Here is an 89,757-nt window from a genome sequence, read left to right as displayed (position 1 = left end):
CGTCCACCTGGTCGTGGATGCTCAACAGCGACTCCGGCATCGTCAACGCCGCCCTGCACGCCGTCGGCATCGGCCCGGTGAACTGGCTGACCTCGCCGTCCTGGTCCCTGACCTCGGTGATCATCGCCAACATCTGGATCGGCGTCCCCTTCAACCTCGTCGTGCTCTACAGCGGACTCCAGTCCATCCCCGCCAGCCTGTACGAGGCCGCCGCCCTCGACGGGGCGAACGCCTGGCAGCGCTTCTGGCGCATCACCTTCCCGCTGCTGCGCCCGGTGTCCGCGATCACCCTGCTGCTCGGGCTGATCTACACCCTCAAGGTCTTCGACATCATCTGGATCATGACCAAGGGCGGCCCGGCCGACTCCTCCACCACCTTCGCGACCTGGTCCTACCAGCTCGGCTTCGGCAACCTCCTCCCGGCCTTCGGCCCCGGTGCGGCCGTCGGCAACCTGCTCGTCGTCGCCGCCCTGGTCTTCGGCCTGGTCTACGTCCGGGCCCAGAGAAAGCAGGTGACGGCATGAGCGCACACCGCAAGCGTTCCCGCGCGAAGACGGTGATCGGCGTCCTGCTCACCGGGATCATGCTCTTCCCGGTCTACTGGATGGTCAACGTCTCCCTCACCCGCGACCAGGACATGCGCAAGAGCCCGCCGGACCTGCTGCCCCTGCACGGCACCCTGGCCGGCTACCGCACCGTCCTCGCCGAGCAACTGCCCTACCTCGGCACCAGCCTCCTGATCGGACTCGGCACCGTCGCCCTGACCGTCGCCCTGTCCGCGCCGGCCGGCTACGCCCTGGCCAAGCTGCGCCCGCGCGGCGGCGGCCTCCTCCACTTCGTGCTGCTGGCCGCCCAGATGATCCCCGGCATCATCATGGCGATGGGCTTCTATGCCATCTATCTCCAGCTCGGGCTGCTCCAGTCCGTGCCCGGCCTGATCGTCGCCGACACCACCCTGGCCGTCCCGTTCGGCGTCCTGATCTTCACGGCGTTCATGTCCGGCATCCCCGGCGAACTGCTCCAGGCGGCCACGACCGACGGCGCCGGGCCGCTGCGCACCTTCTGGTCCGTCGTCCTGCCCCTCAGCCGCAACGCCGTGATCACGGTGTCCCTGTTCGCCTTCCTGTGGTCCTGGTCCGACTTCGTCTTCGCCGGCACCCTCGTCAACGGCGGCGCCCACGAGCCGATCACCCTCGGCATCTACCACTACATCGGCAACAACAACCAGCAGTGGAACGCCATCATGGCCACGGCCGTGGTCGCCTCCCTGCCGGCCGCGGTCATCCTCGTCCTCGCCCAGCGCTATGTCGCCGCCGGTGTGACCGCCGGTGCCGTCAAGGACTGAGTTCCCCCCTCGGTTCCCCCCTCGCGAACGGCACGACGGCCGGCCCGACGACGCGGTCGGCCGACCGTCGCCCCTGCTCCAGAAACGAGTCCGCCACATGACCGCCCCCGCCCGATCCGGCCCGGCCTTCTCCGTCCACGACATCCCGTTCAGCACGTTCGGATCCTGGTTCGACATCTCACCGGTGATCGCGGAGAAGACGTACGCCGAAGACCTCCACCTCGTCTCGCACCAGAACGGCATGCACGGCGTCCTGCGCCTGGTACCCCTGCACCCGACGGCGGGCGAGCGCGCCGAGACCCGCATCGAGGCGACCCCGGACCTGCTCGGCTGGATCGGCGAGGCGGGCCGCGTCGACCTCGCCTACGAGTCGCCGGACACCGTACGGCTGCGGGGCAGCGGCCTCGGCCTCGGTGTCCACGCCGCCGCCCCCGACCTCACCCCTTTCAGCGGCACGTACTTCTTCCACGACCCCGCGGCGGGCGGACACGTCTTCACGTCGTACGAGACCGGCCGCCGTTACCGCGTCACCGTGCTGTCCGGCACCCTCGCCGAGGTGGCCGGGGACCAGGCCCTGGGCCGTGCCGACCGCGGTGTCGCCGTCACCGCGGACCCGGACGGGGCCTGGGAGATCGCGATCGAGGAACTCGACACCGCCCGCCCGCCCTACACCCCCTCGGCCTCCTTCGAGGAGGTGCGGGCCACCGCCGCCGCGGCGTTCGCGGCGTTCGTCGACGCGGTGGCCCCCTGGCGGTCCTCCGCCACCCCGGCCGCCGAACTCGCCGCCTACGTCCTCTGGTCGGCGACCGTCCGCCCGACGGGCCTGGTCACCCGGCCCGGCGTGCTGATGTCGAAGCACTGGATGGACAAGGTCTGGAGCTGGGACCACTGCTTCAACGCCCTGGCCCTGGCGCCGGGTTCGCCGGAGCTCGCACTCGACCAGTTCCACCTCCCCTTCGACCACCAGGACGCGGCCGGCGCCCTGCCCGACTCGGTCACCCACTCCGAGGTTCTGCACAACTTCGTCAAGCCGCCCATCCACGGCTGGGCCTTCGGGCGACTGCGCCGTCGGCTGCCGAAGCCGCCCACCCAGGACGAACTGGCATACGTCTACAGTCGGTTGGAGCGCTGGACCGACTTCTGGCTCACCGTGCGACGCGCTCCCGGCGCGCAACTGCCCCACTACCAGCACGGCAACGACAGCGGCTGGGACAACGCCACCACCTTCGACCCCGAACGCGTGGTCGTCACCGCCGACCTGTCCGCCTTCCTCGTCCTCCAGCTGCACGAACTCGCCGCGATGGCAGCGGAGTTGGGCAAGGACGACGCGTCGCGCCGGTGGACCGCCGCGGCCGCGGAGCTACAGACGGCCCTGCTCGACCAGCTCTGGACCGGCGACCGGTTCCTCGCCCGCGGGGCCGGCACCGGGGACACCTGGAGCAGCGCCAGCCTCCTCGACCTGATGCCCATCGCGCTCGGCGAGCACCTGCCCGCGGAGATCGGCGGCACCCTGGCCGACCGCATCGAGGCCCATCTGACGCCGTACGGCCTCGCCACCGAGCTGACCACCTCGCCGCACTACCTCGCCGACGGCTACTGGCGCGGCCCCATCTGGGCGCCCGCCACCGTCCTCGTCGAGGACGGCCTGCGCCGGTCCGGCCACACCCGGCTGGCCGACGACATCAGCGCCCGCTTCCGCGCCCTGTGCGAAACCCACGGCTTCGCCGAGAACTTCGACGCCCTCACCGGAACGGGCCTGCGCGACCGCGCCTACACCTGGACCGCCAGCAGCTACCTCCTCCTCGCGGAGGCGCACGCGCACCGAAGCGGCCGCTGACCGCCCGGCGCGCGGCCGTGGTGGCGGCAGCCCTGCCGCACGGCCGCGGCACCGCCGGGCGCCCCGCCGCCCGTTGGACGATTGCTCCACTCGTGGGTCACGACCGCCCGTTCGGCGGTATGTCGGCAGCTCAGGGCTCCGCTCCAGGCCCCGAGGCGCAAGGATGACGGCTGACTACCCCCGCGCGGCCGGCCCGCGAACCATTGGAGAAAGACGCCTGTGACTATTCTCAACGGCCCGGAGGAGCCGGCCGTCGTCCCCTACGACGCCGAGGTCCCGGTACGGGGCAGGCAGCCCGGCAACGTCGTGGTCAAGTGGCTGACGACCACCGACCACAAGACCATCGGCACCCTGTACCTGGTCACGTCGTTCGCGTTCTTCCTGATCGGCGGGATCATGGCGCTGTTCATCCGCGCCGAACTCGCCCGGCCCGGCCTGCAGATCATGTCGAACGAGCAGTACAACCAGGCGTTCACGATGCACGGCACGGTCATGCTGCTGATGTTCGCCACACCGCTGTTCGCCGGCTTCACCAACTGGATCATGCCGCTCCAGATCGGCGCGCCCGACGTGGCGTTCCCCCGCCTGAACATGTTCGCCTACTGGCTGTACCTGTTCGGCTCGTCGATCGCCGTCGGCGGCTTCCTCACCCCGCAGGGTGCGGCCGACTTCGGCTGGTTCGCCTACACCCCGCTGTCGGACATCATCCGGTCGCCGGGCATCGGCTCCGACATGTGGATCATGGGGCTGGCCTTCTCCGGCTTCGGCACCATCCTCGGCGCCGTCAACTTCATCACCACGATCATCTGCATGCGCGCCCCCGGCATGACCATGTTCCGCATGCCGATCTTCACCTGGAACGTCCTGCTGACCGGCGTCCTGGTCCTGCTGGCCTTCCCGGTCCTCGCGGCCGCGCTGTTCGCCCTGGAGGCCGACCGCAAGTTCGGCGCGCACGTCTACGACCCCGCCAACGGCGGCCCCATCCTGTGGCAGCACCTCTTCTGGTTCTTCGGCCACCCGGAGGTGTACATCATCGCGCTGCCGTTCTTCGGCATCGTCACCGAGATCATCCCGGTCTTCTCCCGCAAGCCGATCTTCGGCTACATGGGCCTGGTCGCCGCCACCATCGCGATCGCCGGTCTGTCCGTGACGGTGTGGGCGCACCACATGTTCGTCACCGGCGCCGTGCTGCTGCCGTTCTTCTCCTTCATGACGTTCCTCATCGCCGTCCCCACCGGGGTGAAGTTCTTCAACTGGATCGGCACCATGTGGAAGGGCAGCCTCTCCTTCGAGACACCGATGCTGTGGGCGGCGGGCTTCCTCGTCACGTTCCTCTTCGGCGGCCTGACCGGCATCATCCTCGCCTCACCGCCGATGGACTTCCACGTGTCCGACTCCTACTTCGTGGTGGCGCACTTCCACTACGTCGTCTTCGGCACCGTCGTCTTCGCGATGTTCGCCGGCTTCCACTTCTGGTGGCCCAAGTTCACCGGCAGGATGCTCGACGAACGCCTCGGCAAGATGACCTTCTGGACGCTGTTCGTCGGTTTCCACGGCACTTTCCTGGTCCAGCACTGGCTGGGTGCCGAGGGCATGCCCCGCCGGTACGCCGACTACCTGGCGCAGGACGGCTTCACCGCCCTCAACACGGTCTCCTCCATCAGCTCCTTCGTCCTCGGACTGTCGATGCTGCCGTTCCTCTACAACGTCTGGAAGACCGGACGGTACGGCAAGCTCGTCGGCACCGACGACCCCTGGGGCTACGGCCGCTCCCTGGAGTGGGCCACGTCCTGCCCGCCGCCGCGCCACAACTTCACCACGCTGCCGCGGATCCGCAGCGAATCCCCGGCCTTCGACCTCCATCACCCCGAGATCGCGATGGCCGAGGCCGAGGCGCACGGCGTCGGCGTATGAACGACCCGGGACGCCGTGCCGACGGCCTGCCGAAGCCGGCCACCGACGAGGTCCTGGGCAACGAGGCCGAGGGCTACCTGCTCTGGCGGGCCAGGGTCGCGGAGGCCGAACAGCGGGCCCGCGAGTTCACCGGGCGCATGGACTGGCTGACCACGTCCCAGCGCGAGGAGGTGGAACGCCACCACGTCCACGACGGCCTCCTGCGCGCCCGCCACGACCTGGAACGGATCGCCGCCCGCTGCGCCTCCCTGCGGCGCGAGTACGAGGAGCGGTACCGCCTGCTGCGCCGCCGCTGTGTGGCGGGCACGCTCGCCGTCTGCCTCGCCCTGGTCTTCCTGGCCGCGCTGTCACTGACCCGCTGACGAGGAGCCGCTTCCACGCTGACGAGGAGCCTGTGCCCCTGATGAGGAGCCCGTGCCCCGGGACCCGGGGCACGGGCTCCTCATCAGCGTGCCGCGCCGCGTTTCGACGGCCGCGTGCGGTGCACCCGGTCCCTGTACCCGGACGGCGGCCGTACGCCGTCGCAAGGGGGGGCTAGCTGGGAGGCGACGATGGATCACTCGCGAGTGCCCGTGCTGGAGGCGTTGCAGGACTTCCGGCGCCGCGGGGACACCGTCTTCGGTCCGCCGGGGCACAAGCAGGGCCGCGGGGCCGACCCCTGGGTCGTCGACGTGGTGGGACTCGACGTGTTCCGCTCGGACGTGCTGACCCTCAACGGGCTGGACGACCGCCGCCAGTCGCAGGGCGTGCTCAGCCAGGCGCAGGAGCTGATGGCCGACGCGGTCGGCGCCGAGCAGGCGTTCTTCTCGACCTGCGGCAGCTCCCTGTCGGTCAAGACCGCCATGCTGGCGGTGGCCGGACCCGGTGAGAAACTGCTGCTCTCCCGCAACGCGCACAAATCGGTGATCTCGGCCGTCGTGGTCAACGGGGTCGAGCCGATCTGGGTCCAGCCGAAGTACGACACCGAACGCCACCTGGCCCATCCGCCCGAGCCCGACGACGTCCGCCGCCGGCTGCGCGAGCACCCGGACGCCAAGGGCATGCTGCTGATCACACCCACGGACTGGGGCACCTGCGCCGACATCCGGGGCGTGGCCCGGGTCTGCCACGAGTTCGACGTGCCTCTGATCGTCGACGAGGCGTGGGGCGCCGTACTGCCGTTCCACCCCGACCTGCCGCCGTGGGGCATGGACGCCGAGGCCGATCTGGTGGTCACCAGCGTCCACAAGACGGGCGGCGCCGTCGAGCAGAGTTCGGTCTTCCACCTCCAGTACGACCGGGTCTCGCCCGAAGCGCTCAAGCAGCGGGAGGACCTGCTCGGCACCACCAGCGCCTCGTCCCTGGTGTACGCGACGCTCGACGGCTGGCGCCGCCAGATGGTCGAGCGCGGGCACGACCTCCTGGACACCGCCCTGCACCGCGCGGAACGGATCCGCGGGGCGGCCGGCGAGCTGTCCGGCCTGCGGCCGATGGGCGGGGAGGTCGTGGAAGAGGGGCTCGCCGCCTCCTACGACCCCCTCAAGATCGTGATCGACGTACGCGGGCTCGGCATCAGCGGCATGCAGGCGGCCGAATGGCTGCGGACCCACCGGCACGTGGACGTGGGCGGCTCCGACAGCTGCCACCTCAGCGCGTCGATCACCTACGCCGACGACGACGAGACCGAGAAGACCCTGCACGACGCGCTCACCGCCCTGGTCGAGGGCGCCGATTCCATCGAACGGCGACCGGCGGTCCACCTCCCCGAGCCCGCCGCCCTGGAGCTGGAACAGGCCATGCTGCCGCGCGAGGCGTTCTTCGCCGAGGTCGACCATGTGCCCGCGGAACGTGCGGCGGGCCGTATCGCCGCGGAGATGATCAGCCCGTACCCGCCGGGAGTCCCCGCGATCGCGCCCGGAGAGGTCATCACCGAGGAGATCCTCGACTACCTGCGCAGCGGCGTGGACCACGGCGTCCTGATCCCGGACGCGGCCGACCCCTCGGTACGGACGCTGCGCGTGGTGCGGCGCTGAGGGGGCGGTGAGGGCGCGGGGGAGGGACTGGTCCCTCCCGCGCCGCGCCTCTACTCCGTGCCGTCCGCCGCCTGCTCGTTCACCGTGGCCTGCTCGCTCTCGGTCTCCGTCTCCTCGTCCGGGACCGTCTCGCCCTCCGCCTGTGAAGGGGTGGTGCGGGGCACGTCGCGGTGCCGGGGCTCCTCCTCCGGCCGCTCGCCCTCTGCCTGGGACGGGGTCGTGTCACTCATGCCGGTCTCCCTTCGGCTCCGCGTGGGGCCGACCGGGTACCCGTGGCCGGATGTCCTCACTCGGGCGGGGCCGGACCGCCGTATCGACCGCCGAGGTCTGGGTACGCGAGTGCGGCGGGGCGATCGCGCCGTGGCCGTGGGACACGCGAAAGGACAGGGCACCGATGAACGAGGGCGGGACGACGACCCGGGAGCGGGCCACCGAGCTGTCGGCGGCGCACCGCGTCCGGGAACGCTTCCCCGCGAAGGCGTGAACGGCCGCGAGACCGTGCGACCCGACCGAGATCGCCAGCACGGGCCCGGCACGGAGCCTCGCCGGGTCCGGCTGCTGTGGGTGGACCTCGTCGTGGCCTTCACCGCGTACGTCGTCGGCCTGCTCGTCGCCGGCCTGGCCCTCGGCGGCGAGCAGGCCCGTGATGTGGCCGTGGGGAACGTGGTGGGCGTGGCCTTCGCGGTGGTCGCCGTGGCGGCGCTGATGGTGCGCCGCCACCGCCGCTGACCGGTCACGCGCCGACCGGTCACGTGCCGACCGTTCCGCTAGGAGCGCAGGTACTCGTCCCTCGTCAGGGCCGTGGGCGACCTGCGCACATGGCTCGTCAGGCCGCCGGTGAGCCCGCCGGCCGACGTTTCCCCGGCCGTGACGCCGACGGCGGACAGCGGAACGGCGATGTTCTCCAGGGACTTGCGCTCGGCGTCGACGCCCCAGGCGAGGGCCGTGACGCCGCCGAGGATCATCAGCACCGCTCCGACCGTGTACCCGGCGAAGACCCGCCAGGGGCTGTCGCCGTTGCCGATGAGGGTGGCGAACAGCCACGGGGCCACCACCCCGCCGAAGAGCATGGACACGGCGAAGAAGAACGAGATCGCCTGGGCCCGCATCTCGATCGGGAAGATCTCGCTCACCGTCAGGTACGCCGACGACGCGGCCGCCGACGCGATGAAGAAGATGACGCACCACAGCACGGTCTGGGTGACGGCGTTCAGCAGGCCCTCGGCGAACAGCCACCCGGTGAGGAACAGCAGCGTGCCCGAGACGCAGTACGTACCGCCGATCATGCGCCGGCGCCCGACCGTGTCGAAGAACCGCCCCAGGATCAGCGGACCCAGCAGGTTGCCGACGGCGAACGGGAAGATGAAGTAGGCGACCGCGCCGCCCTTGATGCCGTAGAACTCGGCGAGGATCAGGGCGTAGGTGAAGAAGATCGCGTTGTAGAGGAACGACTGCGTCACCATCAGCATGAAGCCCAGGAAGGACCGCTTGCGGTAGTCACGGAACAGGACGCGGGCCAGCTCGCGGTACGACACCGGGTCACGCCGCTGCAACTCCAGGGCCGCGTCCTCGGGCACGGGCTCCAGACGCGCCCCGTGCCTCTCCACGTCCTGCTCGATCCGCGACACGACCTGTTCGGCTTCCTCGGGGTGCCCGTGGGTGAGCAGCCAGCGCGGGCTCTCCGGGATGTTGCGCCGCAGTCCCCAGATCGCCACGCCGATCGCGGGTCCGACCAGCAGGCCGAGCCGCCAGCCGACGTCGATGCCGAAGAGGGCGGGATTGAGGAAGGCGAGGTTGGCGGCCGCACCGATCATCGCGCCGAGCCAGTAGGTCCCGTTGATCGCGAGGTCGGCGTGGCCCCGGTGCCGGCTCGGGATCAGTTCGTCGATGGCCGAGTTCAGGGCCGCGTACTCGCCGCCGATGCCCATGCCGGCGATGAACCGCGTCACCGCGAAGAAGCCGAAGTTCATCGACAGGGCCGTGAGGCCGTTGCCGACGAGATAGACGCCGAGCGTGACGATGAACAGCTTCCGGCGGCCCAGCCGGTCCGCGAGGCGCCCGAAGAAGAGCGCCCCGAACACCTGCCCAGCAGGTAGATGCTGGCGGTGAGACCGACCTGCGAGGCGCTGAAGCCGAGGGAGTTCGTATCACGGAGCCGGTCCGCGATGGAGCCGGCGACGGTGATCTCGATGCCGTCGAGGACCCAGGTGATGCCCAGGGCGATGACCACTTTCCAGTGGAAGGCACTCCAGGGCAGCCGGTCCATCCGTTGGGGGACCGTACTGCGTATCGGCCTCGCCCCGGTGTCCAGTCCCGTAGCGGCAGTCATCACGGACCTCCGTCCCGCACCCCCGAGGCCCCCGGCACCCCACCGCGTTTCCTGCCGCGGTCCTTCCCAAACGGAGCGGGCCCCGACGCCGGTCCTCGGCTACCGCCCGGTGGCGTCCGCCCCGGTCGCCGGGTCTGCGAGCGGCCGGACCGGCGCGTGCACGGCGGAGACGAACACGCCCCGGGTACGGGTGCCGTCCGGCGTGCCGGGGGCCTGCCAGCACGCGGTCACCTGGCCGACCGCGTCTCGCGGAAGGTCCGACGGCGCGCTCGGGCCGGGCCCGAGGACCCGGTGGAAGCGGAGGTTCACGCCGTGCGGCGAGACCGCCTCGGTGCCCTCCCGGTCGTCCGTGGCGGTGAAGACCGTCGGCAGGGCGGCCCCACCGGTGCGGGTGGCCACGACCTCCCGGTCGACGGTGTCGCTCACGCTCTGCTGCTGGGCCTGCGCACGGCCCTCGATCAGGGCCGCCGACTGCGCGAGCAGCACGGGGTCGTGGCAGCCGTCGTAGGCCCATCGCCGTCCCAGCACGCCGTGTTCCATGGTGCCGACGAGGGCGTGGTCCGCGCCGTCGAGCGGGGCGCCGCGATAGGTGAGCGGCAGCAGGTAGGTGAGCGGGGGAGCGGCCGAGGTGTCCGTGACCACCATGAACTCGATCCCGACCTCGCCCTGCGGATCGTCCAGCCGGAAGCCGCCGGCCTTCGCCAACCGCGGTGCGCCCGCGCCCCCTCGGTACCAGGGGCGTGAGGGCAGCCAGTCGGTGAGCAGTTCCAGCTTGGTCGGCGTCAGGACGGTGCGGTGGATGACGGCCACGGGGCGGACCCCTTCCCTCGGTCGGATGCGAACCCTCACAGCTTCGCATCCGCGCCGCGCCCCGCCCGGCCCGCCCCGGCCGGGTGACCGGCCGCCGGGATCTGCACGGCGGGCACACGCCGGGGGCTGATGCCGCCGACCAGACCGAGGGTGAGGACGACGATGCCCAGCCACACCGAGGGGCGGGGTGTACCGCCGCCGAAGGCCGTGCCGACGACCGCCGCGGCGAGCGGCGCGATGCCCGTGAGCAGTCCGGCCCGGCCGGAACCCACGGCGCGGACCGTCGAGTACCACAGGACGAAGGCGACCGCCGTCACCATCAGCGCGAGATAGCCGACGGCCGCCCACTGGACGCCCGACAACTCCCCGACCGCCGACGGCCGTTCCGTCACCGCGGCGAGCACCGCGAGCAGTACGGCCGCCAGCCACATCGCGTGCACGGACACCCCCCACGGGGAATGCCGCCGCAGCACCGGTACGGCGAGCAGGGTGAACGCGGCCTCACAGCCCAGCGCCAGCGCGGCCCAGGCCACCCCGGCGGCATCGGTGCGGCCCGTTCCCTCCACCAGGACCGCGCCCGCCATCACGACGGGCGCCGCCAGCAGCACCTGCCGGCTGGGCGCGCGCCGCTCCAGCACCGGGCCGAGCACCCCGAGGACCAACGGCACGGACGCGACCGCGACGGCGATCACCGCCGGCTCGGCATGGGCGACGCCCCGCACCACGGCCACGTTGAACAGCACCAGACCGCTCACCGCGATCCCCACCAGCCACAGCCACTCCCGGCCCCGCGGCCGGAGCACCCGGGCACCGGCCACCCGGGCCATGACCAGGAGGATCGCGGTCGCGGCCGTGTACCGGACCGCCTGGGTGGTGAACAGCGGGGCGTCGACGAGCGTGCGCGAGACGCTCACACTGCTGCCGACCAGCGTCATCCCGACCATGCCGGGGACGAGCCGGGCCCATGAGGCGGACGCGGAGGCGGAAGGTGTGTTCATGACGTCCACGGTGCCCGCACAATGGACGTCATGGGCAGGTCCAAGAAGGCACCGTCACAGGGGTCCAAAACGGTCGGCGCGCCGGCCGCCGGCCCGGCGGTCGGCTCGGACTTCCTCCAGCTGGACATCGGTCAGGCGCCGCCCGGCGGTCGGATCGCCTGGCTCGCCGAGCAGCTGCGGTGCGCCGTCGCCGACGGGCGGCTGCCCGTCGGGGCGCGGCTGCCCGCCAGCCGGGTCCTCGCGGAGGAGCTGCGCGTGACGCGGGGTGTGGTCACCGAGGCGTACCGCCGGCTCGCCGAGTCCGGGCAGATCGCCGGCCGCGGTCGGCTCGGCACGGTGGTCGTGGCCGCGCCCGCCCCGCCCCGCGGCCCCGCCCGCGCCCGCCCGGGACCCGGCCCCGCACCCGTACGGCCCGCCCCCGCGCCAGGGTCGCCCTTCCCCGCGTCACCCTTCCCCGCGTCACCCGTCCTCGAAGCACCCGTGCCCGGCCCCGCGGTCTTCCGCTCCGCCGACCGGGAGGGCGTCGTCGACGCCCTGCGCGCCACGCCCTGCCGTATCGACCTCTCCCCGGGCGTCCCCGACCTCGCCGCCTTCCCCCGCACCGCCTGGCTGCGCGCTGAGCGCGCCGTCCTCGCGGAGGTCGGCCCGGCCGACTTCGGCTACGGCGATCCCCGCGGCGCCCCTGCCCTGCGCCGGGCCGTCGCCGGCTGGCTGGCCCGCAACCGCGGTATCCGCGCCGACCCCGACGAGGTCGTGGTGGTCGCCGGGGTGGCGCAGGCGCTCGGCCTGCTCGGGCGGCTCCTGCGGGACGAGGGGATCCGGCGGATCGCCGTCGAGGACCCCGGCTCCCTCGGCGCCCGCCAGCAGCTCGAGTACGGCGGCCACTGCCTGGTGCCCGTCCCCGTGGACGAGGGCGGCCTGGACGTGGACGCACTGCGCGCCTGCGGCGCCCGGGCGGTGCTGCTGACCCCGGCGCACCAGTTCCCCACCGGTGTCGTCCTCGACGGCGAACGCCGCCGCGACCTGCTGGGCTGGGCGGCCGACGGCGGCGTGGTGATCGAGGACGACTACGACGCCGAGCACCGCTACGACCGCCCACCGGTCCCGGCGCTGCGCTCCCTGCTGCCCGAGGGGGTCTGCTACGCGGGCAGCGTCTCCAAACTGCTCGCGCCCGCGCTCCGCGTCGGCTGGCTCCTCGTCCCCCCGGACCGGCTGGACGCGGCGGTGACCGCCAAACGGTACGCCGACCTCGGCAACGGCATCCTCACCCAGCTGGTCCTCGCCCGGCTGATGGACTCGGGCGACCTGGAACGGCATCTGCGTCACGTCCGGCGCCTCCACCGCCGCCGCCGGGACGTGATGCTCAGGGCCGTCGGGGAACACCTGCCCGGCGCCCGGGTGCACGGCGCCGCCGCCGGGCTGCACCTGACGGTCACCTTCGACGACGACGGACCGGACGACGTCGACCTGGCCGTGGCTGCTCTCGAACGGGGCGTCAAGACACACCCGCTGTCCTGGCACCGCATCGCTCCCGGCCCGCCCGGCCTGGTCCTCGGCTACGCGGCGGGCCCCGCCCACGAGATAGAGGAGGGCGTCGCCGTTCTCGGCACGGCCCTGCGGAGCCTCACGCCCGCCGCCTGAGAACCGTCAGGTGCCCGCGCCGGTCCGGGCAGGAGGTCGAGGCCCGCGCCGCCGGTCGGAGGGGTTCTGGGGCGCGCTCCGGGACTACTTCGGAAGTCCGGTCCGCGACCCCGTACTGCGCCCGCACCTCACTCACCCTCGACGGCGTCGGCGCGCTCCCCGACCTCCTGGCCATGACCACCTGAAGCTTCACCCTGCTGCCGCGGGTGCTCAGAACCAGTGCAGGCAGTGCGGGGGACGCTCGGCCCGGAAGGGGGCGTCGGCGAGGGGGACCGCGTCCGGCCGCTGGGCCCGGATGTGGCCGGCGCGGACGAGCGTGCTCGGGGCGGTGCCGCCGAGGTAGACCGAGCCGAGGTCCTGCATGTCCAGGGAGAGGTCGGGCTCGCTCCTGGAACGGATCTCCATCGCCGCCGTCGACTTCCCCTCTGGCACCACCCGCACCAGCCCGTGCGGCACCCCGCCACCATGCAGCCCCACCCCACGACCAGGTCAACCGCATTACCGGCGGGGCCGCGGCCGCCGCGGGCCTTCCGGTCACAGGGCTAGGGTGGGGACCATGCCGACCACAACTCCCGCGCAGCCGCCTGCCGTTGACCCCGCCGCACTGGTCACGGACCCTTACGCGGTGTACGGGCGACTCCGCGAGGCCGGGCCCGTGCACCGCGTCACCGGGACGGACGGGCTCCCCGCCTGGCTCGTCACCCGCTACGACGACGTACGGCGAGCGATGTCCGACCCCCGCCTCTCCCTCGACAAGCGCAACGCGACACCCGGCGGTTACCGGGGGCTCACCCTGCCGCCGGCGCTGGACGCGAACCTGCTCAACATGGACCCGCCGGACCACACCCGCATCCGGCGCCTGGTGACGCACGCCTTCACCCCGCGCCGTGTCGCCGCCCTGCGCGAGCCGGTCAGGAGGACGGCGGAGTCGCTCCTCGACGCGATCGCACCGCACGGGCACGCGGATCTGATCGCCTCGTACGCCGCGCCCCTGCCGATCACCGTGATCTGCGAGTTGCTCGGGGTGGCGCCGCAGGACCGGGAGGACTTCGGGTCCTGGACCGATGCCCTCGTCGCCCCCGACCCCGCCCGTCCGGACCTGGCGAGGGACGCGGTCCGGTCCGTACCGGCGTTCTTCACCCGGCTCCTGGCCGCCAAGCGGGCCGCCCCCGCCGACGACCTGCTGTCCGCCCTGATCGCCGTACGCGACGACGAGGACCGGCTGACGGAGGACGAGCTGACGTCCTTGGCCTTCCTGATCCTGGTCGCCGGACACGAGAACACCGTCCACCTCATCGGCAACGCCACGCTGGCCCTGCTCAGCCACCCCGCCCAACTGGCGGCCCTGCGCGCCGACCCCGGCCGGCTGGGCGGGGCGGTCGAGGAACTGGCCCGGTACGACGGTCCGGCGCCCCTGGCCATCCGGCGTTTCGCCACCGAGGACATCACCATCGGCGGGGTCACCGTCCCGGCCGGCGAGACCGTCCTGCTGTCCCTGGCCGCCGCGCACCGCGACCCGCGCCGCTTCACCGATCCCGACCGCCTCGACGTCGGACGCGACGCGACCGGCCACCTCGCCCTCGGCCACGGCATCCACTACTGCCTCGGGGCGCCCCTCGCCCGGCTGGAGACCGAGATCGCGCTGGCCGCGCTCCTCGACCGATTCCCCGGACTGACCCTCGCCGTACGGCCGGACGAACTGCGGTGGCGCCCCTCGATGCGGACCCGCGGCCTGCGCGCCCTGCCCGTGCGGTTCTGACGACGGGCCGGCTCAGCTCTCCACGGACGGGGCCGAGCCGGGCAGGGGACGGCCGGCCGACTCCGCGGTGAACCAGACCGCCACGCCGCCGATGACGGCCGCGGCCATCATGTAGTACGCGGGCATCATCATGTTCCCGGTCGCCGAGATCAGGGCCGTCACCACCAGCGGGGTGGTGCCGCCGAAGAGCGAGACGGAGACGTTGAAGCCCAGCGACAGCGATCCGTAGCGGACGTTCGTCGGGAAGAGGGCCGGCAGGGTGGCCGGCATCGCCGCCGTGAAGCAGACCAGCAGCAGGCCCAGCGCGCCCATGCCCAGCGCGATCGCGAGCAGGCTGCCCTGGCGGATCAGCAGCAGGGCGGGGACGGAGAGGACCAGGAAGCCCGCACAGCCCGCGGCGATCACCGGCCGGCGGCCCACCCGGTCGGTGAGGGCGCCCGCGAAGGGCTGGACGATCATCATCAGGGTCATCACACCGAGCACCACGAGCAGTCCGTGCGTCTCGTCGTAGGCGAGTTCGCTGGTCAGATAGCTCGGCATGTACGACAGCAGCATGTAGTCCGTGACGTTGAAGACCAGGACGAGGCCCACGCACAACAGCAGCGCCCGCCACTGTCCCGCGACCATCCGGCGCAGCGGCACCTTCGGACGGCCCGCCTCGGCCTGCTCGATCTCCGCGGCGAACGCCGGGGTCTCCTCCAGGCGCATCCGCAGGTACAGGCCGACGATGCCCATCGGGCCCGCGATCAGGAACGGGATCCGCCAGCCCCAGTTCAGCAGGTCCTCGGTGGACAGCAGGGCGGTCATCGCGGTGACCAGACCGGCGCCGCCGATGTATCCGGCGAGCGTGCCGAACTCCAGCCAGCTGCCGAGGAAACCGCGCCGCTTGTCCGGCGCGTACTCGGCGATGAAGGTGGACGCGCCCGCGTACTCACCGCCGGTGGAGAAGCCCTGCACGAGCCGCGCGGCCAGCAGAAGCAGCGGGGCCCCGACGCCGATCGAGGCGTACGACGGGATGAGTCCGATGGCGAAGGTGCCCACCGCCATCATGATCATGGTGAGGGCCAGCACCTTCTGCCGGCCGACCCGGTCGCCGAGCGGCCCGAAGACCATCCCGCCGAGCGGGCGGACCAGGAAAGCCGCGGCGAACGCGCCGAAAGTGGAGAGAAGCTGGGCGGTCGGATTTCCGGAGGGGAAGAAGACCTTTCCCAGAGTGACCGCGATATAGCTGTAGACGCCGAAGTCGAACCATTCCATCGCGTTCCCCAGCGCGGCGGCTTTCACCGCGCGTTTCACGAGTGCGGGGTCGGTGACGGTGGCCGTCTTCGGAGCGGTCGGGGGAGCCGCGGTCGCTGAGATGTCTGTCGCGGTCGGCAAAACTTCGCTCGCCTGCTTTCGTCGGGGACAGGGACGGGCCTGCTCGACGGCGACGGCAATGGCGTCGGCGGCAGACCGGACAGCGACCATAGGCGCAACCGCGCCGTTCACGGAACGTACGCGACTCCTTGCCCACCGCATCCAAACCGCGTCCAGGCAGGCGGGACGCACCCTTCGCGAGCGCATCGCGGCGCATCGCGCTGTGAGTTATTTCGCTTCGTGGGAATATTTCCGGCGAACCGGGGAAGGGCGGCCACGGAACCGGGGCGGGGTGACCGTATATCGGTGAATTCGATAGGGCCCTGCAATTCCCGCTCTCTTATGTGGAAAGGGTACGGAGGAACCCTGAACCCCCGACTTTTCGACGACGTTTCGGGTGCCTAGGGGACGCCGGGCAGGCCCAGCCGTTCGGTGACCGTGCTGAGGGCCGCGCCCAGGGGGAGTGCGACGCGGGTGAGGGCATGGCGGTCGCCCCGGGTCGCGTCGCGGTTGACGATCAGCACCGGTTTGCCGGCTCGGGCCGCCTCGCGGACGAACCGGAGACCCGACATCACCGTCAGCGAGGACCCGAGGACCAGCAGCGAGGTCGACTCCCGCACCAGGGCGCGGCAGTGCCCGACCCGCGCCGGCGGCACGGTCTCACCGAAGAACACCACGTCGGGCTTGAGGACGCCGCCGCACGCCGCGCACGGCACCACGCGGAAGTCCCCGACCTGCTCGTCGGTGAGATCGGCGTCGCCGTCCGGATTGATGCCCGCCGCCACCGGCGCGAAGCCCGCGTTGGCCTCCTCCAGTCTCAGGGCGAGTTCCCGGCGCGTGCTCAGCGCTCCGCAGGACAGACAGACGACGCGGGCCAGGCTCCCGTGGAGTTCCACGACGTCCTCGCTGCCGGCGCCCTGGTGCAGACCGTCGACGTTCTGGGTGATCACCCCCGTGAGCAGCCCGGCCCGCCCGAACGCGGCCACGGCCCGGTGCCCGGCGTTGGGCCGCGCCCGGCCGAAGGTGCGCCAGCCGAGGTGGCTGCGCGCCCAGTACCGGCGCCGCGCCTGCGCCTCGGCGGTGAAGTCCTGGTAGGTCATCGGCGTGTGCCGGCTGAGGCTGCCGCCCTCGCCCCGGTAGTCGGGGATGCCCGACTCCGTGGAGATGCCCGCCCCGCTCAGCACCAGCACCCCGCCGCCGCTCAGGGCGTCGACGACCGGCTCCAGATCCGTGGTGCCCGGCGGCAGGCCCTCGGTGGGCGTCCAGCTCAAGGTGGGGCGTATCCGCATGCCGCAAGCGTACGAAAGGTGCCCCACCGCTTGAGAAGACCGGCGCCCGGGCAGACAGTGAGAGGCATGAGCCGCAGCCACCGCCGCCCACCGCGCAGAGCGCCGTGGATCGCGGGTGCGGCGGTGGTCCTCGCCGCCGGTGGCCTGGGCGTGTGGGCCATGACGGCCTCGGAGGACGGCACGTCCCGGCCGTCGCCCACGGCCTCCTCCGACCTGTCCCTGCCCACGCTCACCCCGCCCTCGCTCACCGCGTCGCCCGTTCCCTCCCGCACGGCCTCCCCCCGTACGTCGAGCACGTCGCGGCCCCTCCCCACGCATCCGTCGGCCTCCCGGCCCCCGGTGGCCCAGACCCGCCCCGGCGGCCATGCGGTGGCGTCGTCGACGCCCCCGCGGACGCCACCGGAGCCGACACCGTCTCACGCACCCGCGCGGTCACCGCACCCACCGCGGACCACGACCGCGCCGCCCCGCCCGACGCCGACCGTCTCCGCGCCGCCCTCCACCCCCGCTTCGGCCCCGACCGCCACGGCGCCGACCGCCACGGCCCCGGGCAGCGCGGCGCCGACGACCGTCTGGTTCACGTCGCCGGTGGCCGTGGCCGCCGCGCAGCGCATGGCCGCCGCGCAGGCGGTCGGCGACCCGGCGTGCTCGCTCTCGGCGCGGGGTGACCCCGACCCCCGGCTCGTGCCGTCGGCCGACCGCATCGGCGTGGGCACCTCCGGCGGCTACTGGTGCCTGATCTGGTAGCTCCCGATCCACTGCGCGTCGATCCGCAGCGCCCGCGCAGTGTGTGACGAAGGCCATACCAGGCAGGGGTCGATCTTGGAATGCGCAGGCCCCCGCCACTGCTGCACCTTGGTGGGCCTCCCCTGCCCCGGGGGGCGCACCGGGCAATGGCGGCCGGCGCGACTGGCCACCGGAGCAGGGCGACGACGGTCCCCCGCCCGCTCCGCCGCATCCGGATCGCCGCCCCCGAAAGGTACCTCCGCTCCATGCCCCTGGCACTGCTGTCCCTCGCCGTCGTCGCGTTCGGCATCGGCACGACCGAATTCGCCACGATGGGACTGCTTCCCCAGATCGCCGACGGCATCGGTGTGTCCGTTCCGCAAGCCGGCAACGTCGTCTCCGCCTACGCGCTCGGCGTCGTCGTCGGCGCGCCGGTCCTCACCGGCATCGGCGCCCGCATCCCCCACAAGCGGCTGCTGCTCCTGCTGTCCGGGCTGTTCGTGATCGGCAACGTCGCGTCCGCCCTCGCGCCCACCTTCGGCTGGCTGTTCGCCGCGCGCTTCCTGGCCGGCCTGCCGCACGGCGCCCTGTTCGGCGTGGGCGCCGTCGTGGCGTCCCGGCTGGTCGCCCCCGAGCGGGCCGGACGCGCCGTCTCGCGGATGTTCCTGGGCCTCACCGTCGCCAACATCGTCGGCGTCCCGGCCGGCACCGCGCTCGGCCAGCAGTTCGGCTGGCGGTACGCCTACTGCGCGGTCGCCGTGATCGGCCTGGTCGCCCTCGCCGCGCTCGCCGCCTTCGTCCCCGACCAGCCGCGCGGCGCCCAGGCGGGCATCCGGCACGAACTGCGGGCGATGGGGAACAGGCAGGTCGCCATCGGGCTCGCCACCGCCGTCGTCGGCTTCGGCGGCTTCTTCGCCGTCTACAGCTACCTGGTGCCGATCCTGACCCACCTGACCGGCTTCTCGGACTCCTCGACCACGCTGGTCCTCGCGCTCTACGGCGGCGGCATGACCCTGGGCACCCTGATCGCGGGCCCGCTGACCGACCGCGCCCTGCGCCCGACGCTGTACGGCGGGCTCGCCCTGCTCGGCGCGACGCTCGTGGCGTTCTACTTCACGGTCCACAGCGCCGTCCCCGCCCTGCTGACGCTCGTCGTCATGGGCGCGATGGGCGCCCTCGTCACCACGCCCGTGCAGATGCTGCTCATGGCGAAGGCGAAGGACGCCCCGACGATGGCGGCGGCCTCCAACCACTCCGCCTTCAACCTGGCCAACGCGGGCGGCGCCTGGCTCGGCGGCCTCGCCATCTCGGCCGGCTGGGGCTGGGCCTCGCCGGCCCTGGTCGGAGCGGCCCTCGCCGCGGCGGGCCTGGGTCTCGCCTTCACCGGTGGCCGCATGGACCGGGGCAGCGGCGGGACCTCCGAAGTGATCAGGTCGTCGGGCGCACCGGCCCCGGCGGAGACCGGCCGGGTCACGGCCCCCTAGCGGGACCGATCCCGTGCGGCGGCGCGGAAAGCGGTGGTCCCCGGGCCGATGAGTTCGGGTGGCGCACGGGGTCTGCCCCGGTATGACGCGCATCATCGCCGACATCTCGGTCTCTCTCGACGGCTTCGTCACCGGCCCCGACCCCGGCCCCGACAACGGCCTGGGCACCGGGGGCGAGGCCCTCCACACCTGGGCGTTCTCGGACGACACCGACGACCGACGCATCCTGCGTGAGGGCACCATCCGCTCCGGGGCCGTCGTCCTCGGCCGCCGGCTCTTCGACCAGGTCGACGGCCCGGACGGCTGGGACGACACGACCGGCTACGGCGCCGGTGAGGTCGGCAGGCCCGCCTTCGTCGTCGTGACCGGCTCACCTCCGGAGTCGGTGCGGCTCACCGACCTCGACTGGACGTTCGTCACCACGGGACTGCACGACGCCGTCGCGGTCGCCCGCGAGCACGCCGAGGCGGCGTCGGCGCGCGCCGGGAAGGATCTCGACGTCGTCCTGATGGGCGGCGGCGCCACGATCGGCTCGGCGTTCGAGGCCGGTCTCGTCGACACCCTGAGCCTCCACGTCGCCCCCGTCGTGCTGGGCGCGGGCACCCCCCTGTTCACCGGTGGCACCCCCCGCACGCTGGTGCGGCGGAGCGTGACCCCGACATCGACGGCGACGCACCTGACGTACGACTGCCTCCGCACGTGATCGCGGGCCCCTTCGAGGGGCGCGAAAAACGACGCCCGGACGCGGCGGCGAACGGTCACCGTCGACGCCGGGGTCACGCTGCGCCGGACCGAGGTGACACGTCCTGCCGCTGCCGGTCAGGACCGGTGACATGGGCGCCTCCTTCCGGCGGGCGTCTCCTCCCGCCCTGGGCGACCGTCGCTACGGTGCCAGGCGACGCTCCCCCGCACCGCCGCCCGAGGTGAGCGGCCGTCCGGGCGGGGAGGCGGACCGTCACCGGGGAGAGCGCCCGAAACTCTCGTGCCCGCATATTGGTTTGCCGTCGCCCGGTCCGGCCGGATAGGAAGCTCGCATGCTCAAAGGCGGCAAGGTCGGGCTCAGGGCCCGGCACGAGGAGGACATCCCGATCCTGCGGGCCGAACTCTACGACGACGTGGTCAACGCCTCGCGGGCCGAGAGCCGGCCATGGCGTCCGGTGTCGCCCGGAGCGAAGGACCCGCGGCTCGTGGTGGACGACACCGCGCAGGGAAGCGTCCCGTTCTCCGTGGTGGAACTGGAGGGCGGCACGCTGGTCGGCACGGCGACGCTGTGGGGCATCGACACCCACAACCGGGTCGCCCACATCGGACTGGCCCTGCTGCCCGCCTCCCGCGGCCAGGGCTACGGCACCGACGTCGTCGCGGTGCTGTGCCACTACGGCTTCGTCGTGCGCGGTCTGCACCGCCTCCAGATCGAGACGCTCGCGGACAACGCCCCGATGCTGCGCTCCGCCGAACGCAACGGCTTCGTCCGGGAGGGCGTGCTGCGCTCCTCGGCCTGGGTGATGGGCGAGTTCGTGGACGAGGTCCTGCTCGGACTCCTCGCCCAGGACTGGAAGCCCGGCCTGGAGGGATAGCCCGGTGAGGGCGTGCTAGCGGGTGGCGGGCAGCAGATCGTCCAGCTCCCCAACGCCAACGTGCCCAACTTCCAGCGCAGGACGGTGTACTGCCCGGCCGGCAAGCGGGTCATCGGGGGTGGTGGCGAGGCCCAGGGCAACGGCGCGATCCTGGTGGGCAGCTTCCCGACCCCCGACGGCACCGGCTGGATCGCCCTCGGCCGGCAGGACGGCTACTCCACCGTCGGCATCAGCGTGTACGCGATCTGCGCCTACGTCTGATCCCCACCTGACACGGGGGGTGGTTCCTGTCGGCCGGCGGGAACCACCCCCCGTTGTTCTTGCCGGTCCTGCGCCACCAGCGTCCGCGCGAGGGGAGTCCGCGCCAGGGTGACGACCCCGGCGACGATCAGCGCCACCCCGCACAGCTGCGGCACCAGCCACCACCCGGCACGGACGGCCTCCTCGTACAGGGTGATGCCGAGGACGAGACTCACCGCCGCGTCGCCGAGCGTGAGCGCGGGTTGCGAAGCGACCAGGGGGCCGGCCTGCATCGCGTTCTCCAGCAGGAACAGCGCGCAGACGCCGGTGGCGGCGAACGCGTACGTCTGCCAGGCGGACAGGAAGCCCAGGAGCCCCCGCTCGTCGAGCGCGTGGGTGGAGGACTTCATCAGCGCCGCGGTCATGGCGTACCCGATCGCCGTCGCCGCCCCCAGACAGGCCGCCCGGGCCCGGCCCTCCGGGCGGCGCAGGGCCGCGAGCGCCAGGACGACGACCGTCCCCGAGCAGACGGCGAGCGCGGGGATCCAGCGGTCCGGCGGCACATCGGTGCGGTTGCCGGTGGGGGACGCGGCGGCGAGGGCGACGGCGAGTCCGGCGACCACCGTGCCCACGGCGAGCCAGCCCCTGCCCGGCAGCCGCCGGTGCAGCAGGACCGCGGCGGCGACGAGGGTGAGCGGCAACTCCAGGACGAACAGGGGCTGCACGACCGTCAGCGGCCCCGTCGCCAGCGCCGCCGCCTGGCAGACCGCGGCGGCGATCACCGCGAGCATCCCCGCCAGCCAGACCGGCCGGCGCAGCAGATCGAGCATGAGGCCCGCCCGCAACCCCGGGGAGCGCGGCACGGTCAGCGCCGCCTTGCGCTGGAGCACCGTCGCGAGGGCGTTGCTCAGGGCCGCGCAGAGTGCGAGGACGACGGGGAGCGCGGTGCGCAGTGCGGCCACCTCCGGGATCGGCGGGCAGGGGATGCCGGCTCGGCCGGTCCTGCCATGGTCGCCCGGCCGGGACGCGGGCGCTACGCGGGCGCGAGCAGGGCAGATCGCAGTCGGCGACCGCCGGCCCTCCGCCCCGCCCGCGCCGGGCCCGGCGCGGGGGCGAACCGTGAGACAGCGCTGGACGTCGCGGCCGGCTCGGGCAGATCTGGGTGGTGGCCATTGGCCGCCGCCCGTGCTGCCGGTCCGCCGTCCCCGCCGCCCTCGAAGGGGCCGGCGTCGTGGCCGTGGACCTGACCCCGGAACTGCCGGAGGCCGGACGCCGGCTTGCCGCCGAGCGTCGGCTTGCCGCCGAGCGCGGCGCCGAGCTGGACCGGCGCGAGGCTGACGCCGGGGAACTGCCTTTCCGGACGAGGACTTCGCCACCGGTGCCCTGAGTCGGGGTCCCGTGTCAGGCGGGCCCCGAGGAGTCCGAGGCCTCGCCGGGGTGCCGGGGGAGCGCGCGGTGGGCGTGCCAGGCCGCGCGGGCCTGGGCGGGGGTTCCGGCCGGGTTCCGGCGGTGCCAGGCGCTGGTGAAGCGGTTGTACGCGAACTGTTCCCCGATCTCGCGGGGTTGGGCGGCCTCCGGGCGGGTGGCGTGCCAGTGGGCGACCGCCTCCGACAGGGTCCGGCCGGGGCTGTGGGCGATGAAGTCGCGCATGAAGGCGTCGAAGTGGAAACCGGGGCCGATCGCTTCGAGGAAGTACCGCCGCAGGACCTGGCTGCACCGCTGACCCTCCGGGATCACGGTGGCGCCGTCGACGGGCTCGGTCAGCTGTGCGCTCGCCGGGCGGCGGCGGGCCGGGTCGGCGGGCAGGGGCAGGCCGTCCAGCGCCGCGGCGAGCCGGGCGGTGAGGGCCGTCTTGCCGCCGTGGCGCGCGACGCCCAACGCCCGGGCGAGCCCGGTGAGTTCCTCCAGGGTCCAGTACCAGCGCAGCAGCTCGGCGCCGCTGAGGTCCGCCGTCAGCGGTGGCCTGGACTCGGCGGCTGTCGTACTGGTGTTCTGGTTCTCGTTCATGGCCGCCATTCTGCCGGGCCCGCGGCCCCTCGTGCGGCGGCGTTCGGTTCCGGGCCCGGGCCTCAGCCGGGCATGCCGCGGCCCGCGAGGCGGGGGTCCAGAAGGAGAGGATCGGGCAGGTCGGCGGCGGGGTGCATGCGCAGGAGGGTGTGGACGACTCCGGCGAGGCCCGCCATCAGGCTGGGGGAGAAGGCCTCGCGAGCCAGACCGCCGGTGGGCCCGCGTTGTTCGAGACTCGTGAGGATCTCGCCGTCGAGCGGGGCGGTGCGGCCGGGTTCGAGGGCGGTGAGGAGTTCCCAGAGACCGAGGTCGCCGTGGCACAGCGTGTGGCTAATCCGGCCACAGTCGGGTGGGGCGGGCGGGGCCCCGTACCACCCCTGGGGCCGACGGGCCCGCCGGCCGTGCCACCGGTTCGCCCAGAGGCCCGACGGAATGAGCAAGCGCTTAGTAGCATGGAGCGGGACAGCCCGGCGGACCACGGAAGGAAGGGCACGGCCGTGTCGGAAGCAGAGGCCTTCTACCAGCGGGAGAGCCAGGACAGGTTCGTCCCCACCCCGTCCACCCGAGGGCCGTGGGACGCCGACTTCCAGCACGCCGGCCCGCCCGCCGCGCTGCTCGGGCTGGCCGTCGAGCAGCGGCCGGGGGCCAGGCCGGACCTGCGGGTCGCCCGGCTCACGTACGAGATCATGCGTCCGGTCCCGATCCGGCCGCTGACCGTGGCCGTCCGGGTCCTGCGCTCGGGGCGCAGCACCGAACTGGTCGAGGCCGTCCTCACGCCCGACGGCGGCGCGGACGTGATGCGGGTGACGGCGCTGCTCCTGAAGACGGCGCCGCACTCGGTTCCCGAGGTGACGCCGGGCCCCCGGGTGCCGGGCCCGGCGAGCGCGCCCGCGAAGCCGTTCTTCCCCGTTCCCTGGGACCGCGGCTACCACACCGCCATGGAAGTGCGCTTCGCGGCCGGTTCCTTCCTGGAGCCCGGCCCGGCGCAGGCGTGGATGCGCATGCGGGTGCCCCTGGTCGCCGGGGAGGAGATCGCACCGCTCAGCAGGGTGCTGATCGCCGCCGACTCGGGCAACGGCGTCAGCGCCGAACTGGACTTCCACCGCTACGTCTTCCTCAACGCCGACCTCACCGTCGGCGTACATCGCCACCCCGAGGGCGAGTGGGTCTGCCTGGACGCCCGGACGATGGTCGACGCCGCCGGCATCGGCCTCGCCGAATCCGCCCTCCACGACGAGAAGGGCCCCCTCGGCCGCAGCACCCAGAGCCTGTACGTGGCACCGCGCGGCTGAGCGCGCGCGGCGTCGCCTTGGGGGAGGTCCGGGCCGCGGCCCGCCCGCTCCCCAGCACCCGACGACTCCGAAGTCCTGCACGACGGCAGTCCTGCACGACGGCAGTCCGCCTTGTGGCCGCCCCCGGGCCGCAAGACGCACCCCGACGCCTTGGGTGGCGGCTCGACGCTATCCTCATAGTCAACAATGCACCTAGGTGCTCAGTTGTCTATGCGGGCAGGGGAGTGGGTCCATGACGAACGGCGCGTATCTGCGGTACGTCGCCCTGGGGGACAGCCACACCGAGGGGGTCGGCGACGGCGACGACACCCACGGCCTGCGCGGCTGGGCCGACCGGCTCGCCGAGCACGTGGCCCGCCACAGCCCCGGTGTGCACTACGCCAACCTCGCCGTGCGCGGCCGCAAGGCCCACGAGGTGCGTGCCGGACAGCTCGCCCCGGCGCTCGCGATGCGACCGGATCTGGCCACCGTCGTCGCCGGGGTCAACGACCTCCTGCGCCCGAGCTTCGACGCCGACGAGGTGGCCGGACACGTGGAGGCGATGTTCGCGGCACTCACCGCGCAGGGCGCCACCGTGGCGACGCTGACGGTGCCCGACATCGGGCGCATGACACCGCTCGCCCGCCCGCTCGGGCCGCGGGTCCAGGCGCTCAACGAGCGCATCAGGGAGGCCGCCGGGCGCCATGGCGTGGTGGTGGCGGATACGGCCGCACACCCCGTCGTGACCGACCCGCGTCTGTGGAGCGCCGACCGGCTGCACTCCAGCCCCCTCGGCCATGCCCGTATCGCGGCCGCCGTCGCCCATGCGCTGGCCCTCCCCGGCAGCGACGCCGAGTGGACCCGGCCGCTGCCGCCCGAGCAGACCCGTGCCACCGCCTGGCGGACCGTCACCACCGAGCTGCGCTGGGTCGGTACCTTCCTCGGCCCCTGGATCGCCCGCCGTCTGCGCGGCCGCTCCTCCGGCGACGGCCGCCTGGCCAAACGCCCCGCGCTCCTGCCGGTGACGGAGCCTTCCCGCACCTGACGCCGTAGCCGAAACAGGGCTTCGGCCGGGCCTGCGCCGGGTACGGTGCCCCGGTGACAGACGGACCCTACCCACGCCTCGCGGATGTGTTCCCCGCGCTTGCCGCCGAGATCGCCGAGCTGCTGCGTGCCGAGGGCGAACCGCTCGCCGAGGTGGTGGCCAACCTGCCCTACCACGGCCCGTGCACCTGTAGTCCGACGTGCGTCAACCTGCTGACCGCGCCGCCCGGTTCGTCGGGTTCCTCGATGATCCAACTCGAACGCGACGGCACGGACGTCTTCTGGCTGAGCCTGGATCCCTCCCTGGCCACCATCACCGACATCGAGGTCATGGACGGACGCGATCTCGGCCCAGGCGCCCGGCGATCCGGTCGACCGATGCCCCGGACCTGATCCTCCGCCCAGGCTTCCGGCCGGCCCGGCGCCATGGTCGAGGATGGCTGCATGGCGGAGGACGAGAGCGGGATCGCTCTGAGCAAGCAGGACCTGCGTGAGGTCACCGCGTTCGCCGCGGCGTGCGCCGAACCGGTACTGGACCTGTTCGAGGCCGATCAGCCGGACGACGCGCGGCCGCGAGACGCCGTCCGCGCCGCGTGGGAGTTCGCTCGGGGCGGCGAGCGAGGGAAGTCGTTGCGCGACACGGCATGGGCGGCCCTCAAGGCGGCCAAGGGCGCGGACACCGCTGCTGCGAGCGAGGCGGCTCGGGCTGCGATGGCCGCGGCAGGCGCCGCCTATGTGCATCCGCTGGCCAAGGCCACCCAGGTCAAGCACATACTCGGAGCCGGCGCCCACGCGGCCCGAGCCGCCGAACTGGCCGCCGGTCACGACCCGGCCGTCGGTGCCGAACACGTCGATCGCGCGGTGCGCCGCGCGACGCCGGGCGTCGTGGAGGTGCTCAAACGCTTCCCGGCCGCACCGGATGGCGGTGGCCGGGTCGGCGCATTGACGCGCATGCTGGACGCCGGCCTCCGTTCACCGTGAGGGCCGGCGGCTCGACCCTTCCCGCCTCATGTTGGTCGCCCGTCCAAGACGCTGCGATACGATGCACGGGAATCTCGGCCTCCCAGGGGAAAACGGACTGCATGGCTCGCATGGCGGCGAAAGACCGACGGGAAGAGCTGATCTCAGCGGCGTTCCGCGTCATGGTCCGCGACGGAGTCACGAAAGCGACAACGCGCGCGATCGTCAGTGAAGCGAACATGCCTTTGGGTGTCTTTCACTACTGTTTCAGCTCTCGGGAGGAACTCCTCCAGGAGGTCCTCACCCGCTTCACGGCGAGGAGCGCCGAAGCGGCGTGGAAAGCCCTTCACGGGGGCGGTGACCTGAGTGAACGTGTCTGCCGGAGCCTGGGTGCTTTCTGGGACGGCGTGGAGCTCAGTCCGGGAGAGCACCAAGTGACCTATGAACTCACGCATTACGCCTTGCGGCAGGCCGGCTTCGAGGAACTGGCCCGCCGGCAGTACGGGCGTTACCTTCAGGTCCACCAGAAGCTTCTTACGGAGGCCGCCGAGAGCGAGGGGATCCGTTGGACCGAGCCGGTTCCGGTCCTCGCTCGTTATCTGAACGTCGTACTGGACGGCCTCATCCTGTGCTGGCTGGTCGACCGCAACAGCGAGGACAGCCGCGGGGTGCTCCGTCTGACCGGCGAGCATCTTCTGACCTTCGCCGACAAGAGGCGATAGCTGCGGGGTCCCGGTGAGTGCCGGTGGGTGAGCGCCCAGGCAATCACCGGTGACGACCCGGAAGACGTCATGAGCGGTGCCGGTCAGCGGCGTGTGGTCCGCGGTGTGAGGACGACCGGCGAGGAGCCGCCGCGCCTGCTTCGCCCCGGGGGCGAAGGCGTGGCCGGCCACCGCCCCGGTGGCCGGATCGGCCACCGCGATGCACGCGCCCGCCGGGGGGCGCCGCCTGCCCCGGGGTTCGGGTCTCAGCCGCGAAATCTCCCGCCGGGACGTTGACTTCGGTTCCTGCGGAATGAGACGGTCACCCGTACAGGTCAAGCGTCCTGTACAAGCGTCCAAGTACTGGTCGCGGTGGAACGCGGTGGAGAAGCGCCCCGTCGGACGGTCGCCGAGGAGTGGCTGAATGAAGACAACGGCAGAGGTCGCCCTGAGCGGCCTCGGTGTTCCGGAATCCCTGCGGTGGCACCGGGGAGCGCTGTGGTTCTCCGATCTGGCGCACGGAACGGTGCATCGCTGGGACGGCAGCGGGGAGCCGGAGACGGTGGTGAAGGTTCCCGGCCGAGCCGGTGGTCTCGGCTGGCTTCCCGACGGCCGCCTGCTCGTCGTGTCCATGGACGGCGGCCGCGTGTACCGGCTGGAAGGGGACGGCGAACTGGTCGAACACGCCGACCTGCGCCACATCGTCGGCGGCCCGGTCAACGACATGCTGGTCGACCCCCTGGGGCGGGCCTACGTCGGCAACTTCGGCTTCGACTACCACGCCTTCACCCGCGAGCACCCGAACTCGCTGCTCTACGTACCGCCCGGGCCCCCGAAAACCCCGATCGCGTGCCTGGCACCGGACGGGAGCCTGCTCGGTCTGAGCGAACCGCTGCTGTTTCCCAACGGCATGCTCCTCACGGCCGACGGCACGGCTGTGGTGGTGGCCGAAACGCTGGCCATGCGACTCACCCGCCTTCCCGTCGACGCCGACGGTACGCTCGCCGGCCCAGAGCCCTGGGCCCCGCTGATCTCACCAGCCCTCTGGCGCCTCCTGAACCATCCGGGACTGCCCGGACGCATCACCCGCGGGATCTCCGCACTCCTCGATCGTCCCGCCGTAGCCAAGCGCTCCGCGTCGCCCGTCGCACCGGACGGCATCGCCTGGGACACCGACGGCAGGTCGATCTGGGTGGCGAACGCCCTGCGTGGCGAATGCGTGCGCGTGGGGGAGGGCGGCCGCGTCCTCGACCGGGTGGCGACGAGCCAGCACACCCTCAGCTGCCTGGTGGCCGGGCACGACGGACGCACCCTCTTCGCCGGCACGGTCCCGACGGACGACCCGGTCCGCGCCGCCGCCCTGGGCGGCGGCCGCATCGAGAGGGTGCGGCTGTGACGCACCGTGTGACGGACGACGCCGACCCGGCGCGGACGAAGGAGCCCGACGTGAACGAAGGAGCCCGTGGCCATGGCCGTGCGAAGTGAGCGGGAGCAGGTCGTCCTCGTGACCGGCGCGGCCAACGGCATCGGGGCCGCCATCGCGGAACTCGCCGTCGCGCGCGGCCACCGGGTGATGCTGACCGATGTCGACGAAGTGGCTGTCGTCAGCCGCGCCGGCAGCCTGGGTTCCCGGGCCGCCGCCTGCGTGCTGGACATTCGCAGCCCCGAAGGATGGACCAGGGCCTTCGAGGCGGCGGAAGCCGACTTCGGCCGCGTCGACGTACTCGTGAACAACGCGGGCATCACCCACACGGGAGTGACCCGCGACCTGCGGAGCCGGCACCACCGCGACATCGTCGAGGTGAACCTGCTGGGCACCATCACGGGGGTCTGCGCGGCACTGGAGCGGATGACGGCCCAGGGCCACGGTCACATCATCAACATCTGCAGCATGACCTCGTTCCTGCCCCTGCCCGGATACGCCACGTACTGCGCCTCGAAGTACGGTCTGCGGGCCTTCCACCACAGCGTCGCCATCGAGGAGCGCGACGGACCGCTGGACTTCACGATCATCCATCCGCCGTCCACCCGCACGGGCATGCTCGAGCAGGAGATGGCCGATCCGTCCTGCGCCATCGCCTTCGCGGAGAAGTCCTACGCACCGCAGCGGATCGCCCAGGCCGTCGTCGACGCCATCGCCACCAAACCTGTCGAAGTCGTCTTCCCGCCGCTCGCGGGCCGAGTCCAGCGGATCGCCGGCGTCTTCCCCCGGTTGATGCGCCGGGTCCTGCCCCTCGCCGAAGCCAGGGGCCTTCGGCGGCGGGAGCGCCTCCTGCCGCACCCCGCGACCGACCGATGACCTGCGTCGGCGCCCTTGGCCCACCTGCCTGACCTCCGAAGACCAGCACACCCCCGGGTTGTCGCTGCCCGGGCCGGCGATGTGAACCACCCAGAAAGGGTGCCGATATGAGGACGCGCGTGACGCCACGGCCGGATGTGGAAACCACCGATGCGGGCCCGAGTGAGGCCCGCATGGCCCAGCTGACCAGGGCGACCGAGCATCTCGATCCCCCCTTCGCCGTGGTGGACCTCGACGCCTTCGAGGCCAACGCCACGGAACTGGCCCGCCGGGCCGCGGGCCGCGCCACCATCCGCCTGGCCAGCAAGTCGGTCCGCAGCCGCGCGCTGATCCACCGGGCCGTCCAGCGGCCGGGATACCGGGGCATCCTCGCCTTCACCCTCCCCGAAGCCCTGTGGCTGGCCGAGGAACACCCCGACGTGGTCATCGGATACCCGACGACGGACCGCACCGCGCTGAGACGACTCGCAGCCGACGAGCGCGCGGCATCCCGTATCACCCTCATGATCGACTCCACCGGTCAGCTGGACCTCATCGACGAGACGGTGGGCCCCTCCCGGCCCGCCCTCCGCGTCTGCTTCGACCTGGACGCCTCGCTGGAACTGGCCGGCGGCCGCCTCCACCTGGGCCCCTACCGCTCCCCGGTGCACACCCCGCAGCAAGCCGCGGCACTGGCCCGCGCCATCCAGGACCGCGCCGGGTTCCGCCTGGCCGGGGTCATGTCCTACGAGGGCCAGATCGCCGGACTCGGCGACAACCAGCCCGGAACCCCCCTGAGGCGGGCCGCGATCCGCGCCATGCAGCGTCTGTCCGCCCACGAGCTGGCCGACCGGCGTGCCGCCGCCGTCGCCGCCGTCCAGGCCGTCACTCCGCTGGAGTTCGTCAACGGCGGGGGCACGGGCTCCATCGAACAGACCGCCGCCGAACACGTCATCACCGAGATCGGCGCCGGCTCGGGCCTGTACGGGCCCGGGCTGTTCGACTTCTACCGACGCTTCCGCCCTCGGCCCGCCGCCTACTTCGTCATGCCCGTCGTACGCCGTCCGAGTGCCGGGATCGCCACGGTGCTGGGCGGCGGCTGGATCGCCTCCGGCCCGCCGGGCCTCGACCGGCAGCCCACCCTGAGCTGGCCCCGCGGGCTGCGGATGAACCCGCGGGAAGGGGCGGGCGAAGTCCAGACCCCGGTCCTCGGCAGCTCGGCGCGCGGACTGCGGCTGGGGGAGCACGTGTGGTTCCGCCACGCCAAGGCGGGCGAACTGTGCGAACGCGTCAACACGCTCCATCTGGTGTCGGGCGCCGACATCGTCGACGAGGTCCCGACCTACCGCGGCGAAGGCCACGCCTTCCTCTGAACCCGCCCGTCCCGGGCCGAGCTGAAGGGGGGCGGCCCACCGCCCGGCCGGTGATGGTCATACCGGTTACGGTGTTCCTGTTCGGCGCGGCGTTCTCCGGGGCGCCCGCCCGTGCCGCTGGAGCGCATCGTCGCCACCGCTGCTCAGATCGTGGACGAGGAAGGCTCCGACGCTCTCTCCATGCGCACGCTGGCCCAGCGCCTGGGCTCCGCACGGCGACGCTGTACCGGCACTTCGACAACCGTGCGGCGCTGGTCGCCCATGTCGTGGACCGCAGGTTCGGCGCCGTGGAGCTGAACGGCGAGAAATTCCACGCGATGGGCTGGCTGGCAGCAGGCGCTGCGGACCGTTGCGCACAGCATGTTCGATGTCCTCGCCCGGCACCGGAACGCGGCCGGACTGATGGTCGAGGATCGTCGAGCGGGGCCGACGGCGGAGCGCAGGGTGCGCTCGATGGCGGCGCGAGGCATCACGCGCCGCGACACGGGGCGCAGCAGCGGGTTGCGGGCCAGGCGCATACCGGCCGGTACCGCCTTCTCCGGATACCCCGTGGCAGTGATCAGGATCAGGCCGGTGAGCCGCTCCGGGTGGCCCGGCGCGAGGTTCCACGCGATGGTGCCGCCCAGGGAATCAGGGCCACCGCGGAGCGGGACACCCCCAGTGCCTCCAGGAAGCCCGCCCCTCGTCGCGGCGTACGTCGGGACGCGGTAGTCGCGGTCCGGCCGAGGGCCGGTCAGGCCGGACCCCGGCAGGGCGGGGCGGATGACATCGAACGACTCCGACAACAGGCCCGCCGCCCCGTCGAAGTGCTGAAGCGACGACGAACCGGGAATCGGGCTGGGGCTCGGACCAGGTGCCCCTCTTGCGGGGCGGCCCCGGTTCCGGCCTGGGGCCGGCGACGGGACCGCCGCTGTGCGCATCTCGGTCAGGTGGCGTCGACGTCGGTGGTGGCGAGCTTGGCGTAGACCTCGGGCCGGGTGCGGCGGATGAGTGCGGCGCGGGCCATGCCGGCCAGGAACACCGCCGGGACGAGGGCGATCAGTGTCCAGTTGACGGTCGCGCCGGCGCCGGTGAACAGGTCCAGGCGCTTGCAGACCAGCACGGTGACGGCGGTGAGAAGGACGCCGGCCGTGGCGGGCGCGAGGAGAGTGCGCAGGGGTCCCTCGCCGTGCTCGGCGCGGTTGCGGCGGAAGAAGGAGACCACGGCGAAGGCCGCCAGTGCCTGCAGGACGAGGATGCCGACCACACCGGGAGTGTTCACCCACAGGAAGAACTTGGTGTAGGGGTCGACGCCGATCGAGGCGAAGACGGCGACGACCACGACCGCCAGGACGCTCTGGGCGATGCCGGCCACCCACGGTGAGCCATGCCTGGGGTGCACCCGGCCCAGCGCCGCGGGGGCGACGCTCTCGACGGACAGGGCGTAGACGTAGCGGGTGATGGCGTTGTGGAAGGCGAGCAGGGCGGCGAGCACGCTGGTGACGATGAGGACGCGCTGGACGTCGGTCGCCCAGCCGCCGACGTACTGGGTCATGGCGGTGAAGAACATCTCCGCCGGGTTCTTCGCGGCGACGGCGACGGCCTGGTCGCTGCCGAACGCCTGCACGATGATCCAGGCGATGAAGGCGTAGAAGAGGCCGAGGAAGCCGATCGCGAGGTAGGTGGCACGGGGCACGGTGCGGTCGGGCTCGCGAGCCTCCTCGCGGTAGATGGCGGTGGCCTCGAAGCCGATGAACGCGGCGACGGCGAGACCGAGCGGGCCGCTCATCCCCGAGACGAAGATGTTCGAGGGGGCGAAGGAGTCGAAGCCCAGACCGCTCGCGCCGCCCTTGACCAGGACTGCCCCGGCGAGCAGCATCAGGATGGCGGTCTCCGCGATCAGCAGGGCGGCCAGGACCTTGGCGCCGAGGTTGATGGAGCGGAAGCCCAGGAACCAGACGACGGCGATCCCGGCGAAGGCGTACACCGGCCAGGGCAGGTCGACGCCGAGGAGGTCGTTCGCGGTGGTGGAGGCGAAGAATCCGAAGGCGCCGAAGAGGCCGATCTGCAGGGAGTTGTAGGAGAACACGGCGAGGAACGCCGTCCCCAGCCCCGCCGGACGTCCGAGGCCCCGCGAGATGTACGCGTAGAAGGCGCCGGCGTTGCGGATGTACGGCGTCATCGCGGTGAAGCCGACCGCGAAGAGAACCAGCAGCACTCCGACGGCGAGATAGGCGACCGGGGCGCCGATGCCGCCGAAGAGGATGGCGAGGGGAGCGACGCCGGCCATGACCGTGAGCGGGGCGGCCGCGGCGACGACGAAGAAGACGATGTCGGCGACACCGAGACTGCCGCGCTGGAGGTGCGGGCTCTGATCGGCCCCGGCGGCCGACGGGGGCTGCTGGGGAGCGGTGGGGACGAGGGGCTCGGTCATGAGGTCTCCGCAAAGTGTGTGTCGTCGAGGAGCGGGGTGGGATGAGCGAGATGTCGGGGAGACGCGGACCCGGCCGTGAGGACGACGTGGGGCTATCGTCTCCCGACCCGCGTGCCGCGGGGAGTCGGGGCGGGGTGGGTACGCCGGCCGGCGAGCCAGGTGCCCAGGACGGGGAGGTGCGCGAGGTCGCCGGGGGCTGTCTCGGCCGGGTCGGCGGCGAGATGCACCAGATCGGCGCGCATTCCGGGGCGCAGCGCGCCCCATTCCTTCTCCTCGAACGCCTGGTGGGCGCATCCTGCGGAGTAGGCGGCGAGAGCGGTGTCGACGTCGATCCGCTCCTCGGGGAGCCAGCCGCCCTCGGGAACACCCTCCGGCGTCTGACGGGTCACCGCGACGGCGATGCCCCGCAGTGGTTCATGGGCGGTGACGGGCCAGTCGCTGCCGAACGAGAGCCGGGCACCGGAGGCGAGCAGGGCGGCGACCTGGTACTGCCGCCCGCCGCGTTCCGGGCCGATCCTCGGCAGGGTCAGCTCGGTCATCAGGGGGTCGGGCTGGGCCCACAGCGGCTGGAGGTTGGCGACCACGCCGAGGGCGGCGAACCGGGCCAGGTCGGCGGGGTCGATCAGCTGGGCGTGGGCGATGACCGGACGGCGGTCGCGGGCGCCGTTGGTGCGGGCTGCGGCCTCGATCGCGTCCAGCGCCATCCGGACCCCGCCGTCGCCGATGGCGTGGACGTGCGCGCGGAAGCCGAGCGCGTCGACGGCGGTGACGGCCTCGGCGAGCTCCTCGGGGGACCAGGTGGCGATGCCGTGCGAGTGCGGGCAGTCGCTGTAGGGCTCGAGGAGGGCGGCGGTGCCGGCCTCGATGACGCCGTCGGCGAAGAACTTCACACTCCGCGCGGTCAGCAGCCCGGGAGCGGAGCGCTCCACCTTGTCCCGGTCCGCAGTGAACCGGAGGATGCGCTCGCGCCAGCCCTCGGGTTTCAGGACGAAGGCGAGGTCGGCTCGTACCGGAAGCCCCGGCCCGGTGGTCGCCGCGGTGACCCAGACGTCGGCCTGGTGCGGTTCGACCCAGGCGTCCTGCACCCAGGTCACGCCGGCCGCGGCGAACCGGGCGGCGGCCTCACGCAGCGCTGCCACCTGCACCTCGTGGGAGGCGGTGGGGATGAGGGCGAGCACCGGGCCGAGGGCGCCGAACTCGCGCAGGGTGCCCAGCGGCTCGGTCGATCCGTCCCGGCGCAGGATCTCCCCGCCCACCGGGTCCGGCGTTCGGGCGGTGTAACCGACCCGGCGCAGGGCCTCGCTGTTCACCCAGGCGGTGTGGTGGTCCATGGTGCGCAGGACGACGGGACGGTCGGGTACGACGGTGTCCAGCCACCGGGCGTCGAAACGGCCGTCGGGGGCGAGCCACGGGTCGAAGCCGTCACCGGTGATCCACTGCGTCTGCGGGTGTTCGGCGGCCCAGTCTCGTACGACCTCGACGATCTCCTCGACGCTCGTGCGGTCCCGGACGGGAACCCCGGCCAGCCCCAGTCCGCCCATCACGGGGTGTACATGTCCGTCGCCGAACGCCGGCAGCAGGGCCCCGCCGGCCAGGTCGACGACGGTGGTGCGCGGTCCCCGGGCAGCCTGCGCCGCTGAGCCGAGGGCGGTGATCCGGCCGTCGGTGACGGCAAGGGCGTCGTGGACGGGAGCGTCCGCGAGCCCGGTCCGGACGGTCCCTCCGGTGAAGACGATGTCGGCGTGCATGGCGTGAGGCGTGCCTTTCCTCCGGCCGGCTGCCTAACTGAAAGGCATTCGGTTTCGGGTAATGTAGGCCTCGCCCAGGCGACTGGGAAGAGTTTTACTGAATGCCATTCGGTAACTTCTGGGTTACGGCACTGAAGGACGAGGAGCCACCGTGGGACGGCCGCGCACACCTCTGCTGGACCGTCGGCGCATCGGTGCCGCGGCACTGCGCCTGGCCGACGCGCAGGGCGCCCTCTCCATCCCGGCCCTGGCCAAGGCCCTGGGTGTCGCCCCGTCCGCGCTCTACCACCACGTCGCCGGCCGCGACGACATCATCTCGCTGATGCGCGAGGAACTGGCCCTGACGACCGGAAGCGACCAGGACTGGTCACAGCCCTGGGAGAAGGCCCTGGAGGGCTGGGCCCGCTCCTACCTCGCTGCCTTCGCCGCCCACCCGGGGGCGGTTCCCCTGCTCGCCACCGCCCCACTGGCCGAACCCTTCATGCACGCGATGTACGAGAAGGTCGCCGAGCTGCTCCTGGACGCGGGTTTCGCCGCGAAGGAGGTCATGCCACTGATCACCGCACTGGAGAGCTTCGTCCTCGGCTCCGCCCTCGACCTGGTGGCGCCGCCCGTGATGGTCTCCGACGTCGCCCGCGACACGGCTCCACACCTCAGCGCCGTACTCGACCAGACCCCCGCCGACCGCAGCCGCGCCACCTTGGCCTTCGACCTCGGGCTGCGCGCCCTGCTCACCGGATTCCGCGACCTGCTGAGTCACTGACGGCACTCGCGCACGGGGTCCCACTCGGCGGCTCGACGCGGCACCACGGCCCCTCGGCGTGACGGCTGCGGCCTCGCCACCTGGCGTCCCCGTCCGCGGGCTCCTCGCCGTGGAGGACGCAGGCGGCCGAGGCGACGCGGATCCGGCCACGGCCGCGTGCCGTGTCCGTGAACCGGTAGGAGGCGCGGCTGACGCTCGCGGATGGACGCCCGTGTTCGGTCAGGCCCTGCCGCGCCTGGAGGCGGCCGGCGCGGGACGGGTTCCCGGCCGGGGCGGCCGGCCTGTGCCGTCCTCCTCCCGGGGCTGCGAGGGGGCGAGTCGGAGTGTCCGCCGAGCGTGCGGCAACGCCGTGAGAGCGGGACGGCTTGTTCATCCCATGTCGCCGGCCCTCGCCCAGAACTCGCCGCGCCCGAGGGCCGTTCCCTGGACTGGCCGGGGCAGATCACCGCCGCGCTAGGACTGTTCGCTCTGCTCTACGCGGTGATCCAGGGCCCCGAGAGCGGCTGGGGGAGCCCGCAGATCGTCATCGCGTTCCTCGCCGCGGGCGTCTTCCTCGTGCTGTTCGTCCTCGCGGAGGGCCGCGCCGCCCAACCGCTCCTCCTCCTGAGCGCGTTCAGGAACCGGGCGTTCGCCGTCAACTCGGCGGTCACCCTGATCGGCATGTTCGGCTTCCTCGCCATCATGTACTCCACCAGCATTCGCCTCACCACCATCCAGGGGTTCAGCCCTCTGAAGAGCTCCGTCGCCTACCTGTTCTTCGGAGACATCGGTTTCGTGCTTTCTTCGTCGGCCTCGGCCTGATCGGCGTCGCAGGGCTGTGGTTCGCCCAAGTCCCCGCGAGTAAGCGCGCGTTGGGCTCCATCGTCGGCCCGCTGATCCTCGCGGGTACCGGCTCGGGACTCGCCTTCGCCGCCATGAGCGCCGTCGCGGTCAACTCGCTGCCCCACCACCTCGCCGGCATGGCGAGCGGCGCCATGAGCACCTTCCGGGACCTCGGGTTTCGCCTTCGGCCCCGCGATCGCGGGCGCCGTCGCGCTCGGCCAGGCCGCCAAGCAGATGGGCCGCGAGGTGGCCGACAGTCCCGGCCTGAGCAAGGCGTACGCGGCTTCCGGCCCATGCCCCCGCGGAGCAGAGACCGCAACTGGAGGCCGCGGTGCACGCCGTTGCCTCGGGCCCGCTCGGCGCCAACTCGGTTGCAGCGAACGTCACTTCGCCGGACGGCCGGGTCATTCCCTTCAACCCGCTCAAGGACGTCGCGTTCCAGGCCCTCAGCACCAGTTACTCCCACGCGTACGTGCTCGGCGGCGTGGCCGCTCTCGTGGCCGCGGCACTCACCCTCGCCGGCGGGCGCGGTGGGCCGGGGGAGAACCGGCTCGACGACGACCCGCACACCCTCGGCGACTGACCGCTCGGGCGACGCCGGCCCCGCACCACGATCACACGACCCACCCGGACAGGAGACACACCATGACCGCCACCACCCAGCCGGCGTCGAGCGGTACGGACGACGTGCGGGGGCCGGACACCCTCGCCCGGGCCGAGGCGGCGTGGCTCGTCGCGATCACCCAAGGGGACGACGCGCAGCGTGCGCTCATGCTCCCCGACTGCGTGATCGTGCACGGGCCGGTCGGCGACGTCCACGACCGCGAGCGCTTCCTCGCCTACGACGTGCCGGGAGCGCGGAGGGCGAGCCGTCGTGACGTGCTTTCAGAGGGCTCGCCGAGTTCGCCGGCTGGGACCCCCGGCTGGTGGAGCTGATCAGGGCGGCCGAGACGCCGGGGCGCTGGGCCCTGCTCGACCGCGAGCCCCTCGACCGCTGGAACCGCGGCAACGCGACCCTGCTCGGCGACGCGGCCCACCCCATGTTCCCGTTCTTCGCGCAGGGCGCCGCCCAGGCGATCGAGGACGCCGCCGTCCTGGCCCTGTGCCTCGCGGCCGACCCGGACCACCCGACCGCCGCGCTGAGCCGCTACGAGGAACGGCGCCGCAGCCGCACGGCCCGCCTGCAACAGGTGTCGCACGGCAGGTCGCACGTCAACCACCTGCCGGACGGCCCCGAGCAGCGGGCACGCGACCTGCAGTACGCACAGGCCGACCCGCTCAGGGAGAACGGCTGGATCTACGAGTACGACCCGGAGGCCGCCGTCTCATGAAGATCACCGCGGCGGTGTCACACGCCGGAGCGGGAGCGCCCCCGATCGTGCTCGGACAGGAGGGCGCGGGCGTCGTGGAGGCGGTCGGTGCCGGGGTGACCCGCCTCGTGCCCGGTGACCCATGTGGTGCTCTCGGGCAACTCCAGCGGTGTGTGCGGGCGGCCCGCTCAAGGCACCGGCCGTCCAACGAACACAGCCGTTGTCGTCCCCCACGACCCCACCCAGACTGCGGCACGGCCGGCCCGAGACGCGGCCCGGCCGCAGCGCCCCCTGTCGACACCCCGAGTACGTCCCGCCACCGACCGGAGTGCGGGGCTGCCCTGGACGCGGACTTCCACGATGCCCTCGACCGACGGCGATCGTTCCGGGATGGACGCGGCGAGCCTCACGCCGAGAAGCGTGCCGTGGCCAGGACCGTTCCGTCCGGGCCCACCAGGCGGGCGCCGGTCGTGCTCGTCGGGTCGACCGGGGCCGGCGCCCCCCAGTACCCGTAACCGTCCTTGAGCGGGAACGAACCCACCGGGACCGTCGACCCGTCGGCGCGCACCAGCAGACACCGCACCGGGCCCCGGTCGGTCCCCGGGAACTCGACGGACATGTACACCCAGCTCCGGTCACCGCCATGAGCGAAGAAGCGGCCCACCTCATGGCCGCCGGACACCAGGGCGGCCTCGCGCAGACCGCCGTCCGCCCGCCGGGCGACCGGTGCCGGCGCGCCCTCGATCACCGTGCCGACCGCCCAGCCGCCGAAACCGCAGGCCACGGTCGCGGCGACCGCGGCCGCCGCCAGCCGCAGCCGCTGTCTGCGGGGCCTCCGCTTCGGTGCCGGGGCCGCGCCCAGGGCCCTTACGACCCGGCTCTCGAAGCCGACCGGCGGCTCGGCCTCCGGCAGCAGGGCGAGCAGACCGTCGCCGACCACCGTCAGCCGTTCGACGTGCTCCCGGCAGTCCGGGCAACGGTCCAGGTGGGCGACCGCCTCGGCCCGCTCACGGGCCGGCAGGACCCCGAGCGCCAGCTCGGCGCCCTGCTCCCGCAGCCGCTCGCACTCCATGCCGCTCACCGCTTCTCCTCCGTCTCGAGAAGGGCGCGCACCTTGCGTGTGCCGGTCCGGATCCGTGTCTTCGCCGTGCCCAGTGGAATGTGCTCGGTGTCCGCCACCTCCCCGGCCGTCATCCCGTAGATGCCTGCCATCACCAGGGCCCGCGCCTGCTCCCGGGGCAGCTCGGCCACCGCGCGCCGGACCCGCTCCGCGTTGTCGTCCGCCACCGCCCGCCGCTCGGGCGTCTCGGTCACGACGTCGAGCAGCGTGTCCAGGTCCTCCGGCGCGACCGGCTTCGCCCGCCGGGCCCGTACCGCGTCGATCGCCAGGTTGTGCGCGATCGTCGTCAGCCAGGACCGTACGGAGCCCCGCCGGGGGTCGTACACCTGCGCGTGCCGCCAGGCCCGCTCGAAGGTCTGCTGGGCGACGTCCTCGGCGAGCTGGGTGTCGGCCAGGACGGCGAGGGCCACGCCGTAGACGGTGCTCTGGAAACGGCGCACGAACGCCACGGCCAGCTCCGGATCGCCCGTGGTCAGGCCGGTGAGCAGTGCCTCGTCGGGCACCCGTCCGAAGGAGAGGGCCATGCGCCACATATCAGGAATACGTTCCGACGCCCGGAAGGGATTGCGCTCCCCTCCATTCTCCCCCCGGGCGCTCCGCAATCCCTCCGCCCGCCGCGGCCGTACCCCTTGCAGGGGGAGCAGGGGGACGATCCGGAGGACCGATTCATGACCATCCCGCACACCCGTAACCGCGTGCTCCTCGGTGTGGCCGCCGGCGGGCTGACCGCCCTGCTCGCCGCCTGCGGAGGCGGCGGCAGCAGCGGCGGCAGCAGCGGTTCCGGTACGACCACCGCACCCGCCCCGTCGATGGCCGGGGCCTCCGGGACCCCGGTCACGGCGAAGCTGACCGACTTCCACATCCAGCTCTCGACGCAGAAGTACCACCCCGGCCGGTACACCTTCACCGCGCAGAACATGGGGCACCACGAGCACGCCCTGGAGCTGGACGGCCCTGGCGGCGACAACCGCGGCACGACCCTGGAGCCCGGACAGTCCACGACCCTCACGGTGACGCTGAGGTCCGGCACGTACCAGGTGTTCTGCCCCGTCGACGGACACAAGGACCTCGGCATGAAGACGCACATCACGGTCGGCGGAACCCCGGCGTCGACCAGCACCAACGACAACACCCCTACGAACAATGGCTACTGAACGGACCGCCGCGACGCTCGTCCTGCGCCTGGCCGGCGCGGGGCTGACGGCGGCCATGGCAGCGATCCATCTGCGCCTGTGGGCCGAGGGCTACCGGGGCCTCGACACCATCGGGCCGCTCTTCCTGCTCAACGGCGTCGTCGGCCTCCTGCTCGCCCTGGCGCTGCTGGGCACCCCCGTACGCCGGCTGGCGCCGGTAGCCGCCGTGACCGCCCTCTTCACCGCGGGGACCCTGGGCGCCCTGGTGCTCAGCCTCACCACGGGGCTCTTCGGCTTCGTCGAGTCGATGGACGCGGAACTGGTCCGTCCGACCGTGTACGTCGAGGCGGCGGGCGTGGCCGTCCTGGCCGTCCTGACGGTGGTCGCCCACAGCCGCCCTCACCGTCGCGCACAGGCCCCTGCCCCGCACCATCGACACCGCACGGACGCCGGAGGCGCACGCCGAGGGTGACCCTGCCGCACGGGAGTCGCCGAGCCCCGGCCCGGCGGACTCCCGTGCGTGATCTGCACCAGCGGCCATCCACGACAACGCCGGCCCAGGGATATCCCGGGGAGAACCCCGGTGTCTTTCAGGGGGGTTGCCGGACCCTGCCGGGCCACGAGCCGCCCTAGCGTTGATCACATGCCGACTTCACCGTTTCGACGACGACCCAGGACGCTCGCGGTGTGCGCGATGCTGCTCGCCGCCTCGGCCGTCGCGCCCACCGCCGCGGCGGCGGCCACGACAGCCACCGCCGCCGGCCCGGACCCGCTCGCCCGCTTCCACACCCAGCACCTCGACTGGCACGCCTGCGCACTCGGCCCCGACGACGAGACCGGCCGCGAGCTGGACGCCGCGGGCGCCGACTGCGCCGACGTCACCGTGCCCCTCGACTACACCGACCCCGGCGGCCGTACGATCAGCGTCGCCGTCTCCCGCCGGAAGGCGACCGACACGGCCCACCGCTCGGGCCCGCTGTTCCTCAACGACGGCGGACCGGCCGGCCCCAGCCTCCCCATGCCGCTCACCACCGCCGACGCGATGGGCGAGGTCGCCGCCCGCTACGACCTGATCGGCATGGACCCGCGCTTCGTCGGCCGCAGCACCCCGCTCGACTGCGGCTGGAACCTCGGCTCCGCCTTCCTCCGCTCGGCCGGTTCCCACCGGGCGGCGTACCAGGGGGAGGTCAGCCTCGCCCGCGACCTGGCCGAGCGCTGCACCCGCACCCAGGGTGACGTGCTGCCGTACGTCACCACCCGCAACACCGCCCGCGACATGGACGTCATCCGCGCCGCCCTCGGCGCGGACACCCTCTCCTACCTCGGCTACTCCTACGGCAGTTACCTCGGCGAGGTCTACACCCAGCTCTTCCCCGGCCGCACCGACCGCGTGGTGCTCGACGGCGTCAGTCCCCCCGAGCGCTACAACCAGACCCTGCTGCGCGGCGCCGAGGCGGTCAACGAGGCGGCCCTGCGCGCCTGGGCCTCCTGGACCGCCGCACGCCACACCACCTACGGGCTGGGCGCCACGCGCGCAGAGGTGCTCGCGACCGTGGACCACATCCTCGACGCCGCAGCCCGGGAGCCGTTGCGGGTGGGGGAGACCTACCGGCTGGACGAGCACGTGCTCCCCGCCCTCTTCATCGGCGGCCTCGGCAGCGATCTCGACGAGCGGCGCGCCGACCTGGCCCGGACCGTACGCCTCCTGGCCCGTGCCGCCGACCGGCAGCCGGTCGAGCCGGACCAAGGACTGGCCCGGCAACTGGAGTTCCTGCTGACCTCGGCGGGCTCGGCCTCCTCCAGCCAGATGACGGCGATACTCTGCGGCGACGTGGCCGAGCGGCGCGGTGTCGGCAGCTACTGGCGCGCGGTCGAACAGTCGCGCCGGCGGTTCCCGCTCGCCGGCCCGCTGGCGAACGACATCACCCCCTGCGAGTTCTGGGCGCCGCCCGCCGAGGCACCGACCGTGCTCGACAACGACGTCCCGGCCCTGCTCCTCGCCGCGACCGGCGACCCCCGCACCGTCTACTCCGGCGCCCGGGCCATGCGCGAGCGGTGGCCGAGCTCGCGGCTCCTGACCGTCGAACACGCCCGCCAGCACGGCCTCTACGGCGAGTACGGCAACGCCTGCGTCGACGACCAGGTCAACGCCTACCTGCGCACCGGCCGACTCCCCGCACTGGACCCGACCTGTGCCGCCGCACCGCCTCCGCACGGTCCCGTTCTCTAGCGATATGGACAAAGACAGGCGGAATGCGAAGTGGATTGCGATGAAAGCATCTTGACCCCGGTATGCCGCATCAGGCAGGTTTCAGACACTGGACGTCGTCCAGGGGTTCCCCGAGAAAGATGCGTGCTATGGGCGCCTACCTGTGTCCTCCTGCCGTGGTGCAAGGCGAGCATGTCGTGAAGACCGGCCAGATCCTGGCGGAGGTCCGGGCCCGGCACCCGCAGGCGCCGTGGCTGCCGAGGATGGACGGCATCGCCGCGAGCACCGGGATCACCTCACGGGCCTGGATGCTGCCGCTGGAGTCGGCCTCCGCGCCCAGCGGTGGAAGCGGCCTGCGAACCCCCGGAGCGGGCGCGGCTCGTGAGGCACTGGCCCGCGGCGGCTTCGGCGACGAGGAGGTGAACCGCGCCATCGCCGCACTGGAGGCGATACCCGCACCGCAGACGGTCCAGGAGCGCACCGCGCCGGCCTGGGCGGCCGTGCAGGAGTACGGCGAACGCGCGGCGCGCGCAGCTCTCGACGTCGCCGGACTGGACGCCGCCGACGTCGACTGTCTGATCACCAGTCACTCCACCACCCCGGCCCTCCCGGGGCTCGACCTCTCCCTGCTCAACCGCCTTCCGCTGCGCCGCGACGTCCTGCTGCTCCCGGCCACCCAGTGGGCCTGCATCGCCGGTACCCGATCGCTCGCACTCGCGGCCGATCTGGTCGCGACGGACCCCGACCGCGTGGTGCTGGTGGTGATCGCGGAGGCGCTGAGCACCACGTACCAACCTGCCGACGAGACCCTGGAATCGCTGATCGTGCGGCTGCTGTTCGCCGACACCGCCGTCGCCGTGGTGGTCACCGGGCGCCCCGCACCGGAGTCGGTCCTGAGACTGGACGCGGTGTGGCACCACACCCTGCCCGGCACCATGGACCTGCACCGGCTGGAGACCCGGACCGACGGCACGCACTTCGTGATGGACCGCCGTGGACCGCGTGCCGTTCAGGAGACGGTCGCCGCGATGTGGAGGTGGTTGCGCGTACGCCATCAGGACGACCGACAGGGGTGGCATCCCGACCTGCTGCTCGCACATCCCGGTGGGACGAGGGTGCTGGAGTACATGGAGCAGACGATGCCCGAAGGATGGCCGGCGGGCCTTCTCGCCTACAGCCGGGACAGCTACCTCACGGGCAACCGCGGCGGCGCGGCCGTGCTCGACATCCTGTGCCGCGCCCACGAGGCCGGCCAGAAGTCCGGCAGCCGCACGGTGCTGTACGCGGCCGCACCCGGACTGACGGCCACGGCCGTGGAGGGGGAGTGGCTGTAGCCGGGGCACCCACCCTCACTCCGGCACGGGCTAGACCTCCAGTTCGGCCCAGACCGCCTTGCCGGTCTCGGTCCACCGCACGCCCCAGCGGGTGGTCAGCTTGTGGACGACGTGGAGCCCCCGCCCCCGGTCGTCGAGCAGCCCACCGCGGTGCAGGCGTGGGCGGCCGTTGCCGCTGTCGCCGACCTCGCAGGTGAGCCGGTGCCCGGCCCGCACCAGGCGCAGGGTGACGGGCCCGGTGCCGAACAGGACGGCGTTGGTGACCAGTTCGCTGATCACCAGCAGCGCGTTGTCCCGGGCCTGGCCGCCGGTGTGCCATCCCCGCAGCACGGGGGAGGCCAGGGCGCGGGCGCGGGCCGCGGTGGTGTCGCGGGCGGACAGGCGCCAGGTGGCGCTGTCCCGGCCGCGGCGGCCGGTCATCCGGGCCAGCAGCAGGGTCACGTCGTCGCGCAGGGGTTCCGGCGGGGCCAGCCGGGCGACCACACGACGGGCGGCCCGCTGGAGATCGTCCCAGGGATGCACCTCACGGACCACGTCCGTCAGCCGGCCGATGCCGTCGTCGATCGAGGTGGACGGATCCTCGACCAGGCCGTCGGTGTAGAGGACGAGGAGCGAGCCGGGCGGCGCGGCGAACTCGTGCACGTCGAAGGGTTCCCGTACGGCGAACTCGGCGCCCAGCGCCGGGTGCGGCTGGGCCGCCACGGCCTTGGCGGACCCGTCGGGATGGACGAGGACAGGGGGGAGGTGACCGGCGTTGGACATCACCACCCGGTGGTCGACGGGGTCGTAGACCGCGATGCAGCACGTCGAGCCCAGCGCGCTGTACCCGGCCGCCAGGCCCGCGTCGGTGTCGTCCAGCAGCGTGACCGTCTCGTCCAGCCGCTCCAGCACCTCGCCGGGGCCCAGCCCCGCCGACAGCAGCGCACGGGCCTCCATGCTCAGCTGGCCCATGGCCGCCGCGGCCCCGAGGCCGTGGCCCACGACGTCACCGACCACCAGTGCGGTCCGGTCGCCCGGCAGCGGGAAACTGTTCACCCAGTCACCGCCGACGCCCGCACTGTCGGGAGTGGTGGGCTCGTACACACTGGCGACCTCGATGGTCTCGCTGCCGACCCGCGGCAGCAGCCGGCGTTGCAGTGCCAGGACCTGGGCGTGCTCCCGCTGGTGCTGGCGGGCCAGGTCCACATGGCGGGCGGTCTTGGCCACGAGTTCCTGGAGGTCGAGCAGCTCACCCTCGCGGAAGGGGCGTTCCGGCCGGCGCCAGACCTCCGTCACGCCCAGCACGATCGGGCCCGGGGCGCCCTGCTGCCCCTCGACGATGAGCGGAATGCACGCGACGCTCACCGGCTGGTCGCCGGGCACCAGGGCGCGCACCAGCCGTCGGTCGCCGAGTGCCCGCTCGATCGCCTCGCGGTCACGGACGACGATGGCCTGCGGTACGTCGTCCCGCATGACCGCGCCGGCCAGCAGCCGGCTCGCCTCCTGGGGAAGATTGTCCCCGGGGGTCAGGTACCCCTCGGGCCAGGCCCGGTCCGGCACCAGGGCGGCCCGGCGCAGCCGGATGCGGTCCTGTGCCTGCTCGGTGACCGCCTCACCCGTCCACACGGCGTAGTCCAGGTCGACGGCCGCGACGTCCCCCCAGGCCAGCAGGGACTGGGCCAGGGACTGCGCGGTCTCCCCGATGTCGAGGGACGTCCCGATCGCGGCGGCGGAGGCATACAGGTGCAGCCGCTTGGCCATGGCGATCAGTGAGACGGTCAGACCCTCCCGCGGTGTCGCGGCCGGCAGGATGCTCATCGACACCACCAGCTCCGACCCGTCGCTGCGCCGCAGGCGCTGGACGCGGGCGACGTGCGCCTCGCCGGTGTCGAGGACCCGCTGCAGGCGCCGGGTCACCGTCGGTACGTCCCCGGGAGGCAGCAGATTCGCGAAGGGTTCCCCCGGCACGACCCTCACCCCGGCGAAAGGGGCGGCGTCCACATTGCAGCTGGTGATCCTCAGATCCCGGTCGAGGTTGACCGCCCCGAGGATCTGTTCCCGGTCGTCGGGCTCCGCGCCGCTGCCCCGGGGCGGACGCACGTCAGCCTCGCCCGGGGAACCGGCGTGACCCGCGGCCGCCGTCGCTCCGGCCCTCGGGATGTAATCCGCCAGGGCTCCGCTGACCATGTCGAACGGCGAAGCCGAGGAAGAGGACGAAGTGGCGTTCATGCGTCTCACGCAGCTCGCTGACTCCGGCACACGCCGGACGATGGTTCCCGGGACCGTGCGGCCCAGCCCCGAGGTCCTGCATCGCACCTCTCATGAGATAGGACAGACAGCGTGTCCGCCGGATAGGTAAAAATTAGCATAAAGCGATTTTTCTCCGGCGGGTCGGATGCCCGCGCGCGGGCGAGCGGGCGGTGCCGGGGCCTCGCTTCGGCGGTGACCGCGGGCTACGCGGGGGCGGGGAGCGTCCGTCCCAGGCGGGCGAGGGGAGAGAGGGCCATCAGGGCCGGCGACAGCAGCATGCCGGCGGCCGTCACCAGGAGGCTCGTGCGCGTCCCCCACGCCTGCGCCAGGAAGCCGCCGAGGAGCGAGCCGAGTGGAGTCAGCCCCATGCCGGCGAAAGTGATCGTCGCGGCCACGCGGCCCTGCATCCCGTCGGGCGTCATGGCCTGTCGGACGGCCATCACCGTGACGTTCACCAGCTGGCCGAAGGTTCCGAAGACGAGGTTGACCGCACAGAGCGCGGTGATCGTCGCCGCGGAGGAGCCGTGCAGCGCGGGCACGCACAGGAACGCGCCGTCGCCGACCACCGCCGCCCCGACGAGCACTCGGCCGTGCCCGAAGCGGCTCGGCAGGCGGGCGGCCAGCAGGGCACCCAGGAGCGCCCCCGGCCCCGTCGCCGCGAGGGCCAGCCCCACGGCGGTGCCCGAGAGGTGCAGGTCCCGCGGCAGGAACAGCAGATAGACGGTCATCGCGGCGGCGAAGAAGAGCTGGAAGGCGGCGGACGCGAGACACACCGCCCGGAGCGAGGTGTCACCGGCGACGAAACGGAGCCCGGCGTGGATCCGCCGCCGGACCCGGGGGGAGCCTTTGTGCTCGCGGCGTTCCGCGTGCGCCGGGACGGATTCGCGGCGACCGATCCGCCGTATCGTGAGGAACGACAGCGCGAAGAACGACGCGCTGGAAACGGCGGCGATCGGCGCCGACAGCACGGACACCAGCGCGCCGCCGAGCGCGGGACCGCCGATCTGCGCCGCGGACCGGCTGCCTTCGAGCGCGCTGTTGCCCGGTACGAGCTGATCGCGCTTCACCAGCCGTACCAGGGACGCCTGGTAGGCCACGTCGAAGAACACCGACAGGGCCCCGAGGGCGAAGGCGACGACGAACAGCACCGGCATGACCAGGCTGCCGAGGAGGCCCGCCACGGCGGCGGCGCCCAGCGCCAGGGCCCGGCCCGCGTCCGTCAGCACCATCACGGCACGGGTGCGCCGCCTGTCCACCCACGCGCCCGCGAAGAGCGACAGCAGCAGGATCGGAGCCTGTCCCACGGCCCGCAGCGCGCCCAACTGGCCGGCACCGGCGTCCAGCGTCAGGACGGCGAAGGGCGGCACGACCACCAGACCGGTGTGTTCGCCGAGCTGGGAGGCCGTCTGGCCCACCCAGAGCCTGCGGAAGTCACGGTCCCGCCAGAGGCTGGGAACAGCAGGGCCGGACTCCTCGTGCGTCACGGTCGCATGCTTTGGGCAGGCGGGCCGGCCTTGTCCTGGCCGGCCTTGTCCCGGTCGGGCCGGTCCCGGTCGGTCGTGGCCTCGCGGACGACCGCCAGGAGAGTCCGGAACCGCTCGCGGTCCTCCGGGGTGAGACCGGCCGTCGCCTCCGCGAGCGCCAGACGGTCCACCTCCTCGGCCTCGCGATGGCACCGCAGCCCGTCGTCGGTCAGCCGGAGGAGGAAGGCGCGGCGGTCGTCGGGGTGGCGGACCCGCTCGACCAGGCCGTCCCGCTCCAGGCTGTCGACGATGCTCGTCGCGGTGCGCGCCGCGACGCCCGTCATCTCGCTCAGGTCCCGCATCCGCAGGGGCCGCTCGGCGCGCGCGAGCATCCGCATGGCCCGCAGCCGGGCGACCGAGGCGCCGCCGGCCCGCAGGCGGTGCTCCACGAACCGGCGCAGCTGCTGCGTCGTCTCGTACAGCTCGTCGACCAGGACGTCGCTGCTGCCCTGCACTGCCATGTGTCGCTCCCCGTCGCGCGTTCCACCGGAAACCCGATTCTATGAGCACTGACATAGTGAGTATGCTCAGTATGTGCAGCTGTCCCCGCGTCGCTCCCGCACGCCCCTCCGTTCCTCCCGTTCCTCCCGTTCCTTCCGTTCCTCCCCTTCGCTCGGCTCGGCCCGGTCCTCCCGGTTCAGCCAGCGCCTCGTCGTCCCCGTGATGTGTGTCAGCGTGACCTTCATCGCCATCGTCGACGGCGCGATCACGACGGTCGCCCTGCCCTCCATCGCGCGGCAGTTCGGGCTGACCACGGCCGCCCTCGACGGGGTGGTCGTGGTCTACCCGGTGTGTCTGGCCATGACGATCCCGGCCTCCGCCTGGCTCGTCGAACGCTTCGGCGGAAAGCGCGTCCTGCTCACCGCGCTCACCGTCTTCCTCGGCTCGTCCCTGCTGTGCGGCATGGCCGCCGACCTCGCCCGGCTGGTGGCCTTCCGCGCCGTGCAGGGGTTGTCCGCCGGCGTCCTGTTCCCGGCCTCCGCCGCCCTGCTCTTCGCGACCTTCAACGCCTCCGACCAGGTGCGGATCTCCCGCTACATGATCATCCCGCAGCAGATGGCCCCGGCCGCCGCCCCCATCCTGGGCGGCCTCCTCGTCGACCATCTGTCCTGGCGGTGGGTGTTCTACGTCAACGTGCCGGTGGGGCTGCCCGTCGTCGTGTTCGGCATGCTCTTCCTGGCCGAGCACCGCGGCCGGCTGCCCGGCCGGTTCGACCTGCCCGGCCTGCTGCTGAGCGCCGCCGGACTGGGTGCCGCGATGTTCGGGATCTCCGAGGGGCCCAGCCGTGGCTGGGCCTCCGTGCCGGTGGTCGTCTCCCTGGTTCTCGGCGCGCTCCTGCTCGCCGCCACGGTCGTCCACCAACTGCGCGTGACCGAACCGCTCCTGAGGCTCCGGCTCTTCGCGGACCGGCTCTTCCGCGACACCAACCTGATCAACCTGATCGGCCTGATCCCGATCCTCGGCGCGATGTACCTCGGCCCGCTCTTCCTCCAACAGGCCCAGGGCCGCTCCGCGCTGGAGTCCGGCACCAGCACCTTCCCCGAGGCCTTCGGGGTCCTGCTGACCGTCCAGGTCGCCGGGGTCCTCTACGCGCGAGTGGGCCCGCGGATCATCGTCGGCTGCGGGCTGGCCGGCGTCAGTGTGGTCCTCCTGCTCTTCGCCACCTGCGACGAGGACACCAGTCTGTGGACCTTCCGGGCCTACATGTTCCTGCTGGGCATCGCCATGGGCGGGGTCTTCATGCCCACGACGGTGGCCTCGCTCGCGAACGTCGACCGGCAGGACCTGGCCCAGGCGTCCACGCTGAACACCGTCGTCCGGCAGACCGGAGGAGCCCTGGCGCCGGTCGCGGTGACCACCGCCCTCGTCCTCGGCAGCCCCGCGGGGGCCGTGGCCGATCCGCCGGTCGCCGCCTACCAGTACGCCTACCTCGCCCTGGCCGCCGTCGCGGCGGCGACCGCTGCCTTCGCCTTCACCCTCCCGGACGCCCGCGCCCGCGCGGCCGCCGGGAACACGGCTGCGGCGCCCCGACCGGCGGCGGCCGCGACGCACCACGAGAACGCCCGCTGACCTCACGGCGAGCAGCGTCAACGCCGTGACGGGGGCGGCCTCGCGCCGCCGGCCGCCGGCCTGCACGGATGTCCGGCGGCTCGGGCCGGTCGGACCGTCGCGGACCGGCTTGCGGTCCTGACCGCGGTCCGGCGCCTCGGCCGGGTCGGCGTCGGCGCGGTGGGTCGACTGCGGTCTGTCGATGAGCCGCGGGCGCGGCATTCAGCTCATCGCGCCGGCCGCGCCCGAGAAGCCACTCCCCGCCACGGCCGGGCAGGCAGGGGGGCATCTGAGGTTCGGAGCCATCCGCGCTGACACCACGACACCGGGCCCGGCTCGTGCTTCCTCGTGCTTGCCCGGTGCCCCGGCTCGTGCCCGCCCCCCCGCCCGCCCTGGGCCTGTCCCGCGCCTGGCCTGCGCTCGGCCCGCGCCCGGCCTGTCCTCGCCCCGCGCCCGGCCCGTGCTGCGGCCGTGCCTGCCCCGCGCCCGGCTCTTGCCTGCCCCGCGCCCAGCCCGCGCCCGGCTCGTGCTCGCCCCGTGCCCGACCCGTGCTCGCTCCGCGCCCGCGCAGTGCTGGGCTCGTGCCCGCCCCCCCGCCCCCCCGCCCGCCCCCCGCCCGCCCCGCGCACGCCCGTGCCTCCCATGGCCCGCCCCGCCCTCGGCCCCTGGCCGCGCCCTCGGCCGGTCGCTACCCGTCCTGGCGGCCGGTGTCGTAGCGCTCCCGTGCCTCGTGGACCTCCTCGATGTGGGTCTCCGCCCAGTCCTTCACCGCGGTCGGCAGGACGGCCAGGCTGCGGCCCAGCGGCGTCAGTTCGTAGTCGACGCGGACCGGGACGGACGGGGTGACCGTACGGGGAGTTGAGCGAGGGGCACTCGCTCCTGGTCACCGGCGCGGCGGGCGCGGTCGGCGGCTTCGCCTCCAACTCGCCGCCCGGCGGGTGATCGCGGTGACCGCGCTGGCCAGGCCGGGCGACGAGGAATTCGTACGGTCCCTGGGGGCCGCGCCCTTCACGTCCGGCACGGGCGGCGCGGCCGGCGTCGACGCCGTGCTGGACGCTGCGGTGCTCGGTGAGCCGGCCCTGGAGTGGCTCCGCGACGGGGGCGGGTACGTGGGCGTCCGGCCCGGGGCGCACCCGGCGCCGGTGCGCGGGGTGCGGACCTCGGCCGTCGCGGTCACCGCCCGACGGAGCGCGACTGAGCGAGCTGGTGGCGCTGGTGGATGGGGGCGCGCTGACGCTGCGGGTCGCGGAGACCTTTCCCCTGGAGGAGACGGCCAAGGCGCACGCCCGTCTGGCGGAGGGCGGGGTGCGCGGGAGGCTGGTGCTGATTCCCTGACCGGGGCATCGCCCGGCCTGCGCGGCAAGGTTTGCGCAAGGTCGATGGTCCAGTGTGGCGTCACCAAGCACGGACGGTCGCGTCCCGGGTGGTCGCCACCGGTCAGGGAAGGCAAGAACATGCACGTGAAAGACATGATGGCCCAGCGGTTCGGCACCGGGCGGGTCCGCTCGCTCGTCGTCGTCGGCGCGCTCGGCGCCGCCGCTGTCCTGGGGGCGGCACCGACCGCACAGGCGGGCACGGGCTGCACGCTCGGCCTGTGCTCGACGACGGTGAACGACAGCGCCTACGGGGTCACGGCCGTCTTCAACTGGTGCCGGGCGGACGACAGCACGGGTGACTCGACGGCCACCGAGCCCAGATGCTCGTCCGACGGGGTGAGCCAGAAGACCATGAACCTCACGGCACGCGGCGGCCACACGCCGTACAACCAGGACTGGGACGCGTTCCGCGTGGACGCCGGCTGGTGTTACAAGGTCAAGTTCGTCCGCACCGGGCAGCGCGACTTCACGCGCACCTACGACCGGCGGGGCAAGACGGCGCTCTGGGTGAAGGTCGGGGACAACGCGGACGCGCACGTCCAGGACCAGGGAACCGCCTCCTGCCCCTGACGGCCGTCGACCGCGCGCTGTGCGTGGCAGGGCCCACCAGATCCGCCACTCGCCCAACGGACAGTCCCAGAAGGGGGAATGCACGGTGAACCGCAGAACGCGGGCTTCGGTGCTGCCGAAAAGGCTTGCGGTGGTCGCCGTATCGGCCGCCACCGCGGTCGTCGGCCTCTGGGCCGTACCCGCCCAGGCCCAGACGTACAGCCTGAGTACGACCGGCGCCGCCGGCACGGTCACCTACGTCGGCAACGGCGACTGGTCGCTCCACGCGCACGACCCGCTCACCGACGGGCACTGCGCGCGCTTCCAGGTGAAGGACACGGACGACACCAGTTGGCGGTGGTACGGCGACATGGTCTGCAGCTCCGCCGACCAGTATGTGACGGGAGCCCGCTCGCTGTGGTCCGTCCGGATCTGCCGGACGGGGATCGGGAACTGCTCCGCCGCCGTCAGGCTCTGAACCGGACCGTCGCGGCCCGCACCGTCGCGGACCGCTGACCGTGGCCCTGCCCCGACCGCTCCAGGGGCGGGGCCACCGGGGCGTCGGCGTCGACGAACCGAACCGAACCGGCAGGGATGAAATACCGCGACGGCCAAGGGTGTTGATCAGTGCATGACTCAGCGCCCAGCGCCCCGCGCACTGTCCGACGAAGCCCTCTCCGCCCTGCTCGGCCGGCAGCAGTTCGGCACGCTCGCCTCCCTCCGGCGCAGCGGCCATCCCCATCTGACCACCATGGCGTACAGCTGGGACCCCGAAGCCCGCGTCGTGCGCTTCTCGACGACGGCCGACCGGGCCAAAACCGGGCACCTGCGACGCGATCCGCGCGCGGCTCTGCACGTGCCGGGCGGTGACGTGTGGTCGTTCGCCGTCGCGGAGGGCGAGGCGGAGGTCTCCGAGCCCACGACAACTCCCGGCGACGCGGTCGGGCAGGAACTGCTCGCGATGATCCCGCAGGCCGCGAGGCCCGAGGACGAAGCCGGGTTCCTGGAGCAACTGGTCGCCGAACGCAGGGTGGTCGTCCGGCTGAAGGTGGACCGCCTGTACGGCACGGCGCTCGACATCGAGGCCTAGCGTAGGACAACAGACCCCTGCCGAGGCCGCCGAAGCGCTCAGGGTCGCGTCGGCGGTCCGGTGGGGGCGGTGGCCTCATGGGGCGGGCCTTCGAGGGTGGCCGCGATGTCGGTCTGTCCCACCGCGTCGATCAGGGCCCGCCCGATGACGGAGACCGGTTCGCGGGCCGGCAGGACCAGGCCGACGCGCTCGGTACGCTCGGGGCGGACCAGCGGGACGGCGTGCATGCCCGCGGGGACGCCGAAGACATGGAGCCAGGCGTGCGGCACGATGCTGGCCCACTGACCGGTTCGGACCTGCGCGAAGAGCGAGGCGATCGAATCGGTCTCGATCCGGGGCGTCACGGAGACGCCCACGGCCTCGAACACCGCGTCGAGGACCTGCCGGCCCTGCATCATCGGGTGCAGCAGGCACAACGGGTACTGGGCGGCCTCGGCCCAGGAGATCCGGGCGGGCTGCGAGTCGGGCGTCGCCCGCTGCGTCAGCAGCACATGGCGTTCCTGGTAGAGCGGAACGAAGGTGAAGTCGTGCGAGGCGACGGAGCGGTGGTAGGTCACGGCGGCGTCGAGTTCGTACGCCCGGAGCCGGTTCACGATGTCCTCGGCCCGGAGGTCGGCGAAGACCTGGACCGTGGCCAGCGGGTTGGCGGCGCAGAACGGCTGGGTCAGCAGCGCGACCGCGGTGGAGGCGGTCGGGACGGTGCCGATGCGCAGCCGCCCGCTCACCCCCGCCCGCAGCGCCTGGATCTCGCTGTGCATGGCGTCGCGGTCGGCGAGGATGCGCTGCGCCCACAGGACGACCCGCTCACCCTCGGGCGTGAGGCCGTCGAACCTGCGCCCGCGCCGCACCAGCGGGATGCCCAACTCGTCCTCCAGCTTCCGGATGCCCTCGGACAGGGTCGGCTGGGAGACGTGGCAGGCCTGAGCAGCCTTCGCGAAGTGGCGGGCCCGGGCGAGGGCGACGAGGTACTCGAGTTGGCGCAGCAGCACGCCTCACATGATCCCCCTTCCGGCCGTACGGCGCGGAGCACGCTGCGCTGATCGGTGCGGCCTGTCAGCCGATAGGAACTTCCGCTTTGACCGGCCCCGGCGCCGGGGCGGAGAGTGTGCCCGAACGGTGGGCGGGGTCGACCGCGCCCGTGCGGGTCCGAGGACGCGCGGGTCACCCCGCCGCGGGCCGGACACGCCGGACGCCGGTGAGCAACCTCGCCGCCCTGGACGGAAAGGGCGTGGTGAGCGATGCGGGACACGGACGAACCGGACGGGACCGAGGTGTCGGTGTCGGCTCCCAAGACCTGGGCGACCGGTGCTCCCGCGGTCGCGCACGCGCTCCGGTACGCCCTCGGCCAGACCTCGCCGAAGCGCACCGCGCTGACCCTGCTCGCCATCAACCAGGCCAAGGGCTTCGACTGCCCGGGCTGCGCCTGGCCGGAGCCCGCGCCGGACAAGCGACACCGCAACGAGTACTGCGAGAACGGCGCCAAGCACATCGCCGACGAGGCCACCTCCCGGCGGGTGAACGCCGACTTCTTCCGGCAGCACTCCGTCGACGAGCTGAGCCGCAGGTCCGACTACTGGCTCAACCAGCAGGGCCGGCTCACCGAACCGATGGTCCTGCGCGAGGGGGCGACCCACTACGAGCCGATCGGCTGGGACGAGGCGCTGGACCTGCTCGCCGAGGAGCTGCGCGCCCTGGACCACCCGGACGAGGCCCTCTTCTACACCTCGGGGAGGCTCGCGAACGAGCCGGCCTTCCTGCTCCAGCTCTTCGCCCGGGCCTTCGGCACCAACAACCTCCCCGACTGCTCCAACATGTGCCACGAGTCCAGCGGCTCGGCCCTCGGCGAGACCCTGGGCATCGGCAAGGGCAGCGTCGGCCTCGACGACCTCTACGACTGCGACCTGGTCTTCGTCGTGGGACAGAACCCCGGCACGAACCACCCGCGCATGCTGTCCGCACTGGAGGAGACCAAGCGCCGCGGCGGCCGTGTCGTCGCCGTCAACCCGCTGCCCGAGGCGGGACTGCTGCGCTTCAAGCACCCGCAGAAGGCACGCGGGATCATCGGCCGCGGCACGGACATCGCCGACCAGTACCTGCAGATACGGCCCGGGGGCGACCTGGCGCTGTTCCAGGCCCTCAACCTGCTGCTGCTGGAGGCGGAGGACAAGGAGCCCGGCACCGTCCTGGACCGTGACTTCATCGAGGCGCACACCACCGGGTACGACGCCTTCGCCGAGCACATCCGCCAGACGTCCTGGGACGCGGTCCTGGAGGCCACCGGTCTGACCACGGACGAGATCGAGCAGGTCCACGAGAGGGTGCTGGCCAGCCGCAGCGTCATCGTCTGCTGGGCGATGGGGCTGACCCAGCACAAGCACGGCGTGCCGACCATCCGCGAGGTCGTGAACTTCCTGCTCCTGCGCGGCAACATCGGCCGGCCCGCGGCGGGCGTCTGCCCGGTGCGCGGGCACAGCAACGTTCAGGGCGACCGCACCATGGGGATCTGGGAGCGGATGCCGCAGGTGTTCCTGGACCGGCTGGGGGAGGAGTTCCGCTTCACCGCTCCGACCCGGCACGGACTGGACTCCGTCGACTCCATCCGGGCCATGCTCGACGGACGGGCCAAGCTCTTCGTCGGCGTCGCCGGCAACTTCGTACGAGCCTCGCCCGACAGCGACGCCACCGAGCGCGCCCTGCGCACCTGCCGTCTGACCGCGCACATCTCGACGAAGCTCAACCGCTCGCACACGGTGTGCGGACGCACCGCCCTGATCCTGCCCACGCTCGGCCGCAGCGACCGGGACGTCCAGGGCGGCGGAGAGCAGTTCATGACGGTCGAGGACTCGATGAGCGAGGTGCACACGACCCGCGGCCGCCTCGCCCCCGCCTCCCCGCACCTGCTGAGCGAGGTGTCCATCATCAGTCGCCTGGCCCGCAGGACGCTGAAGGGCCGGGAGAGCGGAGCGGACATCCCCTGGGCGGACTTCGAAGCCGACTACGACCTCGTCCGCGACCGCATCGCCCGGGTCGTCGACGGCTTCCACGACTTCAACGAGCGGGTACGGCGCCCGGGAGGCTTCCGTCTGCCCAACCCGGTCAACGACAAGGTGTTCCGCACCCCGACCGGCAAGGCCGTCTTCACCGCCAACGACTTCACCATGCTCCGGGCGCCCGAGGGCCACCTGGTTTTGCAGACCCTGCGCTCGCACGACCAGTGGAACACGATCCCCTACGCGATGGACGACCGCTACCGGGGCATCAAGGGCGGCCGGCGCGTCGTCCTGGTCAACCGCGCCGACCTCACCGACCTCGGCCTCGACGACGGCAGCCTCGTCGATCTCGTCAGCGTCTGGACCGACGGCTCCGAACGCCGCGCCGACGGCTTCCGTGCCATCGCCTACCCGACCCCCCGCGGCTCGGCCGCCGCCTACTACCCCGAGACCAACGTCCTGGTCCCCCTCGACAGCGTCGCCGACATCAGCAACACCCCCACGTCGAAGAGCGTGATCGTCCGCCTGGAGCCCGCACCGCAGCGGTGACGGGCCGACCCGGTTCGACACGGACGCCGTGCGCCCCGACCGGACGCCCGGCAGCCGGCCGCGGCCGGGGTGCCGGCGGGCCGAATGGGCGGCGCGGAGGAGACAAGGCGGGTCCGTCCGCGCCACCATCGAGGAGAGGGGAACGGAGTGCTGCGTACCGGGGCCGCCGTTCGGTGACCCAGATCGCCCGGAGGCGCATGTGACAGTGAACCGGCTCGGCCTGGTCGTGCACGGCGGACGCCCGGAGGCCGTCGCGGCGGCCGGACTGGTCCGCGCCTGGTGCGGGAAGCACGCCGTGCGGTGCACGGACATCGACGTGTGGCACGACGGCGGGCGGCGCGACGCCCGCGAGGAGGTCGAGGCGGGAGGCGACCCCGACCTCGTGGTGACCCTGGGCGGCGACGGCACCTTCCTGCGCGGCGCACGGCTGGCCGCCGAGAACGGCTCCCTGGTCCTGGGGGTCGACCTGGGCCGGGTGGGCTTCCTGACGGAGGTGTCGGCCGCCGCGGTGCGCTCGGCGCTGGACGCGGTCCGCGAGGACCGGTTCGAGGTCGACAGCCGCATGCTGCTCGCCCTGCGGGCCTCGCGCAGGCTGGAGGTGCCGGCGGGCATGGAATCGCTCATCGGGTACGGCCGCGGACCGCTCCTGCCGCCTCCGCAGGTGCGCCAGGACTGCGAGGTCGACAAGGACTGGGGCATCCCGCTGGACGTCACCGCGCTCAACGACGTCGTCCTGGAGAAGCTGGTCCGGGACCGGCAGGTGTCCGTCGGGGTCTATGTCTCCGGCAGGCTCCTGGCCTCCTACTCGGCCGACGCGCTGCTCGTCGCCACCCCGACCGGCTCGACGGCCTACAGTTTCGCCGCGGGCGGGCCCGTCGTCTCGCCCCGTGCGGAGGCTCTCGTCTTCACCCCGGTCGCCCCGCACATGACCTTCGACCGTTCGGTCGTCACCGCGCCCGACGAGCCGGTCGGGCTGCGTCTCCTCGACCGGTCGGGGCCGGCCGCGGTCAGCATCGACGGCCAGCTGCGGGGCGTGCTCGACCCGGGGGACTGGATCGGCGTGTACGCCGCGCCGCGCCGTCTGCGCGCCGTCCGGCTGGGCCCGATGGACTTCTACGGCCGCCTGCGCGAGCGGATGAAACTGACCGACGCCCCGGCCGCGATCGCCGACGGTTCCCCCGCACCGCTGTGGTCGGTGACGACACCCCCGCCCGGAGACCTCGCCCATCTGTCCCTGCTGACGGTTCCGGCGTCCCCCGCGCCCGCGGAGAGCGACCGTACCTGATCCGATCGGGCACAGGATGTCGGGTCGGGGAGGGAGCCGCTTCCTAGTCTGGTGACCGGGAAAGGGAAGGGGACCGGACGTGCTGGAGCGTCTCAACCAGGCCATGGAGGACATCGAGGGCCGTCTCGACGGGCAGGTCGACGTGACCGAACTGGCCCGCGTCGCCGCCACCTCGGAGTACCACCTGCGCCGGATGTTCTCCGCGCTCGCGGGCATGCCGCTGTCGGAGTACGTCCGGCGGCGCCGGCTCACCGTCGCCGGCGCCGAGGTGCTCGCGGGCCGGGAGTCGCTGCTGGAGATCGCGGTGCGGTACGGCTACGGCTCGGGCGAGGCGTTCGCCCGGGCGTTCCGGGCCATGCACGGCGTGGGCCCGGGGGAGGCCCGGCGCACCGGCGCCGCGCTCGTCTCCCAGCCGCGGTTGTCCTTCCGCCTCACCGTAGAAGGGAACAGCAGCATGCGCTATCGCGTGGTGGACCGGCCGGACTTCACGGTCGTGGGGCCCAGGGCCCGGGTGCCTCTGGTGCACAGGGGGCCGAACCAGGCCATCATCGACTTCGTCCGCGGCATCGGCCGGCGACGGCTGGAGCAGTTGGAGAAGCTGTCCGACCAGGAGCCGCGGGGCATCGTCGCGGTCTGCGACGACCTGGACCCGAGCCGGGCCGAGGGCACCGAGCTGGACTACTACCAAGGGGTGATCACGTCCGCCGCCGCCCCCGAGGGCGCCTCGGTGCTCGCCGTCCCGGCCGGCACCTGGGCGGTCTTCACCGCCTCGGGGCCCGCGCCGCAAGCCATCCAGGAGCTGTGGCGGGACGTGTTCACCCAGTGGTTCCCGTCCAATCCGTACCGCAGCAGGCCCGGTCCGGAGATCCTGCGCACCCGGCTGTCCCCGGACGGGACGGAGGCGGACGCCGAGCTGTGGCTCCCCGTGGAGCGGGCCGAGAGCTGACGACGGCCACGGGACGCGCCGTTCAGGGCCCCCTTGGCGGAGACGTAGGAGAGTCCAGTAGCTGGAGGAGGTGATGTTGACGATCCGTCCCGCCTCTGAGGCCTTCAGGTCCGGCAGGAACGCCCTGGCGGTGAGGAAGGCGCCGTCCACGCACCAGGATGTCGGTGGTGCCGAGCGCGCCGCGGACGCGTGCGGCGAAAGCGTGGACGGCGTCCTCGTCGCAGACGTCGACCTCGGCGCTGAAGAAGCGACGGCCGGTCCGCTCGACGAGGGCCCGCGTCCCGTCGGCCGGCTCGACGTCCGCGACCGCGATGTCCGCCCCCTCCGCCGCGAGCCTGCGGGCGATCTCCTGGCCGATGCCGGTGCTGCCCCCCGTCACGACGGCCGTCCTGCCGGTCAGTCTTCCGGCCATGACTCGAAGAACGGACCGAAGAACGGACCGAAGACGGTCGCCTCCGTGGCGCCCTCGTACGACTGGTTGTTGACGTTGATCGTCTGCATGCTCGCACCGAGGGTGTCGGACAACAGGATGAACTCCTGCCGGACGTCGTCGGTGATGTGCCCGGCCCGGGTGAGGAAATTGATCGCCGCGCCCCACTCCTCCTCGGTCAGCCGCACCTCACGGATGAAGGAGTGCAGGTGTCTGACCAGGCCGACCATGAGTTCCTTCAGCCGAGCGTCCGCGCAGGCGTCGAAGGAGGCGACGACGCTGTCCACGAGCCGCTGCTCGATCGCCCGCTGCTCCGGCGACACCTCGCGGTGGACCGGGCCGGTGCCGTCGCGGCGGGCCGGGTCCGGGTTGACGTAGGTTGCCATGCGGCCTCTCTCAGCTGATCGGTTCGCCGGCCCACGCCGCCTGCAGCAGCCGGGTCAGGTTCGCGTGGGTGACAGGTGTGGGATTGCCGGCCGGGATCGCCTTGATGATCGGTTCCAGTGCCTTGGCGATGCCCTCCTCGGGCATGCCGTAGTCACGCAGGGCCCGCGGTGCGCCCAGCACCTCGCGCAGGGCGGCGAGCCCGGCGCTCGCCGTGCGGGTCGTGCCGTGGCCGGTGCCGAGGGCCTGGGCGATCCGCGCCTCCGCCGCCACGGCGGAGGGCGATCCGCCCGCCGCGAACACCACCCGCTGGGGCAGGGTCTCGTGGGTGAACCGCATCAGGCTTCCGTCAGCCACTGCTTGCCTTCCGAGTAGAACTGCTCGACCGCTGTGCCGGTGAGGCCGGGGAGTCCCTGCCGCACCGTGAAACCCGCCTTCGTCTGCAGGTGGGCCAGGTGCCCGTACCCGGCCGGGAAACCGGTTCGGGAGGCCGGGATCCAGGGTCGGCGAGGCGGCGGGGTCGACGGTGTCGAGCCGGTCCCGCTCATAGATCGGCTGCCTGCGTACGAGAGTCCAGCGTCCCTCGTGGCGGGCGAGGAAGTGGAGGAAGCGGCCCGTGCAGACGACGTCGACCTCTACGCCTTCGATGGTCGCACGCCGGGTGATGGTCATCTTGGTCTGGGCCACGGCGCGGTCGCCGGTGATGTCCGCGGTGTGACCGCCCAGGAAGTGACGGATCCTGACTCCGTTCTCGAAGCTCTCACGACTGGCCCTGATGAAGTCGCCGGCGCTGCCCGGAACCAGGTGGCGGTCATCCAGCCGTCGCGCGGATGCCAGAGCGAGGCGAAGCGGTCCCAGTTCCCGGCGTCGCGCCACAGCGCCCAGTTCTCGACGAGCTGCCGGATCTCGTGGCGGTCTCCGTCCGCCTGCGACATGGGCGACTCCTTGGAGAGGCGGGGATTTCCGGTACAGGTCGTCAGACGGGGTAGTGGCGGGATCCGGACTGGATCGTGATCCAGAGCGCGTCGTGCACGGTGGCGCCGTTGATGTGACAGATGCCGGACCTGATCCGCCGCGCCACGTCGAGGGCCGCTGCGGCGTCCTCGGTGGGCCGCACCTCAGATCACCGCCCGGATGATCCCCACGGTGCGGGCCAGGTGCGGTTCGGCGCGGTCGGCCCGGTGGGCCACGGCCAGCTCCACGCGGGCGTCGGCCCCGGACAGCGGCAGGTAGGCGACGCCGTCGAGCGCCAGCGCCGTCACCGGTTGCGGTACCACCGCGACGCCGAGGCCGCCGGCCACGAGGGTCACCAGCGTCGAGGTCTCACCGACCTCGTGCCGGATGCGCGGTTCGACGCCGGCGTCGCGCAACAGGCCCAGGACGACGTCGTACATCACCGACCGGCGGTCGGCGGAGTGCACGATGAGGTCGGTCCCCGCCAGGTCCGCGACGCGCAGCCGTTTCCGGCGGGCGAGCGGGTGGTCGACCGGTACGGCGACGACCAGCCGGTCCCGGCGCAGGGTGTGCACGGTGAGGGAGAGGTCGGCCGCCACCGGGCGCAGCAGCGCCACGTCGATCGCGCCGGCGCGCAGCGCGTCGACCTGGTCGGGCGCGAGCATCTCGCCGCGGAAGGAGAAGTCGACGCCGGGCAGTTCCGCCGTGAGACGGCGCGAGAGCGCGGGCAGGAGGCTGTACGTCGCCGAGCCGACACACCCGATCGCCAGGTGCCCGACGGAGCCGGCCGCGACGAGCCGTGCCTGGTGGGCGGCCTCGTCGACATCGGCGAGGATCGCGCGCGCCCGTGCCAGATAGGTCCGGCCCGCCTCGGTCAGGTCGACGCGGCGCGTGGTCCGCTGCAACAGCTGGACGCCGAGCTCCGCCTCCAACTGCCGGATCTGCTGGGACAGCGGCGGCTGCGCCATGTGGAGCCGCTCGGCCGCCCGCCCGAAGTGCCGCTCCTCGGCCACCGTCACGAAGTACCGCAGGTGCCGCAGATCCATATGTCACCCATATCAATCGGCCGGGATATGCGTACTTCAGAATATCGCTTACGGGCACTAGCGTCGCTGGCATGAGTGCTTTCCTCTACGCCGCGACCCGAACCCCGTTCGGCCGCTTCAACGGCGCACTGGCCGGGGTGCGCCCCGACGACCTCGCCGCCGCCGCGATCACCTCGACGCTCGCCCGGGTGCCGGGCCTCGACCCCGCCGCCATCGACGACGTGGTCTGGGGCAACGCCAACGGCGCCGGCGAGGACAACCGCAACGTCGGCCGCATGGCGGCGCTGCTCGCCGGCCTCCCGGTGAGCGTGCCCGGCACCACGGTCAACCGGCTGTGCGGCTCCAGCCTCGACGCGGCGATGACGGCCAGCCGGACCATCGAGTCCGGCGACGCGGACGTGGTGCTGACCGGCGGCGTCGAGTCGATGACGCGTGCGCCCTGGGTCCTGCCCAAGTCGGCGAAGCCGTTCCCGGCCGGCGACGTCACCGCGGTCTCGACCACGCTCGGCTGGCGGCTGGTCAACCCGCGGATGCCGAAGGAGTGGACGGTCAGCCTCGGCGAGGCCAACGAACAACTGCGGGAGCGCTTCGGGATCTCCCGCGAGCGGCAGGACGAGTTCGCCGCCCGCTCCCACCGACTCGCCCACGCCGCCTGGGAGTCGGGCTTCTACGACGACCTGGTGACGCCGGTCGACGGCGTCGACCTCACCCGCGACGAGGGCATCCGCCCCGGATCCACACCCGAGGCGCTGGCCGGGCTCAAGCCGGTCTTCCGCACCCCGGAGCAGGGCGGCACCATCACCGCGGGCAACGCCAGTCCGCTCAACGACGGCGCCTCCGCGGTGCTGCTCGGCGGCGAGAAGGCCGCGGCCACGATCGGAACCGACCCTCTCGCCCGCATCGCCGGCCGCGGGGTGATGGCGCTGGAGCCGCAGTCCTTCGGCTACGCCCCGGTCGAGGCCGCGAACCGGGCGCTGGCGCGGGCCGGGATCGGCTGGGACCAGGTGGGCGCCGTCGAGATCAACGAGGCGTTCGCCGTGCAGTCGCTCGCCTGCCTCGACGCCTGGAAGATCGACCCCGCGATCGTCAACCAGAAGGGCGGCGCCCTCGCGATCGGCCACCCGCTGGGCGCCTCCGGCGGCCGCATCCTCGCCACCCTGGCCAAGGTGCTGCGCGAGACGCGACAGCGTTACGGCGTCGCCACCATCTGCATCGGGGTGGGCCAGGGCCTGGCCGTCGTCCTGGAGAACTGCGCCGTGACGGGGGCGGACCGGTGAGCCGGGCGGAGATCCTCGACAGCGCGGATGCGGCGGTCGCCGGCATCGAGGACGGCGCGACCGTCCTGGTCGGCGGCTTCGGCCTGGCGGGAATGCCGTTCGACCTGATCGACGCGCTCATCCGGCAGGGCGCGAAGGACCTCACCATCGTGTCCAACAACGCGGGCAACGGCGATGTCGGCCTGGCGGCGCTGCTGGCCGCAGGCCGGGTGCGCAAGGTGCTGTGCTCCTTCCCGCGCCAGTCCGACTCCTGGGTCTTCGACGACCTCTACCGCGCCGGGAAGATCGAACTCGAGGTGGTGCCGCAGGGCAACCTCGCCGAGCGGATGCGCGCGGCCGGCGCCGGCATCGGCGCCTTCTACTGCCCGACCGCGGTCGGCACACCGCTGGCGGAGGGCAAGGAGGTGCGCGAGATCGACGGCCGCACGTACCTGTTGGAGTACCCGATCAAGGGTGACTACGCGCTGATCGGTGCCCATGTCGCGGACACGATGGGCAACCTCGTCTACCGCAGGACGGCCCGTAACTTCGGACCGGTCATGGCCACGGCCGCGACGACGACCATCGTCCAGGTCGACCAGGTCGTCGAGCCGGGGACGATCGACCCCGAGGCCGTCGTCACCCCGTCCATCTACGTCGACCGGATCGTCCAGGTGACCGCCCGTCACTACACCGTCCAGGGGGCCCGATGACCACCACGACCGCCGACCGGGCGTACCCCGGGCCGCCGAGGAGCGCCGACCACCGTCTCTCGATGGACGAACTGGCCGCCGTGGTCGCCCGCGACATCCCGGCCGGCTCCTTCGTCAACCTCGGCATCGGGCAGCCCACCAAGATCGCCGACCATCTGCCGGCCGGCTCCGGAGTGGTGCTGCACACCGAGAACGGCATGCTCAACATGGGGCCGAAGGCCGAGGGTGACGCCATCGACCCCGACCTGACCAACGCGGGCAAGGTCCCGGTGACCGAACTGCCGGGCGCGGCCTACTTCCACCACGCCGACTCCTTCGCCATGATGCGCGGCGGCCACCTCGACGTCTGTGTCCTCGGCGCCTACGAGGTCGCCTTCAACGGCGACCTCGCCAACTGGACCACCGGCAGGCCCGACGACATCCCCGCCGTCGGCGGCGCCATGGACCTCGCCATCGGAGCCAAGGACGTCTACGTGATGATGACGCTCTTCACCCGCTCCGGCGAGCCCAAGCTCGTCCCGCGGTGCGCCTACCCCCTCACCGGCCTCGGTTGCGTCAGCCGCGTCTACACCGACCACGGCGTCTTCGACGTCGGCTCCGAGGGCATACGGATCCGGGAGACGTACGGCGTCGACGCCGGGGAACTCGCGCAGCGGCTCGGCATCACGCCGCCGCACCCGGCCTGACCCAGGCGCCGGACGTGGGGGCGGCCGGCGGACGACGCCCGGGCAGGTGCCGTACCTCCCGGGACCTCGCCCGGCGTCCGGGCGGACAGGCGGCCCGCGACGGACGGAGCGGCCCCGCGGACGTCACGGCGTTGCCGTGCGGCGCGCCGCGGGCGCTGTGCGGCCGGGCCCGCCCGCCGGGCCGGTCTCGACGATGTCGCCCGGTGGACGACGCCCGCACGATGGCTGACGTGCGACGGCTGACGTGCCGGATGACCGCGAGGTCGTGCGAGACGAACAGGCAGGCGACACCGGTGCGTCGCCGGATGTCGACGAGCAGGCCGAGGACGCGGGTGTGGGTGGTGGGGTCGGGCTCTCGTCACCAGGCTCGGCGACGCTGTCGCGCGCCTGACGAGAAGGCGGTGTCGCAAGGAGGCGGCAACCTGCTGTCCGTCGGGCGGCCGCGTAGCGCATAGTGGACCGACACCATCTATCGATCAGAACGGGTAGCCGTGCCGTGACGACAGCCTCCACCGATTCCTCAGCCGACCGTGTGCCCGGACGCGCCTGGACCGTCCGCCTCACCGGGCACGGCGACCGCTCCGCCACCCTCACCTGCAGCACCACGGCATGCCGGATGCCGCAGCGGTCCAAGGACCTCGCGGCGTTGCGCTCCTTCGCCGCCCAGCACGCCGCCGCGCACGCGAAGGCGGCCACGGTTCGCCCCAACGCCCGCTGCCACTGCGGTTCGACGGAGTGCGCACCCCATGAGAGCAGGGTGCGCTGCGCGGGCTCCGTGGTGATGATCCTGCGTCACGACGCCACGGTGGGCCAGGTGTGGAGCGTGGAGGAGGTCTGCACGATGTGCGCCCCGCTGATCCCGCACGCCACGGTCGTCGCCCGCGCCGCTGCCCCCCACCGCAAGCCCGAGCAGACCGCGGGGCAGGTGCCGGCCCCGGCGCGGCCCGTCGTCCCGGGGGGCTTCTCCTCACCCACCGCCGGGCCCGAGGACCGGCCCGCACCCGTACGGCGATCCCGCCGCCCCGGGCAGGGACCGCGCCGGCGCCCGACCCAGGGACGCTGACCGCGGCAGCGGTACCCGGCGTCCACGCGGCGGGCGAGGCGCGCGGTCAGCGCTTCTCGGCCTTCTTCCTCTGTGGGGAGTCCATTCGCCCCGGTGCAGCCGGCACCGGGAGCTGACGCCGGCACCGGGAACTGACGGTGGCGTTCCGCTCCGCCGGTCCGGCGGGCGGACGTCGTCAGGCGGAGGGCGCGATCGCCGCCTCCGCCGCGGTCTTGATCCGCCGGCCGAACGCGTCGGCGTCCTTGCGGGCCGCGCCCAGCGCCAGGCCGACGAGGAGCTTGCCCAGCCCGTGGCCCTCCAGCAGGTTGTGGATCCGCACCCGCGTGCCGCCGTCCGGCAACGGCGTCAGGTCGTAGCCGCCTTCGCTCGCCGTCACGCTGTTCTTCGAGACCTCGGCCCACCGGAGCAGCACCGGGGCTTCGAGAGCGGTGATGCGGAACTCGCGCGCGGTCTTCATCCCGGCGTCCTTGACGGTGCTCCGGAAGACGGTGCCCACCGCGGTCGGCCCGTCCGGGATCCGTTCGATCCTGAGCACCCGCGGGCTGAACTGCGGGTCGTTGCGCCCGTCGGCAAGGTAGGCGAACACCTCGGCGATGGGCCGCTCCACCTCGACCGTCGCCTCGAACCGTCCTGACATGGGCACTCCTCGTCGCTCGGACACGTGCGAAGGAACGCTGGACCACACCGACGCCGCACACACCGGCGCCGGACCACACCGTGCCGCCGCAACCGCACGCGCTGGCACTGCGACCCTACGGGAGCCGCGGCCTCTCCGCCCGCCGTACGGCGGATCGTCCTGCACGTGGGTGAGCACCCGGGGGCGCGCCGATCCCGTGACGACCGCGGCGCGACTACGCTGGACACCTCCGGCCGTCCACGACGACCCGCGCCCCGAGAGGAGCACAGGGCATGACCGGTAGGGCCGATCCGCGGGCGCACACCGAGGCGTTGGACGCCGCCTTCGCGGAGACGGTGCGCCGGACGGGAGCGTCCATCGGTGCCCTGTACCTGCTCGCACCGGACGAGACGGTGCTGCACCTGGACGCGGTGTGCGGCGCACCGGTCGAGTTCGCCGCACCCTGGACGAGGGTCCCGCTCGCCTCTCCGGCACCCGTGGCCGACGCCGTGCGTGAGGCACGGATGGTGTGGGTCGGCAGCCAGGAGGAGATGGTCCTCTCCTATCCGCGCACCGCGATGGTCCTCCCCTACCCGCTGGCGCTGGCGGCCGCGCCGGTCACCGGCGTCCGGCGGTGGGGGACCCTGCTGCTGATGTGGCCCGCCCCGCGCCCCTCCCCCATGACCCCGCGCGAGCGCGGCAACATCATGTCCAGTTGCGGCCGTCTGGCCCGGCTGCTGGAGGAGGCCGCCGTACGGCCCTGGTCGGCCCCCCGCGAGCGGCCGCGCGCGGTTCCCCTCGGAACCGGCCACCGGTCCGCGCCCCCGGAGCTCGCCGTCGCCGACCTCGTCGAGCGCCTGCCCGGCGGCAGCTGCGCGCTGGACCTGGAGGGGCGCTTCACCTATGTCAGCTCCGGCGCCGCGGAGCTCCTCGGCCGTGAGGCGGCGCACCTGCTGGGCACGTTGCCCTGGCAGTCCCTGCGCTGGCTCGACTCCCCCCTCTACGAGGACCGCTACCGTGCCGCCGTGATCAGCCGCGAGCCCGTCACCTTCAGCGCGTGCCGCCCGCCGGACCAGTGGCTCGACCTCCACCTCTACCCGGACGACAGCGGCATCAGCGTCCGCATCCTCCCCAGCAGTGCCGACGAGCCCTCCGCACCGGCGGCCGCCCGGACCGGCGCCGCCGACACGTCGGCCCGCGCCGGCCAGCTCTACCAGCTCACGCATCTCGCCGCGGCACTGACCGAGGTCGTCGGCGTGCAGGACGTCGTCGACCTGGTGGCCGACCAGATCATGCCCGCCTTCGGCGCCCAGGGGCTCGTCCTGTCCACCGCCGAAGCGGGCCGGCTGCGGATCACCGGCCACCGCGGCTACGCCTCCGACTCCATCGCCCGCCTGGACGGCCTCCCGCTGGACACCGCCTTCACCCCGGCGGGACAGGTACTGGCCGACGGCACCCCCGCGTTCTACGCCGACCCGGACGACATGCGGCGCACCCACCCGGAGGCCCCGCCGGCCAGCGGAAAGCAGGCCTGGGCCTTCCTGCCCCTGATCATCTCCGGCCGCCCGGTCGGCCTCTGCGTCCTGTCGTACGACCGCCCCCACCCGTTCACCGCCGAGGAACGCGCGGTCCTGACCTCCCTCGCCGGGCTCATCGCCCAGGCCTTCGACCGCGCCCGCCTCTACGACACCAAACTCGAACTCGCCCACGGCCTCCAGCAGGCGCTGCTCCCGCGCACCCTCCCCGCGATCGACGGCCTGAGCGTCGCCGCGCGCTACCTGCCCGCCACCCGCGGCATGGACATCGGAGGGGACTTCTACGACCTGATCCGCCTCGGCGACACCACGGCGGCCGCCGTCATCGGCGACGTCCAGGGCCACAACGTCGCCGCGGCCGCCCTGATGGGGCAGGTACGCACCGCCGTCCACGCCCACGCGACCCTCGGCACACCCCCCGACGAGGTCCTGCACCGCACCAACCGGCTCCTCACCGACCTCGACCCCGACCTGTTCACCAGCTGTCTCTACGCCCACCTCGACCTCGCCCGCCGACGAGTCACCCTCGCCAGCGCCGGCCACCCCCCACCGATCCTGCGCCTTCCCGACGGCGGGAGCCGGCCCCTGGACGTGGTGCCCGGACCGCTCCTCGGCATCGACCCGGACGCCGGGTTCCCCGTGACCGAGATCCCGCTCGACGAGGGGATGCTGCTGGCCCTCTACACCGACGGACTCGTCGAAGCACCGGGCGCCGACCTGGAGGAGTCCATCACCCGTCTCGCCCGGCACCTCGCCGAGGCCGACGACCGGGACCTGCACCTGCTCATCGACGCCGTACTCGGCGAGTCCGGCACCACCGGGCAGCGCCTCGACGACATCGCCCTGCTCGTCCTCCAGGAGGCCGGCCCGGACGCACCGGGCGCCGCGGAGCCGGTGCCCGGCGTGTGAGCCGGAGGCCCCGCCTCCTCGCGGAAGAGCGATCTCCGCGCCATACTCGCGCCATGAGTTCCGTGAGCGGCAGCGATGACAGGCCGTCGGATCCGACGCGGTCGCACGCCGCCGGGCTGCCGTACCTGAGCCAGCATGAGCAGGAAGGCGCATGGGTGGTCGCCGTGCACGGCGCCTTCGACTCCAACTCGACCCCCTCGCTGAGCGCGGCCCTGGAGGCGGGGGCCGCGTCCTTCTCCAAGGTGGTCGTGGACGCGGCCGGACTCACCATCGCGGACTCCACCGTCCTGAACGTCCTGCTGACCTTCAACCGCACGGCCGCCGCGCGGCTGTACGTGGCCAGACCGGCGCCGCCGCTGCGCAGGGTCCTGGAGCTGACCGGAGCGGACACCGTCCTCGACATCCGGCCGACGGTCGAGGACGCGCTCGCCCCCTGAGAACGGCAGGGCCGCCGCGAGGCGCCGTCGGCCCACGCACACATCGACCGCCGCGACCAGGGCTGGACCAAGGCGGTCCTGCACCCCGACGGCGCGCGGCCCGCCCGGGCTGATCGACAGCGGCCGGCGCCGCGGCGAGGTCCGGGATCGCTGTGAGGCACCCCCGAAAGCGCACCCTTGCCTCCTTCCGAGCCGGGTACCCGGGGAGCGGCAGCCCCGGCTCAGGAAGGCGGTTCTCCTGATGACTCGTCCCCCTCCCCCCGGTACGTCGGCAGACGTGGACGTGGCGGCACTGACGGCGGCGCTCGCCGAGGAAACGGACGCCGAGGTCAGGTTCGACGCGGGCAGCAGGGGCGCCTACGCCACGGACGGCTCCAACTACCGGCAGCTCCCGATCGGGGTCGTGGTGCCCCGGACGGTGGAGGGCGCGGCCGAGGCGGTGCGCGTGTGCGCCCGGTTCGGTGCCCCGGTCCTCTCCCGCGGCGGCGGGACCAGCCTCGCCGGACAGTCGACCAACCCCGCCGTGGTGATCGACTGGAGCAAGTACTGCCACCGGCTCGTCGCCGTCGATCCCGACGCCCGGACCTGCGTGGTCGAACCGGGCATCGTGCTGGACGCGCTCAACCGGCGGCTGGCGGCCCACCGGCTCCAGTTCGGCCCCAAACCCTCCACGCACAGCCACTGCGCCCTGGGCGGCATGATCGGCAACAACTCGTGCGGCGCGTCCGCGCAGGCGTACGGCAAGACCGTCGACAACGTCCGCCGTCTGGAGGTGCTCACCTACGACGGCCTGCGGATGTGGGCCGGGCCGACGTCGAAGGCCGAGCGGGCCCGGATCGCCGCCGAGGGCGGCCCCCGCGCCGAGCTGTACGCCGGCCTGGACCGGGTCGTCACCGAGTACCTCGCCGAAATCCGCCGCGGCTATCCGAAGATCCCGCGCCGGGTCTCCGGCTACAACCTCGACTCCCTGCTCCCCGAGAACGGCTTCGACGTGGCGCGGACGCTGGTCGGCAGCGAGGAAACCCTGGCGACCGTGCTGCACGCCGAGCTCGACCTGGTGCCGGTGCCCGCGTACCAGTCGCTGCTGGTCCTCGGCTACGACGACATCTGCGCCGCCGCCGACGACGTACCCCGGCTGCTGGAGCACTGTTCGCCCGGACAGCTGGAGGCGCTGGACGGCCGGATGGCCCAGCTGATGCGTGAGGAAGGCGCCTACCTGGCGTCCCTCGACGCCCTGCCGCAGGGCGACAGCTGGCTGATGCTGCAGTTCGCCGGCGACAGCCAGGAGGAGGTGGACGAGCAGGCACACGCCCTGCTGCGCGCCGTCGACCGCACCGAGAAGGACGCCGACGTCGCCTTCTCCGACGATCCCGAACGCGAGCAGCGCATGCTCAGGGCGCGCGAGGCCGGGCTGGGCGTCACCGCCCGTCCGCCCGACGACCGCGAGACCTGGGAGGGCTGGGAGGACTCGGCCGTGCCGCCCGAGCGGCTCGGGGACTATCTGCGGGACCTGAAGGAGCTGTTCGGGGAGTTCGGGTACGACCATCCGTCCCTGTACGGGCACTTCGGACAGGGCTGCGTCCACACCCGCATCCCGTTCGGGCTCCGGACCGCCGAAGGCGTGGCCGACTTCCGCCGCTTCCTGGAGCGGGCCGCCGACCTCGTCGTCTCCTACGGCGGTTCCCTCTCCGGCGAGCACGGCGACGGCCAGTCCCGGGGAGAGCTGCTCACCCGGATGTTCGGCGAGCGGCTCGTGACCGCGTTCGGCGAGCTGAAGGCGCTGTTCGACCCCGGCAACCGTATGAACCCCGGCAAGATCGTCCACCCCCACCCCCTCGACGGCCAGCTGCGCCTCGGGCCCACCTGGCACCCGAGGACCCCGCCGACGCACTTCGGCTTCCCCGAGGACGACCACTCCTTCAACCGGGCGGTCATGCGCTGTGTCGGCATCGGCAACTGCCGCGGCCACACCGGCGGTGTCATGTGCCCCTCCTACCGGGCCACCATGGAGGAGGAACACTCCACCCGCGGCCGCGCCAGGCTGCTGTTCGAGATGCTCGACGGCCACCCCGACTCGGCCGTCCCCGACGGCTGGCGCTCCACCGAGGTACGCGACGCACTGGACCTCTGCCTGGCCTGCAAGGGCTGCAAGTCGGACTGCCCGACGGGCGTCGACATGGCCACCCTCAAGGCGGAGTTCCTCGCCCACCACTACGAGGGACGGCCGCGCCCCGCCGCCCACTACTCCATGGGCTGGCTCCCCGTGTGGGCCCGGCTGGCCCGCACCGCGCCCCGGCTGGTCAACAGCGCCCTGCACGCGCCCGGTCTCGCCGGGGCGGGCAAGCGACTGGCCGGCGTCGACGAGGCACGGGCGGCACCCGTCTTCGCCACGCGGTCCTTCCAGCAGTGGTGGCAGGGCCACCACGCCGACGAACCCGACCCGGCCGACCCGCGCACCGTCGTCCTGTGGCCGGACACCTTCAGCAACTCCTTCCATCCCGCGATCGCCGTGTCGGCCGTACGCGTCCTGGAGGACGCCGGCTTCCGCGTCACCGTCCCCACCCGCCCGGTGTGCTGCGGACTCACCTGGATCTCCACCGGGCAGCTGCCACGCGCCCGGAAGGTGCTCCGCCACACCCTCGGCGTGCTGCGCCCCTACCTGGAGGCCGGCACCCCGGTCATCGGGCTCGAACCGTCCTGTACCGCGGTGTTCCGCTCCGACGCCCCCGACCTGATGCCCGCCGACCAGGACGTGCTCCGGCTGGCAGGGCAGGTCCGCACCTTCGCCGAACACCTCGTCCACCACGCGCCCGACGACTGGCGGCCCCCGCCGCTCGGCCGGCGGGCGACCGTCCAGACCCACTGCCACCAGCACGCCGTCATGAAGTTCGACGCGGACCGCGAGCTGATGCGCCGCGCCCACCTGGACGCCGACGTCCTCGACGAGGGCTGCTGCGGCCTGGCCGGCAACTTCGGCTTCGAACGCGGCCACCACGAGATCTCCACGGACGTCGCCGAACTGGGCGTCCTGCCCGCGGTCCGCGCCGCCGCCCCGGACCGTCTCGTCCTCGCGGACGGCTTCAGCTGCCGTACCCAGATCGAACAGGGCGGCACCGGACGGCGGGCCCTGCACCTCGCCGAGGTCCTGGCCCTCGGCCTCGACGGCACGCTCCCGGGCGAGCACCCCGAACGCCTCGCCGTACGCCCCGCCCCGCCCTCCCGGACGTCCCGCTGGACGGCCACCGCGGCCGCGGCCACCGTGACGGCGACCGCCGCCACGGCCGCCGGCCGCGCCGCCGTCCGCTCGCTGCGCCACCCCTGACCCCTCGTCACGAAAGCCACCACCGGAAAGGCAGTCGACCATGTCGCAGAAGGTTTCCGACCATCTCCTCGAGCGCCTGCGCGCCTGGGGAGTGGACCATGTCTTCGCCTACCCCGGCGACGGCATCAACGGTCTGCTCGCGGCCTGGGGCCGTGCCGACGACAACCCCCGCTTCATCCAGGCCCGGCACGAGGAGATGGCGGCCTTCGAAGCCGTCGGCTACGCCAAGTTCTCCGGCCGGGTCGGCGTGTGCGCCGCCACGTCCGGCCCCGGCGCCATCCACCTCCTCAACGGGCTGTACGACGCCAAACTCGACCACGTGCCCGTCGTCGCGATCGTCGGACAGACCAACCGCAGCGCCATGGGCGGCTCCTACCAGCAGGAGGTCGACCTGATCAGCCTCTACAAGGACGTCGCCTCCGACTTCTGCGAGATGGTCACCGTCCCCGAACAGCTCCCCAACGTCCTGGACCGCGCGATCCGCACCGCCGTGGCCCGCCGCTCCGTCACCGCCCTGATCATCCCCGCCGACGTCCAGGAACTGGACTACGCGCCGCCCGGCCACGCCTTCAAGATGGTGCCGTCCAGCCTCGGTGCGCCGCAGTACGCCCCGGTGCCGCGCGACGAGGACCTCACGCGGGCCGCCGAGGTGCTCAACGCGGGCGAGAAGGTCGCGCTCCTGGTCGGGCAGGGAGCCCGCGGGGCCCGGCAGGAGGTCATGGCGGTCGCCGACCGGCTCGGCGCCGGCGTGGCGAAGGCGCTGCTGGGCAAGGACGCCCTCGACGACGACCTGCCGTACGTCACCGGCTCCATCGGACTGCTGGGCACCCGGCCCTCGTACGAGCTGATGATGCGTTGCGACACCCTCCTCGTCATCGGCTCCTCCTTCCCGTACACCCAGTTCCTGCCCGAGTTCGGGCAGGCGCGGGCGGTGCAGATCGACATCGACCCGCACATGGTCGGGCTGCGCTACCCGTTCGAGGTCAACCTCGTCGGCGACGCCCGCGAGACGCTCACCCGGCTGCTGCCGCTGCTCGAGACGAACAGGCACCGCAGCTGGCGCGAGCAGATCGAGAAGAACACCGCCCGCTGGTGGGAGGTCATGCAGCGGCGCGCCGCGGTCGACGCCGACCCGGTCAACCCCGAGTACGTCGTCCACGCGCTGGACGCCCTGCTGCCGGAGAACGTCATCCTGTCCTCCGACTCCGGTTCGGCCGCCAACTGGTACGCCCGCCATCTGCGGCTGCGCGGCGCCATGCGCGGTTCGCTGTCGGGCACGCTCGCCACGATGGGCCCCGGGGTGCCGTACGCGATCGGCGCCAAGTTCGCACACGGCGACCGGCCGGCGATCGCGCTCGTCGGCGACGGGGCCATGCAGATGAACGGCATGGCCGAGCTGATCACCGTCGCCAAGTACCACCACGAATGGGAGGACCCCCGGCTGATCGTGGCGGTGCTGAACAACCAGGACCTCAACCAGGTCACCTGGGAGATGCGGGCGATGGAAGGCGCCCCGCAGTTCCTGCCCTCGCAGTCGATCCCCGACATCCCCTACGCCGACTTCGCCCGCATGGTGGGGCTGAAGGGCATACGGGTCGAGAAGCCGGGCGACGTCGTGGACGCCTGGACGGCCGCGCTGGCCGCCGACCGGCCCTGCGTCCTGGACTTCGTGACCGACCCCGCCGTCCCGCCGATCCCGCCGCATGCGAGCCTCGACCAGATCGAGGCGGCGGCGTCCTCGGTCCTCAAGGGCGACAGCGACCGCGCGGCCATGGTCCGCCAGGGCTTCAAGGCCAAGGTCCAGGACCTCCTGCCCGGCCACCGCCACCGCGCGGACCGCCCCGGGGCGAAGGAGGCCCACCGGGACGAGAAGGACGGCACATGAGCGACAGCCCGGTCGTGGAGCGGGTGGGCACGGCCGTCTACACCGTGCCCACCGACGCCCCCGAGGCCGACGGCACCCTCGCCTGGGACAGCACGACCCTGGTCCTGGCGAGCGTCGACTGCGGGAGCGTCACGGGCCTCGGCTACACCTACGCGCCCGCCGCGACGGCACGTGTCGTCGACGACCTGCTGGCCGGCGTGGTCACCGGCTCCGACGCCCTCGACGTGCCACGGATCAACGAGGCCATGCGCCGGGCGGTGCGCAACGCCGGGCTGCCCGGCGTGGCCGCCCAGGCGGTCTCGGCCGTCGACATCGCGCTGTGGGACTGCAAGGCCCGCCTGCTCGGCCTGCCGCTCGTGCGGCTGCTGGGCGCGGCCCGGGACGAGGTGCCGGTCTACGGCAGCGGCGGCTTCACCACGTACGACGACGAACAGCTGGAACGGCAACTGCGCGGCTGGACCGAGGGCGACGGCATCCCCCGCGTCAAGATCAAGATCGCGGAGTCGTGGGGACGCCGCGAGGAGCGCGACCGGCGGCGCGTGGCCCGAGCCCGAGCCGTCATCGGCGGGACCACCGAGCTGTACGTCGACGCCAACGGCGGCTACGGCGCCAAACAGGCCGCGCGGGTGGGCCGGGCACTCGCCGACGAGGGCGTGACCTGGCTCGAGGAACCGGTCTCCTCCGACCACCCGGCCGCCCTCGCCGCGATCCGCGAGCAGGTGCCCCAGGACGTGACGGCCGGCGAGTACGGCTACAGCCTGCCGTACTTGGCCCACCTGCTCGCCGCCGGAGCGGTGGACTGCCTCCAGGCCGACGTCACCCGCTGCGGCGGCATCACCGTCTGGCTGCGCGCCGCCGCCCTCGCCGAGGCCCACGGCATCGACATCTCCGGCCACTGCGCCCCGCACGCCCACGCGCACGCCGCCGCCACCGTGCCCAACTGCCGCCACCTCGAATGGTTCCACGACCACGTCCGCATCGAACGCACCTTCTTCCACGGAGTCCTCTCCGCCCACGGCGGCAGCGTCACGCCCGGCGCCGACGGCGCACCCGGCCTCGGCCTGGTCCTCGACCAGGAGCGGGCAGAGCCCTACCGCGTGGCCTGACAGCGGGAGGCACCCGCCCCACCCACCCACCGCGCATCCCCGCCACGACCAGAGGGAGTCGACCATGTCCGAGACCGTCGTCGTCACCGGAGCGAGCGCCGGCATCGGCCGCGCCGTCGCGCGCCTCTACGGCGAGCGCGGCGCCGACGTGGTCCTGCTCGCGCGCGGCCGGGCGGGCCTGGAGGCCGCCGCGAAAGAGGTGGAATCCCTCGGAGGCCGTGCGCTCGTCCAGATCGCCGACACCGCCGACGCCCGGCAGGTCGAGCGGGCCGCCGACGCCGCCGAGCAGGCCTTCGGGCCCATCGACGTCTGGATCACTACATCTTCGGCACCGTCTGGCTGCTGCAACGCGGTTCACCCGAGTCCAAGAGCCTCGGCGAGGCGGGTGTCGAGAGCGACCGGGAGCAGAAGGTCGGCGACCACGCGGGCCCCGACGCGCCGCCCTGGGCGGCCGACAAGGGGTGGCGGCAGAAGCTGTACTCCCGCTCCCTGGGCATCGTCATGGGCACGATCTTCCTGTGGTCCTGGCTGGCCCAGTCCATCAGCGGCGCGGCGGCCTACAACGAGCAGCACCTGCGTCAGTGCAGGCACCCGTCTCCTGGGCGCAGTACCTGGGCTCGGCGGATTTCTGGAACCGTACCCTCCAGAACTGGCAGTCCGAGCTCCTGGCCGTCGCCTCGATGGCCATTCTCTCGGTCTACCTGCGTCAGCGCGGCTCCCCGGAGTCCAAGCCCGTCGGCGCGGCCCACACCGCTACGGGAGTGGAGGGGTGAGGCTCAGCGTCTCCAGGAACCGGGGCCGGTGCAGGGCCGCGACGGTTTCGAGCAGGTCCGGATGGCGGAGCAGGACGGTGGCTTCCAGATCCCGGGTGCCGGGGTCGGTGAGCCGCCGCAGATGACCGGCTGCGCCGCGGTGCTCGGTTCCCTCCAGGGCCCGTACGGCGTGCACGGTCAGGGCGGGCTCCGCCAGAAGGCAGGCCGCCCAGCTGACGACGTGTTCGTCGACCCAGCTCCGCCAGCCGCCGTCCTGCGGAGGCGGTGGGTGTCCGGTGAGCCCGTCCAGACGGTGGGACCCGCTGGGGCCCAGCAGATGGAGCAGCTGTACGTCGAGGCCGGTGGGGAAGCGCAGGGCCGCGGCGAGGAGCCCGGCCTGGCGGGCCTGGACGTCGGCCAGCGCACGGCTGAGCGCACCCCCGGGCGGGGGATAGGCGCTCGAGAGCCAGCGGGCTGAGGCGGCTGCGACGGGCGTGAGATCCGTCGGATCAGGGGACACGGCGGCAGGTCTCCCGGGAACGTGCTCGCCTGTGTCCGGCTGATCCGTCCCGCGAGCTCGATGCGCGGAGCCGCGCTGCTCCGCCTGTGCCGCACCAGCGTAGGCAGGCCGCCCGGAAGGGGAAATGGCCGACGTCACAGCCGGCCGCACCCGGTTCCGGGCCGCACCGCTCCCGTGCGGTGCGGCCCGGAACCGGGCGCGGCCCGGAAACCTGCTCGGCGCGCGCGTCAGGACTTGCCGCGGCCCGTGACGAAGTCGCGGGCCCGGTCCACCAGACCCGCTCCCGGGGCGAGCAGCTTGTTCGCGGGCGGGGTGTCCGGAGCGGAGGGGTGCGGGCGGGTGGGAGCCATGGACTTGGCCCGGCGCACCTGGTCGCCCAGCTCGTCCAGCGCCTCGGGGGAGCAGCTGCGGCTCAGCTTCGGGAAGAGGTTGTCCTCCTCGTCCCGGATGTGCGCGGAGACGTCGTCCATGAGCTGCCGCAGCAGCGGGCGCATCCGCGGCGCGTCGGTCTCCGTCTTCTCCAGCTCCTTGAGGAGCTTCTCCACCTCGGCGTGGTCGGCGATCTCCTTGTCGGCGAGCCGGTCACCGCCCTCGACGTACTTGCGCACCGCCGGGTACAGGTACTGCTCCTCGGCCACCGAGTGCCGTACCAGCTCGATGGTGACCTCGTCCACGAGATCACGCAGCTCCTGCCCCGCCCCGGGCATCGCCTCGATCCGGCCGAAGAGCTCCTCGACCTCGCGGTGATCGGTCATGAGTTCGTTGAGTACGTTTCCGCCGTGTCCCATGGGATGTCCCTTTCGTCGCTCGTGGGCGTCGCCTGGCGACCGAGTTGCCCCGCCCCACCGGCCCAAACACCGACCGCCGGAACGTGGGCCGCCCCGGGCCACAGGCTGGAGAGCCGCTGGGGCGACAGGGTCTTGATCATGGTGTTGGTCCAGGAGCAGACCCGGTGCGGGCTGTCGGCCGAGGGCCCGGCCGAGGGTCGCGCGCAGGCTCTCCAGCGGACCGGGCTCCGGGTGGTCCGCGGGCCCCGGCAGACGCAGGCCGTACGACGCGGCGGCACGGGCCAGGCGGTCGGCGTGTTCCCGCGACCACCGGGCGACGTCCGTCGCGACGTGCTGGAACTCGGGCTCGCCGCCGTGCCGTTCGGCCGCGGCGAGGAGCTGTCGCTCCAGCCCGCGTTCGCCGTCGTGCACGGCCGACAGAACGATCGGGGCGCCGCTCACCGGCTCTCGACCGCGTCGGCACCGACGCCGGGCCGTAGGCAGGAGTCGCCCCGCACCGGCCAGGGCTCGCCGTGCCCGTACGGCGTGCGATCACCCCGGGGCTCCGCGATCCGGTCGACCTCGGGCCGCACCACCGTCACCGTCCACGGTCGAGGGCGTTGCGCAGTTCCTGCTTGCTCATCGAGGAGCGGCCCTCGATGTTGCGCTTCTTCGCCTCCTCGTACAGCTGGTCCCTCGTCGGCCCCTGCGCGCCGCTGTGCGAGCGCTCGCCGCCGCGCTGCGACGCGGATTTCGGGTCACGGGTGGAGGTCCTGCTGCTGGTCTTCGACTCGCCCGACCGCGCCCGCTCCTTGTTGACGGTCCGCGCGGCGATCTCCTTGGCCCGCTCGGCGGACTCGCCCCGCTCCTGGGCGCTCTTCCTGATGTGCTCGTACTGCCGTTCCCGCTTGGGACTCGATCCGGCAGGCATGGCGCTCCTCCTCGCTCTCGCAGCGGTCCGGTCTGCCGCCGGGTTCCCCCCGGCAGCGGTTCTATCCGGTCGCCGTCGAGCGAGGTCGCCGGTGGTCACCGAGGAGCATCGGTGCCTCCCGGCGGGCGGCCGCCCTCGCGGCGGGCCCTGGCGATCGTCGCGGTGATCTCCCGCCGGACCGGCTCCGGCAGCGCGGCGCCCCGCACGGTGGCCACCACGTCCCTGGCCAGGCGGTGCAGCTTGGTGTTCGTGTGCTGGGATGCCGTGACCAGCACCTCCCACGCCTCGTCGGCATCCAGGCCGAAGGAGGCCATGAGGATGCCCCGCGCCAGGTCGATGTCCGGCCGGGTCCGCAGCGCGCGCCGAAGCTGGACGAGCTCCGTCCGCAGCAGCGCCTCCTCGGTGTCCGGGCCCTCGGTGCCCCCGCCCCGGTCCGCCGTGCCGTGCGCCGCCGAGAACAGGGTGTAGGTGTCCGTGAAGTTCAGGAGCCGTTCCGCCGCCGGACTGACGGCGGTGACGGCGACCGTCTTCTCGTCGGCGAGTGCCAGGCCGCGCACCGCCAGCAGGACGTTGAGCGCGGACGAGTCCGCGAACGTCAGACCGCCCAGGTCCAGGTCGATCCCCTCGGTCGACCTCGCGAGGGCGTCGCGCGCACAGCGCCGGAGGTACTGACTGTGGTCCAGGCGGTACTCCCCGCTCACGGTGACGGCCACCCGGTCACCGTCCGGCCCGGTCAGGACCACCAGACTCCGGGCGGCAGGGCCTCCCGGCCGACTGTCCTCGTGCGAAAACGGGTCTCCGCGAGGCGCTTTCGGCATGCTCGCCTCCTTCGTGTCACCAGTCCCAGGCTCATACGCCCCACGTCTCACGTCAAGGCATACGCGAATTCCGCTTCGTGTCTTTGTGGTCGTGAATGTCCCGGCGTACGCTGTGGGCATGTCGGCAGCCGAGGGAGTACCCGAACCGCACACCGGCTGGACGTTCGTCACCAACCACGCACGCGTCCTCGCCAGCATCGCCGACAACCGCCACGCGCGGATCCGCGACATCGCGGCGCGCTGCCGGCTCACGGAACGCGCCGTCCAGAAGATCATCGCGGATCTGGAGCAGAGCGGCTACTTGTCGCACACCCGCAACGGCCGCGGCAACCGGTACCGCATCGCCCCCGAAGGGGTGCTGCGCCATCCGGCCGAGGCCGGCCTGACCGTGGCGTCCCTGCTGGCGATGCTCGTCAGGGACGAGGCCGAACGCCAGGGCACGGCCGAGGAAGCCCCGACCGAGCGCTGAGGGCGCCCCGGTCCCTGCCGGGCCGCCCGGGGCCCGCCTCAGTCGGAGCGCAGGGCGGTCGTCCCGTTCCGCCAGGCGTCCAGCAGCCGGGCCGCCAGCAGGTCCTCCAGATGCGCGGTCGCACGGATCCCGAACACCACGTCGGCGTCCAGCGCCGGTTCGCGCTCCAGCAGGCCGCCGACGACCTCGTGCCGGACGACCTGCTCGTGCACGGCGTCCGCCTCGACGTGCTCGGTGTAGAACCGTACGGCCGCCGCGCCCGCCCCCACCCGCCGCAGAGCCTCGGCGAGCCGGCGCGAAGCGGGGGACGAGGTCACCTCGACGGCGGCGAAATGCCCGACCAGCGCCGCCCGCAGGGCCCGGTGCAGGCCGAACAGGGACATCAGGTTGACGGTGGCGAGCGCCTCGGCGGGCGCGGCGTCGACATAGCGACCGTAGGCGGTGTCGAGCTCCAGGTCCCGCATCAGGTCGGCGTACAGCTCCGCGTGGATCTCGTCCGGGCGGCCCGCGCCGAACTCGTCGTACTCCACCGCGACCATGGCGGCCTTGGCGCGACCGTACAGCCGGGGGATCACCCAGGCGTGCGGGTCCGCCTCCTTGAGGTGGTACAGCGAGCGGATCGCCGCGTACTCGCGCAGCTGGGCGAGGGTGCCCCGGTCCCTGAGGTGGTGCGAGACGCTGAGGTCGTCGCCCGCGACGGGTTCGCGCTGCAGTGCGTCGAGGGCGTGCGCGGCGGTGCCGTCGACCGGGACGTCCGCGGTCAGGGCGCGCAGGAAGACGTCCTCCAGCGCGGCGCGGTGGGACAGCAGTCCGCCGTCCCACTCGGTGTCGTCGGGCACGCCCTCGAAGCCCTGGTAGTGCAGCTCGTACAGCGTGTAGAGCGCGAGCTGAAGGTCGTCGCCGTACGCCGGGCAGGACGCGGGGACCGACGGCAGGGGCCGGCCGCGCCCGCCGCGCAGGGACGCCACCAGCGCCGCCGAGAGCGGGCCGCGCGGCTCGGGCAGGGGAGGCGGACGCAGCCGGGCCGGTGCGTGCGTCATACGCCGTCACCGTCCTCGCGCCCCCGGCTGTCCCGCGAGGGCTTCTCGCGCCGCCGGTGGCTGGTGTCGCACCAGGGGAAGATCCGGCTGCGACGACAGGTGCACACCGCCACCGCGAACCGCCGCGACACCGTGACCTCGCCGTCCTCGCCCACCACTTCGACGGGCCCCTCCACCAGCAGGGGCCCGTCCCGTTGGACACGGACACGGCGGGGCCGCTCAGGGCTGTTCGGCACGGATCACCACCAGCTCCTCCATGACGTCCCCGGTCGTCGCCATCCCGCGCTCGCGCAGCCGGCCGAGCCGGGATCTCAGCACCGGCCCGAAGGGCAGCCGGGCGCGCTCGACGACATCCGTGCGCAGCCCCGCCCCCGCCAGGCGGTCCAGGGTCCGCTCGATCCCGCACAAATGTGAATGGACCAGCAGCAGGGTGCCCGCGGACCGCAGGACCTGCGGTACGGCGTCACACACCCGGTCGACGAGCAGACGGCCGTCCCTGCCCGCGTCCCAGGCCCGCGCGATGCCGCGCGGCGGACGGTCGTCCGGCGCGGGCACGTACGGCGGGTTGGCGATCACGAGATCGAAGCGATGGCCCCGCACGGCCGACGTCAGGTCGCCGTGGCGCACCCGCACGCTCTGCCCGTTGAGCACGGCGTTGCACCGGGCGGTCAGCACCGCGCGCCAGGAGATGTCCACCGCCGTGACCCGCCCGCCGAGCCGGGCCGCCTCCACCGCCAGCAGCCCGCTCCCGGTGCCCAGGTCCAGGACGTCGCTCCCGCGCACGATCCCCTCACGGCGCAACGCGCGCCGAAGGAGCTGCGAGTCGGTCTGCGGCCGGTAGACACCTCGGGGGACCCAGCAGCGCAGGCCGGGCGGCGCGGCGGTCGTGGTGCGGTCGGCGGTCAGTGCCTTCACCGTGACTCCGGGTGCGATCGAGGGTGCAGCGGGCGGATCGTCCGGCGGGCCGGACGCGGTCGTCCCCCCGGGTACCCCCCGGCGGCCGGCGTAACAGGCGTAACGGCCGAGCCGGTGGTCAGTCCCGCGGCCCCCGCGGCAGTGACGCGAGCAGGTCCGCCGGATCGTCGAAGACGGCGGCGGCCCCGGCCTCCTCCAGGTCCGCGCGCGGGATGCCCCCGCACAGCAGCCCCACGCACCGCACCCCCGCACGGCTGCCGGCCCGCATGTCCCACACCGTGTCGCCGACGAACATCGCCTGCTCCGGCGGCGTACCGGCGAGGTCCAGGGCCCGCCGCACGGGGTCGGGAGCGGGTTTGCCCCGGGAGACGTCGTCGGCGCTCGCCGTCGCCTCGATGGCGTCGTCCGCGTCGATCGCGCGCCGCAGGGCGGACAGTTCGTCCTCGCCGGCCGAGGTCGCCAGGACGACCGTCCAGCCGTCGGAGGCCAGCCGCCGCAGCAGGCGGCCCGCCTCCGGCAGCGCGCGCAACCGCTCGAAATACGGGGCGTACAGCGCCTTGTGGGCGGCGCTGAGGTCCTCGCCCTCCTCCCGCGCCGTCCGCTCGCCCAGCAGGTGGGCGACGAGGTCGCCGGAGGCGAGACCGACGGCACGGTGCACGGCGTGCATGGTGACCGGGTGGCCGGCCTGGCGCAGCGCCTCCCACCAGGTGACCACGTGCAGATGGTTGGTGTCGACGAGGATGCCGTCCACGTCGAAGACGGCCGCTCGCTCACTGCCTGCCATGTCCTCACTCCTCGCCGGGCGGGGCCGTCCGGATGTCGCGCTTCTCCAGGGGCTGGACCGCGGGGCCCTGGAGGACACCGCCGTCGGGGGCGAACCGGGAGCCGTGGCACGGGCACTCCCAGGCCCGTTCGGCCTGGTTGAACGCCACCACACAGCCGAGATGGGTGCACCGGGCGGAGACCGCGTGCAGCTGACCGCTGTCGTCGCGGTGCACGGCGCACTGCCGCCCGCCGAGCCGCACGACGGCCCCCTGGCCCGGCGCGAGGTCCTCGGGCGCCGGTCCCGTGACCGGTGGCAGCCGGTCGCCGACGAAGTGCCGGGCCACCTGGGCCTGGTGCTTCAGGAACGTCGTGCCCTCCCGGACGACGGACGCCAGCCGGCGCGGGTCGTACAGCCCCGCCCAGTCCGCCGGGCGGCCGTCGAGAAGACCGGCGAGCAGGGTCCCGGCCATCACACCGCCGCTGAGCCCCCAGCCGCCGAAACCGGTGGCGACCCAGGTGTGCCGGCTGCCCGGGTGGAAGCGCCCGACCAGCGGCACCGAGTCGGTGGAGTCGTTGTCCTGGGCGGCCCAGCGGTGCGTGGGCGCGAAGCCGGAGAACCGGTCGGCCGTCCACGCCCACAGCCGGGCGTACCGCTCCTCGGCGTCGGCGGTGCCGGGGGTGAAGTGCTCGCCCGTGACGATCAGCAGCCGCGTGCCGTCGCCGTACGGCGCACTGCGCACGGACCGCGTGGACTGCTCCGGGGTGATGTACATGTCCCGGGGCGCCCGCTCCTCCTCGACGGTCCCGGCGACCACCAGCTCCCGCCGCGGGGAGAGCCGGGTGAAGAGCAGGGCCCGGTCGAAGACGGGGTAGTGGGTGGCGATCACGACCTCCCCGGCGCGCACGGACACGCCCGCGTCGGTCGCCAGCACGCACGGCTCGCCCTCCTCCAGGCCGACGACGCGCGTCCCCTCGTACACCGTGCCGCCGCTCCGGCGCAGGTCCTCCGCGAGCGCCAGCAGGTACTTCCGCGGATGGAACTGCGCCTGCCCGGTGACCCGTACCGCCCCCGCGACCGGGAAGGGCAGCTCGGTGCCGGTGACGAACGTCGCGGGCAGCCCGGCCTCGCGGGCGGCGTCCGCCTCCGCCCGCAGCTCGCCGGCGCGCTGCGGGTCCTCGGCGTAGGTGCAGGCGGCGGCCTCCTCCCAGTCGCAGTCGATACCGAGGTCCCCGACGATCCCGGCGGCGTGCCGGATCGCTTCGGACTGTGAGCGCGCGTACAGCCGGGCGCCCTCCGCCCCCCGGGTGCGGCGCAGCCGGTCGTAGACGAGCGTGTGCAGCGCGGTCAGCTTGGCCGTCGTGTGGCCGGTGACCCCCGCGGCGACCCGGCCGGCCTCCAGCACGGCCACCGAGCGTCCGCGCCGGACCAGTTCCCAGGCCGTGCTCAGCCCCGCCATGCCGGCCCCGATCACCGCCACGTCGACGGCGAGGTCACCGGCGGGCGCGGGGGAGGGAGCGCCGGGCGGCGCCGTCTCCATCCAGTACGAGCCCCTGATTCCTCCGTGCGTGTCCATGGCCGCCGAGTACCCGGGAAGCGATGACGTGTTCACCGCCCCTTCCGGGTACTCGGCGGACGTCACCCATCCGAACCGAGGAGGACCACATGAGCACGGTCAAGGAGTCGGTGGACGTGGAGGTCCCCGTCCACACCGCCTACAACCAGTGGACCCAGTTCGAGCGCTTCCCGAACTTCATGGAGGGCGTCGAGGAGGTCAGGCAGCTCGACGACCGGCACAACCACTGGGTCACGAAGATCGGCGGGGTGCGCCGTGAGTTCGACACCGAGATCGTCGACCAGATGCCCGACGACCGGATCACCTGGCGTTCCGTCGGGGGCGACAGCGAGCAGCGCGGTTCGGTGCGCTTCCAGCGGCTGGGCGAGGACCGGACCCGGGTGGAGCTGCGCATGGACGTCGAGCCCAGCGGTGCCGTCGAGAAGGGCGCGGACATGCTCGGCATGATCGACCGCCGGGTCAAGGGCGATCTGCGGCGCTTCAAGGACTACGTCGAGCGCGGCGAGGGCGCGACCGGTGCCTGGCGCGGGCGGATCCGCCCCGGGGACCCCGGCGCGCCGCTCTGAACCGACCCGTCCGAAGGCACACGGAGGGCCGCCCGCGGGGGCGGCCCTCCCCCGCGCGGCGGCCCGCGTCAGCCCGCGGCGGACATGATCTCCTCCCGCAGTTCGGCGCAGCAGCGCCCCAGCAGCCGCGACACGTGCACCTGGGAGATCCCGAGCAGCTCGCCGATCCGGGTCTGGGTCATGCCCCGGAAGAAGTGCAGGTAGAGGATGGTCCGGTCGCGCTCGGGCAGCCTGCGCAGATACGGCGCGAGGGTGACGCGGTCGACGACGGCGTCGTAGCCTTCGTCGCAGGTCCCGAGCACGTCGCCGAGACTGCCGCCGTCGTCGGCGGCGCTCACCCCGGCGTCCGTGGACAGCGTGCTGAAGCAGTCAATGGCCTCGATCCCGATACGCACCTCGCGCTCGCTCAGCCCCGAACGGGCCGCGATCTCCGCCACACCGGCCGCCGCACCGCTGCCGCGGGAGGACCGGGCGAGCTCGAACGCCAGCAACTGCCAGTGCGCCGCCAGCCCCGCGGCGTGGACCGCCGCGAAGAGGGCCACCAGGGCCAGACAGAGCCCGTAGAACACCGCCGAGCTGGTGAAGTTGGACGCGGCTTCGGCAAGGCGTTCGAACCAGCCGCGGCCGTTGCGGGAGCGTTCCGCCGGGTGCGACACGGTCACCAGTCCGCGGGTCGCCATCACCAAGTCCTCCCGTCGGCATGCGAGTGCGGGGAGCCCGGGTACCCGCACGGCGCGTCCGACAGACATCCCGGGGACGGGGTACCCGGCGAGGGCCCATCGGAGAACCGGTCCCCCGGGAGGGACGATGACAGACCTCGGATACTTCCTCGCGTGCGAGGAGCACACCCCGGCAGAACTGGTCGAGCAGGCGCGCATGGCCGAGCACGCCGGCTTCGACTCCCTGTGGATCTCGGACCACTACCACCCGTGGCACGACGGCCAGGGCCAGAGCCCCTTCGTGTGGTCGGTCGTCGGCGCGCTCTCCCAGGCGGTGTCGCTCCCGATCGAGACGGCGGTGACCTGCCCCCTCGTGCGCACCCACCCCGCGGTGATCGCCCAGGCGGCCGCCACCAGCGCCGTACAGCTGGGCGGGCGCTTCCGGCTGGGCGTGGGCACCGGCGAGGCGCTGAACGAGCACATCCTCGGCAGCGGGTGGCCCGAGGCGCCGGTACGGCTGGAGATGCTGGAGGAGGCCCTGCATATCATCCGGCGGCTCTTCACGGGTGAGCAGATCAGCCACCGCGGCACGCACTACACCGTGGAGAACGCCCGCCTGTACACGCTCCCCGACGAACCCGTGCCGATCGACGTCTCCGCCTTCGGCCCGCAGGCCGCCGAGGTGGCCGCGCGCATCGGCGACGGCCTGATCACGATGATGCCCGACGAGTCCCTGGTGGACCGGTTCCGCAGCGGCGGCGGTGGCACCAAGCCGGTCTACGGCGGTCTCAAGGTCTGCTGGGGCACCGACGAGCGGGAGGCGGTCCGCACCGCACACCGGCTGTGGGCCACCGAGCAGCTGCCCGGTGAACTCGCGCAGATCCTGCCCACCCCCCGCCACTTCGAGCAGGCGACACAGCTGGTCACCGAGGACCAGGTGGCCGGGTCGGTGCCCTGCGGCGACGACCCCGAGGTCCACATCGAGGCGGTGGCGGAGTTCATCGACGCCGGGTTCGACGGCGTGTACGTCGGCCAGATCGGCAAGGACCAGCAGGGCTTCTTCGACTTCTACCGCACCAAGGTCCTGCCGCGGCTGCGCGGCTGACCGCACCAGGAGGTGGACGCCGTGCCCGGGCCCGGAGCGACGGACGGCAACGCGCTCGTCGTGATCGACATGATCAACACCTACGACCACGAGGACGCCGAGCTGCTGACGCCCTCCGCCGCACGTGTCGTACCGGTGCTCGCGGAGCTGATCGGCAGGGCCCGCGACACGGGCGTGCCGGTCGTCTACGTGAACGACAACTTCGGGCTCTGGCGCTCCCACCACGGCGAACTCGTGGCCGCCGCCCTCGCCCGGCCCCACGCCGACCTGGTCGAGCCGATCCGACCGGACGACGACTCCCTCTTCGTGGTCAAGGCCAGACACTCGATCTTCTACGACACGCCCCTGTCCTATCTGCTGTGGCAACTGGGCGTCGGCACGATCGTGCTCACGGGCCAGGTCACCGAGCAGTGCGTCCTGTACTCCGCGCTGGACGCGCACATCCGTCATCTCGACGTCACGGTGCCGAGGGACGCCGTCGCCTCCATCCACCCCGGGCTCGGCAACGCCGCGCTGGAGATGATGGAGCGCAACATGGGCGCACGGATCGTGCCCGCGAAGGAGGTGGACTTCCGTCCCCGGGCCTGACGCGTACGGCATGTCGACTCGACGACAAGACGCAGGCTGCGGAAGTGAACTGATGAAGCGTGTGATTGGCTGGTTCCGGCCATCGCACCCGATCCGGCCCGGCCGGCAGGAGGACACCGTCATGAGCAGCCCCCACGTCTACGAATACAAGGTCGTCACGTTCCGGGAATCGCTGATCGGCGACGCCCTCGACAGCGACAAGCTGGAGAAGGTCCTCAACAAGCACGCCGAGGACGGCTGGGGCCTGAAGGCCATCACCTCCGCCGACGTCAAGGGCCGTATCGGACCGGGCGCCGTCGAGGGCCTGCTGCTGACCTTCGAGCGTCCGCGCGGCTGACCGGACCGGCCGGCGCGCTGGACGTCGGTTCCACGTCCTTGCGGTGGGAGGGCAGCAGCGCGTCGAGCTCCGCGGCGAGGGAACCGATGTCCGGCCGGGCGGCGGGGTCCGGTTCCAGACAGGCGTCGACGGCGGCGGCGAGCGCACGCGGCAGACGGCGCAGGGTGCCCACCGGCGCGGCCCGGCCCTCCAGCTGCGGATAGCGGGACCGCCGGTCGTAGGTGTTGCCCGCGCCGCCGCTGACCGAAGCGGACGTGCCGGCGCCGGTGTCCCCGGACGGCTCCCTGCCCGTCGTGGTCGTGGGGACCTCGGGGAAGGGGAGGCCGCCCGTGGCGACCTCGTACAGGGTGATGCCCACGCCCCAGACGTCCGCGGCGGCGGACAGGCCTCCACCCCGTGCCTGCTCGGGGGCGAGGTAGCAGGGGGTGCCTATGCCCGGGGGCGCGGGCCCCGGCGGGCGGGCGACGCTGAGGTCGAGGAGCACGGCCCGCCGGCAGTCGACGATCACGTTCGACGGCTTGACGTCGAGGTGCAGCAGGTCCCGGCCGTGCAGGTAGTGCAGCGCGGAGCACAGGTGCAGGCCGAGGAAGGCCACGTCAGGGGCGGCGAGCCGGCGGTGCAGGCGGCCGATGAGGTGGGCCACGGTCTCACCGCTCAGCGTCTCCAGGACGACGTAGGGCTCGGGCGCCTCGCCGGTCTCGTAGGCGCGGACCAGATGCGGGTGGCTGAACTCCTGCAGCCAGCGGCCTTCGCGCAGGAGCCGTTCACGCAGCCGTGTCTCGTGCCGGCGGTCCGGACGCAGCGTCTTCAGCAGGCAGCGGCAGTCCCGCTCGTCGCTCCAGGCGTCGTACACGTCGAGCCAGCCGGTCCTGGTCAGATGGGCGAGGATCTCGTAACCGGCCACCGGTCCCGCCCCCGGCGGCAGAGGTGGGGACGGCGGGACGGGGGTCCGGTGCCGGGGGGCCGCTCGCGGCGGAGCGAGGTTCGCGGGGCTCATGGGAAGGCCTTGGTCGTGGAGGAGGGAGTGGGGGGAGTGGGGGGAGTGGACGGCGGGGAGGGGGCGAAGACCGTGGCCGGGGCCTCCGGGGGCGCGTGCAGCCGGTGCAGCCGGGCGTAGGCCTCGCCGCTCAGCAGCAGGTCGTCGTGGGTTCCCTGTTCGACGACCCGGCCGTGGTCCAGGACCACGATCGAGGTGGCGTCCCGGACGGTGAGCAGGTTGTGGGAGATGAGGAGCGTGGTGCGGCCGGCCATCAGCCGGCGCAGCGGCTCCATCACGCGTCGGCCCGACACCGCGTCCAGGCCGGTGGTCGGCTCGTCCAGGACGAGGACGGGCGCGTCGCGGATCATCGCCCGGGCGATCGCCAGGCGCTGCCGCTGGCCTCCGGACAGCAGCCTGCCCCGCTGGCCCACGATGGTGTCGTACCCCTCGGGCAGAGCGGTGATGAAATCGTGCGCGTCCGCGGCGCGGGCCGCCGCGACGACCTCCCGCTCACTGGCGTCCGGGCGGCCGTAGAGGATGTTCTCGCGCACGGTGCCGTGCAGGACCAGCGTCTCCTGCAGCACCACGGCCACGTTGTCCCGGGCGTCGGCGAGCCGCAGGCTCCTCAGGTCGGTGCCGTCCAGCCGGACGGTGCCCCGCTCGGGGTCGTAGAAGCGCAGCAGCAGCTTGGCCACGGTGGACTTCCCCGCGCCACTGGCCCCGACCAGCGCCAGGGTCTGCCCGGGTGCCACGCGCAACGACACGTCGCACAACGCGGGCCGGTCGGTGCCCGGATAGGTGAAGCCGACGCCGTCGAACTCCACGTACCCGCGAGCGCGCCCGGTCCTGGCCGGACGGGAGACCTCGGCCACCACCGGCCGCTGGTCGAGCAGTTCGGCGATCCGCTCCGCGGCGGCGGAGGCCGCGTAGAAGGTGCCGGACAGGTGGGACATGCCCCGGATCGGGCTGTAGAGCTTGCCGAGCAGGGTCAGGAAGACCAGGAGCTCGCCCAGGGTGAGACGGCCTCGGGCCAGTTGCCAGGTGCCCAGGCCCATCACCAGGAGAGCCCCGCTCAGCTCGACCAGGTCGACCAACGGCCCGAACACGGCACGGATCCTCGTCGAGGCCATGGTGGCGCGGTAGCGTCCGAGGATCTCGCGCTGGAACCTGCCCTGCTCCCACTCCTGGCGGTTGTACGCCTGGACCAGGGCGATGTTGCCCAGCACCTCCTCGGCGATCGCGCTCACGGAACCGCTGCGTCGCCGGCGTTCCCGGGAGGCGGCCTTCACCAGCCGGGAGAAGTACCGGGCCGCGCACCAGAACAGGGGCACGACGACGAGGGCGAACAGCGTGAGGTCCCAGCTCAGATAGAAGAGCATGCCCAGGAAGATCCCCAGCCGCATCACGTACCAGAGTGCCTGGGCCACGCCCGAGAGCAGGAACGTCTCGACGGCGTCGACGTCACCGGTCACCCGGGCCAGGACGTCGCCGAGCCTGCGTCGCTCGAAGAAGCCGAGCGAGAGACCCTGCACATGCCGGAAGACGTCCGCCCGCAGGGCGAGCAGGAAACGCTCACCGACCCAGACGGAGGTCACGTCGTCGGCGAACGACACGAGGCCCGAGGTCAGACCGAGCCCGACGTACGCCAGGGCGATCGACGGGAACGCACTGAGGTCGCGCTGGACGAGGACCTCGTCCACCACCACCTTGAACAGCCATATCTCGGCCGCGTCGACGGCGGGGCCGACGACGCAGAAGGCGACGAGCGGCAGCAGCCACCTCCGCCCGCCGCGCGTGTAGGGCCAGAACCGCCGGAACACCTGCCGCACCGGCAGTGCCGGCGCGGCGGCGACGAGCTGTTCGCCCTCCTGCTCCGCGACGGTGAACGACCGTCGCAGCGCCGCGAAGAGGGCGGCGCTGCGGGCGGGGCGACGGCGGAGTCTCACGAGAATCGCGACTTTCCCGGACGTCGTCCGGGTGTCACTTGTGGGTGCCGGTGCTGGAGGTACGGCGGAGGTGCTTGCGGTGGTGGGACGTCCTCCCGTTCATGCTGGTCGTGGACTTCCTGTCCTTGGAGTGCCTCTTGGCGGGTGCCAGGTGACTGAAGAGGGACATGATCTTTCCCTTCGTCTCACCGGTTCACTTGGACACCGGTTCACTAGGACATACGACCGGCCTCTGCCGCGAGATTGCGATTTCGGTAAGAAATTCTTGTTCCGGTGCTTCCGGTGCGAGCGCCGT

General features: G+C 72.9%; 90 protein-coding genes and 8 pseudogenes. 58 read left to right on the top strand and 40 right to left on the bottom strand.

Annotated elements, in window-relative coordinates:
- From AQJ58_RS23690 to AQJ58_RS23665, 6 genes are all read left to right on the top strand, one after another.
- Positions 1-524: carbohydrate ABC transporter permease (locus tag AQJ58_RS23690; protein ID WP_159056306.1), on the top strand; the 524-nt coding region annotated here is incomplete at its 5' end.
- The gene (locus tag AQJ58_RS23685; RefSeq protein ID WP_067253147.1) at positions 521-1,345 is read left to right on the top strand and encodes a carbohydrate ABC transporter permease; all 825 of its coding nucleotides are present in this window, start codon (positions 521-523) and stop codon (positions 1,343-1,345) included. The genes AQJ58_RS23690 and AQJ58_RS23685, both read left to right, overlap by 4 nt.
- Before the next feature lie 97 nt (positions 1,346-1,442).
- Positions 1,443-3,182: an amylo-alpha-1,6-glucosidase gene (locus AQJ58_RS23680; RefSeq protein ID WP_067253145.1), complete on the top strand. Its 1,740-nt coding sequence runs from the start codon at positions 1,443-1,445 to the stop codon at positions 3,180-3,182.
- A 219-nt stretch (positions 3,183-3,401) separates the two neighbouring features.
- Positions 3,402-5,096, top strand: coding sequence for an aa3-type cytochrome oxidase subunit I (gene ctaD, locus AQJ58_RS23675; protein WP_067253143.1), 1,695 nt, complete (start codon positions 3,402-3,404; stop codon positions 5,094-5,096).
- Positions 5,093-5,458, top strand: coding sequence for a cytochrome C oxidase subunit I (locus tag AQJ58_RS23670; protein WP_067253141.1), 366 nt, complete (start codon positions 5,093-5,095; stop codon positions 5,456-5,458). The genes ctaD and AQJ58_RS23670 overlap by 4 nt, the downstream gene beginning before the upstream one ends.
- 189 nt (positions 5,459-5,647) lie before the next feature.
- Positions 5,648-7,108, top strand: a complete 1,461-nt coding sequence (locus tag AQJ58_RS23665) for an aminotransferase class I/II-fold pyridoxal phosphate-dependent enzyme (RefSeq protein ID WP_067253140.1) — start codon at positions 5,648-5,650, stop codon at positions 7,106-7,108.
- A 50-nt stretch (positions 7,109-7,158) separates the two neighbouring features.
- Here the strand turns inward: AQJ58_RS23665 and AQJ58_RS23660 are convergent, their stop codons facing one another.
- Positions 7,159-7,338, bottom strand: coding sequence for a hypothetical protein (locus AQJ58_RS23660; RefSeq protein ID WP_067253138.1), 180 nt, complete (start codon positions 7,336-7,338; stop codon positions 7,159-7,161).
- A 334-nt stretch (positions 7,339-7,672) separates the two neighbouring features.
- Between AQJ58_RS23660 and AQJ58_RS23655 the strand changes: the two genes are divergently transcribed.
- On the top strand, positions 7,673-7,837 hold the full coding sequence (locus AQJ58_RS23655; protein WP_159056305.1) for a hypothetical protein: 165 nt from the start codon (positions 7,673-7,675) through the stop codon (positions 7,835-7,837).
- A gap of 38 nt (positions 7,838-7,875) precedes the next feature.
- Here AQJ58_RS23655 and AQJ58_RS23650 read toward each other — a convergent pair whose 3' ends face one another.
- The 3 genes from AQJ58_RS23650 to AQJ58_RS23640 form a co-directional block, all read right to left on the bottom strand.
- Complete coding sequence (locus AQJ58_RS23650) at positions 7,876-9,189, bottom strand: MFS transporter (RefSeq protein WP_324613806.1); 1,314 nt, start codon at positions 9,187-9,189, stop codon at positions 7,876-7,878.
- Positions 9,190-9,536: 347 nt separating this feature from the next.
- A complete protein-coding gene (locus tag AQJ58_RS23645) occupies positions 9,537-10,247 on the bottom strand; it encodes a maltokinase N-terminal cap-like domain-containing protein (protein ID WP_159056304.1) in 711 nt (236 codons plus the stop codon).
- Between the two features lie 35 nt (positions 10,248-10,282).
- Positions 10,283-11,245 carry a DMT family transporter gene (locus AQJ58_RS23640; protein WP_067253481.1) on the bottom strand — a complete coding sequence of 321 codons (963 nt, stop codon included), beginning with the start codon at positions 11,243-11,245 and terminating at the stop codon, positions 10,283-10,285.
- A gap of 21 nt (positions 11,246-11,266) precedes the next feature.
- On the opposite strand from AQJ58_RS23640, the gene AQJ58_RS23635 reads away from it, so the two are divergent.
- The gene (locus AQJ58_RS23635; protein WP_067253133.1) at positions 11,267-12,886 is read left to right on the top strand and encodes a MocR-like pyridoxine biosynthesis transcription factor PdxR; all 1,620 of its coding nucleotides are present in this window, start codon (positions 11,267-11,269) and stop codon (positions 12,884-12,886) included.
- 210 nt (positions 12,887-13,096) lie between these two features.
- Here AQJ58_RS23635 and AQJ58_RS23630 read toward each other — a convergent pair.
- A pseudogene (locus AQJ58_RS23630) lies at positions 13,097-13,270 on the bottom strand (sterol carrier protein domain-containing protein); the annotation flags it as partial.
- Between the two features lie 172 nt (positions 13,271-13,442).
- Between AQJ58_RS23630 and AQJ58_RS23625 the strand changes: the two are divergent.
- Entirely contained in the window at positions 13,443-14,645 is a 1,203-nt protein-coding gene (locus AQJ58_RS23625; protein ID WP_067253129.1) for a cytochrome P450 family protein, read from the top strand.
- Between the two features lie 12 nt (positions 14,646-14,657).
- Here the strand turns inward: AQJ58_RS23625 and AQJ58_RS23620 are convergent, their stop codons facing one another.
- Positions 14,658-16,022 (bottom strand): MFS transporter, encoded by a 1,365-nt coding sequence (locus AQJ58_RS23620; protein ID WP_067253127.1) that lies wholly within the window; start codon positions 16,020-16,022, stop codon positions 14,658-14,660.
- 380 nt (positions 16,023-16,402) lie between these two features.
- Entirely contained in the window at positions 16,403-17,290 is an 888-nt protein-coding gene (locus AQJ58_RS23615; RefSeq protein ID WP_067253125.1) for an NAD-dependent protein deacetylase, read from the bottom strand.
- 66 nt (positions 17,291-17,356) lie between these two features.
- Here AQJ58_RS23615 and AQJ58_RS43435 point away from each other — a divergent pair, with 66 nt between their 5' ends.
- The 5 genes from AQJ58_RS43435 (at position 17,357) to AQJ58_RS23585 (ending at position 21,338) form a co-directional block, all read left to right on the top strand.
- Positions 17,357-18,037, top strand: coding sequence for a hypothetical protein (locus AQJ58_RS43435; RefSeq protein ID WP_159056303.1), 681 nt, complete (start codon positions 17,357-17,359; stop codon positions 18,035-18,037).
- A gap of 245 nt (positions 18,038-18,282) precedes the next feature.
- On the top strand, positions 18,283-19,500 hold the full coding sequence (locus AQJ58_RS23600; protein ID WP_067253120.1) for an MFS transporter: 1,218 nt from the start codon (positions 18,283-18,285) through the stop codon (positions 19,498-19,500).
- Between the two features lie 82 nt (positions 19,501-19,582).
- Positions 19,583-20,203, top strand: coding sequence for a dihydrofolate reductase family protein (locus AQJ58_RS23595; protein WP_067253118.1), 621 nt, complete (start codon positions 19,583-19,585; stop codon positions 20,201-20,203).
- Between the two features lie 331 nt (positions 20,204-20,534).
- A complete protein-coding gene (locus AQJ58_RS23590) occupies positions 20,535-21,077 on the top strand; it encodes a GNAT family N-acetyltransferase (RefSeq protein WP_067253114.1) in 543 nt (180 codons plus the stop codon).
- Positions 21,078-21,089: 12 nt separating this feature from the next.
- On the top strand, positions 21,090-21,338 hold the full coding sequence (locus AQJ58_RS23585; RefSeq protein WP_234360254.1) for a hypothetical protein: 249 nt from the start codon (positions 21,090-21,092) through the stop codon (positions 21,336-21,338).
- On the opposite strand, the gene AQJ58_RS23580 is transcribed toward AQJ58_RS23585, so the two are convergent.
- Positions 21,329-22,270, bottom strand: coding sequence for a DMT family transporter (locus AQJ58_RS23580; RefSeq protein ID WP_067253479.1), 942 nt, complete (start codon positions 22,268-22,270; stop codon positions 21,329-21,331). The two genes, AQJ58_RS23585 and AQJ58_RS23580, sit on opposite strands and share 10 nt — an antisense overlap.
- Before the next feature lie 278 nt (positions 22,271-22,548).
- Between AQJ58_RS23580 and AQJ58_RS41295 the strand changes: the two genes are divergently transcribed.
- On the top strand, positions 22,549-22,704 hold the full coding sequence (locus AQJ58_RS41295) for a hypothetical protein (RefSeq protein WP_199844658.1): 156 nt from the start codon (positions 22,549-22,551) through the stop codon (positions 22,702-22,704).
- A 14-nt stretch (positions 22,705-22,718) separates the two neighbouring features.
- On the opposite strand, the gene AQJ58_RS23575 is transcribed toward AQJ58_RS41295, so the two are convergent.
- Positions 22,719-23,324 carry a DUF6434 domain-containing protein gene (locus AQJ58_RS23575; protein ID WP_067253477.1) on the bottom strand — a complete coding sequence of 202 codons (606 nt, stop codon included), beginning with the start codon at positions 23,322-23,324 and terminating at the stop codon, positions 22,719-22,721.
- A 62-nt stretch (positions 23,325-23,386) separates the two neighbouring features.
- Entirely contained in the window at positions 23,387-23,764 is a 378-nt protein-coding gene (locus tag AQJ58_RS42740) for a lanthionine synthetase LanC family protein (protein ID WP_234360253.1), read from the bottom strand.
- A gap of 57 nt (positions 23,765-23,821) precedes the next feature.
- Between AQJ58_RS42740 and AQJ58_RS23565 the strand changes: the two genes are divergently transcribed.
- From AQJ58_RS23565 to AQJ58_RS45975, 9 genes are all read left to right on the top strand, one after another.
- Entirely contained in the window at positions 23,822-24,616 is a 795-nt protein-coding gene (locus AQJ58_RS23565; RefSeq protein WP_067253474.1) for a thioesterase family protein, read from the top strand.
- Positions 24,617-24,848: 232 nt separating this feature from the next.
- Positions 24,849-25,640 (top strand): SGNH/GDSL hydrolase family protein, encoded by a 792-nt coding sequence (locus AQJ58_RS23560; RefSeq protein WP_067253110.1) that lies wholly within the window; start codon positions 24,849-24,851, stop codon positions 25,638-25,640.
- A 53-nt stretch (positions 25,641-25,693) separates the two neighbouring features.
- A complete protein-coding gene (locus AQJ58_RS23555; RefSeq protein WP_159056301.1) occupies positions 25,694-26,032 on the top strand; it encodes a hypothetical protein in 339 nt (112 codons plus the stop codon).
- Between the two features lie 51 nt (positions 26,033-26,083).
- Positions 26,084-26,620: a putative immunity protein gene (locus AQJ58_RS23550; RefSeq protein ID WP_067253106.1), complete on the top strand. Its 537-nt coding sequence runs from the start codon at positions 26,084-26,086 to the stop codon at positions 26,618-26,620.
- Positions 26,621-26,721: 101 nt separating this feature from the next.
- Positions 26,722-27,321: a TetR/AcrR family transcriptional regulator gene (locus tag AQJ58_RS23545; protein ID WP_234360252.1), complete on the top strand. Its 600-nt coding sequence runs from the start codon at positions 26,722-26,724 to the stop codon at positions 27,319-27,321.
- Between the two features lie 403 nt (positions 27,322-27,724).
- Positions 27,725-28,696, top strand: a complete 972-nt coding sequence (locus AQJ58_RS23540) for an SMP-30/gluconolactonase/LRE family protein (protein ID WP_079079135.1) — start codon at positions 27,725-27,727, stop codon at positions 28,694-28,696.
- 72 nt (positions 28,697-28,768) lie between these two features.
- Complete coding sequence (locus AQJ58_RS23535) at positions 28,769-29,599, top strand: SDR family NAD(P)-dependent oxidoreductase (protein WP_067253104.1); 831 nt, start codon at positions 28,769-28,771, stop codon at positions 29,597-29,599.
- A 173-nt stretch (positions 29,600-29,772) separates the two neighbouring features.
- Positions 29,773-30,951 (top strand): amino acid deaminase/aldolase, encoded by a 1,179-nt coding sequence (locus AQJ58_RS23530; RefSeq protein WP_067253102.1) that lies wholly within the window; start codon positions 29,773-29,775, stop codon positions 30,949-30,951.
- A 360-nt stretch (positions 30,952-31,311) separates the two neighbouring features.
- Positions 31,312-31,662, top strand: coding sequence for a hypothetical protein (locus AQJ58_RS45975; RefSeq protein WP_420712178.1), 351 nt, complete (start codon positions 31,312-31,314; stop codon positions 31,660-31,662).
- 214 nt (positions 31,663-31,876) lie between these two features.
- On the opposite strand, the gene AQJ58_RS23520 is transcribed toward AQJ58_RS45975, so the two are convergent.
- Positions 31,877-33,364 carry an APC family permease gene (locus AQJ58_RS23520; RefSeq protein ID WP_067253100.1) on the bottom strand — a complete coding sequence of 496 codons (1,488 nt, stop codon included), beginning with the start codon at positions 33,362-33,364 and terminating at the stop codon, positions 31,877-31,879.
- A gap of 92 nt (positions 33,365-33,456) precedes the next feature.
- On the bottom strand, positions 33,457-35,112 hold the full coding sequence (locus tag AQJ58_RS23515) for an amidohydrolase (protein ID WP_067253097.1): 1,656 nt from the start codon (positions 35,110-35,112) through the stop codon (positions 33,457-33,459).
- 151 nt (positions 35,113-35,263) lie between these two features.
- Between AQJ58_RS23515 and AQJ58_RS23510 the strand changes: the two genes are divergently transcribed.
- The 6 genes from AQJ58_RS23510 (at position 35,264) to AQJ58_RS45970 (ending at position 38,522) form a co-directional block, all read left to right on the top strand.
- The gene (locus AQJ58_RS23510) at positions 35,264-35,875 is read left to right on the top strand and encodes a TetR/AcrR family transcriptional regulator (protein WP_067253096.1); all 612 of its coding nucleotides are present in this window, start codon (positions 35,264-35,266) and stop codon (positions 35,873-35,875) included.
- Between the two features lie 336 nt (positions 35,876-36,211).
- Positions 36,212-36,676 (top strand): MFS transporter, encoded by a 465-nt coding sequence (locus AQJ58_RS44670; protein ID WP_234360251.1) that lies wholly within the window; start codon positions 36,212-36,214, stop codon positions 36,674-36,676.
- Between the two features lie 352 nt (positions 36,677-37,028).
- Positions 37,029-37,280 (top strand): hypothetical protein, encoded by a 252-nt coding sequence (locus AQJ58_RS44665; RefSeq protein WP_234360250.1) that lies wholly within the window; start codon positions 37,029-37,031, stop codon positions 37,278-37,280.
- 62 nt (positions 37,281-37,342) lie between these two features.
- Positions 37,343-37,633, top strand: a complete 291-nt coding sequence (locus tag AQJ58_RS23500; protein ID WP_067253094.1) for a hypothetical protein — start codon at positions 37,343-37,345, stop codon at positions 37,631-37,633.
- A complete protein-coding gene (locus tag AQJ58_RS23495) occupies positions 37,624-38,028 on the top strand; it encodes an FAD-dependent monooxygenase (RefSeq protein WP_234360249.1) in 405 nt (134 codons plus the stop codon). The genes AQJ58_RS23500 and AQJ58_RS23495 overlap by 10 nt, the downstream gene beginning before the upstream one ends.
- On the top strand, positions 38,025-38,522 hold the full coding sequence (locus AQJ58_RS45970; RefSeq protein WP_420712177.1) for an alcohol dehydrogenase catalytic domain-containing protein: 498 nt from the start codon (positions 38,025-38,027) through the stop codon (positions 38,520-38,522). Before AQJ58_RS23495 ends, AQJ58_RS45970 begins: the two co-directional genes overlap by 4 nt.
- On the opposite strand, the gene AQJ58_RS23490 is transcribed toward AQJ58_RS45970, so the two are convergent.
- A complete protein-coding gene (locus AQJ58_RS23490; RefSeq protein ID WP_067253457.1) occupies positions 38,414-39,079 on the bottom strand; it encodes a hypothetical protein in 666 nt (221 codons plus the stop codon). The two genes, AQJ58_RS45970 and AQJ58_RS23490, sit on opposite strands and share 109 nt — an antisense overlap.
- 5 nt (positions 39,080-39,084) lie before the next feature.
- The gene (locus tag AQJ58_RS23485; protein ID WP_067253092.1) at positions 39,085-39,660 is read right to left on the bottom strand and encodes an RNA polymerase sigma factor; all 576 of its coding nucleotides are present in this window, start codon (positions 39,658-39,660) and stop codon (positions 39,085-39,087) included.
- A 135-nt stretch (positions 39,661-39,795) separates the two neighbouring features.
- Here AQJ58_RS23485 and AQJ58_RS23480 point away from each other — a divergent pair, with 135 nt between their 5' ends.
- The 4 genes from AQJ58_RS23480 to AQJ58_RS23465 all read left to right on the top strand — a co-directional run bounded on the left by AQJ58_RS23480 (position 39,796) and on the right by AQJ58_RS23465 (position 43,803).
- Positions 39,796-40,281, top strand: a complete 486-nt coding sequence (locus AQJ58_RS23480; RefSeq protein WP_067253090.1) for a hypothetical protein — start codon at positions 39,796-39,798, stop codon at positions 40,279-40,281.
- Positions 40,271-40,732, top strand: coding sequence for a hypothetical protein (locus tag AQJ58_RS23475; RefSeq protein WP_067253088.1), 462 nt, complete (start codon positions 40,271-40,273; stop codon positions 40,730-40,732). Before AQJ58_RS23480 ends, AQJ58_RS23475 begins: the two co-directional genes overlap by 11 nt.
- A gap of 171 nt (positions 40,733-40,903) precedes the next feature.
- Positions 40,904-42,490 (top strand): alpha/beta hydrolase, encoded by a 1,587-nt coding sequence (locus tag AQJ58_RS23470; protein ID WP_067253086.1) that lies wholly within the window; start codon positions 40,904-40,906, stop codon positions 42,488-42,490.
- 128 nt (positions 42,491-42,618) lie between these two features.
- A complete protein-coding gene (locus AQJ58_RS23465) occupies positions 42,619-43,803 on the top strand; it encodes a beta-ketoacyl-[acyl-carrier-protein] synthase family protein (RefSeq protein WP_067253084.1) in 1,185 nt (394 codons plus the stop codon).
- Positions 43,804-43,833: 30 nt separating this feature from the next.
- Here AQJ58_RS23465 and AQJ58_RS23460 read toward each other — a convergent pair whose 3' ends face one another.
- The 3 genes from AQJ58_RS23460 to AQJ58_RS23450 form a co-directional block, all read right to left on the bottom strand.
- Positions 43,834-46,011 (bottom strand): SpoIIE family protein phosphatase, encoded by a 2,178-nt coding sequence (locus AQJ58_RS23460; RefSeq protein ID WP_067253080.1) that lies wholly within the window; start codon positions 46,009-46,011, stop codon positions 43,834-43,836.
- 224 nt (positions 46,012-46,235) lie between these two features.
- The gene (locus AQJ58_RS23455) at positions 46,236-47,516 is read right to left on the bottom strand and encodes an MFS transporter (RefSeq protein ID WP_067253078.1); all 1,281 of its coding nucleotides are present in this window, start codon (positions 47,514-47,516) and stop codon (positions 46,236-46,238) included.
- On the bottom strand, positions 47,513-48,016 hold the full coding sequence (locus AQJ58_RS23450; protein WP_079079133.1) for a MarR family winged helix-turn-helix transcriptional regulator: 504 nt from the start codon (positions 48,014-48,016) through the stop codon (positions 47,513-47,515). The genes AQJ58_RS23455 and AQJ58_RS23450 overlap by 4 nt, the downstream gene beginning before the upstream one ends.
- A gap of 202 nt (positions 48,017-48,218) precedes the next feature.
- Between AQJ58_RS23450 and AQJ58_RS23445 the strand changes: the two genes are divergently transcribed.
- Entirely contained in the window at positions 48,219-49,625 is a 1,407-nt protein-coding gene (locus AQJ58_RS23445; RefSeq protein ID WP_067253455.1) for a DHA2 family efflux MFS transporter permease subunit, read from the top strand.
- Between the two features lie 667 nt (positions 49,626-50,292).
- Here the strand turns inward: AQJ58_RS23445 and AQJ58_RS42735 are convergent.
- Positions 50,293-50,457: pseudogene (locus AQJ58_RS42735) on the bottom strand (winged helix-turn-helix transcriptional regulator); the annotation flags it as partial.
- A 2-nt stretch (positions 50,458-50,459) separates the two neighbouring features.
- Here AQJ58_RS42735 and AQJ58_RS42730 point away from each other — a divergent pair.
- From AQJ58_RS42730 to AQJ58_RS23420, 4 genes and pseudogenes are all read left to right on the top strand, one after another.
- Positions 50,460-50,939, top strand: a pseudogene (locus AQJ58_RS42730) (zinc-binding dehydrogenase); the annotation flags it as partial.
- 119 nt (positions 50,940-51,058) lie between these two features.
- The gene (locus AQJ58_RS23430) at positions 51,059-51,550 is read left to right on the top strand and encodes a hypothetical protein (protein ID WP_067253076.1); all 492 of its coding nucleotides are present in this window, start codon (positions 51,059-51,061) and stop codon (positions 51,548-51,550) included.
- Between the two features lie 85 nt (positions 51,551-51,635).
- Positions 51,636-52,007: a hypothetical protein gene (locus tag AQJ58_RS23425; protein WP_199844656.1), complete on the top strand. Its 372-nt coding sequence runs from the start codon at positions 51,636-51,638 to the stop codon at positions 52,005-52,007.
- 153 nt (positions 52,008-52,160) lie between these two features.
- Complete coding sequence (locus tag AQJ58_RS23420; protein WP_067253072.1) at positions 52,161-52,619, top strand: TIGR03618 family F420-dependent PPOX class oxidoreductase; 459 nt, start codon at positions 52,161-52,163, stop codon at positions 52,617-52,619.
- A gap of 38 nt (positions 52,620-52,657) precedes the next feature.
- On the opposite strand, the gene AQJ58_RS23415 is transcribed toward AQJ58_RS23420, so the two are convergent.
- The gene (locus AQJ58_RS23415; RefSeq protein WP_067253070.1) at positions 52,658-53,608 is read right to left on the bottom strand and encodes a LysR family transcriptional regulator; all 951 of its coding nucleotides are present in this window, start codon (positions 53,606-53,608) and stop codon (positions 52,658-52,660) included.
- A gap of 249 nt (positions 53,609-53,857) precedes the next feature.
- Here AQJ58_RS23415 and AQJ58_RS23410 point away from each other — a divergent pair, with 249 nt between their 5' ends.
- The 3 genes from AQJ58_RS23410 to AQJ58_RS23400 all read left to right on the top strand — a co-directional run bounded on the left by AQJ58_RS23410 (position 53,858) and on the right by AQJ58_RS23400 (position 58,389).
- Complete coding sequence (locus AQJ58_RS23410; protein WP_067253068.1) at positions 53,858-56,158, top strand: FdhF/YdeP family oxidoreductase; 2,301 nt, start codon at positions 53,858-53,860, stop codon at positions 56,156-56,158.
- Between the two features lie 199 nt (positions 56,159-56,357).
- Positions 56,358-57,443 carry an NAD(+)/NADH kinase gene (locus tag AQJ58_RS23405; protein ID WP_067253066.1) on the top strand — a complete coding sequence of 362 codons (1,086 nt, stop codon included), beginning with the start codon at positions 56,358-56,360 and terminating at the stop codon, positions 57,441-57,443.
- 79 nt (positions 57,444-57,522) lie between these two features.
- The gene (locus AQJ58_RS23400; RefSeq protein ID WP_067253064.1) at positions 57,523-58,389 is read left to right on the top strand and encodes an AraC family transcriptional regulator; all 867 of its coding nucleotides are present in this window, start codon (positions 57,523-57,525) and stop codon (positions 58,387-58,389) included.
- A gap of 22 nt (positions 58,390-58,411) precedes the next feature.
- Here AQJ58_RS23400 and AQJ58_RS23395 read toward each other — a convergent pair whose 3' ends face one another.
- The 7 genes and pseudogenes from AQJ58_RS23395 to AQJ58_RS23375 all read right to left on the bottom strand — a co-directional run bounded on the left by AQJ58_RS23395 (position 58,412) and on the right by AQJ58_RS23375 (position 61,203).
- Positions 58,412-58,801, bottom strand: a complete 390-nt coding sequence (locus AQJ58_RS23395) for an SDR family NAD(P)-dependent oxidoreductase (RefSeq protein WP_159056300.1) — start codon at positions 58,799-58,801, stop codon at positions 58,412-58,414.
- 17 nt (positions 58,802-58,818) lie between these two features.
- Positions 58,819-59,205: pseudogene (locus AQJ58_RS23390) on the bottom strand (dioxygenase); the annotation flags it as partial.
- Between the two features lie 10 nt (positions 59,206-59,215).
- The gene (locus tag AQJ58_RS23385) at positions 59,216-59,560 is read right to left on the bottom strand and encodes a dehydroquinate synthase/iron-containing alcohol dehydrogenase family protein (RefSeq protein WP_234360267.1); all 345 of its coding nucleotides are present in this window, start codon (positions 59,558-59,560) and stop codon (positions 59,216-59,218) included.
- A 261-nt stretch (positions 59,561-59,821) separates the two neighbouring features.
- A pseudogene (locus tag AQJ58_RS45445) lies at positions 59,822-59,929 on the bottom strand (nuclear transport factor 2 family protein); the annotation flags it as partial.
- 77 nt (positions 59,930-60,006) lie between these two features.
- Positions 60,007-60,138, bottom strand: a pseudogene (locus AQJ58_RS45440) (nuclear transport factor 2 family protein); the annotation flags it as partial.
- A gap of 41 nt (positions 60,139-60,179) precedes the next feature.
- Positions 60,180-60,320, bottom strand: a complete 141-nt coding sequence (locus AQJ58_RS43430) for a hypothetical protein (RefSeq protein WP_159056299.1) — start codon at positions 60,318-60,320, stop codon at positions 60,180-60,182.
- A 1-nt stretch (position 60,321) separates the two neighbouring features.
- Positions 60,322-61,203 (bottom strand): LysR substrate-binding domain-containing protein, encoded by an 882-nt coding sequence (locus AQJ58_RS23375; RefSeq protein ID WP_067253058.1) that lies wholly within the window; start codon positions 61,201-61,203, stop codon positions 60,322-60,324.
- A gap of 71 nt (positions 61,204-61,274) precedes the next feature.
- Here AQJ58_RS23375 and AQJ58_RS23370 point away from each other — a divergent pair, with 71 nt between their 5' ends.
- The 4 genes from AQJ58_RS23370 to AQJ58_RS23355 all read left to right on the top strand — a co-directional run bounded on the left by AQJ58_RS23370 (position 61,275) and on the right by AQJ58_RS23355 (position 64,921).
- Positions 61,275-62,480: a thiolase family protein gene (locus AQJ58_RS23370; protein WP_067253056.1), complete on the top strand. Its 1,206-nt coding sequence runs from the start codon at positions 61,275-61,277 to the stop codon at positions 62,478-62,480.
- A complete protein-coding gene (locus tag AQJ58_RS23365) occupies positions 62,477-63,172 on the top strand; it encodes a 3-oxoacid CoA-transferase subunit A (RefSeq protein ID WP_067253054.1) in 696 nt (231 codons plus the stop codon). The genes AQJ58_RS23370 and AQJ58_RS23365 overlap by 4 nt, the downstream gene beginning before the upstream one ends.
- The gene (locus AQJ58_RS23360) at positions 63,169-63,858 is read left to right on the top strand and encodes a 3-oxoacid CoA-transferase subunit B (RefSeq protein WP_067253052.1); all 690 of its coding nucleotides are present in this window, start codon (positions 63,169-63,171) and stop codon (positions 63,856-63,858) included. The genes AQJ58_RS23365 and AQJ58_RS23360 overlap by 4 nt, the downstream gene beginning before the upstream one ends.
- Before the next feature lie 496 nt (positions 63,859-64,354).
- The gene (locus AQJ58_RS23355; RefSeq protein WP_067253050.1) at positions 64,355-64,921 is read left to right on the top strand and encodes a hypothetical protein; all 567 of its coding nucleotides are present in this window, start codon (positions 64,355-64,357) and stop codon (positions 64,919-64,921) included.
- A gap of 175 nt (positions 64,922-65,096) precedes the next feature.
- On the opposite strand, the gene AQJ58_RS23350 is transcribed toward AQJ58_RS23355, so the two are convergent.
- Positions 65,097-65,558: an SRPBCC family protein gene (locus AQJ58_RS23350; RefSeq protein ID WP_067253048.1), complete on the bottom strand. Its 462-nt coding sequence runs from the start codon at positions 65,556-65,558 to the stop codon at positions 65,097-65,099.
- A gap of 272 nt (positions 65,559-65,830) precedes the next feature.
- On the opposite strand from AQJ58_RS23350, the gene AQJ58_RS23345 reads away from it, so the two are divergent.
- From AQJ58_RS23345 to AQJ58_RS23320, 7 genes and pseudogenes are all read left to right on the top strand, one after another.
- Complete coding sequence (locus tag AQJ58_RS23345) at positions 65,831-67,981, top strand: SpoIIE family protein phosphatase (RefSeq protein ID WP_067253047.1); 2,151 nt, start codon at positions 65,831-65,833, stop codon at positions 67,979-67,981.
- A gap of 53 nt (positions 67,982-68,034) precedes the next feature.
- Positions 68,035-68,418 carry an STAS domain-containing protein gene (locus AQJ58_RS23340; RefSeq protein WP_067253044.1) on the top strand — a complete coding sequence of 128 codons (384 nt, stop codon included), beginning with the start codon at positions 68,035-68,037 and terminating at the stop codon, positions 68,416-68,418.
- A 241-nt stretch (positions 68,419-68,659) separates the two neighbouring features.
- Complete coding sequence (locus AQJ58_RS23335; RefSeq protein ID WP_067253042.1) at positions 68,660-71,740, top strand: FAD-binding and (Fe-S)-binding domain-containing protein; 3,081 nt, start codon at positions 68,660-68,662, stop codon at positions 71,738-71,740.
- A gap of 40 nt (positions 71,741-71,780) precedes the next feature.
- Positions 71,781-73,625, top strand: a complete 1,845-nt coding sequence (locus tag AQJ58_RS23330) for a thiamine pyrophosphate-requiring protein (protein ID WP_067253040.1) — start codon at positions 71,781-71,783, stop codon at positions 73,623-73,625.
- Positions 73,622-74,731, top strand: coding sequence for an enolase C-terminal domain-like protein (locus tag AQJ58_RS23325; RefSeq protein WP_067253039.1), 1,110 nt, complete (start codon positions 73,622-73,624; stop codon positions 74,729-74,731). The genes AQJ58_RS23330 and AQJ58_RS23325 overlap by 4 nt, the downstream gene beginning before the upstream one ends.
- Before the next feature lie 64 nt (positions 74,732-74,795).
- Positions 74,796-75,047 (top strand): annotated as a pseudogene (locus AQJ58_RS41265) (SDR family NAD(P)-dependent oxidoreductase); the annotation flags it as partial.
- Positions 75,048-75,049: 2 nt separating this feature from the next.
- Positions 75,050-75,504, top strand: a pseudogene (locus AQJ58_RS23320) (DUF6766 family protein); the annotation flags it as partial.
- Here the strand turns inward: AQJ58_RS23320 and AQJ58_RS23315 are convergent.
- The 4 genes from AQJ58_RS23315 to AQJ58_RS23300 all read right to left on the bottom strand — a co-directional run bounded on the left by AQJ58_RS23315 (position 75,485) and on the right by AQJ58_RS23300 (position 78,414).
- A complete protein-coding gene (locus tag AQJ58_RS23315; protein ID WP_067253037.1) occupies positions 75,485-76,003 on the bottom strand; it encodes a hypothetical protein in 519 nt (172 codons plus the stop codon). The pseudogene AQJ58_RS23320 and the gene AQJ58_RS23315 sit on opposite strands and share 20 nt — an antisense overlap.
- A gap of 227 nt (positions 76,004-76,230) precedes the next feature.
- Complete coding sequence (locus AQJ58_RS23310; protein ID WP_067253035.1) at positions 76,231-76,791, bottom strand: hemerythrin domain-containing protein; 561 nt, start codon at positions 76,789-76,791, stop codon at positions 76,231-76,233.
- 577 nt (positions 76,792-77,368) lie between these two features.
- Positions 77,369-77,701, bottom strand: coding sequence for a plasmid stabilization protein (locus AQJ58_RS23305; protein ID WP_067253033.1), 333 nt, complete (start codon positions 77,699-77,701; stop codon positions 77,369-77,371).
- Between the two features lie 95 nt (positions 77,702-77,796).
- Positions 77,797-78,414, bottom strand: a complete 618-nt coding sequence (locus AQJ58_RS23300; protein ID WP_234360248.1) for an ANTAR domain-containing protein — start codon at positions 78,412-78,414, stop codon at positions 77,797-77,799.
- Positions 78,415-78,637: 223 nt separating this feature from the next.
- Between AQJ58_RS23300 and AQJ58_RS23295 the strand changes: the two genes are divergently transcribed.
- Positions 78,638-78,988, top strand: coding sequence for a helix-turn-helix transcriptional regulator (locus AQJ58_RS23295; RefSeq protein WP_067253029.1), 351 nt, complete (start codon positions 78,638-78,640; stop codon positions 78,986-78,988).
- A gap of 38 nt (positions 78,989-79,026) precedes the next feature.
- Here the strand turns inward: AQJ58_RS23295 and AQJ58_RS23290 are convergent, their stop codons facing one another.
- The 5 genes from AQJ58_RS23290 to AQJ58_RS23270 all read right to left on the bottom strand — a co-directional run bounded on the left by AQJ58_RS23290 (position 79,027) and on the right by AQJ58_RS23270 (position 83,282).
- Positions 79,027-80,028: an iron-containing redox enzyme family protein gene (locus tag AQJ58_RS23290; RefSeq protein ID WP_067253027.1), complete on the bottom strand. Its 1,002-nt coding sequence runs from the start codon at positions 80,026-80,028 to the stop codon at positions 79,027-79,029.
- Positions 80,025-80,264: a CDGSH iron-sulfur domain-containing protein gene (locus tag AQJ58_RS23285; protein WP_067253025.1), complete on the bottom strand. Its 240-nt coding sequence runs from the start codon at positions 80,262-80,264 to the stop codon at positions 80,025-80,027. The genes AQJ58_RS23290 and AQJ58_RS23285 overlap by 4 nt, the downstream gene beginning before the upstream one ends.
- Positions 80,248-80,934, bottom strand: coding sequence for a HemK2/MTQ2 family protein methyltransferase (locus AQJ58_RS23280; RefSeq protein WP_067253454.1), 687 nt, complete (start codon positions 80,932-80,934; stop codon positions 80,248-80,250). Before AQJ58_RS23280 ends, AQJ58_RS23285 begins: the two co-directional genes overlap by 17 nt.
- Positions 80,935-81,061: 127 nt before the next feature.
- Positions 81,062-81,727, bottom strand: a complete 666-nt coding sequence (locus AQJ58_RS23275) for an HAD family hydrolase (protein WP_067253024.1) — start codon at positions 81,725-81,727, stop codon at positions 81,062-81,064.
- 4 nt (positions 81,728-81,731) lie between these two features.
- Positions 81,732-83,282 carry an FAD-dependent oxidoreductase gene (locus AQJ58_RS23270; RefSeq protein WP_067253022.1) on the bottom strand — a complete coding sequence of 517 codons (1,551 nt, stop codon included), beginning with the start codon at positions 83,280-83,282 and terminating at the stop codon, positions 81,732-81,734.
- A gap of 89 nt (positions 83,283-83,371) precedes the next feature.
- On the opposite strand from AQJ58_RS23270, the gene AQJ58_RS23265 reads away from it, so the two are divergent.
- On the top strand, positions 83,372-83,848 hold the full coding sequence (locus AQJ58_RS23265) for an SRPBCC family protein (protein ID WP_067253020.1): 477 nt from the start codon (positions 83,372-83,374) through the stop codon (positions 83,846-83,848).
- 68 nt (positions 83,849-83,916) lie between these two features.
- Here the strand turns inward: AQJ58_RS23265 and AQJ58_RS23260 are convergent, their stop codons facing one another.
- A complete protein-coding gene (locus AQJ58_RS23260; protein ID WP_067253018.1) occupies positions 83,917-84,528 on the bottom strand; it encodes a sigma-70 family RNA polymerase sigma factor in 612 nt (203 codons plus the stop codon).
- 127 nt (positions 84,529-84,655) lie between these two features.
- On the opposite strand from AQJ58_RS23260, the gene AQJ58_RS23255 reads away from it, so the two are divergent.
- The 3 genes from AQJ58_RS23255 to AQJ58_RS23245 all read left to right on the top strand — a co-directional run bounded on the left by AQJ58_RS23255 (position 84,656) and on the right by AQJ58_RS23245 (position 86,537).
- The gene (locus AQJ58_RS23255; RefSeq protein ID WP_067253016.1) at positions 84,656-85,612 is read left to right on the top strand and encodes an LLM class F420-dependent oxidoreductase; all 957 of its coding nucleotides are present in this window, start codon (positions 84,656-84,658) and stop codon (positions 85,610-85,612) included.
- A 21-nt stretch (positions 85,613-85,633) separates the two neighbouring features.
- Positions 85,634-86,200, top strand: coding sequence for a cysteine hydrolase family protein (locus AQJ58_RS23250; protein ID WP_107122123.1), 567 nt, complete (start codon positions 85,634-85,636; stop codon positions 86,198-86,200).
- 121 nt (positions 86,201-86,321) lie between these two features.
- A complete protein-coding gene (locus tag AQJ58_RS23245) occupies positions 86,322-86,537 on the top strand; it encodes a DUF4177 domain-containing protein (RefSeq protein WP_067253445.1) in 216 nt (71 codons plus the stop codon).
- Here AQJ58_RS23245 and AQJ58_RS23240 read toward each other — a convergent pair.
- The 3 genes from AQJ58_RS23240 to AQJ58_RS45435 all read right to left on the bottom strand — a co-directional run bounded on the left by AQJ58_RS23240 (position 86,470) and on the right by AQJ58_RS45435 (position 89,631).
- Positions 86,470-87,441, bottom strand: coding sequence for a serine/threonine-protein kinase (locus tag AQJ58_RS23240; protein ID WP_234360247.1), 972 nt, complete (start codon positions 87,439-87,441; stop codon positions 86,470-86,472). The genes AQJ58_RS23245 and AQJ58_RS23240 overlap by 68 nt on opposite strands.
- An 89-nt stretch (positions 87,442-87,530) precedes the next feature.
- A complete protein-coding gene (locus tag AQJ58_RS23235; RefSeq protein ID WP_234360246.1) occupies positions 87,531-89,462 on the bottom strand; it encodes an ABC transporter ATP-binding protein in 1,932 nt (643 codons plus the stop codon).
- 34 nt (positions 89,463-89,496) lie between these two features.
- On the bottom strand, positions 89,497-89,631 hold the full coding sequence (locus tag AQJ58_RS45435; protein WP_267892086.1) for a hypothetical protein: 135 nt from the start codon (positions 89,629-89,631) through the stop codon (positions 89,497-89,499).
- Positions 89,632-89,757 lie beyond the last annotated feature (126 nt).

The sequence above is a fragment of the Streptomyces sp. DSM 15324 genome (assembly GCF_001514285.1).
In the GTDB taxonomy this organism is placed as follows: domain Bacteria; phylum Actinomycetota; class Actinomycetes; order Streptomycetales; family Streptomycetaceae; genus Streptomyces.
This window is presented reverse-complemented; position numbering and strand designations above follow the sequence as displayed.

Excerpts from the sequence above, each read along its gene's own strand:
- AQJ58_RS23260 (WP_067253018.1), bottom strand. The coding sequence starts at position 84,528 with ATGGCGACCCGCGGACTGGTGACCGTGTCGCACCCGGCGGAACGCTCC.
- AQJ58_RS23515 (WP_067253097.1), bottom strand. The coding sequence starts at position 35,112 with ATGCACGCCGACATCGTCTTCACCGGAGGGACCGTCCGGACCGGGCTC.
- AQJ58_RS23340 (WP_067253044.1), top strand. The coding sequence starts at position 68,035 with ATGAGTTCCGTGAGCGGCAGCGATGACAGGCCGTCGGATCCGACGCGG.
- AQJ58_RS23370 (WP_067253056.1), top strand. The coding sequence starts at position 61,275 with ATGAGTGCTTTCCTCTACGCCGCGACCCGAACCCCGTTCGGCCGCTTC.
- AQJ58_RS23350 (WP_067253048.1), bottom strand. The coding sequence starts at position 65,558 with ATGTCAGGACGGTTCGAGGCGACGGTCGAGGTGGAGCGGCCCATCGCC.
- AQJ58_RS23640 (WP_067253481.1), bottom strand. The coding sequence starts at position 11,245 with ATGAACACACCTTCCGCCTCCGCGTCCGCCTCATGGGCCCGGCTCGTC.
- AQJ58_RS23275 (WP_067253024.1), bottom strand. The coding sequence starts at position 81,727 with ATGGCAGGCAGTGAGCGAGCGGCCGTCTTCGACGTGGACGGCATCCTC.
- AQJ58_RS23245 (WP_067253445.1), top strand. The coding sequence starts at position 86,322 with ATGAGCAGCCCCCACGTCTACGAATACAAGGTCGTCACGTTCCGGGAA.
- AQJ58_RS23485 (WP_067253092.1), bottom strand. The coding sequence starts at position 39,660 with ATGTGGCGCATGGCCCTCTCCTTCGGACGGGTGCCCGACGAGGCACTG.
- AQJ58_RS23360 (WP_067253052.1), top strand. The coding sequence starts at position 63,169 with ATGACCACCACGACCGCCGACCGGGCGTACCCCGGGCCGCCGAGGAGC.
- AQJ58_RS23540 (WP_079079135.1), top strand. The coding sequence starts at position 27,725 with ATGAAGACAACGGCAGAGGTCGCCCTGAGCGGCCTCGGTGTTCCGGAA.
- AQJ58_RS23550 (WP_067253106.1), top strand. The coding sequence starts at position 26,084 with ATGGCGGAGGACGAGAGCGGGATCGCTCTGAGCAAGCAGGACCTGCGT.
- AQJ58_RS23535 (WP_067253104.1), top strand. The coding sequence starts at position 28,769 with ATGGCCGTGCGAAGTGAGCGGGAGCAGGTCGTCCTCGTGACCGGCGCG.
- AQJ58_RS23670 (WP_067253141.1), top strand. The coding sequence starts at position 5,093 with ATGAACGACCCGGGACGCCGTGCCGACGGCCTGCCGAAGCCGGCCACC.
- AQJ58_RS23375 (WP_067253058.1), bottom strand. The coding sequence starts at position 61,203 with ATGGATCTGCGGCACCTGCGGTACTTCGTGACGGTGGCCGAGGAGCGG.
- AQJ58_RS23685 (WP_067253147.1), top strand. The coding sequence starts at position 521 with ATGAGCGCACACCGCAAGCGTTCCCGCGCGAAGACGGTGATCGGCGTC.
- AQJ58_RS23395 (WP_159056300.1), bottom strand. The coding sequence starts at position 58,801 with ATGGCCGGAAGACTGACCGGCAGGACGGCCGTCGTGACGGGGGGCAGC.
- AQJ58_RS23600 (WP_067253120.1), top strand. The coding sequence starts at position 18,283 with ATGCCCCTGGCACTGCTGTCCCTCGCCGTCGTCGCGTTCGGCATCGGC.
- AQJ58_RS23450 (WP_079079133.1), bottom strand. The coding sequence starts at position 48,016 with ATGGCAGTGCAGGGCAGCAGCGACGTCCTGGTCGACGAGCTGTACGAG.
- AQJ58_RS23335 (WP_067253042.1), top strand. The coding sequence starts at position 68,660 with ATGACTCGTCCCCCTCCCCCCGGTACGTCGGCAGACGTGGACGTGGCG.
- AQJ58_RS23325 (WP_067253039.1), top strand. The coding sequence starts at position 73,622 with ATGAGCGACAGCCCGGTCGTGGAGCGGGTGGGCACGGCCGTCTACACC.
- AQJ58_RS23420 (WP_067253072.1), top strand. The coding sequence starts at position 52,161 with ATGACTCAGCGCCCAGCGCCCCGCGCACTGTCCGACGAAGCCCTCTCC.
- AQJ58_RS23530 (WP_067253102.1), top strand. The coding sequence starts at position 29,773 with ATGGCCCAGCTGACCAGGGCGACCGAGCATCTCGATCCCCCCTTCGCC.
- AQJ58_RS23545 (WP_234360252.1), top strand. The coding sequence starts at position 26,722 with ATGGCTCGCATGGCGGCGAAAGACCGACGGGAAGAGCTGATCTCAGCG.
- AQJ58_RS23475 (WP_067253088.1), top strand. The coding sequence starts at position 40,271 with ATGGCTACTGAACGGACCGCCGCGACGCTCGTCCTGCGCCTGGCCGGC.
- AQJ58_RS45435 (WP_267892086.1), bottom strand. The coding sequence starts at position 89,631 with ATGTCCCTCTTCAGTCACCTGGCACCCGCCAAGAGGCACTCCAAGGAC.
- AQJ58_RS23305 (WP_067253033.1), bottom strand. The coding sequence starts at position 77,701 with ATGCCTGCCGGATCGAGTCCCAAGCGGGAACGGCAGTACGAGCACATC.
- AQJ58_RS23290 (WP_067253027.1), bottom strand. The coding sequence starts at position 80,028 with ATGACGCACGCACCGGCCCGGCTGCGTCCGCCTCCCCTGCCCGAGCCG.
- AQJ58_RS23595 (WP_067253118.1), top strand. The coding sequence starts at position 19,583 with ATGACGCGCATCATCGCCGACATCTCGGTCTCTCTCGACGGCTTCGTC.
- AQJ58_RS23520 (WP_067253100.1), bottom strand. The coding sequence starts at position 33,364 with ATGACCGAGCCCCTCGTCCCCACCGCTCCCCAGCAGCCCCCGTCGGCC.
- AQJ58_RS23575 (WP_067253477.1), bottom strand. The coding sequence starts at position 23,324 with ATGAACGAGAACCAGAACACCAGTACGACAGCCGCCGAGTCCAGGCCA.
- AQJ58_RS45970 (WP_420712177.1), top strand. The coding sequence starts at position 38,025 with ATGAAGATCACCGCGGCGGTGTCACACGCCGGAGCGGGAGCGCCCCCG.
- AQJ58_RS23560 (WP_067253110.1), top strand. The coding sequence starts at position 24,849 with ATGACGAACGGCGCGTATCTGCGGTACGTCGCCCTGGGGGACAGCCAC.
- AQJ58_RS23625 (WP_067253129.1), top strand. The coding sequence starts at position 13,443 with ATGCCGACCACAACTCCCGCGCAGCCGCCTGCCGTTGACCCCGCCGCA.
- AQJ58_RS23590 (WP_067253114.1), top strand. The coding sequence starts at position 20,535 with ATGCTCAAAGGCGGCAAGGTCGGGCTCAGGGCCCGGCACGAGGAGGAC.
- AQJ58_RS23500 (WP_067253094.1), top strand. The coding sequence starts at position 37,343 with ATGACCGCCACCACCCAGCCGGCGTCGAGCGGTACGGACGACGTGCGG.
- AQJ58_RS23465 (WP_067253084.1), top strand. The coding sequence starts at position 42,619 with ATGGGCGCCTACCTGTGTCCTCCTGCCGTGGTGCAAGGCGAGCATGTC.
- AQJ58_RS23430 (WP_067253076.1), top strand. The coding sequence starts at position 51,059 with ATGCACGTGAAAGACATGATGGCCCAGCGGTTCGGCACCGGGCGGGTC.
- AQJ58_RS23270 (WP_067253022.1), bottom strand. The coding sequence starts at position 83,282 with ATGGACACGCACGGAGGAATCAGGGGCTCGTACTGGATGGAGACGGCG.
- AQJ58_RS45975 (WP_420712178.1), top strand. The coding sequence starts at position 31,312 with ATGTTCGATGTCCTCGCCCGGCACCGGAACGCGGCCGGACTGATGGTC.
- AQJ58_RS23330 (WP_067253040.1), top strand. The coding sequence starts at position 71,781 with ATGTCGCAGAAGGTTTCCGACCATCTCCTCGAGCGCCTGCGCGCCTGG.
- AQJ58_RS43435 (WP_159056303.1), top strand. The coding sequence starts at position 17,357 with ATGAGCCGCAGCCACCGCCGCCCACCGCGCAGAGCGCCGTGGATCGCG.
- AQJ58_RS23310 (WP_067253035.1), bottom strand. The coding sequence starts at position 76,791 with ATGGGACACGGCGGAAACGTACTCAACGAACTCATGACCGATCACCGC.
- AQJ58_RS23490 (WP_067253457.1), bottom strand. The coding sequence starts at position 39,079 with ATGGAGTGCGAGCGGCTGCGGGAGCAGGGCGCCGAGCTGGCGCTCGGG.
- AQJ58_RS23255 (WP_067253016.1), top strand. The coding sequence starts at position 84,656 with ATGACAGACCTCGGATACTTCCTCGCGTGCGAGGAGCACACCCCGGCA.
- AQJ58_RS23680 (WP_067253145.1), top strand. The coding sequence starts at position 1,443 with ATGACCGCCCCCGCCCGATCCGGCCCGGCCTTCTCCGTCCACGACATC.
- AQJ58_RS23635 (WP_067253133.1), top strand. The coding sequence starts at position 11,267 with ATGGACGTCATGGGCAGGTCCAAGAAGGCACCGTCACAGGGGTCCAAA.
- AQJ58_RS23265 (WP_067253020.1), top strand. The coding sequence starts at position 83,372 with ATGAGCACGGTCAAGGAGTCGGTGGACGTGGAGGTCCCCGTCCACACC.
- AQJ58_RS23345 (WP_067253047.1), top strand. The coding sequence starts at position 65,831 with ATGACCGGTAGGGCCGATCCGCGGGCGCACACCGAGGCGTTGGACGCC.
- AQJ58_RS23295 (WP_067253029.1), top strand. The coding sequence starts at position 78,638 with ATGTCGGCAGCCGAGGGAGTACCCGAACCGCACACCGGCTGGACGTTC.
- AQJ58_RS23665 (WP_067253140.1), top strand. The coding sequence starts at position 5,648 with ATGGATCACTCGCGAGTGCCCGTGCTGGAGGCGTTGCAGGACTTCCGG.
- AQJ58_RS23460 (WP_067253080.1), bottom strand. The coding sequence starts at position 46,011 with ATGAACGCCACTTCGTCCTCTTCCTCGGCTTCGCCGTTCGACATGGTC.
- AQJ58_RS23615 (WP_067253125.1), bottom strand. The coding sequence starts at position 17,290 with ATGCGGATACGCCCCACCTTGAGCTGGACGCCCACCGAGGGCCTGCCG.
- AQJ58_RS23410 (WP_067253068.1), top strand. The coding sequence starts at position 53,858 with ATGCGGGACACGGACGAACCGGACGGGACCGAGGTGTCGGTGTCGGCT.
- AQJ58_RS23660 (WP_067253138.1), bottom strand. The coding sequence starts at position 7,338 with ATGAGTGACACGACCCCGTCCCAGGCAGAGGGCGAGCGGCCGGAGGAG.
- AQJ58_RS23480 (WP_067253090.1), top strand. The coding sequence starts at position 39,796 with ATGACCATCCCGCACACCCGTAACCGCGTGCTCCTCGGTGTGGCCGCC.
- AQJ58_RS23470 (WP_067253086.1), top strand. The coding sequence starts at position 40,904 with ATGCCGACTTCACCGTTTCGACGACGACCCAGGACGCTCGCGGTGTGC.
- AQJ58_RS23445 (WP_067253455.1), top strand. The coding sequence starts at position 48,219 with ATGTGTGTCAGCGTGACCTTCATCGCCATCGTCGACGGCGCGATCACG.